This window comes from Ruegeria sp. C5 (genome assembly GCF_056537605.1).
Map to the genome: position 1 here is coordinate 1 of NZ_JBQFRX010000002.1, position 112081 is coordinate 112081.

Sequence of the window (112081 nt, forward strand, 5' to 3'; positions counted from 1 at the left end):
ACCACATGCCGCCGTCTTGTATCAGCACGCTGTCCGCAGGTCCCTGGGATGAAACGGCTGACCTCTTGTGCCGCACGGTTACGCTTCGTATCTAGGCCACAAATCGAGTGACAGGAGATTACCGATGCTAAAAGGTTTAGGCGGCCTGGGTGACATGGCCAAGATGATGAAATCCGCGCAGGATCTGCAGACCAAGATGACTGACATGCAGGAAGAGCTGAACACCATCATGGTTGTCGGCGAATCCGGTGCCGGGCTGGTCAAGGCCACCGCGACCGCCAAGGGCGAGTTGAAAGGTCTGGATATCGACCCGTCGATCTTTAACGGTGACGATAAGGAAGTAGTCGAAGACCTCATCCTCGCCGCGATCAAGGACGCCCAAACCAAGGCGCAGGAACGTTCACAGGCAGAAATGGCCAAGCTGACCGAAAGCATGGGCCTGCCCGCAGACATCAAGCTGCCGTTCTGATACACCCTCCTGACGGATCTATGGCCGGGGCGTGTTTCCCTGGCCCAATTGCGAGGGTCTCACGGTGAGTTCGAATAGCGACATCGACAATCTGATTGACCTTATGGCCAAGCTGCCCGGCCTCGGCCCTCGCTCGGCCCGCCGCGCAGTCCTGCACCTGATCCGCAAACGCGCCCTGCTGCTGACGCCGCTTTCAGGCGCGATGCAGCAGGTGGCGGTCACCGCCCGTGAATGTCTGAACTGCGGCAATGTGGGCACCACCGATATCTGCGACATCTGCAATGATGAGGCCCGCACAACCGGAGAACTGTGCGTAGTCGAAGACGTCGCCGACCTTTGGGCGATGGAGCGCGCCGGGGTCTTCAAGGGCCGCTATCACGTTTTGGGCGGCACGTTGTCGGCTTTGGACGGAGTCGGCCCGGATGAATTGCGCATCCCCCGGTTGAAGGACCGGGTTGTGGCCGAGGGTATCACCGAGATCATCCTCGCCCTGAACGCCACCGTCGATGGTCAGACCACCGCGCATTACATCGCGGATCAGTTGGAGGGGCAGGTGCGCCTGACCTCGCTAGCACAAGGTGTGCCGATTGGGGGCGAGTTGGACTATCTGGATGACGGGACGATCACGGCAGCGCTTAGGGCGAGGAAGGAATTATAGTCTTTTTCGCTTCAAAGATGAAATATGTAACAACTAAGATGCAGAAACTCAAACCAGCCGTGCGTTCGCAGATCATGGCACTAGGTGCTGTAGTGTTTTGCTGTCTCGCAAGCGCGGCGAGTCCAGAACATCTTAGACTAGCTGTGATCTCAAACATGGACGATCAGACACTTGATGCGTTTTACAATAGAATTGCCGCAGAAAACCCGGTCGTTGACCCCTTTGCTCGTCCAAGTGGAATCGATGATACAGACATACTTGTCATTCTGTTAGAAAACTGGGCGGACGTTGAAATTCTTCCAAATTGTGGTCCCCTGGACCCATTATTTGCGAATATCGGAAAGAACCGTCCAGATACTGTAAGATTCGAAGCATCGGCCAAGAGGTCTAGTGGCACCGAATTGAGGATTGTTGCGTACGCTCTTGCGAGCACAAACTACAAATCGTTGGCGTGTTACGCTGAAGATATTGCTGCAGTACTTCGCAACAACTTCGACGTTTTAAACTCAGACGACTGCCAGTAGTTTGAAAGCTACTTTGTTTTCAACGATGGGGCGTCATTACACGTTTATCATATTGATTGACCCTACTACGTTAGTAGGCATCAAAATCGCCACATGATGTTGGGAAACCATACTATGAGCCGCCTTCTCGCCCTCACCCTAGCCACCTTCACTGCCACCGCCGCACTGTCCCAAGAACTCATCGACAAAGGTTTTGTCGAAGGCTGGAACATCATGATGGACCCCAATCTTGGCAATGGGTGCCTGATACAAACCGTGTATCAGGACCTCTCGGTGGTGCGGCTAGGCTATGACGCGTTGGATAATCGCGGGTATTTCACCGTTTACAACAAGGCTTGGGGCGACATTAAACCGGGGGAACAATATCCAATCCGGTTTGAGCTGGACGGCAAGAGCTTTGATGCCACCGCCATCGGGTTCAAGCAGGATCGCGTGCCCGGCGCGACGGTGTTCTTTACGGACCGGAGTTTCGTCACCTCGATTGCGCAGAACAAGACCATGACCGTCTATAATCCGGAAGGCCAGACCGTCATGGCGATTGATCTGAAAGGCACCGCCAAAGCGCTGGATTATGCGCGCGACTGCCAGAACAAAAAGCTCTAACGAATCGGATCAAACACCGCGTCTTTAGCGGTGCAATCACGGATCACGTCGCGGCCACAGGGCACCGGGTCAAGATCGCGGGACAAGCACAGGCGGACTTCTTCGATATAGCCTTGCTTACAGGTGATGGTGATCATGTCAGGCTCGAGCGTGGGATTGGCTTTGAGAAAGGCCTCTTCCACCACCGAAGCGGGCAGTTTGACCGTCGCGTCCAGCTTGCGGAACACCTCGGGGCGCGCAACTCCTGCATAAGCCTGCCGCGACAGGGCGAAATAGTCGGGTGCACTGAGGCCCGAACAGGTGCCGTGCTTTTTCCATTGATGCCAGGCCAACCCGGATGAGCCCTGAATATCCTCCATTTCCCGCGTCATGCGGCGTGTGGGTGGCGCTTCGGACGTGCGACAATACGAAGGCCAGCCCTGATGGAATTGCGGCCAGAGCCCATGCAATATCCACCCATGATCGTGTCGCGTGTCGCACTGATCCGAGCCGCGCGCATCGCCTTCGCGGGCGCACCAATTGGGCGACCAGCTGAGCGACAGGACGTAGTAGTCAAAATCGCCCGCCTTTTCGCCCTCGGCCATCGCAGCCATGGCACTCAGCACCCACAAAATCGCCCAGCGCATTCGCCTCTTCCCTTCTTTAGCTGTCGCGACTATATAGGCCCCAAGTTCCCCGACAACGGAAACCTGCCCCATAGCTTCGGGGCCGCCGAATTCCGGCGACGGGACAGATGTATTTATAGGAGACGGGCTGATGGCAAAACCGCTTATGGCCAAGGCAACCGCCGTATGGCTGGTGGACAACACCACGATCAGCTTCAAGCAGATCGCGGATTTCGTAGGCATGCACGAGCTGGAAGTGCAGGGTATTGCGGATGGTGATGTGGCTGCAGGTGTCAAAGGGTTTGACCCGATTGCCAACAACCAGCTGGCTCAGGAAGAAATTGACACCGCGCAAAACAACCCGCTGCACAAGCTGAAGCTGAAATTCAATCCGGCGGCATCAGGCGAAGAGAAACGCCGTGGTCCGCGCTACACCCCGCTGTCCAAGCGTCAGGACCGTCCGAACTCGATCCTGTGGCTGGTCAAGTTCCACCCGGAACTCAGCGACGGCCAGATTGCCAAGCTGGTCGGCACCACCAAGCCGACCATCCAGTCGATCCGCGAGCGGACGCACTGGAACATCTCGAACATGCAGCCGATCGATCCGGTTGCCCTGGGTCTGTGCAAACAATCCGAACTGGATGCCATCGTGCAAAAGGCCGCGGCCAAGAAAGCAGCCGAAGGTGGCGTGATGAGCGATGATGAGCGTCGCAAACTGGTCTCGACCGAACAGTCGCTCGAGATGGATTCAGCGCCCAAGATCCCGACCGCGATCGAAGGTCTCGAGACATTCTCGTTGTCCGAGGACACCAACGAGAAGGAAGACGAAGAGCCCATCGTCGATGCGGATAGCTTCTTCAACCTGCCCAAGGGTGGTGGTGATGAAGAAGACGAAGACGATCTGCGCCCCTGAGATGCGCATGGTCCCGGCCTCGAATAGCCGGGACCCGATTTTTTGGGTGATTTGATGCTAAAGGTTCTATCCTTATTCTTCGACGCGCATCGTGCCGTTTCAATCTATGTGTTCCTGAAATCCTGGTGGTTGGCCATTACAGGTGCCGTAGTGATGATCGCGATAGTCGCTGGCTTGCTGTTGCTGAATGACGACGGCAAGCACGAGCACGAGGCGTTTCTCACCGTCGCGGTTTTGTCGGCGACACCGATCAATGGCGATCTCAAGAACGGGGTCATTGCTTCGGTGCGCTTGCCGGATGGCTCAGCAGCATCAATCACGTCGACCGAAGGGCCGATTGCTCAGACAGTTGGAAACCAAGCCTGTATCGAGAAACGGGTTTTCATTGAAAGTGGAGAGCCAAGGTATCGGTTCAAACTGCCACGATATTGCGAAGCGAGCTAGAAAAGCAAAACCGCCCGATGGCTCAACCGGGCGGTTTTTTTGTTCAGATCACCTGAAACAGGATGCCTGCTACGATGGCACCGCTGATGCCCAACCCCAGATAGGTGGCAAAGACGCGCGGTTTCACCAGTGACCACACGGCCGCCATCGCAGGTATCGAACTGACGGCGCCGGCCACCATGAACGACATCGCAGCACCCGCACTCATACCCTGTTCCATCAGACCCGCAAGAAGCGGTGGTGCGACGTAAGAGTTCAGATAGGCAGGCATTCCGACCAAGGCTGCGATGACGATTGGTACAACACCCTCACCACCAACAACCCGGGCGATCAGGTCTGCCGGAACATAGCTGACCAGCAACGCCTCGAGCACGTAGGCGAACGCTAGCCATTTGAGCAAGAACAGACCGTTATGAACGAATTCGGCCCGAAAGCGCGTCCGACGGTCAGGGTCTTGCCAGAACTTCCAGACGGGTTTGTCATCTTGCTTTGGTCCGCAACCGCAGCAACCAGCGGGTTTGTATTCACGCAACGGCTGCGCAAAAGCACCTCCCCGCATCAGGGTGCGCACCGCAAACCCGCCGAACAAACCCAACGCGACAGCGGCAACCGCTTTACCAATTGCAAACGGCCAACCCAGCGCACCCGCAGTAATCAGCAACGTCGGGGGGTCGATCAACGGTGAACTGAGCCAGAATGCCATCACGGCCGACAATGGCGCACCCAGAGCCAGCAATCCCGCGATGAACGGGATCACTTCGCAGGAACAAAATGGGGCCAGCCCGCCAAACAACGCAGCCAGAAAGATCATCCGTGTCTCGCGACCCTCAAATGCACGGGCGACCATCACTTCGGCCCCGGTTGCCTTCAGGTATGATAGCAGCAGAACAGCAAACAGGATGTACTGGCCCGTATGCGCAAGCGCTTTGGCTGCAAAACTCACAACCTCGGTCCAGTTGCCCGGATCAAGAACGGCCACCAGCGCCAGTATGACCATGATCAGAGCCCAGGGCGTTTTGATCAGGTCGATCAGGTTTCTGGCAAGTGGCTTGGGGTTTTGGGTCAGTTCAGCCATCGTTTGCGGCCTTTCCGATTTCGTCTGCGCAGCATTCACTTAGGATGAACTGCGCCAGGTTTCTCAATTCGTCAAAGCACGCGCGGTTGATCGTGCTACGCCCGATCTTCTCTTGCTCAACTACTCCGCCAGCAGCCAGAAACCGCAGATGATGCGCCAGAGTCGAGGGCGCGATTCCTGTCCTCGTTTGAATTTCTCCAACGGTCAGGCCTGCTTCCCCAGCACGAACCAAGGTCTTAAGAACCTTCAATCGGGCTTCCGAGCCCATGGCAGAGAAACCTGCGGCAGCTTCTTCCCACATCCTTTATCTCCATTAAACTAGATTTCTGGTTATTTAGTTTAATTCGTATCCTGCGTCAACCACACGTGTGCGTAAAACTCCCAACATGGTTCGCAGGGCCATAAGTCCAGATTGCCACCGCCTTAGGTCCAACCTATAACGATGCAATGGGTATTTCGGTCGACACATTCTTTTTGGAACGCAATGGGCAAGGCACCTTACAGGCGCAGCTGCAACAGCTGATTGCCGAAGGCATTCTGTCAGGACGCTTCCACGTCGGGGAAAAGCTGCCCTCGTCCCGTAAACTTGCTGCCCATTTGGGTGTCAGCCGGATTACGGTCACGCTTGCCTATACTGAACTGCTGGCCAATGATTACCTGACCGCCAAAGGCCGGTCGGGATACTATGTTTCAGAAAATGCGCCAGTGCCGCCGACCTACACGCCAGTGCGGCGCGACACCGAAGTGGTTGACTGGGATCAGGCGTTTGCCCGCCGTTTCTCGGGCGGTGATGTGCTGACAAAACCCAGCAACTGGCGTGACTACCGCTATCCCTTCATTTATGGCCAAGTCGACAGAAAGCTGTTCGATCATGCAAACTGGCGTCTCTGCGCAGTTCGGGCGTTGGGACATAAGGACTTTGATTCTCTGACCGGGGACTATGTCGATCAAGATGACCCGCTGCTGCTTGAATTCATCGCCCGGCATACTCTTCCCCGCCGTGGAATTGTAGCCCGGCCCGAAGAAATCTTGATCACCCTGGGCGCTCAGAACGCCCTTTGGCTGGCGTCTCGCATATTGCTGAACCGGAACCGTAGGGCAGCGATCGAGGACCCCTGCTATTACGCCCTGCGCGATCTTCTGATTCACTCGGAATGCAAGCTGTCTTATCTGAAGGTCGACCGGGACGGGTTGCCCCCGGAAACAATCCCTGACGATACCGACGTCATATTCACCACCCCCAGCCACCAGAGCCCGACAACCGCGACCATGCCGGTGGACCGCCGACATGCACTGCTGCGTCGTGCCCGCGAATTGGATGCCATGATCGTCGAGGATGACTATGAATTTGAAATGTCATTTCTCGGAGCCCCGTCACCGGCGCTCAGGTCAATGGATCGCGATGGGCGGGTGATCTACGTGGGCAGCTTTTCCAAGTCGCTGTTTCCGGGGCTTCGATTGGGCTACATGGTCGGGTCCGAACCCTTTATCCGTGAAGCGCGCGCCCTGCGATCTCTGGTCTTGCGTCACCCTCCTGGCCACATGCAGCGAACCGCAGCCTACTTCCTATCGCTCGGCCACTATGATGCTCAGATCCGGCGCATGTCTAAAACGCTGCAACGCCGTCGCGAAGCGATTGAGGAGGCGATTGGACAATATGGTCTGACTGTTGCTGGGCGCGGGATGCTGGGCGGATCATCGATCTGGATGCAAGCGCCGCTGCATGTAGACACCAGCAAACTGGCCCGAGACCTGCAGCGCCAAAGCGTCCATATCGAACCGGGTGAGGCATTTTTTTCAAGCCAGAACAGGCCAAAGAACTTTTATCGGCTGGGCTACTCTTCAATCTCGTCGGATCGTATCGAACCGGGAATCCAACAGATTGCTGAAGCGATCCGGCGTTCTTAAGCACTCTGGACTTAAACCGCTACCGGTTCTGGCCCTAACGCCACAGACACCCGTACGCCAAAACCGATCAGAAAACTGGGTGCAAAACCCCCGTTCCATCCTTCTATGATCGGAGATTACGCAGATGAAGATGACCACTGAAGAAGCCTTTGTAAAAACCCTGCAGATGCATGGCATCGAACATGCGTTCGGTATCATCGGCTCGGCCATGATGCCGATCTCCGACATCTTTGGCAAAGCAGGCATCACTTTCTGGGATTGTGCCCACGAAGGGTCCGGCGGCATGATGGCTGACGGCTACACCCGCGCAACCGGCAAGATGTCGATGATGATCGCCCAGAACGGCCCCGGCATCACCAATTTTGTGACCGCCGTCAAAACTGCCTATTGGAACCACACTCCGCTGCTGCTGGTCACTCCGCAGGCCGCAAACAAGACCATGGGTCAAGGTGGATTCCAGGAAATGGAGCAGATGCGCATGTTCGCAGACTGCGTTTGCTACCAGGAAGAGGTGCGTGACCCCAGCCGTATGGCCGAGGTTCTGAGCCGCGTAATCATGAACGCCAAGCGCGCTTCGGCACCTGCGCAGATCAACGTTCCGCGCGACTTCTTCACTCAGGTGATCGACATCGAGCTGCCTGCTGTTGTTGAGTTTGAACTGCCTTCGGGTGGTGCATCGGCCGTATCCGAAGCTGCCGCTCTGCTGTCGAACGCAAAGAACCCCGTTATCCTGAACGGTGCAGGCACCGTTCTGTCGAAAGGCGGCATCGAAGCGTCGAAAGCACTGGCCGAGCGTCTGGACGCTCCGGTTTGCGTTGGCTACCAGCACAATGACGCTTTCCCCGGCTCGCACCCACTGTTCGCTGGCCCGCTGGGCTATAACGGCTCAAAAGCCGGTATGCAGCTGATCAAGGAAGCAGACGTTGTTCTGTGCCTCGGTACACGCCTGAACCCGTTCTCGACCCTTCCAGGCTACGGCATGGAGTACTGGCCTGCAGATGCAAAGATCATTCAGGTCGACATCAACCCCGACCGCATCGGCCTGACCAAGAAGGTTTCGGTTGGTATCGTGGGCGATGCGGCGAGCGTTGCCACCAGCATCCTGAACCAACTGTCCGACACAGCCGGTGACGAAGGCCGCGACGCGCGCAAGGCTAAGATCGCCGAAACCAAATCGCGTTGGGCGCAAGAGTTGACCTCGATGGACCACGAGCAGGACGATCCGGGCACCACGTGGAACGAACGCGCGCGCGCGGCCAAGCCGGACTGGCTGAGCCCGCGCAAAGCATGGCGCGCGATCCAGTCCGCGCTGCCGAAAGAGGCGATCATCTCGTCCGACATCGGCAACAACTGCGCCATCGGCAACGCCTATCCTTCGTTTGAAGAAGGCCGCAAGTATCTGGCCCCCGGCCTGTTCGGCCCCTGTGGCTATGGTCTGCCTTCGGTCATTGGCGCGAAGATCGGCTGCCCGGATGTACCAGTTGTCGGCTTCTCTGGCGACGGTGCCTTTGGCATTGCAGTCACTGAACTGACCGCCATCGGCCGCGAAGAATGGCCCGCCATCACTCAGGTTGTGTTCCGCAACTACCAGTGGGGTGCGGAAAAGCGCAACTCGACCCTGTGGTTCGATGATAACTTCGTCGGCACCGAGTTGGACACCAAAGTGTCCTATGCCGGCATCGCCAACGCCTGTGGCCTGAAAGGCGTCATCGCGCGCACTCAGGATGAACTGACAGCGGCGTTGAGCCAGGCGATCGAGGACCAGAAGAACGGCATCACCACCCTGATCGAAGCAATGATCAACCAGGAACTGGGTGAACCCTTCCGTCGCGACGCGATGAAGAAGCCGGTTGAGGTTGCAGGTATCGACGCAAGCGACATGCGTCTGCAGCAGGTTTGATTGCTGTCAAAAACATAAGTCGGACCGTGTTCAACCGGTCCGCTTAAAGAAAAGCAGAGGAAGGGGGTGCCTGCACTCTCTTCCTCTATATGGTTGAGCCCGGTGTGCTTACGCTCCAGTGTGTTCAACACGTACAGGTACCAAGGCGATCCGCCACAGGGAGAGACAGCGTGAATCAACAACCGAACCTCAACCTATCCCCACCCGTGTCAGACGAGATCCGCCGGACTACATGCTACATGTGTGCCTGCCGCTGCGGTATCAACGTGCACATGAAGGATGGGAAGGTCGCCTATATCGAAGGCAATCGGGATCATCCGGTAAACAAGGGCGTTCTCTGCGCCAAAGGCAGCGCGGGGATTATGCAGGTGAACGCCCCGTCGCGCCTACGCGCACCGCTCAAACGCGTCGGCCCGCGTGGGTCTGGCGAGTTCGAAGAGATCAGTTGGGACGAGGCGCTCGAGATCGCTGTCGGTTGGCTAAAACCGATCCGCGAAGACAACCCCGAGAAACTGGCCTTTTTCACCGGCCGTGATCAGAGCCAGAGCTTCACCAGTTTCTGGGCACAGAATTTCGGCACCTGTAACTATGCAGCCCATGGCGGGTTCTGTTCGGTCAACATGGCAGCCGGTGGCATCTACACGATGGGCGGTGCATTCTGGGAATTCGGTCAGCCCGACTGGGATCACACCAAGCTGTTCATGCTGTTCGGCGTTGCAGAAGACCACGACAGCAACCCGATTAAAATGGGCATCGGCAAGATCAAGGCGCGCGGTGCCCGGGTGATTGGGGTAAATCCGATCCGCTCGGGCTATAACGCCGTGGCAGATGATTGGGTCGGCATCACCCCCGGTACCGATGGCCTGTTCATCTTGTCGATGATCCATGTGCTGATGAAGGCAGGCAAAATCGATCTGGATTACCTAAGTCGCTACACCAACGCGCCGGTCCTGATCAACGCATCCGACGGTCCGGAAAAGGGTCTGTTCCTGAAAGACGATGACGGCAAGCCATTGGTCATCGACCGCAATACCGGCAAGCTGACTGCTTTCGACACCCCCGGCGTCCGCCCTGACCTATCAGCGACCTACGAAAAGGACGGTGTCACTCACCGCCCCGTCTTCCACCACATGGCAGAACGGTATCTGGCGGATGAATACGCCCCCGAGGCAATCGCAGATAAATGCGGCGTACCGGCGACCCGCATTCGCGCGATTGCTGGCGAGCTGGCCCGTGTGGCCTTTGATGAAGCGTTCGAACTGGACCATGAATGGACCGATTTCCGGGGCGAGAAACACTCGAAGATGATTGGTCGCCCCGTCGCGATGCACTCGATGCGTGGTGTCTCAGCCCATGCCAATGGTTTCCAGACCTGCCGCGCCCTACATGTATTACAGATCCTGCTTGGAACGGTCGAAGTCCCCGGCGGCTTCCGCTTCAAGCCGCCCTACCCCAAGCCAGTTGAGGCGCATCCGACTCCGCATTGTAAGGTGACGCCGAATACGCCGCTGGACGGGCCGCATCTGGGGTTTGTTCGCGGCCCCGAGCATCTGGCGCTGAAAGAAGACGGCAGCCCGGCGCGGATCGACAAAGCGTTTACATGGGAAAACCCGATGTCCAGCCACGGGCTGATGCACATGGTGATCTCGAATGCCCATGCAGGCGATCCCTACAAGATCGATACGTTGTTCATGTACATGGCAAACATGTCCTGGAATTCGACCATGAACACCAAGGGTGTCATGGACATGCTGACGGACAAGGATGAGAACGGCGACTACGTGATCCCGCATATCATCTATTCCGATGCTTATTCCTCGGAAATGGTGGCCTATGCCGACCTTATCCTGCCCGATACAACCTATCTGGAACGACACGACTGTATCTCGCTACTGGACCGCCCGATCTGCGAGGCCGAGGCAGCGGCAGACGCGATCCGCTGGCCGGTGATTGAACCCGACCGCGACGTACGCGGCTTCCAGTCGGTTCTGATCGATCTGGCCAACCGCATGGGCCTGCCCGGCTTTACCAACGATGATGGCAGCGCCAAGTGGACGGATTACGCCGACTATATCGTCAACCACGAACGCAAGCCGGGCATTGGACCGCTTGCCGGTTTCCGGGGCGAAAACGGCGACAAGGAAGGTCGTGGCGAGGTTAACCCCGACCAATTGAACCAATACATCGAGAATGGTGGCTTCTATGTCGCGCATATTCCCGAAGGTGCGGATTACTACAAACCTTGGAACACTGCCTATCAAGACTGGGCTGTGGGCATGGGTATCTATGACAGCCCACAGCCCTATCTATTCCAGCTCTATTCCGAACCGATGCGTAAATTCCAACTGGCCGCCGAAGGCTACGGGGAACGCCAGCCCCCAGATCACCTGCGCGCGCAGATCCAAGATACAATGGACCCCCTGCCCATTTGGTACGAAACCGATCAGACCGGCAATGAAGGCTTCACCGTCAACGCTCTGACCCAGCGGCCAATGGCGATGTATCATAGTTGGGGCACACAAAACGCCTGGTTGCGTCAGCTGCATGGGCGCAACCCGCTATACGTCCCGACCAAGCTGATGCGTGAACACGGGCTGCAAGACGGCGATTGGGCCAAAGTCAGCTCTCCACATGGCGAGATCACGGTACCCGTCATGGAGATGGCTGCGCTGAACAACAATACCGTGTGGACTTGGAATGCCATCGGAAAGCGCAAAGGGGCCTGGGCCTTGCAGAAAGACGCCCCCGAGGCCACCAAGGGTTTCCTGCTCAACCACCTGATCCACGAGCTGCTGCCCCCCAAGGGTGACGGCCTGCGCTGGGCAAACTCTGATCCGATCACCGGTCAGGCCGCCTGGTTCGATCTGAAGGTAAAAATCGAAAAGGCCGCCGCTCCAAGCGATGCTGAAAGCCAGCCAGAATTCGCTCCAATCAAATCGCCGGTCGGGCAAGGGCCAAAGGATTTGGCCTGGAAGGTGGGCAAATGACCCGATCCGTTCTTCATCTGGCTATAAATATCTCGGGTTCTGGGGCAGAGCCCCAGCCCGCCCTGACCACAATCGCAGAGGCAAGGCAGTCATGACCCAGCTCCCCCAATCAACCGAACGCAAGATGGGTCTGGTCATTGATCTGGACACCTGCGTTGGCTGCCATGCCTGCGTCATTTCATGCAAAGGCTGGAACACCGAAAACTACGGCGCGCCACTGTCGGATCAGGATGCTTATGGTGCTGACCCTTCAGGCACCTTCTTGAACCGGGTGCACTCTTACGAGGTGCAACCCGCCGAAGGGCATGCCCAATTGATCCACTTCCCAAAATCCTGCCTGCATTGTGAAGACGCACCCTGCGTGACCGTCTGCCCCACCGGTGCCAGCTACAAGCGGGTTGAGGACGGAATCGTTCTGGTCAACGAAAATGACTGCATCGGCTGCGGCCTGTGCGCGTGGTCCTGCCCCTATGGCGCACGCGAACTGGATCAGGCCGAAGGCGTTATGAAGAAATGCACGCTTTGCGTCGATCGGATTTACAACGAGAACCTACCCGAGGTGGATCGTGTGCCCTCTTGTGTGCGCACCTGCCCGGCAGGTGCCCGACACTTTGGCGATCTCGGCGACCCTGGCAGTGATGTCAGCAAGCTGGTCGTCGAACGTGGCGGCATGGACCTGATGCCTGAACAGGGCACCAAACCCGTCAACAAATACCTGCCGCCCCGACCCAAGGACAAAATTGAGGAGCAGATTGACATCCTAGCCCCTCTGCTGGCCCCGGTCGCCGAAGAGCCCAAGGGTTTCCTCGGCTGGCTCGACAAGACCCTGGAGAAGCTCTGATGCACCCGGCACCTTCCGTTATCATCTTTACCACCCTGTCCGGTCTCGGATTTGGACTCTTGTTCTTCCTGGGGCTCGGCATACCTGACGTCTCGGGCTGGGTCGCGTTTGTGTTTTTCGCAATTGCCTATGGCTTGTCCGTCGGCGGTTTGCTCGCGTCGACATTCCACCTCGGCCACCCAGAGCGCGCTTGGAAAGCCTTCACCCAATGGCGCTCAAGCTGGCTCAGCCGCGAAGGCTGGTGCGCGGTCATCGCGCTGCTCGTCATGGGGCTCTATGCAATTGGTGCGGTCTTTCTAGGCCAACGCTGGGGTGTGCTGGGCTGGATCGGGGCGGCATTCTCGCTGGCCACGGTCTTCACCACATCGATGATCTACACGCAGCTTAAGACCATCCCACGCTGGAACATGAACCTGACACCAGCCATGTTCTTGTCGTTCAGCCTTGCAGGCGGGGCGTTGTTGGCCGGAGCAGAAGCGCTTGCCCCTTGGTTGCTGGCCATTGCCGGCGCTGTACAGCTTGCCTATTGGGCCAAGGGCGACGGTGCGTTGTCCCGATCGGGAACCACGCTGGCAACCGCGACAGGGCTTGGTGAGCGAGGCGCTGTCCGCGCATTCGAACCACCTCATACAGGTACAAACTATCTGCTGCGTGAGTTTGTGCATGTGGTCGGTCGGAAGCATGCGCAGAAACTACGGATGATATCTTTTGGTCTGGCTTTTGTGCTGCCTTTACTGCTGCTTCTGATCCCCTTTGGCGGCGTTCTGATCAAGCATGTCTTTGCGCTTGTGGCGGTGTTGTCGCATGTCACCGGCGTTGCTGTTTCACGCTGGTTGTTCTTCGCGCAAGCAGAGCATGTGGTTGGGTTGTACTACGGCAAGCGTTGATGGGGGCTCTGCCCCCGTCGCGGTAAGCCGCGCCTCCCCCGAGGTATTTCTAGCCAGATGAAATTTGGATCCCGAATTAAAAAAGGGCGGCGCTCGATCTTCGAGGCCGCCCTTACGAGTCCGTATATTGATTTCAGATTAATCCAGCATGCGCCATTGCTGCTTCGATAGCGGCTTTGGTGCTGTCTTCCAGCTCGGTCAGAGGCGAGCGCACTTCGGTGCTACACAGGCCAAGTTTGCTGAGCGCGTATTTTGCGCCGACCAGACCGGGCTCGATGAAGATCGCTTCGTGCAGGGGCATCAGGCGGTCCTGATACTCCAGCGCCATTTCGTAGTCGCCATTCAGCGTTGCCTGCTGGAATTCAGCACAGAGCTTCGGAGCCACGTTTGCGGTGACCGAGATGCAGCCCACTCCGCCATGAGCGTTGAAGCCCAGTGCAGTCGCGTCTTCCCCGGATAGCTGGCAGAAATCCGCACCACAGCTTGCACGCTGCTGGCTGACGCGCGCCAGATCTCCGGTCGCGTCCTTGACCCCGATGATGCGCGGCAGTTTCGCCAACTCACCCATCGTTGCAGGAGTCATGTCGATGACCGAACGACCCGGGATGTTGTAGATGATGATCGGGATATCGGCACTGTCATGCAGAGTTTGGAAATGCGCCAGCAGCCCTTTCTGGGTCGGCTTGTTGTAATAGGGGGTTACGACCAGCGCCGCATCCGCACCGATTTTTTGCGCAAACTGAACAAACCGAATGGCCTCGACAGTATTGTTGGAGCCCGCGCCTGCGATTACAGGCACGCGACCTGCTGCAGCCTTCACCACTTCGGCGATAACCGTTTCATGTTCTTCATGGCTGAGAGTCGGGCTTTCGCCGGTCGTACCAACCGGAACCAGACCGGTCGAACCTTGCTGTAATTGCCATTCCACCAAGTGTTTGAGCGTTTCCAGGTCCAACGCGCCGTTGCTGAACGGGGTGACCAGGGCTGGCATTGAGCCTTTAAACATGGAACGCTCCTTAGGTGTTTTTTGCGCACCGGTCTGTCACGATTAAGGGTTTGTGAGTTGATCCCGGCGGTGCAAGGTTTATCCTGCATGGCTGTATCCTTGGTTTGTTGGGGAATGCAAGGGATGAGACGTATTCTGTCGCTTGGAATAGCGATGATTCTGGCGCTGATGCTACAGCCGCATGCCACTCGTGCGGATGCGACGCAGGATTTGCGCGCGGGGCTCTATGAGATGCGCAAGGGCGATTGGAATGCCGCGCTGCGCGTGGCAGGCCAGCGTGGATCGGTGGCGCGGGACATTATTGTCTGGCATTGGCTACGCGAAGGTTTTGGCAGCTCGGGCGATGTACTGGTGTTTCTTGAGCGGCGCCCGGATTGGCCCGGTTTGGCCTGGCTGCGCCGTAAAAGCGAGCCATCATTCACCGGGGCCGATCCGAATCGAGTTCTGAAATTCTACGAAGGGTTGCCTCCGCAAACAGCAGAAGGTGCTTTGAATTATGCCGTGGCCTTGAAAAGCCAAGGCCGCAATGGTGAAGCAGAAGCCGACGTCGTAACCGCGTGGCGAACTATGCCGATGGGGTCGGGCCTACAAAAGGATTATCTTGAGAACTTCGGGAAGCTTCTGAGACCACATCACGAGGCCAGGTTGGATCGGATGTTGTGGGATGGGCATCTTGTCAGCGCCGGGCGGATGCTGCCCCTGGTCAACTCTGATCAGCGCAAACTGGCCGAGGCGCGCATTGCCCTGCAAAAGCGCGAAAACGGAGTGGACGGCAAAGTCGCCGCAGTGCCGGAATCACTGGCCAAAGACCCTGGCCTGGCATTTGATCGTTTCGTGTGGCGGGATCGCAAAGAACTGGACGACAGCGCCATTGATCTGATGTTGGCACGCTCGACCGGACCAAAATCGCTGGGTGAACCCGACAAATGGGCGGAAGGGCGACGCAGACTGGCACGTCTTGAGATGCGCACGGGAGATGCCGAACGCGCCTATGCGATTGCCGCCAATCACCACATGACCCCCGAAATGGGCTATGGCTATGCTGATTTGGAGTGGCTCTCGGGATTTCTGGCGCTGCGCAAGCTGAATGATCCGGCCACGGCGGTGCGGCATTTCCAGAATTTCTCGGAGGCGGTGCAATCGCCGATTTCGAAGGGTCGCGGTGGATATTGGCTGGGCCGCGCCTATGCGGCGCAGGGGGATGCTGACAAGGCGCACGAGGCTTATGCCGAAGGCGCGAACTATCAGACCTCGTTCTACGGGTTGCTGGCGGCGGAACAAATCGGCCGTCCGTTTGACAGCGAATTGGCCAACCCACGCCGCGCGCCGCATTGGAAACAAGCCGCATTCGCTGACTCAAGCGTGTTGGAGGCTGGATTGCTGTTGCAGCGCGCAGGAGAGGGAAACCTTTCAGAACGGTTTCTGACCCATTTGGTGGAAGGTCTCGATCAAACCCAGGCCGCTCAGCTGGGTGACCTGGTGATCGAACTGAACGAACCGCATCTGGCCGTCATGATCGCCAAGCGCGCGGCAACAACCGGTGTTGTTTTGCCTGCCGCTTATTACCCAGTGCACCCGGTCGCAGATATGGGACTTCCCATGGCGAAGGAAATGACGCTGGCAATTGCCCGACGCGAAAGTGAGTTCGATCCGGTAGTCATCAGTGGCGCAGGCGCGCGCGGTTTGATGCAGGTCATGCCCGCTACCGCCAAACTTGTGGCTCAGGATTTGGGTATTCTGGGTGGCCATAAAACCGCGCGCCTAACCTCGGACTGGCAATATAACGCAAAGCTGGGGGCGAATTATCTTGCAACGCTTGCAGAGGACTTCAACGGCAATGTCGTGATGATGGCCGCTGGATATAACGCGGGGCCAAGACGGCCGATTTCGTGGATGGAACGCTATGGCGACCCGCGCCGGGGCCAGGTGGATGTGATCGACTGGATTGAGACCATTCCTTTCAAGGAGACGCGCAACTATGTCATGCGTGTCGCCGAAAGCCTGCCGGTCTATCGCGCTCGGCTTGGGCAGCCAGCTTTACCAGTGCCATTCTCAAAGGAACTAACCGGTTCGACCCTTTCGTCGTTCGCGCCATAAGGTGAACAGGCCCGCCGCGATCACCAAAGCTGCGCCCAGAACAACCTCGGGGCGCAGGGTCTCGTGGAAGATCGTGATGCCCAGAATTGCGCTCCACATCAGATGGAAATAGGCAAAGGGTTGCACGGCGCTGGCCTCGGCCATTTCGTAGCACTTAATCAATAGCCAGTGTCCCAGAGCGCCTGCGATGCAAAGCAACCCCATCCAAAACCAATCGCTGCTGGCCATGGGTTCCCAAAACCAGACACCAACAGCAGTCATTGCGACTGCACCAGCCACCCCAGTCCAGAAAAAACTGGTCGCAGTACTGTCCCGCCGAGCCGCATACCGTGTCAGCAGGCCATAAATCGCGAACATAAACGCCGAGATCAGCGGGATCACAGCCCAAGGGTTGAACACACCGGCACCGGGCTGCAGGATGATCAACACCCCGATGCAGCCGACCCCGATGGCGGCCCAGCGACGCCAGCCGACTTTCTCACCCAGAACCGGGCCGCTGAGGGCAGCGATCAGCAGCGGATAGCTGATGAAAACGGCCTGGCTTTCAATCAAGCCCAGAATGGTAAAGCTGAAAACGGCGACACAAATTTCTGCGGCCAGTAACACACCCCGGAATATCTGGAGTCCCAACTGGCTGGTTTGCGCCGCCGCCCGCAAACCTCTGCTAGATCTCGTAGCCAGAGCAATCACGAATGCGGCAAAGAACCAGTACCGGATCATCACCACCATATACGTATTGTAGGTACCGGCCAGATGGCGCGAAATCCCATCCTGAAAAGCAAACACGATCGTCGCGCTGACCATAAGCGCTATACCGGCGTTGACGTTGTTCTTCTGGCTCATTGCTTCACCGCCCGGGTCATGTGCCGTTTACGGCCAAAGCCGGGGCTGCGGGTAACATCAAAACCTGCATCGGATAGACCCCGACGCACGAAACCCGCGGCAGTATAGGTTGCCGCTGTACCGCCTTGGATCGTGTGCTCCGCCACCTGCTGCATCAGGTCAGCCTCCCACAGCTCGGGGTTTTTTGCGGGTGAGAAGCCATCCAGAAACCACGCATCTGCCTCACCTGCCCATGTGGGCAAGGTCTGGCGCGCGTCTCCGACGTTGACCTCAAGATGCAACGTGTCCAGCACGCATTTCTGCCCATTCCATGTTTTCAGAAAGCGATCGGCCCACGGTGTCATCTCGGGGAAGGCGGCTAAAGCACGCGCCATATCGTCAGGCGCCATCGGAAAGGCCTCGAAGCTGGTGAACCGTAAAGGTGTAGTCTGCCCTGCTGCTTCCCACGCCGACCACGCGGTCAACAGATTCAGGCCGGTGCCAAAGCCTAGTTCAGCGATGTGAAACCCCGGTACAAAGCGCGTTGGCAGATCGTTGCCTGCCAGAAACACATGACGCGTTTCCTCTAACCCGTTCTGCAACGAGTAATAGGGGTCATCGAACCGATTCGAGACCGGGATCTGGTCTTCCGTCCAAGTAAGTTCGGCACGCTGGTCTGCCATCGGGGAATCCTGTAGCTAAGCGGCGCGACACTGAACAACGAAAAGGGGATTGGCAATGGTCGATGTGACGGTGCGGGGCGCAGGAATATTTGGCCTCTCCATCGCCTGGACCTGCGCACGGCGCGGCGCGAAGGTTCAGATCGTCGACCCATTTGGTCCGGGCGCGGGGTCCAGTGGAGGGCTTGTTGGCGCGCTGGCCCCACATGTGCCCGAAAACTGGAACACCAAAAAGGCGTTCCAGTTTGAAAGTTTAATCATGGCTGAACCGTTCTGGAAACAGGTCGAGGCCACCGGTGGTGTGTCGCCCGGCTACGCACGTCTTGGGCGTCTGCAACCCATACCAGACGCACGCGGTTTGGAGTTGGCCCAAGCGCGTGAACAAACAGCTGCAACACTCTGGCAGGGTCAGGCTGATTGGCGCGTCCGGTTGGTGGATCAGATTGGTGCCTGGTGCCCACCCAGCCCGACGGGATATGTCGTCCACGATACGCTAAGCGCGCGCATGCACCCAAGGCGTGCCTGCGCGGCGCTGGTGGCCGCGCTTGCCGTAATGGGAGTAGAAGTTACCGCCGAAGCGCCCGACAAGGGACAAGTCGTACACGCCACTGGACTTGCGGGTCTGCAAGAGCTCAGCAAGGCGTTTGGCAAAACAATCGGTAACGGCGTGAAAGGACAGGCGGCGTTGCTGCGATTTGATGCGGGCGACGTACCACAGTTGTTTGCCGATGCTGTTCACATCGTGCCTCATGCCGATGGTACGCTGGCCATTGGCTCGACATCAGAACGCGAATACGACGATCCGACCAGCACAGATGCCGCTCTGGACGATGTACTGGACCGCGCCATGCGTGCCGTGCCGGTCCTGCACGGGGCGGAAGTGATCGAACGCTGGGCCGGTGTCCGCCCCCGCAGCAAAAGCCGCGCGCCGATGCTGGGCGCGCATCCCCTGCGCAAAGGGCAGTTTATCGCCAATGGGGGATTCAAGATCGGTTTTGGTATGGCACCGAAGGTGGCCGAGGTCATGGCCGAGTTGATGCTGGAAGGGCGCGATAGAATCCCGCAGGATTTTCTGCCCGAAGCTTCACTCTGATTGCGGTATTGCCTTGGCTGACATGCATTGTCGGCCTCCGGGTCCACGCACCCAAAACTCCTGACCGTCCCTACACAGGGTCGCCGTTTCGAAATTCATCAGCGGCGACGATGCGCGAAACGTAAACTCCGCCAGAGGCCCCATCAGATCAGTAGCGAACAACATGAGGGATTGGGCCAGCAGAGGCCCGTGGACAACCAGCCCGGCATAGCCTTCCACGTCGCGCGCATACTCAAGATCGTAATGGATCCGGTGTCCGTTGAACGTTAGCGCCGAATAGCGGAACAGCAGGGTTGTATCAAATTCAACAATGCGGTGATCCAACTCATCCGTTCGGGCCATCGGAACTTGTGGAGCCGGTGCGTTTGATGAGGGATCTTCTCGATAAACCAGATCCTGCCATTCGGTCACGCTCAGCGCGCCCTTTTGCCAAATCTCGTGACGCAGGGTGACAAATGCCAACGGTCCGCTACGTCCTGTCTTTGCCACGGCGCTTTCTCTGACCGTCCGACGCTCGGCTGCGACCCCTGCCACAAAGGGCTGATGAAACTGCAGTCGCCCACCTGCCCACATGCGCCTTGGTAGTCCCATATCGGGGATCAGACCTTGGCCTACCCGCGGATGTCCATCACGCCCAAGATCGCTCGGCACATGCGGCGACCAGAAATAGAGCTGATGAAAGAAGGGAGGGAGTACTGAGCCTGCCTCAATCGTCGGTTCCTGCCCCAATGCTACCTGCAGTGCAGCCGCTCGGGCAGGATCTACGACATCGGCCTGAGTCTCTATCTGGTCTTGATCCTTCATCCGCATAACCTAGAAGTTGCGGTACAGACCGGCAAGCAAAGAGGATTAAAACCCGGCCTCTGCCCGCAGCTTCTGCATCAGGTTATGCAGCGTATGCTCGTAGCGGTCGTTAGACAGCCGCCCGTCTGCATCAAATTCATTCGAGCTGTCCGCCAAGTGAAGCTCGGGACCTTGCAGAATGCGTGGCTGAAAGGGAACCATGAAGGACCGCAAGATCATTTGCGCCCGTTCACCCCCGGCCCGGCCCGCAGCGGCGGACATGACGGCGAGCGGTTTATCCATCCAAGGCTTGCCCTTCGTCCGGCTGACCCAGTCCAGCGCGTTTTTTAGAACACCCGAAGGCCCTTTGTTGTATTCCGGGGTTGATATGATCACCGCGTGGGCCTGGGCAATCTGATCGGCCAAAACCTGCACGGCTTCAGGTATGCCTTCGCCAACTTCGAGATCGCCGTCATAAAGCGGCAGATTGAGATCAGCCTCAATGAACGTGCCGGGTTCGAACAGGCGTGCAGCTTCGCGCAGCAATTTACGGTTGGTCGCATCCTGCCGTAGCGAGCCGGAAAGGCCAAGAAGGATCGGTTGGGACATGGGGAAACTCCGCTTTGGTGTTTCCCCTTAGTTATCCCGAGACACCATCGAACCAAAGGCCCGATGACGCGCAGTCATTGTGCGCGAGACGCGTGATCAGGTGTTGTCGCTGGGAACTACCACAATCTCGACCCGCCGGTTCTGGGCTTTCCCCTCGGGTGTCAGGTTCGATGCGATCGGGTTGTTTTCACCTTGCCCGACAGTAGTGATACGGGCGTAGCTGACACCATTGGCCTGCAGAATATCAGCCACCGCATTGGCGCGGCGTTCAGACAGTCCGAGGTTGTAGGACGCCTCTCCGTCACTGTCAGTATGACCGATAATCTGGACATTCGAATTCGGGTAGTTAACCAAATTCTGCCCCACCTTCACCAAATCGGCACGCAAGGCCGGGCGCACGGTGGAACTGTCGGTGTCGAAGGTGATGTCATTCGGAACCGTGACGATTAAGCGATCCCCCGCGTTGACGATCGTTATGCCGTCATTCGCCAGCTGTTGCCGCAACTCAGCCGCCTGCCGATCAAGCTGATTGCCGATCACGCCACCACCTGCGGCACCGATGGCCCCACCGGCCAATGCACCCAGCAGCGGGTCGGAATCATTGGCAATCGCACCCACGCCCGCGCCAATCAGACCACCCAGCAACGCGCCTTGTTTGGCATTCTGATTGGGATCGTTTTGCACGCTGAGAGTGCCCGGGTCGGTACACGCCCCCAAAAACAGGGCTGAACACAGTCCAACCGTCAGTACACATTTGGAAATCGTCATTGCATCACCTTCTGCTCACGTACCCGTTCACCGGGTTTGTTTCGTTACGCTTAGTATAACACAGTGAGAACAATGGGCCTCAAGCAACAATTGAGTGAAATAGGCGAATACCCGCCATTCAGGCCACCCCTGCGGAGTTATCCCAGGTGTTCTGCTCTTGCCAGATTGCACGCAGTAGTTCCCCTTGCCCGCAGAAATGATCCTCGGTCAGTTCGCATGCCCAGATCCGATCTGTGCGGAAATGGCGAAACCCGTTTCGCAGCTCACACCACGCGGCCAGCATAGTGCATTCTATGTGGTAGATCAGGGCGACGGGCCGCACCGTGCGTTCGGTACGTTCGCCTTCTGAATTCACGTAGGTGATGCGTATTTTGCGTTCAGCCCGGATCGCTTCGCGGTAGTTTACGACCGGCACACAGCCCTTTTCCGGATCATCCATCGGCGCGCCCCAAGGCGCAACCTGAAGCCAGTTAGCTGGCGCGCGCAGGGCTTCGATCTTACGACACACCCGGTCAGCGGCCTGTTGCAGGGTACTGTCACCAGTGCGGGCCAGCATCGACAGGCCCACCCACAGGGCCTCAACCTCTTCCGCATCGAAATTCAATGGCGGCAGGTCATAGCCGCGCCTCATCAGATAGCCAACACCCGCTTCGCCTTCGATTGGCGTACGCTGGGCCTGCAACGCGGCAATATCGCGGTAGACGGTGCGCACCGAAACCTCGAGCTTGGCGGCCAACGCATCGGCCGTCACGGGCGCTTCAGCAGCACGCAAGATCTGAATGATTTCGAACAGACGTGTCGATCGGCGCATCCGGGTCTCCTAAAGATCTGCTGACAACTTAGCACACCCCCCTGACAAGGTGGTGTCAGGAGTGTTGGGCGAAGATTGGGCAATTGCAATTCAGGAGAGTGACTATGCCCTACCTCGACAATCACGTCATGATGACCTTGAAACTGGATCGCTGGTCCCAAGGTCACGTTTTGCGCGGATTCGAAATCGAACGTGAAATTGCTGCCGCACGGGAACGCCAAGTTATACGCCCGGTCAAACGCACCCGGCGGTTTTCGCTGGGAAACCTGAAGATGCTTTGGACCAGTAACGCCTAGAATCAGAATTCGGCTGGCGCGCGAAATTTCATCGACACCCCGCCTTCGGGATTTTTGAGGCGCAGTTCTTCCGAATGAAGCATCAACCGCGGGAAGTCGCGCGCCGCGCCATCGGCATAAAACGGATCACCCAAGATAGGATGCCCCAGCGCCTGCATATGAACCCGCAACTGGTGCGATCGTCCGGTCTTGGGAGACAGGCGAACACGCGTTGTCTCGCCCTCGTATTTTACCACGCGCCAATCCGTAACAGCAGGCTTGCCGGTGTCGTGACAGACCATCTGACGGGGGCGATTGGGCCAATCGACGATCAGCGGCAGATCAACCGTTCCCGTTTTTGGTTCTACCCGCCCCCATACGCGCGCGACATAAGTTTTGCGGGTCTGGCGATTTTCGAACTGTAGCCCCAGATGCCGCTGGGCATGCGGCGTCTGTGCAAACACCATTACACCGGATGTATCCCGATCCAACCGATGCACCAGCAACGCTTGTGGAAACGCAACTTGCACGCGAGTTAGCAGACAATCAGCAAGATGCGCTCCCCGCCCCGGCACCGATAACAAACCCGCCGGCTTGTTCACCACGATCAATTGCGTGTCTTCAAACAGCACATCCAGAGGAGAGTTTGGGGGATCATAGGTTTCGCTCATGCGCGCTTGCCTATCTCAGGCGGCCCCCTCCCGCAACGTCGTCCTTGCGTGAGTGAAAAGGTTCAGCAACTCTTTGGTCAACAAGAGGGAAGACGGTATGCACCCGACGATCAAACGAATGCAAGAAGTAGTGGCCAAGGGCGATGAAGGCCTGATCCAAGAGTTGCTGGCCGAAGATGTTCGGTTTTCACCACCCACTTACTACAGCACCTGGACCGGGCGTGAACCTGTTGCAGCGGTTCTGGGTCATGTGGGTCAGGTGTTTTCCGAATTTCAGTATCGTCGGATCATGGGCGACGGCGACGATTGGGCATTGGAGTTTCAATGCAAAGTCGGTGCCTTGGACGCCGTGGGTGTAGACTTGATCACGCTGAACGCAGACGGGCTTATTCAGGAATTTGAGGTCGTCATGCGTCCTTACAAGACCGTCGGAGCCTTGCGCGAAGCCATGATGGCACGAGTCATGAAAGATGCGCGCTTTCTAAAGTTCAAAGATGCGCTGAGCTAACGGTTCCTTTGCCTGTTGCCGCCGATCAGATTCTCAGAATTCCGCTTTTGCCTATTCTGGCCATTCAGGGGTTCGCGGTAAGACGCAATGCGCAATTTCTGCCAGAACCGACTGGTCCCCGCCAAGGGTGTGCAGGGCGCGGGCCCAGACTGCGCTTGTTGATCACCGGGGACAGCTCGGCCGCTGGCGTTGGGGCGGGCACACAAGGCCAGGCGCTATCCGGGCAACTGGTCGGCCAATTGGCAAAGCGTTATACCGTGGAATGGCGGCTTGAGGCGGCCACCGGGCATACCACTCAAAACACAATTGAGCAGCTGCAAGGGCTTTTCGAACAGTTTGATGTGGCCATAACGGCGCTGGGTGTGAACGACGTGACCCGAGCGGTAAGCAGACAAAGCTTTGAGGACCGACAAACCCGGCTATTGGATCTTCTGACCGGGCCGATGAAGGCCAGGCGGGTGATCGTGTCTGCGGTTCCTCAGATGGCGCGTTTTCCCGCTCTGCCTCAGCCGCTCGCCTGGTTTTTGGGGCAGCAGGCTGCAAGGCTGGATCACGGCTTGCAGAAGGTGGCTGCAGCATATCCGCAAGTTTCACATCTGGCGCTGAACCTGCCCGATGACCCGGCGCTCGCCGCGCCGGACGGATATCATCCAAGCCCCAAGGCCTATGCAATCTGGGCGGAACAGCTTGCCCAGCTCATTCGCTAGGCCTGAGACCGTATTTGCCGGATCATCGGGATCGAATACACAATCAACCCGGCCCAGATCAGGGGGAACGCGATCAATCTTGCCTGATCAATACGCTCTCCGAACAACGTGATCGCGGTGATAAAAATCATCGTGGGCGCGATGTACTGCAGGATACCCATCGTCGACAGACGCACCAGTTTGGCCCCATTGGCATAAAGCAGCAACGGAATTGCAGTCACCAGCCCCGCGCCTGCAAGCAGCGCAGTGTCTGACACGGCTGCTCCAAAATGCCCGGCACCACTTGTTCCAAGCCAGGTGACGTAGGCCAGGGCGGGTACCAGTAGAATCAGGACTTCCAACAAAAACCCTTGGTTGGGCCCGATCGGGAGTGAGCGCTTGAAGAACGCATAAAACCCCCAGCTGAACATTAAGCCCAAAGCCGCCCAGGGTAAGCTTCCCGCCTGAAACACCAGTACCAACACCCCCAAAGCGGCCAACCCGACCGCAACCAACTGTGTTCGGTTCAGAGGTTCACGCAGCAATATCGCACCCAACGCAATGCTGAACAAAGGGTTGATGTAATAGCCCAAAGCCGCGTCCAGCGCATGCCCCGATGAAATCGCCCAGACATAAATCGCCCAGTTCACCGAGATCAGCGCCGCTGTAATTGCCGCCATACCCAACATTTTGGGATTGCGAAGTGCAGTTTTCAGATCGCCGGTCCGCCCGAGCGCTATCAGCAGCAGCCCGGCCACCGGCACCGACCAGATCACCCGATGCGCAACTACCTCGATCGGGCCGATATGCTCCATTGCTTTCATGTAAAGTGGCAGGAAGCCCCAAAGCACATAGGCCATCACAGCCAACGCCAGCCCTTTGGGCGTATCGGTATTGTTTGGTGGTACGCGGGTGTCTGCCACAGCGAGTCTCCGACTGATACCGTGTTTCTCTACGGCAAATCAGATGGGCTTGGGAACTATCAAAACTGTGAAGCAGGGCATCAAAGTTTCTGATAGGTCGCGCGTTCTGCAGCCAACCTATATGCGAAGCGCTGTCTCACGCTCATGGATATTGTTGGCCAGATGAGCAGGTGATCCCTTATTCATCTGGCCACAAATACTCTCGCGAGCGTCGCCCGGTACGGACGGTGGGGCAGAGCCTACCACTGTCGATGCTTTCTAGACTTTGACCCGCTCGGATTTCGCATCATACATCGGTTTCAACGACGCCTCTGCCTGGACTTTCACACCACAGACATCGATCTCATAGGTCGAGGCCAGCACGTCTGCAGGCTTTTCGCCCTCGCAGGGCACATAGCCCAGACCAATGGCACCACCCAGCGTGTGACCATAATTGCCCGAGCTAAGGTAACCTACATATTCACCATCGCGCACGATTGGTTCGTTGTGGAACAACAGTGGTTCGGGATCAGTCAGTCTAAACTGGACAAGCCGGTTCTTGGGCCCGCTTTCCTTTCGGGCCATCACCGCCTCGCGACCGATGAAATCGCTGCCTTTGTCCACTTTGACGGCAAATCCCAATCCCGCGTCGACCACGTGATCCTCGCAGGTGATGTCATGACCGAAATGGCGAAAACCCTTCTCGATCCGGCAACTGTCCATCATGTGCATGCCGCAGAGTTTCAGGCCCATATCTTGTCCGGCTTCGTGCAGCGCCTCAAAAACATGACCTGCCATGTCGGACGACACATAGATCTCCCACCCAAGCTCACCCACATAGGTCACCCTGTGGGCGCGAGCGAGACCCATACCGATCTCAATCTGTTGTGCCGTGCCAAAGGGGTTAGTCCTGTTCGAGAAATCAGCGGGCGAAACCCTTTCAAGCAATGCACGCGCATTCGGCCCCATGACGGCCAAAACGCCCTCGCCAGCGGTGACATCGGTGATAACCACATTGAAGCCGCCTGCATGACGCATCATCCAGGTCTGATCCGCCAATCGGGTCGCCGCGGGGGTGACGACCAGGTAGGCGGTCTCAGTCAACCGTGTGACCGTGACATCTGCTTCGATCCCACCGCTACGGTTTAGGAATTGGGTGTAGACGATCTTGCCATTGGGCACTGAATAATCGCCGCCGCCGATATAGTTCATGAATTTCTCGGCATCCGGCCCTTCGACGCGGATTTTGCCGAAGGACGACATGTCATACATGCCTACATTTTCGCGCACGGCACGGTGTTCGGCAGCCGAATTCTCGAACCAGTTCTGCCGTTTCCAGCTGTATTGATATTCTCGTTCCTGCCCTTCGTTGGCAAACCAATTGGCGCGCTCCCACCCAGCCAATTCGCCCATCACGGCACCCTGTTCGATCAGGTGATGGTGAAACGGTGTCCGGCGCACACCGCGCGCGGTGGTCTTTTGGCGATAGGGATAGTGGTCGGCATAAAGCAGGCCGAGCGTCTCTTTCGAACGCTCAAAGAGGTACTGCTTGTTGCCCTGAAACGGCTGCATGCGACTGATGTCAACATCGCCCAGATCGAACGGTTTCTCGCCCGAGTCCATCCACTCGGCCAGTGCCATACCAGCACCACCCGCCGACTGAATACCAATCGAATTGAACCCTGCAGCGACCCAAACGTTATCCATCTCGGGGGCGAGTCCCAAGTGATATGCATCATCCGGCGTAAAGGACTCGGGGCCGTTAAAGAAGGTGTGAATCCCCGCCTCGGCCAACATCGGCATCCGATTGCAGGCCGCTTCGAGTATTGGTTCAAAGTGATCGAAATCCTCTGGCAACTGGTCGAATTCGAAACTGTCGGGGATGCCGTTCATCGCCCAGGGTTTTGCATTTGGCTCAAACGCGCCCAGCAGGATTTTTCCGGCATCCTCTTTGTAGTAGGCACATTCATCCGGTACGCGCAGCACCGGCAGTTGGGTCAGCCCGTCGATCCCTTCGGTCACGATATAGAAATGTTCGCAGGCGTGAAGCGGCACGTTCACACCTGCCATCTTACCAACCTCGTGGCCCCACATGCCCGCACAGTTCACCACCATGTCGCATTCGATATGGCCCGAGGAACTGCCATCGTCCGCAATCCAGTCCACGCCGGTGACTTTACGACCCTGCTTGACGATGTCGGTGACTTTCACACGTTCTTTGACGACGCCACCGCGCTGACGCGCACCTTTAGCCAAAGCCAGAGCGATATTCGCTGGATCACCCTGCCCGTCCAAAGGCAAATAAACCGCCCCCTTGACCCCTTCCAGGTTCAGATGGGGATACAGCTCCTGCACACGATCATTGTCGATCTCTTCGACCTCAACCCCGAAGGCGCGGGCCATGGCGGCCTGACGATAGATCTCTTCCTTGCGCTCTTCAGTCAGGGCCACCGTGATCGATCCGCAACGCTTGAACCCTGTGGCAACGCCAGTTTCTTCCTCAAGTGCGCCATAGAGTTCCTGACTGTACTTGGCCAGCTTGGTCATGTTTGCGGTCGCGCGCAGCTGCGCAATCAGACCTGCAGCATGCCATGTGGTGCCGCTGGTCAGTTGCTTGCGCTCAAGCAACACAACATCGGTCCACCCTTTCTTGGTAAGGTGATACGCGACCGAGCATCCGATGACGCCGCCGCCGATGATGACCACACGGGCCTTGGTGGGAAGATCAACCATCCTGATGTCTCCGCTGTCTCAGGTTTTTTGCAAAATGCCATGAAGGATCGACAAAAAAAGCGTCAAAAACGTCATCTCAATCGCGAAAATCACCTATATTCTGCACGTCTTTTTTGACGTCTCAGAACAAACGGAGTGACGCCAAAGACGCTTTTGTAAACGGATGAGAATCCGTTTGGAAAGCCGCACACCAAGCCGATTTCCCGCACGCTCATCGTTGTGTTCAAAAGCAGGTTGTTGGCTTTGGCCAAGCGCATTTCTCGGTAGAATCCGTTTGGAGTGGTTGCGAAAGTTGCCTTGAACTTGCGCTCAAGCGATCTGTTCGACACGTGTAACATGTCAACGATCTGATTGATCGGTAACGGTTCTTCGATATTCGCCTGCATCAGCTTGATACATTGATCCAGCTTTGCGTCACCTGTGGCTGTATTCCGAGCGCCTGAGAACGGCTGCATAGATGAGAAATCGCGGATGTTCTCGTGCAGCATGATGTCCGCAACTGTCATCTTGGCGGCACCCGAAATGTGCCGCCCAATAACCGCCAGTGCCACATCCGTCGTTGCCTCCATTCCAGCGCAGGTGACCACCGAACCCTGTTCGGTCGCAATTGAAAGCTTGGCCTCAAAACGCGCGCCACGTTCGCGTAAGAAAGAGGCGTTTTCCCAATGGGTTGCCATATGATCAGCGCCGTTTTCGTCGATGTACCTGCTTGCTGCTTCGGCCAGCAAAAAGACCTGGGCTCCCCGGTACGTATAGTCGGGCACGACGCGACCTAAAGAAAGCTCTGGCTGATCCGGATCCGAGTTTCCGATCACAAACAGATAATCCGCATCGGGCTGCGCAGGTATGGTTTCGGTCGACACCGTCGCGCAACTGCTGCTTTCAACAGGTCCCCCCTTTCGGGACCGGTATGTGAATGTGAACGGAGGATGCGCGCATACCCGGTTGGCCAGGCGCAACACATCGACCAACGAGGCCAATTCAAGCAACACGAAACCGGGTGCAACCAGAATATCGAAATGCTGCTGATCCCGATCTTTTCGCCGTTCAGGTTTGTTGCGGATCGACATGAGGCACACTCAAACAATTGTGTGCCCGGCCGCGCGTAAACTGTCGGCAAGGGTTTCGATGTGATCTGGCCCAACTTCGCAGCAACCGCCAACAATCGTCGCGCCCTGCGCCACCCAGCCCATGGCATGCTGCGCATAGGCGTCAGGGTCTAGGTCATGACGGCCTTCCAGAGAGTCAACCGTCGGGGCATCCTTCAAAAAACCGTCTTTGATACCAGTAAAGCCATTGGCATAAGCGCCGAATGGGCGACCCAGCTTTGCGATGATCTCCAGTGCAGCCGGAATCACTTCCGGGCGCGCGCAGTTGATCAAAACGGCCTCGGGGGCGTAACGCGCAACAAGCGGGGCTATGTCCTCCAGCGCTTCGCCTGACCGCAATCGCGTGCCGTCATCATCCATAACCGACAATGCCAGCCAGACGGGTTTGCCGCAATTCTCGGTACCGCGAAGCGCACCTTCGGCTTCCAGAACCGAGGACACGGTTTCGATCAGGAACAGATCAACCCGGTCTGCCATCAGTTGAGCCAGCTCGGCAAATTTTTCAGCCGCATCGTCTGGGTCGGGGTTCAGATCGGGCCGGTAGCTGGCCAAAAGCGGACCAAGCGAACCAGCGATACGACCGTCAGTTCCCGCGCAAGCCTGCTCGGCCCGCGAAAGAGCAGCCTCGATCAGACGTGGCATCTGGTCTTCGATCCCCTCACGCACCAGCCGCGAGCGGTGAATGGCATAGGTATTCGTGGTGGCAATCGTCGCGCCACTGCGGAAATAGGCCGCGTGAACTTCGGTCAGCAAGTCAGGTTTGTCGATCATCACCCGCGTTGACCACAAAGGCGTGGGCTGGTCACCGCTGCGTTTCACCAGTTCCTGCCCGATCGAACCATCTAAAAGCGTAATGTCAGCCATCTACCCCCCTTTCACGGTATTAATACCAGTTTCCCGGGCAAGGTCTTGGACATAAAATCCTCTTGCGCCTGAACAATGTCACGCAACGGGTAGGTTTTTGAGACCAAAGGCCTGATCCGACCTGCATTCATCAGCACAACAAGTCGGCCAAAGACTTCGGGAGGCTGATGGGTGCAGCCATGGATTGTGATGTCGCGCAGATAGATGTCTCGCAAATCGGCGCTGACGATGGGGCCAGCGATTGCACCTGACACCGCATAGTGCCCGCCGGGTTTCAGCGCCAGTATGAGATCGGGCCAAGCCGAGCCGCCCACCACATCGATGACGACATCGAACAAATCCTTCGGCAGTTGCGCATCCCGGTCAAAGGTTGCCGACGCCCCCTGCGCTTTGACCACATCCGCCTTGGCAGCGCTTGTCACCCCCCAGACCGTCGCTCCTCGTAGCGCCGCGAGCTGGACCGCGGCGAGGCCCACACCGCCTGAAGCCCCTGTAATCAGCACTGTGTGGCCTGCCGACACACCAGCGCGAGTCAGCAGGTTTTCTGCGGTCCCAAACGCGCAGGGAATAGCGGCGATTTCCACGTCTGATAGGGGCGAGGCGGTCACATCATAGAGATCATTGCTATCGACCAGACAGTATTGGGCAAACGCTCCGTCGATTTCTGAACCAAGCGCGATAAAACCATGCGGTCTACCCGGCCCCGGGCGTGGCAAGTTGATAGGACAGGTCACGCGTTGGCCGGGCTTGAACGCTGCCCCCGGTCCAATCTCTTCAACAATCCCACACAGATCACCGCCTTGGATGCGGGGAAAGTGCAGCGCACCTCCCCACCCGCCGGCCTCAACCTGCTGATCTACCGCATCCGTCGCTTCTGTAACATCCGACGAGTACCAGCCGATCCGCGTGTTGATGTCGGTGTTGTTGACCCCGGCAGCGGCGACGCGCACCAGAACCTGCCCTGGACCGGGGGTTGGAACGGGGACGTCTTCCCGCCATTCCAACACCTCAGGACCTCCATGGCCAGTCAGATATACGCCTTCCATCTGCCGGGTCATATCAGCGCCTTTCTGTCGTAGGGGTCAGGCCCTCAACCGTTCATTTGCAGGATCCCAGAGCGGCTGATCCTCCTGAACAACAGCACGACATTTCTGTCCGTAGATTTCAACCTCTAGCTCAGTTCCCGGGACAGCCAGATCTGCGCGCACCATGCCCAGCGCGACCGAGGCACCAATGCGATACCCCCACGCACCCGATGTGGTTTCACCCACGATCTCATCACCGCTCCAGATGCAGGACATGTAAGGCGCATCGACCTCACCTGCGTCCACGATCAGAGTGACAAAGGACTTTTTAACGCCTTGCTGTTTTTCGTTCTGAATGGCTGCTTTGCCAACAAAATCCTGCGGTTTATCGAGCTTGACAAAGCGCCCCAAACCACCTTCCAGCAGAGAGTAATCCGTGCTTAGGTCGCCTTTCCACGCGCGATAGCCTTTCTCGATCCGCAGCGAATTCAACGCATACATGCCAAAGGGTTTCGCTCCAGCGGCCAGCACAGCTTCGTAGATGGCGGGCATCGCATCATTTTCAGCATGGATTTCCCAACCCAACTCACCCGCGAAAGATACACGGATCAAGAAGGCATCCTGCCCGGCCACTTTGGCGAATTGGTGGGTCAGCCACCCTTGCTGCAAATCTGCATCGGTGATGCCGGACAATACGTTCCGCGTCATCGGTCCTGTCACGATCAGTGTGTCGCGCTCGGTTGTGGTTTCCCGAACGGTCACACCTTCGGGCACCGAATTGCGGATCAAATCACCATCGTGCCACTGTGCCGTGGCAGCAGTGATTAGGACGAAATTGTTCTCAGCCAGACGGATACAGGACAGCTCGGTCAGAATGCGCCCTCTTTCATCCGAGACATAGATCAGATTCATGCGCCCTGCTTTAGGGATACCTCCGGTACAGAAGCCACGCAGCCAGTCATCCGCCCCCTCGCCTTGTATCCAGAACCGCGAGAAGCCCGGCAGATCCAGCACCCCGCAGTGATCGCGCACGGCTTCGCATTCTTCTTTGACCCGTTGCTCCCAAGGGCCCGAACGTCCCCAGGTATGGGTGGCTTCCAGTGACGTGTCATCGCCGGTTTGCGCAAACCAGTTTGCGCGTTCCCAGCCGTTGTACGCGCCCATGACACCGCCCAATTCCTTGACCTTGGCGTGCACAGGCGAGACCTTCTTGTCGCGTGCGGCAGGCCATTCGTGATGTGGGAAATGCATGGCGTATTCGTTGCCGTAGACCTCCATCCCTTTCTGATTGCAATAATCCTGATCGGTGTAGTCGGTGTAACGACGCGGATCGACCGCCCACATATCCCATTCGGTGTGACCATCGACGATCCATTCGGCCAGAACTTTGCCTGCACCACCACCTTGGGCGATACCGAAAGTGAAGGTATGAGCCTCGAACGCGTTTGTCACACCCGGCATCGGGCCAATCAACGGCAGACCATCTGGCGCATAGGGGATCGGGCCATTGATGACGCGACCAACGCCCGAGGTTGCCATCAGCGGAACCCGTTCCATTGCATCGGTGACGATATCCTCGATCCGGTCCAGATCATCATTCCACAGTTGGAAGCTGAAATCCTCGGGCATCGGGTCATCCTTGGTCATCCAGTGGCCCTTGCAATTGGGCTCATAAGGGCCAAGGTTGAAGCCATTCTTCTCTTGCCGCAGATAGTACGAGATATCGACATCGCGCAGCAGCGGTAGCTTCTTGCCACCGTTTTCTTTCGACCACGCTTCGATTTCAGGAACTTCGTCGGTCAACAGATACTGATGGCTCATGACCATTGCCGGGACGGTTCGGCCGCCAAAGGGTTTGAACCATTCCCCTACGCGCTGCGCATAGTAACCGGCGGCGTTCACCACATAATCGCAGGCAATATCACCCTTTTCGGTATGCACGGTCCATGTGCCGTCGTCCTGCTGTGTCACACCGGTTGCCGGGCAGAATCGGATAATCTTTTGCCCCATATCCCGCGCTCCCTTGGCCAGAGCCTGAGTCAGCTGCGCCGGGTCAATGTCACCATCGGTCGGGTCATACAGAACGCCTTCAAGATCATGGGTCTCCAGGAAAGGATAGCGTTCCTTGGCCTCTTCCGGAGTCCACATCTCCATCGGGATGCCTTGATAGCGGCCCATAGACATGGCCCGTTCGAATTCCTGCATCCGCTCCTTGCTGTGCGCCAGACGAATTGACCCGGAAACGTGGTAGTTCATCGGATAGTCGACCTCGTCCGCGAGGCGCGAATACAGTTCGGTCGAATAGCGCTGCATGTTCATGATCGCCCACGAGGTCGAAAACGTCGGAACGTTACCCGCCGCGTGCCATGTCGAGCCTGCGGTCAGTTCGTTCTTTTCCAGCAGAACACAATCCGTCCAGCCCTTCTTGGCCAGATGATACAGCGATGAACAGCCCACAACGCCGCCGCCGATGATGACCACACGGGCCTTGGTTGGAAAATCACTCATGTGTTTGGTTCCCTATTAGTGTGCCCGCTGGGGCAGGTCGTCTTTGATGTCATAGTAATCGCCCTTGTCCGCAACGAAGATGTGCTGGGCGAGTTTCAACCCGGTCGGCTCATCCAGTGAGCCCACGGAAATTGCGATCGTGTCCTCGTCATTGTGCTGCCAGAAGAGGAACGAGCCACAAGCGCGGCAAAATCCGCGCTTGGCAATGTCAGAGGCGCGATACCAGCCCAGCGTTTCGCTGGTGGTAAAGCTGAGATTGTCCTGTTGCGTAACGGTCGAGGCCCACAGGTGACCCGACTGTTTGCGACACTGCCCGCAATGGCAGGCATTTGGTGGCGTGAGGTCTCCGTCAACAATAAAAGCGACCGCGCCGCACAGGCAGGAACCGGTATGCATGTCTTTATCCCCTCGCTGTCGGCGTCGAACTGGCACCCAGCAAAACGCCATAAATGATGAAACAGGTCGCCATCACGCGGCGTACCCAGATATTGAACACCGCCCCCAACGCAGCCTTGCCCATCAGCGCCCCCAGCGAGGTGAACCCGGTATAGCTGAGCGTCGTGATGACCAGTGCCGTCGGCATGATCACCGCCATCTGCTGCCAGATGGGTACATTCGGCTGCACAAATTGCGAAAACGCCGCAAGGTATCCGGCGACGCTTTTGGGGTTGATCGTGGCAACAGCCAACGCGTGAAAGTAAACATGCCGCGCCGGACGCTCTGACGCCGGAGCGGGTTTCGCTGCGTTCATCCAACCGCGAATGCCCATCCAGATCAGAAACCCGGCCCCGATCAGCTTGGCGACAAAGAAACCTGTTGGCGACGCGGCAATCAACGCAGTGATCCCCACTGCCGAGAGGATCAGGAACGCACTTGCCTGCGTTAGAATAGCCAGTACACCCAGCATAGCTTTTGGGAATGGCAGGCTCATCCCATTTGAGATGCAATTAACCGCATTCGGCCCCGGGGTGGTCACGAACACCACCCAGAACAAAGCGAATATGGTCCAGGCCTCGAAACTCATCAGTACACCGGCGGGGCGATAACCCAGATCGCCACAGCGGGCTCATCAAAGGGGTTGGACCAAGTGTAGGGCTCGTGCTTGATCCGGAAGCTATCGCCGGGGCCGACCTGAAAGCGGCGCGAGCCGATCGTCAGTTCCAGACGGCCTGAAACCATATAGCCGACTTCCTGCGTCGGCCGGTTTGCCGGGGTCTGCATCTGCGAATGCGGCTCAAAGGTCGAATGCACCATCTCGAAATCGTCGGTCAGGTCAGGCGAAAGCAGTTCTTCGATCAACCCTTCTTCGCCAGAGCCCATCGGGCGACGGGACCCTGCCCGCACAATATACCCTTGCTCATCCACCGGCGCAGCGGAATGGGCAAACAGCATCGACATCGGCACACCCAGACATTCGGCAATCTGGCGTAGATCCGAAATCGACGGCTCGGACATGTCACGCTCGACCTGGCTGAGCCAGCCAACGGACCGATCCAATCGGTTGGCGATCTCAGTCAGAGTCAGCCCGCGCGCCTTGCGCAGTGCGCGCAGATCGGCACCGAGGGATGCGCTATGAGGGGCTTGCGAATTCAAGTTGCGCTCCGAGTCTGCGTGAAATTTTCTGTTACTTTTTCACGGTGCCTCGAATCGGTGAAATTTCCAAGCATTTTTTCACTTGGGTCTGCAAATTTAGTTGGCTATGCACGGTCCATGTGGATTGCCGTAATCTATCTTTGGGCCATTAATGCCCTGACTTTGATGGCGTTTGGCTGGGATAAGCTGCGCGCGCGCCGTAGAAGGCGACGCATCCCCGAGCGGCGCTTGTTATGGTTGGCGGCACTAGGTGGCAGCTTGGCCGCGCTACTGGGTCGCTGGATCTTCGGGCACAAGACCCGCAAGCGCGGTTTCTCGGCTTGGCTATACACGATCACAGCGTTTCAGGCCGGGCTTTGCTATCTGATTATGTCCCGAGATCTTGGCGCATTTTTGCGATAGGTCGGAACCCTCTAACGCGCAAATACATCCGTTAGAATAGCACCAAGTGCGGTCGCATCATCTTTGGTAAACGCGTCGGGCTGGTCGCTGTCGATATCAAAGACAGCGATCACGTTACCATTCGCATCCCGCACCGGTAGAACCAACTCGGACCGAGTGGATGACGCACAAGCGATATGGCCGGGGAAAGCATCTACATCCGAAACCAATTGCACTTGCCCTGAACGGGCAGCCGCACCACACACACCGCGTTCAAAAGGGATTACTAGGCAGCCATGCCCCCCCTGATAAGGCCCGATCTTTAGCACTTCGGGCTCAGTTACGCGGTAAAATCCCGTCCAGTCGAATCGGTCGTCCGAGTGATGCACTTCGCATGCCACCGTAGCCATCAGTGCAACCTCGTCGGTTTCACTGTCGGTCAAGGCGGCTATGGTTTTGGAGAGTGTGTCGTAGTCGGCTTTCATGTTGGTAGACCTTGCATCCGGGGAACTGCGGGCGCTGCCGCCAATTCCCCGAGTATTTGCAAAAAGACAAAGCGTCAAACGCGTTCTATTGCGATGGCCGTCCCTTCTCCGCCGCCAATGCAGATTGCAGCGACACCGCGCTTGAGATTTCGCTTTTCCAGCGCATTGAGCAACGTGACCATAATCCGAGCCCCCGAGGCACCTATCGGGTGGCCAAGCGCACATGCGCCGCCATTCACATTCACGATCTCACGGGACAAGCCCATTTCGTGCATGAAGGCCATCGGTACCACGGCGAAGGCTTCGTTAACCTCCCACAAATCGACATCCTCTTTTTTCCAACCGATACGATCCAACAATTTCTGCGCTGCCGGAACCGGAGCAGTTGTGAACAGCCCCGGTGCCTGCGCGTGACTGGCGTGGCCAAGAATTCGTGCGCGCACGGTCAGGCCCTGCTGTTCTGCTGCCTTTGCCGAGGCAAGCACAAGGGCGGCTGCGCCATCCGAGATCGAAGAAGAATTGGCTGCCGTAACCGTTCCATCCTTGCGAAAGGCTGGTTTCAGTGTGGGTATCTTCTCGGGCCGCGCCGATTTGGGTTGCTCATCCGCGTCCAGCACAACCTCGCCTTTACGAGTCTGAATCTTGACCTGTGTAATTTCCTGGTCGAACGCATTATTTTCCTGCGCGGACAGCGCGTTCGAAAGCGATCGCAGGGCGTATTCGTCCTGCGCCTCGCGCGTGAACTGATAGGATTCGGCACAGTCCTCGGCAAACGTGCCCATAAGCCGACCTTTGTCATAGGCGTCTTCGAGCCCGTCAAGAAACATGTGATCAACCACTTGCCCATGTCCGATCCGGGCGCCACCGCGCATCTTGGGCAACAGATAGGGCGCGTTGGTCATGCTCTCCATCCCGCCAGCGACCATGGTCTGAGTATGGCCCAAAGCGATCTGATCAAACGCAATCATTGCTGCCTTCATGCCTGAACCACACATTTTGTTGAGCGTTGTGGCAGGTACATCTTCTCCCAGACCGGCGGCAAACCCAGCCTGACGCGCCGGGGCCTGTCCCTGGCCGGCAGGCAGGACGCAGCCCATCAGCACCTCATCCACGGTCCGAGCGCCAGCACCCTCCAACGCTGCGCGGATAGCAGCACCGCCCAGATCAGCAGCGGCGACGCCGTCAAACATGCCCTGAAAGCCGCCCATTGGTGTACGCGCGGCACCTGCTATCACAACCTCGTTCATCCGAAATCTCCTTGAACTTTCCAGCCTATGGATACCGAATGGTAAGAATTACCGTCTAGCGTATTTCTACCATCATTTTGCATTGCCAAAGGCGGACGAACATGGGGCTCAGCAGCGAGATCACCGGCGAGACACAGATAATATCCGTTCATTGTGATCGAATTGATGCCGCGATGGCAATTCAATTCAAGGAAGATATGCGCGCGGAAACCCAAACCCATGCCAAACGGGTGGTGTTGGATTTGTCTTCTGTCGAATTCATCGACTCCAGCGGTCTGGGCGCCATTGTCGCCTCGATGAAACAATTGGAAAAAGGGCGCAGATTGGATCTGGCCGGCTTGCGCCCGATCGTTGAAAAAGTGTTCCGCCTGACCCGCATGGACACCGTGTTCAGACTGTTCAAATCGCTGGATGAGGCGATCGGCGCTGGTGCAGACTGACGATCGGCAGAGGTGGAACAGCGTGTGCTCGAATTGCAAACAAAACTGCCTGGAGGTGAGCTTTCCCGCGACACAAGTGCAGGCCAGCGCAGGGATCGCGGCGTTAAGCGCACGGCTTGCGGCGCAGGGATTGCCGGAAAGCAAAGCAGATGACGTAAGAATCGCGCTGACGGAAGCGATCAACAACGTGGTCGAACATGCCTATGCCGGGGTGGCCGCCGCTGACGTTCAAATCGATTGCTCATTATGTGCAAAGAAGCTGGTGATTCAGATCACCGATACCGGCGACCCGATGCCTAAATTGCGGATACCGAGCGGCACTCCACCATCTGTCGACACTGCTTTGCAGGACCTGCCCGAGGGCGGCTTTGGCTGGCACCTGATTCATCAACTTGCCAGCGACATACAATATGAACGCAAAAGCGGCGGGAACCTGCTCTGCTTGCGGTTCGACTTTGACGAGATGTCCTAGCAGGCATCAAATGGCCACAATAAGGCCTAGATCGAACCATTGTCGCGCCGCAAACAAAGGTCATAAGTAAGGGGTAGCTCAGATAGCTTCCCTCGGCGCCTAGCGTCACAGCCCCCACCCAGTGAGCGGCGCCGAGGACCTCCTTCCTCTGATAGCATTGGACAATTCCCAGCTGCGGCTTAGTGTCTGCGTGTTTGCAGAAGGAAAGACCCATGCGCGATTTTCACAAGACAGGCCGTTCTGAAGTTTTGTCAACCGAAGGGATGTGCGCAACGTCCCATCCGTTGGCCGCCAAAATCGCGCTGGATATTCTGCAGCAGGGCGGCAATGCCATGGACGCAGCCATTGCAGGCGCAGTGCTTCTGGGAATTTGCGAGCCGCAAATGACCGGCTTGGGTGGAGATTGCTTTGTTCTGTACAATCGCGCAGGCGAGCAGACTGTTCGCGCACTAAACGGTTCGGGTCGAGCCGCGGCAGCAGCGGATGCACAGGCATTGCGGGATCGCGGTTCAAATTCGGTTACCGAGACCAGCCCGGATGCCGTGACAATTCCCGGAGCGGTTGAGGCATTCTGCCGTCTAGCAAAAACCGAAGGTCGGCTGGGCCTGGAAGCAATCCTGCAACCCGCAATCCATTATGCCGAGTCAGGTGTTCCGGTGGCTCCACGCGTTGCCTTTGATTGGAAGAACAGCGCATCCACCCTGCAAGGCGCGGCCCGTGATCATTATCTGATTGACGGCAAACCCCTGCAAACCGGGCAGGTTTTTCGCGCACCCGGTCAGGCAGAAGTTCTTCGGCGCGTGGCACAACACGGTCAAAAGGCATTTTACTCTGGTGAGATTGCCGATGACATGCTTGCGGCCCTGTCCGATCTGGGTGGAGTACAGACTGCGCAGGATTTCGCGGCCGTGCAAAGCGATGAAACTGTGCCCGTCAGCGGAGATTATGGCGGTGTCGAACTGGTCGAGCACCCACCGAATGGTCAGGGCGCGACGGCAATCCTGTTGCTGAATATCTTGAAGCACTTCGATCTGGCCGCAATGGACCCTTGGGGGGCTGAACGCGTACATATCGAAGCCGAGGCCAGCAAACTGGCCTACGACGCACGCAATCGTTTCATCGCCGATCCCGACCACAGCACGCGGATGGCTCATTTTCTTGCACCTGAGACAGCCGCCCAACTTGCCGCGCTGATCAATCCGAAACGCGCCATGGCTGCCGCCGCTCCCTTGACCGAGTCTGTTCACAAAGACACCGTCTATATCACCGTGGTTGACCGGGATCGCATGGCCGTTTCACTTATTTATTCGATCTACCACGGGTTCGGGTCGGGCATCGCTTCGGAAAAGTTCGGCATTTTGCTGCAGAATCGGGGTGCTGGTTTCAACCTCGAACCCGGTCATCCAAATGAGCTTGCCGGTGGAAAGCGACCAATGCACACAATCATACCGGGAATGTTGCGCGCCCAAGGCCGCATCGCGATGCCCTTTGGTGTCATGGGAGGTGCCTATCAACCAACCGGACACGCTCGGCTAGTGTCAAATCTCACGGATTTCGACATAGAGCTGCAGGAAGCCATCGATGCGCCTCGGGCATTTGCAGATGGGGGTGTTCTGAAAATCGAGCGAGGCTATTCCGATGCCGTTCTGCAACAATTATCCGATATGGGGCACACTGTCCAAATACCGGAAACATCTCTGGGTGGTGCGCAAGCCATTCGAATCTGTTCAAACGGAGTTCTGGAAGGTGCTAGCGATCCCCGTAAAGACGGTTGCGCATTAGGCTACTGACACACGCCATTATGACGGACATATTCAGTTCAACTGAAAGTGCAGCGGATAAGATCCATCCTGAAACGGGCCGAACATGTTGGGGATATCGGGATGGTCTACCGGCTCACCCGATTGGTCCTCAACCAGATTTTGTTCTGAAACATAAGCGACATAGAAGGATTGATCATTCTCAGCCAGCAAATGATAGAACGGCTGATCCTTCAGCGGGCGACTGTCTTCAGGAATGGCCTGATACCATTCCTCCGAGTTCGAGAATTCCGGATCGACATCAAAAATAACCCCTCGAAAAGGGTGTCTACGGTGTCGAACCACCTGTCCCAGGCGGTACTTGGCTTGTGTCTTTAGCATTGTTTCGGCCCCCAAAGCATTTAGTACATCTTTTCGGGCAGAAAAGCCAACCAATGAGCTGAAATTCGGGGAAACAGTCTGTGAACCTACTCCTAACAGTGTTCGAAATCGTTGCCCCGGTGTTCCTTCTGGCCGGGATCGGGTTTGCGTGGGTCAAGCTCGGGTTCGAGTATCGGCTGCAATTTGTCACGCGGTTTGCGGTGACGCTTGCGGTGCCCAGCCTGATCTTCGTAGCTTTGATGCAAACCGACATTCCTGGCGGTGAATTGACCGTTTTCACGCTCGCTGCGATTGCATCACATGTTGCTTTGGCGGTGGTTTTCTGGGTCTTTGTACGTGCCTCAGGGCTTGAGCAGCGGACCTATCTGTCACCTCTTATCTTCGGTAACACTGGGAATCTGGGCCTGCCTTTGTGCATCTTTGCCTTTGGGCAGGCTGGATTGGGTTTCGCGGTGATCTTTTTGGCCGTAACCGCTCTGTTTTCTTTTACCTACGGTATCTATCTGGTCGCGGGGCGCGGCGCCTTTGGCAAGGTTCTGCGCGAGCCGATGGTCTGGGCCACGCTGCTGGGGGCATTGTTTCTGTGGCGTGGATGGCAGACGCCACTGTTTCTAACCAACACGCTGGAACTGTTGGGCCAGATGGCGGTGCCTATGATGCTGATCACCCTTGGGGTCGCGATTGCACGCCTGACAACACAGAAGCTGCAACAGGCTATATGGTTGTCCTTGCTGAAACTCGCGGTGTGCTTCGGGTTGGGCTGGGTTCTTGCCATCAGTTTTGAACTGGGCCCTGTGGCTTTCGGAGTTTTAGTTTTGCAGATGTGTACCCCAGTCGCTGTCACCTCATACCTGCTGGCAGAGCGGTTTGAGGCGGATTCAGATGCGGTTGCGGGCATGGTCATGGTCTCGACCGTGCTATCGGTTCCCGCACTGCCTATAATTCTCGCTATTATTCTGTAACGATTGTGATTTCCTCAGAGCTCAATCTGCGCTAGAATAAAGAAAAAAGGCACGAGGCACATGAGCAGAATTCTTTTCGTACTCTTCGGGGTGCTGCTTTTGGCATCCTGTGGTGGCGGGTCCAAACAGCCACCGAGCAGACTGAATGACGCGTGCAGCATTGCGCGCGAAAAACCCGATTATATCAAGGCTTTCAAAAGCACCGAGCGCAAATGGGGTGTCCCCGTTCACGTTCAGATGGCCACGATTTACCAAGAAAGCCGTTATCGCGCAGATGCGCGCACACCGCACAAATACGTGCTGGGCGTCATCCCGATGGGTCGCCAAAGCAGTGCTTACGGCTATGGTCAGGCACTTGATGGCACGTGGGAGCAGTATCAACGCGAAACCGGCAAACGCCGCGCCAAGCGGGATCGCATCCGTGATGCGTCGGATTTCATTGGCTGGTACATGAACAAAAGCTATGAGCGGAACGGGATTCATCCCACCGACGCGCGTAACCAATACCTGGCCTATCACGAAGGGCAAACCGGCTACGCGCGCGGCAGCTACAACAGCAAATCTTGGCTGTTGAACGTTGCGAATGATGTAGACGCCCGAGCGCAACTGTATCAGGCGCAGCTGGCGAACTGCCGTTACTAAACAAACCCGTATCAGGTCAGCGATCGTCTGACCTGATACGGGTTTTGCTTGAAAACACGCTGGAATCGAGATTTCCGCCTTCAGTCAACGGCCCCAGCAGTACGGTCGTTTGACTTCCAGCGTTATCGTGGATCACCCATTTGCGCAGCTCGACCGGATTGGATGTGAACATTAACTCGATCCGCCCGCTTTCCGGATTCTTGGGGTCCTGAGCCGTCACAACCGTAGCGGTACCGTCAAAATCGTGCCCAACAACCATATTGGCTTGCCCCAGATTGACATTCCGCGCCAACACCAGTGACAGCGGTGTGCGTTTCAGCGGGTACTGTTCGGGCGGCTGATTGGATTTCGGGTCAAAGATCTGCACCGTCCCCGACCGCGCCAAAACTACCGCACTGTTGGGCGGATCATATTCGAACCGCATTTTTCCGGGCCGCTCGAGCCACAGCTTACCGGTGCTAAGCGATCCGTCATCATTCACCTGCGTGAATGTGGTCTGAACCGTCTTCATCTGGTTCAGGTAGTTAGAGATTTGCGACAGTGGCAGCTTTTCAGCCGCCCACGCGGCGGGCGCAGCCAGTGTCATAGCAAGGGCAAAAGCAATCTGTTTCATAGGACCCAGATAGGCGTTCTGCCCTTGTTATTAAATATCTTACTGCTCGGGGACGAGGATTTCGCGTTTTCCAACGTGATTTGCCCCGGAAACAACGCCTTCGTCCTCCATCTGCTCAACAAGCCGCGCAGCTTTGTTGTAGCCAATGGCAAGTTTTCGCTGAATGTAGGACGTCGAGCATTTGCGATCTTTGATCACAATCGCCACTGCCTGGTCGTAAAGGGCGTCTTCTCCGTTCGTGTTGCCACCCGTGTTCAGGCCCAGAACAGCGTCGATATTGTCAGCCTTTTCCTCAGCCGGGCCATCGACCACGCCGCTCATGTAGGCCGGCGGACCGAACTGTTTCAGGTGGTTGACGATTTCTTCAACCTCTTCATCCGAGACAAACGGACCGTGACAGCGGGTGATCTTCGCCCCGCCCGCCATATACAGCATGTCGCCCTGCCCAAGCAGTTGCTCGGCACCCATCTCGCCCAGGATCGTGCGGCTGTCGACTTTCGAGGTCACTTGGAACGAAATCCGCGTTGGGAAGTTCGCCTTGATCGTCCCGGTGATCACGTCAACAGAAGGGCGCTGAGTGGCCATGATCAGGTGAATGCCCGAAGCCCGCGCCATCTGCGCCAGACGTTGAATGCAGGCCTCGATCTCCTTGCCCGCGACCATCATCAGGTCGGCCATCTCGTCGACGATCACAACGATATAAGGCATTGCTTCGGGCGCGAATTCTTCGGTCTCGAACATTGGCTCGCCGGTTTCATCGTCAAAGCCGGTCTGGACCGTGCGGCTGAACATCTCGCCCTTGGACAGCGCATCCTTCACGCGGCCATTGTAGCCCGCGATATTGCGCACGCCCATTTTGGACATTTTGCGATAGCGATCCTCCATCTCGCCCACGACCCATTTCAGGGCCACAACCGCCTTTTTCGGGTCGGTCACAACGGGCGAGAGCAGGTGCGGGATACCGTCATAGACCGACAGTTCCAGCATCTTGGGGTCGATCATGATCAGGCGGCACTCATCCGGCGTTAGCTTATAAAGCAGCGACAGGATCATCGTATTGATTGCCACCGACTTACCGGAACCGGTCGTACCTGCGATCAATAGGTGAGGCATTTTTGCCAAGTTCGCCACCACGGACTCACCGCCGATATCCTTGCCCAACGCCAAGGGCAGCGCATGGTTACCATCGCCGAAATCGCGACTGGCGAGGATTTCGCGCAGCACCACCATCTCACGGTTTTCATTGGGCAGTTCAATGCCAATAACCGAGCGCCCCGGCAGAGTTGAAACCCGCGCGGACAAAGCCGACATTGAGCGCGCGATATCGTCGGCCAAACCGATCACACGGCTGGCTTTTAAACCCGGTGCAGGCTCCAGTTCGTACATGGTCACAACCGGACCGGGGCGGACGCTGACGATCTCACCCTTGACGCCGTAGTCATCCAGCACGTTTTCCAGCATCCGCGCATTTTCCTCGAGCGCCTCATCGCTTAGGTGATGGCGTTGGATGCTTGCAGGGTTGGACAGAAGGCCCAGCGGTGGCAGTTCGAAATCGGAATGCCGTTCCTCGAAAGAAAGTGTCGGCTGTGCTTCGGCTTGCGCCCTGCGCGAAGGCGGAGGAGTGCGTCGGACCGGTTGAGCTACTACAGGTTTACGCGGCTCAGCAACGGGAATCTTGACAGCCTGTCGCGGTTGGAGCGCGGGTTCGGAGGCATCATCAAACACGGCCTCATCATCATAGTCCGGTTCGGAAACATAGTCCTGCTGCATCCAATTATCAGCCTCGGAGTCAGCCGCCAGCGTCTCAACATCAGATCCTGCTGTCAGCGGTGGTTCGGGTGGCAAACCTGCAGAGGTCATCGGGGGTTCGGGCGGCAACTCGTCTGCCGCGCCAGAGTTCAAAATCAACGGGTCCGGTCCCCTGCCCCGCCCTTTGGTCAATGGCAAGTTGGGATCGGGTTCGGGCGTTAGCACACCAGCGGCCACTTTACGATTGCGCACAGCGGCGGAAATCTTGGACCGGATGCGATCCTCACCCGGCATGTCGTAATACCCTTCGACCGCAACGTTTTCGACCAACTCAGGCTCGGGCATTGGGTCAGGACGACGGATCAGGGAAGGCATCCGAGCCAGAAGGCCTGTCTTGGCGACAGGTTCCTGCGCTTCAATCTCAGGGTCTTCAAAGACCGGATCAGCGTAGGCCAGGTCGTCGTCAAAATCCGCCTGAACCGGAACTGCACGTTCGGCCTTGCGCTCGGCCCATTGGGCCTTCCGGTCCCGTGCTGCCCGCGCTGTCGCCGATGCCCCGCGTCCCAGCGCGTTCATCAACAGATCATAGGCCATGACCAGTCCCAACAGAAACGCCCGGAAGCCATTGCGAACGTCCGCTTTGCCGAAACCCAACACAAATACACCCAGAGCCAGCATACCGACCGCCATCGCCAGCGACATCAGCTTGACCAGGAAATGCGATGAGATCGGCAACAACGTCAAAATCGCGCCCATCACTGTATCGCCGAATAGACCGCCCAAGCCATAGCTGTGCGTCGCCCGCCATTCGGCACCCGGTACCAGAGTCGCTGCATAGACAGCCAGAACGGCGATCCAGATCGGCGCAAAAATCAGGCGGGCAATGGCACGGTCTTCACCTAAATGACCTGCAAATCGAACGCCCCAAGTGATCAGCACCAAGGCGACACCCAAGCTGCCCCAACCCACGATCATAAATAACGGCGCGGCAATCGAGGCCCCAATGCGCCCCATCCAGTTTTGCACGGGCGCATCGGTCGAAACCATCCAGTTTGGATCATCGGGCGTATAGGACCAGATCATCGCTGCAGCGGCCAACCCCAACAGGATCAAAGCGATCCCGATCAGTTCTTTGCTACGCCGTTCAATGGCGGCTTGCGTGTTGCTGTCCAGCAGCGGGTCACGGTTTCGCGCGTTATATGATGCCATTTTGCCCTCGTACCTCACGAATAGATGCAGTCGCGGAGTGTAATCAGCCCGCGCTTCATCTCTGTTTTTGGGGCCACCATCGCGACCCGGATAAATTGCTCGCCCGGGTTTTGCCCCGGATCACCTTGAGAAAGATATGCACCCGGCAGAACCCGTACGCCGGTTTCCTGCCAAAGCTTCAATGCGGTTTCTTCGCCGTTTTCGACGGGTAGCCACAGGAAGAACCCGGCCTCGGGCGGCATGTAGCCCTGTACGCCTGCGAAAACCTCATCCGCGACGGCGTATTTCTCCTGATACAGCGCGCGGTTTTCCTGCACATGCGCTTCATCCGCCCAAACCTTGGCGGCGGCGGCCTGCAGCGGGGCGGGCAAAGGGGCACCCGCATAGCTGCGCAACAGTTTGACACGGCTGATTGTTTCAGGTCCACCTGCGATCAGCCCCGACCGCAGCCCGGCCAAGTTCGACCGCTTGGACAGAGAGTTGAACAGCGTGACACGTTCGGGGTCAGCACCCAGTTCCTGCGCAACGGTCAGCGCGCCAACCGGCGCGGCGTCGCGGTAGATTTCGGAATAGCATTCATCGGCAAAGATGCGGAAATCGTACTTTTCAGCCAATTGAATCAGCTCAACCCAGTAATCGCGCGAGGCGACCGCCCCCTGAGGGTTCGCGGGCGAGCAGATATAGGCTACAGAAGTACGGTTCAGAACCTCTTCGGGCAGGCCTGCATAGTCTGGCAAATGGCCAGTGGCAGCGGTTGCCGGCACGAAATATGGCTGCGCACCGACCGAAATCGAGGCAACCATGTAGACCTGATAGAAGGGGTTCGGGCACAGAATGATCGGTTGCTGCCCATTTTTCTGCTCAGGGCAGAGCGCCATTGCAGCGTTATAAAGACCCTCGCGCGTACCGTTCAGTGCCATCACATTGGCATCTGCATCCACCGACACACCATAGCGGCGGTTGATCCAACCCGTGATCGCTGCGCGCAATTCAGGTGAGCCTTCGTTCGGGGGATAGCCCTGAAACCCGGCGGCGTTTTCCATGATCACGTCGGTCACCCAAGATGGGAAATCATGCTTGGGCTCGCCAATGGTCATGTGAACGACTTCACCACCCGGCTGATGATGATCCAACAGGGCGCGTAGACGCGGAAACGCGTATTCCGGTAGGTTCGAAAACCGCTCGGGGAAATTCATGATACTGCCTCAATTTCGGGGTCATTTTGCGCCCCGTTTTATGGCAGATTACAGATCGACCCGGGCTTCGTCCAGACAAAGAGGTGCCGAATCAGGGGATTGTGGCATTCAGGTCAAAGCGCTTTCGGCTGCTGAGCCGAGCCGTAACAAGGCCTCTTCCGACCCCGGATAGCCCAACATCATCAGCCCGCAACCGGGTGTTCCCGTGGGCAAAGTCAGTGCCGCAAGCCCCATCAGATTGCCGATCCGGGTGTTGCGGAGAGCCAAGAGATTTTCGGTAACATAGTAGTCATGATCATTCATCAACCGGTCGAGATTGGGCGGTAGGATCGGGGCCGTCGGCGCAAGCACGGCGTCAAAGCCCGCAGTGGCCGCATCCCAAGCCTGTCGACAAGCGGTTAGTTTCGACCAAGCAGCCACGTAATCGGGGCCGGAATAGGCCTTGCCCATTCGGAACCGTTCAAGGATTTCGGGATACATCGCCTCGGGGTTCGCTTCGATCACATCACGCCACAAGCCGTAGGCTTCGGTTGTATAAAGCACGCCCGACAGGCTCATCGCTTCGTTCAGCTCAGGCACGTCAAGCGGAACGATCTCGGCCCCGGCCTCTTTCAGGCGCGCCAGCGCATCATCATAGGCGTTGGCTGGAGCTTCGCGCAGATCGTCCTTGGCGACGTTCTGTAAATCAGCAAAGCGGCGACCGATCAATGACGCCCCGCGCAGATCAGCCGGGGCGGTGCCCTCAAGCGCGGCAAGCATATGTGCGGCGTCCTCAACTGATCGCGCCAGCGGCCCAACGGTATCGAATTTCAGACACAGCGGCACGACGCCCTCAAGGCTAACGCGCCCCGCCGTGGTTTTCAGCCCCACCAGATCGTTCCAGGCCGAGGGAATCCGCACCGATCCACCCGTGTCCGAGCCAACGCCGCCTGCAGCAAGCCCCCAAGCCACCGAAGCTCCTGCACCTGAAGATGAGCCGCCCGGCACTGCGTCTTCGTCATTCACGCATGGAGGCGTAGCCGTCACAGGGTTTAGACCCAAACCCGAGAACGCCAATTCGCTCATATGCGTTTTACCCAGACAGACCGTACCCATCGCGGTCGCGTTCCGCACCACCTGCGCATCGGATTCGGGCACGCGGCCTTCCAACAGGGCTGAACCGGCCTCGGTCCCTACGCCTGCCGTGTCAAACAGGTCTTTCCAGCTGATCGGGACGCCATCCAACAAAGACCGACGCAGGCCAAGCTTTGCCCGCTCTTGCGCCGCAAGGGCCTCGGCGCGGGCGCGATCGTGGGTCACCCGGGCATAGATCCGATCGCGATGTGGATGGGCGTCAATCGCGCTCAGATAAGTTTCTGTCAGTTCAACCGGATCGATCTGCCCCATTCCGATACCACGGCCCAAATCACATGCCGTCATGGTCAGCCAGTCTTGCATCCGGTCCCCTCCCGAGTAATTCCGTGATCGGACGGTAGCGACAGGACCGCACATGGACAATCCCGAAAGGGCGCGCATATTGCAGCACATGGAACACAGATCCGATATCCTGATCGTTGGTGGTGGCCTGAACGGCCCTGCCCTTGCGCTGGCGCTGGCGCAGACCGGGCATTCAGTCACGGTTGTTGACGCTCTGGCAGAGAAAGTGCGCAAGAATGCGGCCTTCGACGGGCGCGCCTATGCGCTTGCATTGGCGTCGCAACGTCTGCTCGACGCGATAGGCGTTTGGGAAAAGGTGGAAGAGCACGCCCAGCCGATGCTGGAGATCAAGGTAACGGATGGCCATGCCGGTGCCGGACCTTCCCCATTCTTCATGCATTTTGATCATGCCGAGATCGAAGAAGGCCCGATGGGCTATATGGTTGAAGATCGCCACCTGCGGCGGGCTTTTCTGGAGGCCATGACCGAACAAGACGGGGTTACCGAAATCAGCGGAAAAACGGTCGTGTCTCAGGACATCTCGGCAAACGGGGCAACGCTGACGCTGGATGACGGGTCCACCTTGTCCGGCAGCCTTCTGGTGGGTTGCGATGGCCGCCGCAGCGGGACCACTATGCGCGCCGGAATCAAGCGAACCGGCTGGGACTATGGCCAGACCGCTCTGGTCTGCGCCATTGAACACGAGCTACCGCATCACGGTATCGCCCATCAGTTCTTCATGCCCCCCGGCCCGTTGGCGATTCTGCCGCTGACCGGGAACCGCAGTTCCATCGTCTGGAGCGAACGCACTGAGACGTCCGCGCAGATCAATGCGCTGCCCGAGGCAGTTTACCTACAAGTTCTGCGCCCGCGCTTTGGCGATTTCCTGGGGGATATCCGCCTGCAGGGTGACCGGTTCACATACCCGTTGAACCTGACCATCGCCAATTCCTTCATCTCGGACCGGTTGGCTTTGGTCGGAGACGCCGCCCATGGCATGCACCCCATCGCCGGGCAAGGCCTGAACGCGGGTCTGCGTGATGTCGGTGCATTGGCCGAGGTTCTGACCCTTGCGGGACGACGTGGCGAGGATATCGGATCAACGCTTGTGCTGGAGCGCTATCAAGAGTGGCGCCGGTTCGACACAGCCTCGCTTGCGATGGCGACTGATGTGTTCAACAAGCTGTTTTCGAACGATAATCCCCTGCTCCGCATAGGTCGGGATATTGGAATGGGTATCGTCGGATCGCTGCCCGGGCTGCGCCGAGGTTTCGTGCGCGAGGCTGCAGGTCTGACCGGAGATCTGCCGAAACTGCTGCAGGGACACCCGATCTAGTCCAGCTCTCGGGCCTCATCCACTAGCATCACTGGAATACCGTTGCGGATTGGAAAGGCCAGAGCGGCGGCTTTTGACACCAGCTCTTGCCGTTCGGCATCATAGTGCAGCGTCGTGTGGGTCTGCGGACAAATCAACGCCTCAAGCATATGGCGGTCAAAGGCGTGTTCGGTATCGCTCATTGCAGTTTTTCCTCATTCGATCCGCCGCGCATGGCGAATTCAATCAATGTCACCAAGGTCTCGCGCCGGGTGCGTAAGCAAGGGGCCTCAAGCAAAGCCTGCTTTTCCTCGGGGTCAAATTCCAGCATCATGGACAAGGAATTGACCAAAAGCTCATCATCGGCATCTTTCATTGTGTCCCAATCGGTGGACAACTGACGGGACGAAAAAAATCGTTCCAACAGCCGCAGGAACCTGTTCCGATCAAAACCGTCATCTACCTCGGCCTTGCCCAGATCACGGTCAAACCCGTCCCAAGACACCGAAACCCGGCGATACGGGGTGAAACTGTCCAACTCTGATTTGACCCTGAACCGCGAGATTCCCGTCAGCGTAATCAGATACCTGCCATCTTCGGTCTCGGAAAACTGGGTGACCCGTCCAGCGCAGCCGATCTGGTGCAGCTTGGTTTCGTCGCCCTGACAGGTATTCGGTTGCACCATCCCGATCAGGCGTTCTTGCGTTTTCAGCGCGTCGTCCAGCATCTGTAGGTAGCGCGGCTCAAAAATATGCAGCGGCAGGCGAGACCGTGGCAGCAGCAGCGCTCCGGGCAAAGGGAAAACGGATACCGTTTCCGGCAAATCGGCAGGATGCATCATGTACCCGAGTTTAGTTCTGATCGGGGATTAGGCAAATATCATCGAGCTGAGCTTGCGCCGCCCGTTCAGAACAATCGGGTCATTGGGCTTGAGCGCATCGAAAATTGTGAAGAGCTGCGCCTTTGCTGCCCCATCATTCCACTCGCGATCGCGGCGGAACAATTCCAACAGTTGAGCCACTGCCTCTTCCACATCGCCATTGGCATGTAGAGCCTGCGCCAGATCAAACCGCGCCTGATGGTTATCAGGCTCGGCTTCAACCGCTGCGGTCAACTCACCCACCGGACCCGCATCTGCAGCCTGTTTGGCCAATTCCAGCTGCGCATGCGCAGCTTCGACCTCGGGCGAGGTGGAAATCTCGGCAGGCGCACCATTGAGGATCGCCTCAGCCTGATCCAGATCCCCCGATGCAATATGCGCGCGCACCAACCCGCCATAAGCGGCAGCGTGATTGGGGTCTTCACCCAGTATGGCGGCAAAAGTCTGTGCCGCGTCTACAGCGGCCCCCTCGGTCAACATTTCTTCGGCAGCTTGCACAGCATCATCTAGTTGACCACCCGGGCTTTCACCGCCTGCGGCTTCGATCACACGATCTATGAAGGCCTTGATCTCGGACCCTGGCAAAGCGCCCTGAAACCCGTCGATCGGTTGGCCTTTGTGAAATGCATAGACCATCGGAATCGACTGGATGCGCAGTTGTCCTGCAATCATCTGCGCTTCGTCCACGTTGATCTTGACCATCTTGACCGCACCCTTGGCAGCGGTCACGGCCTCTTCCAACGCCGGGCCCAGCGTTTTGCAGGGGCCGCACCAAGGCGCCCAGAAGTCAACGATGATCGGCGTCTCTTGTGAGGCTTCGACCACATCGGCCATGAAGGTGGCCTCGGTCCCGTCTTTAATCAGATCAGTGGCTTGGGGGCTGCCTGCGCCGTTCAGAAGGTCCATGGCTTATACTCTCTGGTTCGAACTTGCGCCCTATATGCAGTCCAATGCGGCAGAAACCAAGGGGAGAGTTCGGCGAATTTGCTTCGGTCAGACGTCAAACGTGGCAAATACCGGGGCGTGATCACTGGGTTTATCCCATCCGCGCGCGTCGCGCAGAATGCGACTGGAATGACCCGCGTTCGAGATATCGGGCGTAGCCCAGACATGATCCAGCCTGCGTCCCTTGTCGGCGGCATCCCAATCTCGTGCCCGATAAGACCACCAGCTATAAAGTTGACCACCCGGGATATCCTGCCGGGTTATATCAACCCAGCCACCCGCATCCTGCGTTTCGGCCAGCGTTTCAACTTCGATCGGCGTATGTGAAACCACCTTCAGCAACTGCTTGTGCGACCAGACATCATCTTCGCGGGGCGCAATATTCAGATCGCCCACCAGAATGGACTTTTTCGGCTTTTCCGCATGGAACCAATCGCGCATGTCAGCGAGGTAATCCAGCTTTTGGCCAAACTTCTCGTTCACTTCGCGATCCGGCACGTCGCCCCCAGCGGGGACATAGAAATTATGAATGGTCACGCCATTCTCCAACCGCCCCGCAATGTGTCGCGCATGACCCAGACCCGCGAAATCCTTATCCCCTACTTCCTCAAGCGGAAGGCGCGACAGTATGGCGACGCCGTTATACCCCTTCTGGCCCCGCGCAATCATATGCGTATAGCCCAGCTCGGCGAACCCTTCGGTCGGGATTTTGTCGACCGGCGATTTGCATTCCTGTAGACACAGCACATCCGGTGCCTCTTCCTGCAGCAATTTCAGAACGATAGGCTCGCGCAGGCGGACCGAATTGATGTTCCATGTGGCAAGGGTGAAGGGCATATCCGGGGGTTCCTTTGTCGAAGTTGCCGCAGGTTAGCGCGGCGCCAAGCGAGGTGCCATCGAAAAACAAAGCAATGTTGCCTGACCCGGCGGTGACGGAAACTTGCAAAGTTTCCGGTCCGATTTCATTGAATGAAATCGGATGCCCGGTGCCGATATCGCCCTGCACGATACAGTTGCACCCTACAAAAAAAGCCGGGCCATCAGGCCCGGCAGTCCAACAGGGAGGTGCATGTCATAACCCGGACATGCGCGGGTTGGGAGTAATCTAAAGATACCTAAAGAGTATCACTTTGATCCAAGTCAATCCACCATTAGTCAAGCAACAAGGCGATATCCGCCCGATTCTGTGACCAAAAGGCGCGCATTCGACGGGTCGGGTTCAATCTTCTGACGCAGACGATAGATATGGGTTTCAAGCGTGTGCGTTGTAACGCCTGCGTTGTAACCCCAGACCTCATGCAAAAGAACATCACGTGCAACGACGCCGTCAGTTGATCGATAGAGGAACTTGAGAATGTTGGTCTCTTTCTCGGTCAGACGGATCTTGCGATCATCTTCAGTCATCAGCATCTTCATGGCCGGTTTGAAGGTGTAGGGCCCCAGAACAAAGACCGCATCCTCGGATTGTTCATGCTGGCGCAGTTGGGCCCGAATCCGGGCCAGAAGAACCGGAAATTTGAAAGGCTTGCTGACATAATCGTTTGCGCCAGCATCAAGACCCAGGATCGTGTCAGCGTCGCTGTCGTGCCCGGTCAGCATCAGCACCGGGCTTTTGACGCCCTGCTTGCGCATCAGGCGACACAGCTCACGGCCATCGGTATCCGGCAGGCCGACATCCAGAATCACCAGATCGTATATTGCTTCGCGCGCGCGTTCCATTGCCGACGCGCCATCGGACGCCTCGAACACGTCAAAGTCTTCGGTCATGACAAGTTGCTCGCTGAGCGCTTCGCGCAGGTCTTCGTCGTCATCCACCAGCAGGATTTTCTTGAGCTGAGCCATGTACGGTCCTCCTAAGCCTTTTCCATCACTTGCGTATGAAGAATGCAATCAGCAAGATTTACTGCAGTCGTCTCACGCCCTCGTGTCTGACGCCGAGGAAATGTTTCACATTTTCCAGTGATCGGGGTAGGACAGGGTCTGATCGTTTCAAGGTAAACTGCATGAGTCTCACTCCCGACATCACCGAATTGCTGGCACGGGCGCGGGCTGACCTGCGTATGGGTGTTCCCGTTGTTCTGACCGACGAACTGGGATTTGGAGTACTCGCATTCGCCACCGAGACCCTGAGCCCGCAAAGGTTGGCCGATTTGCGCGGCTTGGGCGGGGATCCCGTTGTCGCCATAACGGTTCGGCGCGCTGAAACACTTAAAGCGCGTGCATATGACGGCGATCTTGCTCGCGTCATGATCCCGGCGGATGCTGGGCTGAGCTGGGTGCAGGCGGTGGCCGACCCGTCCGATGATCTGAACGCCCCGATGAAGGGCCCGCTGATGACCGAACGGCAAGGCAGCGCAAATCTGCACCGGATCGCTATTGCGTTGGCCAAGTCGGCGCACTTGCTTCCGGCCGCCGTCGTCGCCCCTATTCAAGACGGGCGCGAATTTGCGGCAGATCATGGTCTGACCTGCATTGACCATGCCCGGGCCGCGCCACATCTGACAGATCGCAGTGCTCTGCACCCTGTCGTCGCCGCACGCCTGCCGATGGAAGTGTCGGAGGCCGGGCGCCTGCATGTATTCCGCCCCGAAGATGGTGGAGAGGAACACTATGCGGTTGAAATCGGTCGCCCCGACCGCGACAAGCCCGTCCTCGCGCGGCTGCATTCGGCCTGTTTCACTGGCGATCTCATGGGCAGCCTGAAATGTGACTGTGGCCCGCAACTGCGCGGGGCCTTGGCCCAGATGGGGGACGAGGGTGCGGGTGTCCTGCTCTATCTGAATCAGGAAGGACGTGGGATCGGGCTCGCCAACAAAATGCGCGCCTATTTTCTTCAGGATCAGGGATTTGACACAGTCGAGGCCAATCACCGGCTTGGATTCGAAGACGATGAACGGGATTTCAGGCTCGGCTCGGATATCCTGAAATCGCTGGGCTTCAATTCGGTCCGTCTACTGACCAACAACCCTGCAAAAATCGCGATGATGGAACGCACAGGTATCGCCGTCACCGAACGTGTTCCGTTGAAAGTAGGTGAAACAGATTTCAACCGCGCGTATCTGGCGACCAAAGCGGCAAAGTCAGGCCACCTGCTGTGACACCAAGCGATCTGGTTCTTACACCACGTGGCATTCGGTTTCTCGGGCAGCTGTTCCCCTGCGCTATAGGCAAAGGGGGCTTGAGCCCAACCAAGCAGGAAGGTGACGGAACAACACCAACAGGTGTGCATCACATTGTGGGTATGCTCTATCGCGCAGACCGAATGCCAAGGCCGGCGCATTGGGCACGACCGATCGGACCGCGCGATTTATGGTCAGACGACGTAGAGGACGATGCGTATAACCATTTGGTGCGGGCGCCTCATGATTTCAGTCACGAAAAACTGCGTCGCCCAGATCCGCTTTATGACCTGATCTTGATAACCGATTGGAACTATCCCAATTCAGAACCCAGCCGGGGATCGGCCATCTTCCTGCATCAATGGCGACGCCCACGGTTTCCGACCGAAGGCTGCATCGCATTCAGGCGCGACCACCTACGTTGGATTGCCCAAAAAATCACGCCGGGCACACGGCTGATCATCCCTGAGGCTTAACCCGCGCCCCGAATATGGCAGACCCAATACGGACGTGTGTGGCACCCAAGGCGATTGCCGATTCAAAATCACTGCTCATTCCCATCGACAAACCCTCCAGCCCATTCCGCTCTGCGATTTTTGCTAATAGCGCGAAGTGCAGCGCGGGCTCCTCTTCAACCGGTGGAATGCACATCAAACCTCGGACGGGCAGGTCCATGCCGCGGCATTCTGCAATGAACGCATCAGCATCGTGTGGAAGAGTACCGGCCTTCTGATCCTCTTCGCCTGTGTTGATCTGTATAAAAAGATCGGAGCACTTACCCATTTCTTGTGCCAATCGCGCCAATGTTTTGGCGAGCTTTGGTCGATCAACTGAATGGATGGCATTGCAAAGATCAATCGCCTGCCGTGCCTTGTTTGTTTGCAATGGACCGATCAGATGCAGATCGATGTCCGGAAAACTCTCGCGAAATGCAGGCCATTTGCCAGCGGCTTCCTGCACACGGTTTTCTCCGAAACACCGGTGGCCCTGCTTCAATACGGCTTCGACCCGGTCGTTAGGTTGCACCTTGGAAACTGCGATTAATTGCACCGAGCCTTCGGCGCGTCCTGCCGCAGATTCAGCTTTGGCTATTCGATCGGTGATTTCTTGCAGCGACATGGGTCCCTCATTCTGCGTTTGCAGCAGCAAAACACCATGTGGCGGCAAAAGAAAAGGGCAGGTCCGAAGACCTGCCCTTGAACCTTGTGGTTCAGATCAACTTAGAAGTTGAACTGAGCACCAAAGTCGGCACGCAGCTGGCTGTCGCCGTCGCCACGCTTCTGGTTGCCGATACCACCGCGCAGCGATGCACCGCCACCTAGGTCGTAGATGGCACCGATGCCGTACTGCTGCAGATCGTCGTCTGCCGAACCGTCACCGTAAGCGAAGGTCAGAGTGGTTGCCGCGCCCAGGTTGTAGGCTGCCGACAGACCGTATGCGGTGCCGTTGCGGTCATCGTTTGCAACGTCATCGTCTGCGACGAACAGAGTACCGGAGAAGTCACCGAATTCTGCACCCAGGGTCAGAACGGTCAGGCTCTGCTTGTCGGCGTCGCCCAGACCGCTGGTCTGACCGTAGGCCAGAGCGGCAGTTACGTTACCGAAGGTGTAGGTCGCGCTGATGTCCCAGCGGTCTGCATCATCAGTGTCCGCACCCGCAACAGCTTCGTCAGCAAATGTGCGCTGGTCATACGACGCGCCGAAGGCGAAGTCGCCAACTGCGTACTGGAAGAACACAGCGTTTGCGCCCGAACCGGTCGACGAATACGCCAGGAAGTCATAGTCGACGCCCGAGTACTGACCAATGAAGCTTTCCAGGCCAGGCTCGTTACCGTAGTAGTTTGCCAAGTTGTCGAACGAACCGGCTACGTTACCGGCGTCAACACGCAGACCACCGAAGATGACCGAGAAGCGTGCGCCGTTCAGGCCAGCGGAGTTTGCTTCGCCGTTGCCGGCATCTTCGTCTGCCTGCAGACGAACACGGCCTTCAAAGCGAACGCCACCGTCAGTTTCAACGATTCCGTCGATGTTCAGACGGAAGCGCGAGACCAGGATGGTTTCGTCGGTTTCTACGCCGGTCGCTTCACCACCACCAATTGCGTCAACGGTACCTGTACGGTCTTCCAGGTATCCCAGACCAAAGCGGCCGTAACCGCTGAACTTTACTTCGGCCGCTGCAACACTTGCGGTTGCAATCAGTGCGGTCGTTGCGAAGAGAACTTTTTTCATCTTGTTTCCCTCGGTTTCAAAGATTTTCTACTCGACACATGCAAAGCACGCGTCTCAGCACGGACACCGTTTCGCTTTTTTTGCCCCCGTTGCGCAAGCTTGGCATAAACGCAAAGACGTCATTCGGCCCAAATTGGTGCAAGGATGCCACAGTCGAATTCAACGGATCGTGCGGTTCGCGCGAGTCGATCATAAAAGAATAGGGTTGTTGCTGTACGGGTCCTTGTCTAGGAGTATCACTCGACAGAGCAAAACAAGTGACACGGGACCTTCCAACGATGCGCCGTATTACGATTCCAGGTTTGATCATGGTAACGGCTGCCTTATCAGCCTGCGGAGGGCCACCGCCTGGCGATGCAAGTGTGTTGACCGCTGATGGCAGCTCGACAGAGGAACGCGAACTGAATGACCCGAATCGTTCGACGATCTGGGACGTATTCGGCCCGAACACCTCAGAGCAGGTCACTCAGGTAAATCGCTATCTGTGGGCCGCATCGCTGGATGTACTGAATTTCTTGCCGATCCAAGAGGTCGATCCGTTTACCGGAGTGATCGTAACGGGTTATGGCACACCGCCCGGCGGCGGGCGTTCCTATCGCGCGACAGTTCACATCAGTGATCCTGCCCTGGAAGCGCGTTCCTTGTCCGTAGCTCTTCAGACCAGTGGCGGTTCTCCGGTCAGCGCTGCAACGTCGCGCGCCGTCGAAGATGCGATCCTGTCTCGCGCGCGTCAGCTACGCATTGCGGACAACAAGTTCTAGAAACCCGACAAAAATCACACTATTACCACGCCGGGTTCCTACCCGGCGTTTTCATTCACGAAGGACCGCATGATGTCGCGCTACTCGGCCAACGAAATCGAAGCAAAATGGCAGGAGGCCTGGGACAAGGCCGGAATCTTCACCGCCAATCACAAGGCGGACAAGCCGAAATACTATGTGCTTGAGATGTTCCCCTACCCGTCTGGCCGTATCCACATGGGGCATGTACGCAACTACACGATGGGTGACGTGATCGCCCGCCACAAGCTCGCAACCGGTCATAACGTGCTGCACCCGATGGGCTGGGACGCGTTCGGGATGCCTGCGGAAAACGCCGCAATGGCCAGTGGTGGCCACCCCAAAGATTGGACCTACGGCAATATCGCCGACATGCGCGGACAGATGAAGCCGCTGGGCCTGTCGATCGACTGGTCTCGTGAATTCGCCACCTGTGATCCGGAATACTACGGCCAGCAGCAGGCTTTGTTCCTGGATATGCTCGAGGCCGGTCTGGTTTATCGCAAGAACGCCGTGGTTAACTGGGACCCGGTCGATATGACCGTTTTGGCCAATGAACAGGTAGAAAACGGCCGTGGCTGGCGTTCAGGCGCCTTGGTTGAGCGTCGCGAGTTGACTCAGTGGTTTTTCAAGATTTCCGATTATTCCGAGGAACTGCTCGACGCGCTGGATACGCTGGATAACTGGCCCGCCAAGGTACGCCTGATGCAAGAGAACTGGATCGGCAAGTCCCGTGGCCTGCAATTCGGGTTCGAACGCACCGATGGAGGTGAGCCGATCACCGTCTACACGACACGGCCCGATACGCTGATGGGCGCGTCGTTTGTTGGCATCTCGCCCGATCATCCGATTGCCAAGCAGCTTGAGGCAGAAAACCCGAAAGTCGCTGAATTCGTTGCCGAATGCCGCAAGGGCGGCACCACTGAAGAGGCGATCGAAACCGCCGAAAAGCTGGGTTATGACACCGGCATACGTGTAAAACATCCACTCGACCCCAGCTGGGAGCTGCCGGTCTGGATCGCCAACTTTATCCTGATGGACTATGGCACCGGCGCCATTTTTGCCTGCCCAGCTCATGATCAACGTGACCTCGATTTCTGTCGCAAATACGGCCTGCCTGTGGTCGACACATTCTTTGCACTGGATGATGACACTCCGGTCGACAAGATCGCGTTTGTTCCGCCGAAAACCGAGAAAGTCCGCTGGGTGAATCATTTTGCGGGTCTCACCGAGGCAACGGGTGACGAGGCCATCAATGCCACCGTTGATTTCGCCGAAAAGGCCGGTTGGGGTGAAGGTGTTACCAAATACCGCCTGCGCGATTGGGGGCTCAGCCGCCAGCGCTATTGGGGCTGCCCGATTCCTGTTGTGCATTGTGATCAATGCGGCACGGTCCCCGAGAAGAAAGATAATCTGCCGATCGAGCTGCCTTATGATGACGGCAACAGCAAACCCATAGATTTTTCGATCCCCGGCAACCCGCTGGACCGCCACCCCAGCTGGCGCGACACCCCTTGCCCTTCCTGCGGCGCTCCAGCCAAGCGGGAAACTGACACGATGGACACATTTGTCGATTCGTCGTGGTACTTCGCCCGTTTCACCGCTCCACGCGCGGAAACGCCCACCGATCTTGCCGAAGCCGAGTATTGGATGAATGTCGACCAATATATCGGTGGTATTGAGCATGCGATTCTGCACCTGCTCTATTCGCGCTTCTTCGCGCGGGCGATGAACATCACTGGTCATTTGCCGAAGAAAGCGATTGAGCCGTTCAACGCGCTGTTCACTCAAGGCATGGTGACTCATGAAATTTATCAAACACGCGACGCCAACGGTCGCCCGGTCTATCACCTGCCCGAAGACGTGACCGACGGCAAGCTGACCGACGGCACCGAGGTTGAAATCATCCCCTCAGCCAAAATGTCCAAGTCGAAAAAGAACGTCGTCGATCCGGTCAGCATCATCTCGGCCTTTGGTGCGGATACTGCGCGCTGGTTTGTTCTGTCCGACTCCCCACCTGAGCGCGACGTGGAATGGACCGCGTCGGGCGCCGAAGCCGCGTTCAAACATCTCAGCCGCGTGCACCGCATCGCCGCAGAAATCGCAGAATCGGACTTGCCGGCCACAGCAGATGACGAAACGCTGCTACGTGAGATGCACAAAGCCATTCATGACGTATCGGGCGGGGTCGAATCCTTTGGCTTTAACGCATCTATCGCAAAGCTTTATGCATTCACCAACACGCTTGCCAAATCCAAAGCGGGCTCTGCAGTCAAGCGCGAGGCAGCCAAGACACTAGCGCAGCTGATGTCGCCGATGACGCCACACTTGTCCGAAGAACTTTGGCAGATGCTGGGCGGCGAAGGCCTGGTTGCAACCGCGCCCTGGCCCATCGCGGATGAGACGATGCTGATCGATGACACCATAACCCTACCGATTCAGATCAACGGCAAGCGTCGGGCCGAGATCAGCGTAGCCAAAGATCTGGATAAAGCAGAGGTTGAAAAAATCGCCCTCAGCACCGAAGCTGTGCAAAAGGCGCTGGATGGCGCTGCACCGAAGAAAGTGATCGTTGTTCCGGGCCGGATCGTTAATGTCGTCGTTTGATCGTAGAACCCTGTTGTTGATGCCGCTGGCGCTCGCCGCTTGCGGGTTCGAGCCGGTTTATGCGCCCGGAGGATCAGGCTCGGCCTTGGATGGCAAGGTCGAGGTGTCAGCGCCGAATACCGTCGAAAGCTTTCTGCTTGTCCAGAATCTGGAACGCAAATTAGGTCGAAGCGCGACCTCGGGCAACGAATACAAGCTGGATGTGGGGGTTTCGACGGTCACCCGCAGGGCCTCGATCACCACAGCGAATGAAACCAATCGCTATACGATCGACGGGAATGCGACTTACGCGCTGAAATCCAACGCAACCGGGCAAGTCATTGCCTCGGGCAACGTTACCGAGTTTGTCGGTTATTCTGCTGCAGGCTCGACCGTGTCTACACTGGCAGATGAGCGTGATGCGACCGAGCGGCTGATGGTGATTCTAGCCGATCAGATCGTGAACCGCCTTTACGCCACGCCGGGCCTGTCCACATGAAGTTGAGCCCGCGTGAGGCTGAAGGGTATTTTTCCAAGCCGGACGCGGACAAAGCCGGATTGCTGATCTACGGGGCGGACGCGATGCGCGTTGCGTTGAAGCGCCAACAGGTGCTGGCGGCTTTGCTGGGACCTGGCGCCGAAGAGGAAATGCGCCTGACCCGCATTCCCGGAAGCGATCTACGCAGCGATCCGGCCCTGTTGCTGGACGCGGTCAAGGCTGTCGGATTTTTCCCCGGTCCCCGCGCGGTGTTTGTTGAAGACGCCACCGATGTCGCAGCGCCTGCGATTCTCACAGCCCTTGAAGACTGGGATCATGGCGATGCACAGATCATCGTGACGGCCGGGCAGCTCAAACCCAGCTCGAAAATCCGCAAAGCATTCGAAGCGAACCCTGCCGCATACGCTGTTGGCATCTACGATGACCCGCCCTCGCGCGCCGAGGTGGAGCGCATTCTGGCGCAAGCCGGATTGAAGAATATTCCGCGCGATTCGATGTCGACGCTAAGCGAACTTGCAATGGCGCTCAGCCCTGGTGATTTCACTCAATCAGTTGACAAACTGTCGCTTTACAAACGCGGTGACGCCGGTGAACTGACGATTGAAGACATTGAAGCCTGTGCGCCGCGGTCGACCGAGGCGGCGCTGGATGATGTATTGAACGTCGTTGCCGAGGGCCGAGCACAGGAAATCGGCCCCCTTATCCGACGCCTGCAGGCGCAGGGCACCAACGGGGTCACCTTGTGTATTGGGGCGACGCGGCATTTCCGAACGCTCTATGCCTGCGCATCCGACCCTGGAGGCGCGGCGCAGGGTATCGGCAAGCTGCGCCCTCCGGTCTATGGCAAACGACGTGACCGGATCCTGAGGCAAGCTCAGGGATGGGGGGCGCCCAAGCTGCAGACCGCTTTAACCGTCCTTACAGATACGGACCTATCCTTGCGCTCGGCAGGTCAAACCGCACCTGCGATGGCACTGGTAGAGCGTGCCATGATCCGTCTGGCGATGCTGGCCCGATCGGGTTAAGGCCTAGCGCGCCAACCACGTTGCCGCCGACTGACCGGCCCAACGTCCCGTCGCCAGACAGGCGGTCAGAAGATAACCACCGGTCGGGGCTTCCCAATCCAGCATCTCGCCTGCGCAAAAAACGCCCGGACATGCAATCAGCATCAAACCGCTGTCCACGGCACCCGATGCTACCCCGCCAGCGGTTGAGATCGCCTCATCCATCGGGCGTAACCCAGCATACCTGATGGGCAGGTTTTTCAGCGCACCGATCCATTGCGTTTGCTTCAATGCGCGGCCCTTAGTCATTTCGTGGAACAAAGCGACCTTTTGCGGAGACAGACGCAGACCATTCTTCAACCAATGCGAAAGCGTTGCCTTTGATTTCTTCGCGCCCAATCGCGCCTGCATCCCTTCAGCCGTCACATCCGGGACCAGATCAACAAACAGCGGCGCCCCCATCCGCAGCGCAGGGGTCAGGGCATACATACCGCCACCTTCCAGGCCTTTTGCGGAAATAGTGGCCTCACCACGGCTATCCAGATCGCCCGCCATCCACCGCACCGACTTGAGCGCCGCGCCAAAATGTGGCTGCATATAGGGGCTCCAATCGACTGACAGAGCGGCGTTAGCCGGTGCAAACGGTGTTAGATCAACTCCGCTGTCCGCAAGCCACTGGGCCCAAGCCCCATCCGAACCCAACCGCGCCCAGCTGGCACCCCCCAATGCCAAAACCGTCGCGTCGGGCGAGCAAAACTGCATGCCATCTGGCGTCTCAAAAGCCAACGCGCCACCTTGCCATCCCTGCCAGCACCAGCGTGTCCTGATCTGAACACCGGTCTGATCCAATCTGGCCAGCCAGGCCCGCAGCAATGGTGAGGCCTTCATGGCTTTCGGAAACACCCGCCCGGTGGAGCCCGTGAACATCTCTTGCCCAAGATCACCGGCCCAAGCCTTCACCGCCTGTGCGTCAAACGATTGTATCATCGGATGCAACCAATCCTTCGCATCCCCGTATGCGCCCATAAGCATGTCAAAAGGCTCATCCTTGGTCAGGTTCAGGCCGGACTTCCCCGCCATCAGGAATTTACGCGCGACAGACGGCTTGGCTTCGGCCACTACAACCTCGTGCCCGGCGGCGGCAAGCTGTTCGGCGGCCATTAGCCCCGCTGGCCCTGCCCCGATGACCATGGTTTGCGCCATTGTGTCCCTCTTGCCCTGTACACGCATCAGCGCGAAGTTAGGTCATGGCAAATTCCGATCCGATCTGCCCGCTCTGCAACCGTCCGATCCCCGAAGGTGGTGGAAGCCTGCACCATCTGATCCCAAAGCTTAAGGGAGGCAAGGGCGGGCCCACCGTTTTGTTGCATCAGATATGCCACAAAGAGATCCACGCGACACTGACCGAGGCCGAACTGGCGCGTGACTTTCACACCGTCGATGCACTGCGCAAACATCCGAGGCTTGAGAAGTTCCTGAATTGGGTGCGCAAACGCCCGCCGGGGTTTCGCTCAAAAGTGCCGGGCAAACGACGCGGGCGATGATCAGGCAGGAAGCCAGGGATCGCCGAATGCATCCTTTTGCGGGTCAGCCAGCCCTTCAATTTCGATCCCGAGATAGTCCGGCACCGGTGCAAACCGGGCATTTGGGATGTGTTGGTATTCCAACGTGGTATATGGGCGCTTCCACAGCCATTCGCGGTTCTCAACCGCCCAGAGGTCGGGATTGAGCGGTTTGTCAGCAGTGAACGCGTAGAAATGCAGATCGAACCCGTGAGGTTCGACATCCTGCAAAGACAGCAATGACATTCCCATGGATCGGCAGAACGCATCTTCGGCAGCGATATCACCGGTTCGCAAAGTGATCTGACCAATACAGGCCTTGGCAAATGGGGCGTCCGCGCTGGCGGCATTTTCGGGCCGGTTGCCCTCGAAATCCTGCTGAAGCAGTTCAATGGCAAACCCTTCGGGGTCATTCAGATGGCACACATAGCCGATATCCAGAAACTGCCGCGGCGCGCTGACCGGGATACCCTTCTGGCGCAGGTGTTCTGCGGCAAGATCAACATCCGGCAACGTGATCCCGATCTTCCAATACCGCTGCCCCGGATCATGGCGGTAACCCCCGCCGCCCGGCATCAGCAACAGATCGGCATCCTGACCGGAATATCCAAGACGACGATTGGCGCCTTCAACCCTGACAGACATGCCAAGCGCATCACGATAAAACGCCGCCAACGCATCCGGGTCCGCCACCCGCAATCGGAGCGCGGCCAACCTCATGGGCACAATCCGGCTATGCCCGCAGCAACCGACGGATCTGCGGACAGGCTGTCGGCTACAAGTTCTTGTGCAGTTGGTATCAAATGTTCGGGCTCAACCACCCGATCAACCAGCCCAAAGCTATAAGCTTCTTCTGCAGAAATCTTCTGTCCCGCCATCAGTATGAGTCGGGTTCTGGCCGGACCGATCAACTCTGCCATCCGCTTGGGATCCGAGGGCTGCGGCAAGAATCCCAGCTTCATGACCGGGTAAAAGAACTTGGCCGAGGGCACTGCGATACGCAGGTCACAGGCCAGCACCATACCGTTGGCTCCACCGGCCAAAGTGCCGTTGAGCGCGGCCACCGTCAGGCAGGGCAAGGCGGCAATGGCACCCGACAACCTCTCCCAAAGATCGGATGTCGCAAGGCCCGCCCGCGCTTCTTCAAGATCGGCGCCCGCACTGAAGACCCGGCCCGCCCCCGTCAGGATCAATGCACGTGCCTCGGTTGCCGCCTCTGCGATGCGTACCAATTCGCTAAGCATCGCTGAGGTCAGCGCATTGGCCTTATCCGGATTGTTCAACGTGACGGTCCACAGCCCATTATCCTGTGTCAGTTCGATCACGTCAGCCCAACCCTTTTTCGGATGTCTTCGTTGCGCAGCGATATCTCGGTCCCCAAGAACTCATCCGCATCTGCCGAGCACATCCACATCAACGCCCGCGCGGGCCAGTCTGCGGGGATGTGATCGTCCCAATCCAGCTGACTTACTGGATTGATTCCGCTGGCCTTGATCACCCGCTGCATATCTGTGGCCACAGTTCCCGGGGACAGGCCCATTGCGCGAATACCGTGATGCGCCTCTTCCAGATGCAGGCATTCGGTCAGCATCTTGGCCCCGGCTTTTGATGCGCAATAGTGGCTCCAGGCTTCGACCGGGTTCGACGCGGCACCGGACGAGACTGTCAGAACGGTCCCGCCGCCTGCTGCCCGCATGATGGGCAGGACGGCACGCATTCCATAAAAGACACCCTTCAAGTTGATGTCGATTGCTTGGCTCCAGGCCCGGGTGTCGGCATTCGAAAGATGAAAGATCGGATCAATGACGCCCGCGTTCCCGATTAGCACATCCAGCTTGCCGAACCGGTCGATGCAATCGGCAACTGTCTGTTCGACCTGGGAAAAATCGCTGACATCGCAGGCCAGCGCCATGGCATTTTCACCCAATGCCGCAGCCAGAGCGTCAATCTGATCGCGGCTGCGTGCGACCAAGGCCACATTGGCCCCAGCTGCGGTAAAAACGCGCCCGGCTTCCGCTCCAATGCCTCGGCTTGCCCCTGTGATCAGTACCGTTTTCCCTTGCATATGCATCGTTTAAATCCCTGCATTTGAAATTGTCTTAACTCGTACCCTGCAAATGGGGAATTGGTCCACCCCTTCCCCCTTGACGCTGGCCGCTACAGGCACGACCATGCCGGCAAATTGATCAAGAAGGGTTCTCTTATGACTGTTTTCCTTCGCCGTAGCTGCGGTGCAGCTTTGGCCTATGCTGTTGCAACCAACGGCGCCTTTGCAGATGTTACCGCCAATGATGTCTGGGCCGATTGGCAGGCTTATCTGGGCGGCATGGGCTATGACGTCACTGGCGATCAGAGCGTTTCCGGCAACGTCACCACCATCGCGAACATGACGATGGCCATGGCCATTCCGGACACCGAAGGCACCTTCGACATGGTCATCCCCGAGATGACGTTGACCGAAAATGGCGACGGTACAGTCAATATCGGCTTTCCTGCCAGCTTCCCGATGACAATTTCGGGTGAAGCCGAGGGCGAGACATTTTCGGCTGATCTGATGTACGCTCACGACGCCTTGGAAATGGTCGTTTCGGGTACCCCCGAAAACATGACATATGACTATACGGCGAACAGCCTGACTCTGTCGATGGACTCGATGGAGTTTGATGGCGAAACCGTATCCAGCGACGTGTTTGCCTTGAACGTTCAGATGAACGAAATCGCAGGCACATCGCAGATGCAGATCGGCGAGATGCGCGATATCGCGCAGCAGTTCACGGCCAGCAGCCTGTCCTATGATGTGGCCTTCAACGAGCCCGAAAGTGAAGACACGGGCCGGATCAGCGGTAAATTAGATGGTTTGAAATTTGATGGCGATACAATCATTCCACCCGGTATGGATGTCGCCAACATTGAAGACATCTACAAGGCCGGGTTCGCCGCTTCAGGTACATTCACATACGCCTCGGGCAGCACCGAAATGGCAGGCACTGCCGAGGGTGAGCCATTCTCGCTCAGCAGCAGTTCCGAAGGAGGCAGCTTTACCGGCAGCATCGATGCACAGCGCCTTGTCTACGATCTTGCGCAGAACAGCACCAAACTAGCCGTCACCACGTCGGATCTGCCTTTTCCAATCGAAATCGCGATGGCAAATGCAGGACTGAAATTCGAGCTTCCGGTGCAGGCCTCGGAAGAAATCCAGCCATTTGGGTTTGGCATGAACCTGACGGATTTCACCATGTCCGACGTATTGTGGAGCATGTTCGACCCTGCTAGTGCGCTGCCGCGCGATCCGGCGACCATCGCGTTGGATGCAACCGGCACCGCCAAAGTTCTGGTCGATTTCATGGACCCGGAAGCCGTCGAAGAGCTTGAGACATCTGATATCGTTCCGGGCGAACTGCATTCGCTGAAGATCAACAAGCTTCTCGTATCATTGGTCGGAGCCCAATTGAGCGGTGATGGCGACTTTGCGTTCGACAACTCCAACACGGAAGAGTTTGATGGCCTGCCTGCCCCGTCAGGTGTTGCCAACTTGAAACTTGTTGGGGCCAACGCTCTGCTGGACAAGCTGATCGGCATGGGCTTTGTGTCGGAAAACGACGCGCTGGGCGCGCGTATGATGATGGGTCTGATGGCTGTTCCGGGTGAAGAACCGGACACGTTGAACTCGAAAATCGAGTTTACCGAGGATGGACAGATCCTGGCCAACGGTCAGCGTATCAAGTGACAAACAAATTGGGAAAGGCCGCTGCGCTGGCCTTTCCCGCCCGAGGCACATAAAGCCAGTGGGCTGCAGGCCTTGCGGGACAGACTATCCGAGGCTAGGTCCAGAACAACAAGACCGGAGGCCTCATGACGCGAACACCTCAAACAATCAGTGAAGAGCTGCTGAATGCAGCCCGCAAGGCAGGTGCCGAGGCAGCGGATGCCATAGTAATTGATGGCTCATCCGTTTCTGTGGAAGTACGTAGTGGTGCATTGGAACATGCCGAACGCTCGGAAGCGACCGATCTAGGGCTGCGGGTCTTCCTTGGCAAACAGCAGGCAATCGTATCCAGTTCGGATAGTCGCCCCGATACGCTTACCGCGATGGCCGAGCGCGCCGTGGCCATGGCACGGGAAGCGCCGGAAGATCCGTTCACCGGCTTGGCCGCGCCTGACCAATTGGTCGCCAACTGTAATATCGACGCGCTGGAGCTGTTTGACCCAGCCCCTGAACCCAGCGCTGAAGCTCTGATGCAGGATGCGCTGGCGGCAGAGGCAGCAGCGCTGGACGTTACGGGAGTCTCACAGGTGTCAGACGCTGCGGCCGCCTATGGTACCCACCGGGTCCATCTTGCCGCGACAAACGGCTTTTCGGGTGGCTACATGCGCAGCAGCCGTTCAACCTCATGCGTCGCCATTTCCGGCGAAGGGACGGGAATGGAGCGTGACTATGACGGTGACAGCCGGACTTTTCAGTCTGACCTGCGCAGCCCCGCCGAGATTGGTCGCACGGCTGGTGAACGTGCGGTTCAGATCGTGGGAGCACGCAAGCCCCAGACCGGCAGTTTTCCGGTGGTGTTCGACGAACGGATTTCATCATCCCTGATCGGCCATCTGCTGGCCGCCAGCAATGGCGCGGCGATAGCCCGCGGGGCCTCATGGCTGAAGGAAAGCCTTGGGCAACAGGTTCTACCGGCACATTTGTCTTTGATTGAAGACCCGTATCGCCCGCGCATTTCGGGCTCGCGCCCGTTCGATGCCGAAGGGCTGGCAACACGGCGCAGGGCGATCGTTGAAGATGGCGTTCTGACCGGTTGGACGTTAGACCTGTCCAGCGCCCGCAAATTGGGAATGACCTCGACCGGCAACGCAGCGCGCGGCGTATCCGGGCCGCCGTCGCCTAGCAACTGGAACCTGAGCCTGACGCAAGGCGAGAAGACCCGCGCCGAGTTGTTGCGCGACATGGGTACCGGGCTTTTGGTCACTTCGATGATCGGATCGACCATCAATCCGAATACCGGCGACTATTCACGCGGCGCTTCGGGATTTTGGGTTGAGAACGGCGAGATCACCCATCCCGTCAACGAGTGTACCATCGCTGGCAATCTTCGCGACATGCTGATGCGAATCATTCCGGCAAACGATGCGCGGCCTTACCTATCGCGCGTTGTACCCTCGCTGTTGATCGAAGGGATGACACTTGCCGGCAACTGACCTGCCCCTGCTGATCGACGCTGCGCTTGAGGCCGGAAAGATCGCCACGCGCTATTCGGGTCCTGATGCCCAGCGCTGGGATAAACCCGAAGGCGCAGGCCCGGTGACCGAGGCCGATCTGGCCGTCAACGCGATGCTCGAACGTGATCTGCAGGCGGCCCGACCGGATTATGGCTGGCTGAGTGAAGAGACCGAGGATTCCCCCGACCGTCTGACGTGTGATCGGGTCTTCGTCATCGATCCCATCGACGGCACCCGCAGTTTTGCCGAGGGGTCGCGCACATGGGCCCATTCGCTGGCCGTAACCGAGAACGGTGAGGTCACGGCAGCCGTCATCTACCTGCCCTTACGTGATCTGCTGTATGCGGCTGCAAAAGGGCAAGGTGCAACGTTGAATGGCACTGCAATCCAAGTGTCGGGGCAAGCGCACCTGCCCGAAGCCGAGATTTTGGCGGCAAAACCCAATCTAGATCCGCGCCACTGGCAATCCGGTGCTGCACCTGACTTTCGCCGTGTATACCGCCCGTCTCTGGCCTATCGGATGGCGCTGGTTGCGCAGGGACGGTTCGACGGGATGCTGACGCTGCGACCCAGTTGGGAATGGGATATCGCCGCCGGAGATCTGATCCTGCGCGAGGCAGGCGGGCTCTGTACCGATCGTTTGGGGCAACCTCTGCGCTTCAACAATACCCACCCGCGCCTGAACGGCGTGGTGGCGGCAGGTTCAGCGGTGCATTCGGACCTTCAGGCCCGGCTTGACCCGAATGGGGCCGGAATTCCGGCATGAGCAAGCCGCGATCTCTGAGCCTTGCGGCCTATCGGGTCCTGTCCTGGGGCGTCCCGCAAAGCACGGGCCACCCCGAGATTGCGCGCCCGGAAGGTGAACTTCTGTGGGTCCATGTCAGTACACCCGATCGGTTGCGGGCCGTCGACAATATTTGCCGTCGGCTGCTGTCTGTGCGACCGGGACTTTCGCTGTTGCTGACCGCCCCACCCGATGTTGATCTGAAGGACTGGGAAGATTGCGATACCCCGATCACAATGCTGCCCGCCGAACATACCGGCGCGGCGCGCACGTTCTTGGATCACTGGCGCCCTGATATGGGGCTGTGGTTTGGCGGTGGGCTGATGCCCAATGTGATAACACGCGCACAGGAGCGGGGCATTCCGCTAATTTTGCTTGAGGCTGTGGTCGACGTGAAAACCGCAAGGGGTGGACGTTGGCTACCTGATATCACGCGATACACGCTGGATTGCTTTACAGCGATACTTGCGCCCAATGATGACAGCGCACGCCAAATCCGACGCCTGGGAGTGAACTCGGCAAAAATCTCGGTCGCGCCACCACTTCATATCAGCCCCAACCCAGAGCCCTGGCCCGAAGATGAATTGATCGAGACCACTCACACAATGGCCGGACGCCCGGTTTGGCTGGCCGCATGGGTTCAGGACAAGGAATTCATCTCGGTTCTGACGGCCCATCGTCAGGCCTTGCGGATGCTGCCACGTCTGGCTTTGGTCCTGCATGTGGCGGATATGTCCGAGTCAGCGCCCTTGTTTAAACGCCTCGAAGCGATGGACCTTCGATGCGCCAACTGGGATGAAGGCCATCCAATCGAAGACACCACACAAGTAATTCTAACAGCCGAGCCCGAGGATCTGGGCCTTTGGCATCGTGTATCCGCAGTTACCTTCATGGGAAGTTCACTGGAACGCGGGGCGCGGGGGCACGACCCTCTGACCGCAGTCGCCTTGGGATCTGCGGTAATCCATGGGCCTCATGTCAGCAAGCATCGCAGTCTCTATGACAGATTGGGGCAGGCAAAAGCCGCGTTGAAGATACGAACCGCAACAGAGTTGGGCGATGGCGTTGTCGAATTGTTGGCACCTGACCGCACAGCAGACATGGCATTGGCCGGATGGCGGATTGTCACCGAAGGGGCTCCACAGGCGGACCAACTGATCGATATGGTACAGGATACAATGGACCGGCGAGGGCGTGACGATGCGGGCACCTGACTTCTGGAACTCAGCCCCTGATCGGTTGGATCTGCGCGCCAGGCTGTTGGCGCCACTTGGTCGCCTCTATGCCGCTGCAACCGCCCGTCGCGTGGCGAGCGGGCAAGGCATCTCGCCGGGCGTACCGGTTATCTGCGTTGGCAACCTGAATGCCGGTGGCACAGGGAAGACACCGACGGTGATCTGGGTTTTGGAATATTTGAGGGATACCTGGCATCAACCTCATGTCGTGACCAAAGGCCATGGTGGCTCGCTGGAAGGCCCGGTGCAGGTCGACCCGCGCAAACACACAGCGGCTCAGGTCGGGGATGAACCCCTGTTACTCGCCGCGTTTGCCGAGGTCTGGGTTGCCAAAGATCGTGCAGCGGGCGCGCAGGCAGCCGCAGCGGCAGGGGCGACCGCGATCGTGCTGGACGACGGCTTTCAGAACCCCGCAGTTGCCAAGGATTTTTCCATCATCGTGGTGGATGCGCGGCTCGGATTTGGCAATGGCCTTTGCCTTCCTGCTGGTCCACTGCGAGAGCCTGTGGCCGTTGGATTGAAACGTGCTGCTCTCGTGTTGTCGCTTGGGGACGCCGCAGCGCAGTCAACATTTTCAGAAAGATGGGAACCTGCCCTGACGGTCCCACACGCCACCGGCGAGGTGTGTCCGCTCCAAACCGGAATGGACTGGAACAATACACCGGTTCTGGCCTTTGCGGGCATAGGCTATCCGGATAAGTTCTTTGGAACTCTGCGACAGCAAGGCGCGAAACTGCTGCGGGCCGAGGCACTGGATGATCACCAACCACTGACTTCAGCGCTGATGACGCGGCTTGAGAACGAGGCCAAAGCACTGGGCGCGCAACTGGTGACAACCGAGAAAGACGCCGTGCGCCTGCCCGCCACTTTCCGCAGCAAAGTTCTGACCCTACCGGTTCGGTTGCAAATCAATCAGGATGACAAAGTCAAAGAGTTGTTGGCGAAGGCCGCGCCTTCACCTTAGGCAGATGGCCAGCCCAAAACAGGCTGACCATTCAGGATTTAGCTGCCAAGCTCGGCTTCGATCAGCGTCTTGAAGTCGTCATAAGGCTGATTTTCAACCTTCTTCCCATTCACGACGAAAGTAGGCGTCGCCTGAATTCCATCGCGTTCGGCATTTTCCTGATACCAGGCCACCAGTGTCTGCGCGCGGGTACCGTCCTGCAGGCAAGCCTCAAGCTGATCATTGTCTATGCCAGCGAGACGCCCGATCTTGCGCAGTTCATCAACGATTTCGGCAGGACCTCCGGCACGGGTCCATTCCGACTGGCCTTCATACAGCAGGTCGGTGATGCCAAAGAACTTGTCAGGTCCTGCACAGCGCGCGACCATCGAGGCCCACAGGCCATAGCGGTCGAAATACACCTCGCGGTAAGTGAACTTTACCTTGCCGGTATCGATGAAGTCCTTTTTGAGCTGCTTGTACGCGCCCTGATGGAAATTCGCGCAGTGCGGGCAGGTGTACGATGCATATTCGATGATCTCGACTGGCGCGTCTTCGGCCCCCTGCACCATCTCGACGATGGTCGAGGTGTCCAAATCCGCCTCTTGCGCCTCAGCAGCACCAACAAGCGGGTTCGAAGGGATCGTGTTACTCGACGTTGTCAGCCAATAGCCGCCAGCGGCCACGGCGACAGCCGCACATATTACGGTTGCAATCCGGCTCATTCATCAGCCCTTTCTTAGCGTTTCTGTCTGGATAAAACGTTGCGGCCCAAACGTTCAAGGGCCGCGCGCAAATCTTCATCATCAACCGCGCGCGACACATTGTCGGCCTCAGCTGCGATTTCTGGTGAAACAACCGGTTTCGTCTGTTTCGGTTTGTGATCGAAACTCGCCTGCCCCTCAGCAAATCCGGTAGGCGCGGTCTGGGTGATACGCACCCGATTGATCGCGTTGTAACCATAGACCGCATTCACTTTGTCGCGCAGCTGTTCTTTCTGCATCTCCAGCATTGGCGCCTGCGGCCCGGTGGTCAGCACCGTCAGCGTCGCGCCAAAGCCACCCTTGGCGTATCCCACATTCACCGGCTGGGCGATCGACGCGATGTCCTGGCCCACAATCTCGGCCCAATGGGTCAAAAGGCGCGAGACGGCAAATCCCCGGCTTTCCCCGGCCTGCCTGATCCGGTCGTTCAGCAAAGTGGCGGTGCGCTTGAACCCGCGGGTCGAGGAACGTCTGCGTTGCATCTGGTTTCCAACTCCTGCGTCGCTATTGTAATAGGCTGATACCCGGACGCCAGCGAAACCCGACAGAGAGTTACATAAAACTTGCGTGACTGCACCGAATCTGACCTGAGCAATACGCTGCTGGATTGGTACGACCGCCACGCACGTGAAATGCCTTGGCGTATCGGCCCGGCAGCGCGTGCCGCAGGCGTAGCACCAGACCCCTACCGCGTCTGGCTATCCGAAGTGATGCTGCAACAAACGACCGTTGCCGCCGTTCGCGACTATTTTGTTCGTTTCACCACGCGCTGGCCAACCGTCGAGGCCCTTGCCAATGCGCAAGATGATCAAGTCATGGGGGAATGGGCTGGCCTGGGCTACTACGCCCGCGCCCGCAATCTTCTGAAATGCGCGCGGGTGGTTGCGTCCGCGCATGACGGGCAATTCCCGGACAGCTACGACGCGTTACTGAAACTGCCGGGCGTTGGCCCCTACACGGCGGCGGCCATCGCAGCCATCGCATTTGATCGGCCCGAAACTGTCCTGGACGGCAATGTCGAACGGGTCATAGCAAGGCTCTATGATATTCACGAACCCCTGCCCGCCTCAAAACCCCTGTTAAAGAAAAAAGCCGCGGCATTGACCCCGCAGCACCGGCCTGGAGATTACGCGCAGGCTGTCATGGATTTGGGTGCAACGATCTGTACTCCAAAATCTCCGACTTGCGGTATTTGCCCCCTGCATGCGGCCTGTCTGGCGCGGAAGGCGAGGACGCAGGTGGAACTGCCGCAAAAAACGCCCAGGAAGCCCAAACCCACCCGGCTGGGCCACATCTACATCGCCCAACGCGGCGATGGTGCCCTGCTGTTGGAACGCCGCCCCGATAAGGGCCTGCTGGGCGGAATGTTGGGCTGGCCCGGCTCGGACTGGTCCGAAACACCGCTGGAAAGCCCTCCGTTCCCGGCGCGATGGCACGAAATCCCCGGTGAAGTGAGACACACCTTCACCCACTTTCACCTGATCCTGCGTATTTGGACAACCGAATTGCCAGACGGTTGCAATCCGAACGGTCTGACAGTCATGGACAAACACCAATTCAGGCCCAGCGATCTGCCCACGGTTATGCGTAAGGCTTTTGACCTCTGGCGCGGCCAATAGACCGCTGGGCAAAGCCCAGTGCGCGGTCTACGGTGCCGCCAACGTTTCGGAGCCTCAACATGATCGCATCTGACACCCTGTCCCGATGGCAATCCGCCCTTCCCTTTTGGGTCTCATACCTCCTGATCCCACTGATCTGGATGACCACTACGGCAGGCGGATGGTGGGTCCTGCTGGTACCGCTTTCGACATGGTGGGTCTTTGCGGTGCTAGACCGGCTGACCGGCCTAAACCTTGAAAACGCCGACCCGGATACGCCAGATGCGGGGCTGCAATGGTATATCTGGCTGACCAAAGCCTGGGCGCCGGTGCAATTCCTCACGCTCTATGGGCTGATCTGGTACACTACCCGAGCCGTAGATATGAGCTCGGTCGAAAAAATCGGCGTGTTCTTCGGCATGGGCGTCCTTTCCGGAACGATCGGGATCAACTACAGCCACGAGCTGATGCATCAGAAAGGCAAACTGGAACGCTGGCTGGGCGATTTACTGTTGTCGATGGTCCTTTATTCCCATTTCCGGTCCGAGCACCTGCTGGTTCACCACCGCTACGTCGGAACTCCGCGTGATCCGGTAACCGCTCGCTACAACGAAGGTTTCCACCGGTTCTATCCGCGCGTTCTGCGCCAAAGCCTCATCTCAGCCTTTCGCGCCGAGCGGGAAAAACTGGCCCGCAAAGACCGCCCGTGGACCGACCCGGCAAACCCGTTCTGGCGCTATTGGAGCCTGCAAGGAGCCATGCTGCTGCTAGCATTTCTGATCGGCGGATGGGCAGGGCTAGGCCTGTTTTTGGTACAGGCCGGCACCGCGATCTGGCAGCTTGAACTCGTCAACTATGTCGAACATTACGGGCTGACGCGCAAATATCTGGGCGATGGCAAGTACGAGCATGTGCACCCGCGCCATTCCTGGAACGCGTCACAAAAGGCTTCAAACTGGCTGTTGATCAACCTGCAACGCCACTCGGACCACCACTACAAGCCAAACCGGCGCTTTCCATTGCTGCAACACCATACGCAGGACGCAGCGCCGCAACTGCCTCATGGATATCCGGTCATGACCCTTGCCGCGATGATCCCGCCCTTGTGGCGGCGTATCATGAATCCGAGGGTCCGCGCTTGGCGGCGTCAATACTATCCCGAAATCACCAACTGGAAGCCTTACAACAAAGCGCACAACCCTGCCCCTCGCACCTGACTGCAGCGCGCACCAGCGCGCTGCCCGGCCCAACGGGAAGGATCACATCTTTGATCCGGTGCTGACAGGCGGGAGCCCTGGTTGCTACAGCACCCAGACATCCATCGGGGCTGTAACACCGCGAACAGGCTGGTCCGAGTGCTGTGCAAACCCGGTCATCATGTCTTGCGCATTTGGCGTCTCGCTTAGAGCCTGAGACCGCAATGCATCGCTGACAATGATGCGCGCTTGAAAATCGCGCGTCAGGGCCTCTAGCTTCGCAGCAACATTCACCGCATCGCCGATCACTGCAAATTCCAGCCGGTTTGCACCGATATCCCCCAGTACGACCGAGCCATAATGAACCCCGACCCCGATCCGAATCTCTGGCTCACCCGCGCGCTTGCGCTCCAAATTCCAACGGTCGATCATCTCGACCATGGACCGCGCGCATGCCAGCGCATTGCTTGCATCCAGCTCTCCAGGTACGGGGGTTCCAAACGTGGCCATCAGCCCATCGCCCAAGTATTTGTCGAGTGTTCCGTGATGGCGAAACACCTCGGTCTCCATTCGGGCGTGGAAACCACGCAAAACTTCAATAACCTCATATGGATCACGGCCAGCCGAGAACTTGGTGAAGCCAACGATGTCGATAAATAGAACCGCGATATCCTCTTTGCGGACCTGCTTCAGAGGTTCGTCGTTCTGGCTCAGCTCATCCACCACATTCGGCGAAAAGTATCGAGACAGATTCGCGCGTTCACGTTCAAGCCCAGCATTGGACATCAGCAAGCGATTGAGGCGGCGCATCGACACCCCAAGCGTCACTGCGACCATGACAAAAACGATCACCTGCTGGATGCGTAGGGTTGGCATGAAACTGTTGGGATCCATGAACTCGGCCACATCCGGGTAGCCTGACAAAGCCTCGGCCACACGCTCGCTAATCCCGGGGATCGGGGTGGCGACCCACCAAGCGATCACCCATCCAGCCGTCCACATCATCGCCGTCCACGAACCGATCGCAATGACAGTGCGCCAAGAATAGGCAAGCGTCCCTGCTGCCAGGATAATGAAGAAATATTGAAAATTGTCGAACCGATACTGCATCGCCAGTGGTCGCACATCGTCGCTGAACGGGTTTGGCACAATCATCCCCAGCGTCATGATCAGCAGATCGACAAAGATCAAAAGCAACTCGGTCCGGGATTGCCCCACACGACCCGCGCGTTGGATCAGCCAACCATTGGCGCAGATCAGAAGCAGGATGAAATGGTACCATAGGACCTCCCACTGGGGATTCAGATAGATCAGCAACAGCCCGGTCAACGCCATCGCGATCCAGCGTGCACGAACAGCCAGTTCAAGCCCCTCTCGCTTGTGTCGTTCCAGTGCTGCCTCGGTATATTTGTTGTCCAGATCGAAGTTGTCCGGTTGCGTAACAAAGAACCGGCTAAGGCGGGATTGACTGGCGGTGGTCTCGGTCATTGCCTTTATCTCCCAAATGGGCTGTCAGGGGCTGCCCTATGCAACCATCTCACAGGCAAAAACAAAAGACCCCGCCGGTAACGGCGGGGCAAGGCGTAGTGCCTTGTGTCAGGCCACAGGCACCGGCGGTATTCAGTTATGCAATTCGGCCCTGATCTGCTGACGCAACACGTCAATGGGCACGGTTTTGCCATCGCGTTTGAAGCACCAATAGGTCCAGCCGTTACAAGACGGTGCATTTTCCAGATGCGCGCCAACCTGATGGATTGAACCTTTGACGTTCTGCCCTACCAGAGTCCCGTCGGCGCGGACCTTGGCTTTATGGCGTTGGTTCATCGAATACAGTTCCTCACCCGGGCGCAGCATGCCGCGTTCGACCAATTGGCCGAAGGGCACGCGCGGCTCAGCGCGCTTGCTGGCGCTGACTTCCAACGCTTCGCGGTCAAACTTACGGACCTTTGAGATACGCTTTTCAGCCACCTTGCGATAACTTTCTTCGCGCTCAATCCCAATGAACTCACGCCCCAGCATTTTCGCTACAGCACCTGTGGTGCCCGTGCCAAAGAACGGATCCAGCACCACGTCACCAGGATTGGTCGAGCCAATCAGGACACGATGCAGCAGTGATTCCGGTTTCTGTGTCGGATGCGCCTTATCGCCGTTTTCGTCCTTGAGTCGTTCATGCCCGGTGCAGATCGGCAGTACCCAATCGCTGCGCATCTGCACACCTTCGTTCAGCGCTTTCAGTGCTTCGTAGTTAAACGTGTATTTGGCCCCTTCACGCTTGGACGCCCAGATCATTGTCTCATGTGCGTTGGTAAATCGCTTGCCACGGAAGTTTGGCATCGGGTTGGACTTACGCCACACAACGTCGTTCAGAATCCAATAGCCCGCATCCTGCAGGGCGGAACCCACGCGGAAAATGTTGTGATAAGACCCAATCACCCAGATCGCACCATTGGGCTTCAGCAGACGATGCGCAGCCTTCAACCATTCCCGCGTGAACTGGTCATAAGCCCCAAAGCTGCTGAACTGATCCCAGTGATCATCGACCGCATCGACCTGAGAATTATCGGGCCGGTGCAATTGACCTTTCAACTGCAAATTATACGGGGGGTCCGCAAAAATCAGGTCAACCGACGCCTCGGGCAGACTGTTCATCGCCTCGATGCAGTCACCGGATAGAATCGTGTTTAAAGGGAGCGCGGCTGCGCCCTTTGTCTTGATTGTGGTCATATCGCTGCCTCAGTTCCACGGCGCTTTTGCGCTCATTTGGTTGAGACAAGGATGAGTCAAAGATGATTCGCCGTCAATTTCTTTTTTGAATCAGCGACTTACGATTTACTCTTGATACAAGATATTGTGGACTGGTTTGAACGAACGTCTATGGTGTGGGGTCACGCCAAGATTTTGCAACGCCTCGCGGTGCTGTTTTGTCGGATATCCGGCATTCGCCTCCCACCCATAGCCGGGATGCTGTTGCGCCAAATCCACCATCAGCTGATCACGCCAGATTTTTGCAATGATCGACGCTGCCGAAATCGACACCGACCGTGCGTCGCCCTTCACCACCGCCTGCGAGGGCAATTTCATACCGCGCGGGATCATGTTGCCATCAATCAGCAAGAAATCCGGAGCCGGGTCCAACGAAGCTACCGCGCGTACCATCGCCAGATGCGAGGCGCGCAGGATGTTGTGCTCATCGATCTCTGCAACCGTGGCTTCGGCCACCGCGACCTCTGCCCGGTCGCGCAATATCTCATCCAAACCGCCGCGACGCTTGGCCGTCAGTTTTTTTGAATCGTTCAACCCAGCGGGAATGTCATCCGGGTTCAAAATAACCGCTGCGGCTACAACCGGGCCGGCCAGCGGACCGCGCCCAACCTCATCCACCCCGGCAATTCGGGTATATCCGCGTGCCAGCAAAGCCCGTTCGAGTTCATAATCAGGTGTCGTCATACCCTTGGCAAATCGCGTTTCGTAGCGCTTCGCAAGAAAAAAGAGAGGGCAGCTTGCGCCACCCTCTCCCGCGCGGCGCTTCTATGGCGCCACTCCTGCTCGAAACCTGTTACTGGTAAACGACACGGTATCCTTTCTGGCGCAGGCAGGCGGGTTCGTATGCCCGTTTTACCTTTTTACCATTCCAGAAACCAACCTTGCATTGGTGTGGCAGGCTATCGGCATGTTTATAGTACTTCTTCAGGCAATTCGGCCCAAGCAGCGGACGCTTGTTCGAATAGGCATTGAACGTGCGCAGGCAACGCTGCGGTAGGTCATAACGGGCCACGCGCTTTGGCAACGGGCGTACAGCATGTTTTTTCTTGGCCTTCTTCGCCTTGGCTTCAGCCTGTTTGTGACGCTTGCGGCGCTCTGCCTCTTCGTCGCGCTTTTTCTCCTGATGATAGTGGTTGACCGCAGCACCTATGAGCGCGATCGCAGCCAATCCGCCGAGAATATCTCGGGTATCTGCCGCCCGTGCCTGCGACGCCGAGATCCCCGTGATGGCGACGGCGGTTGCTATGATCAGAGCGATAAATTTCCGGTGCATGATGCGTGTCCTTTCGGATAATGGGCAGGCCGGTTACCGACCGCGGAATTGATAACCTGACACTGCGACCACCCCGTTCAGACAAGCAATAACGGCATACTGTTATTCAATATCAGCACCACAAACCCCCTGAGGTTATTGAATATCCACCCAACCCATGCGCAGGATGCAGCCCATGAAACAGATCCTCTCTTCTCTGGCTCTGACGGCCCTGATATCGGTTGGGTCGCAAGCCATCGCGGCAGATTGCTATGCCGACTACAAGGCCAAGCAGGACAATCCCTTACGCCTGCACTATGGCGTCATGCAGGTCTCAAGCTGCGATAAAGGCTCGGCCCGGAAAGAAGTCGCCAAGCGGCTGAACTCAAACGGCTGGACCCTGCTGAACGTGATGACCGTTTTCGAGGCGGGTGGATTGGATCAAAGGAAGGCCAATGCCGGAAAATACTATCTCCGTTACTGAGGCGCGTCGTTCGGGGGTTCGGCTGGTTGGTCTGGGGATTGCGGCAATCGTCGCGATCCTGGTGACTGCAGCGGTTTTCCTGTTCTGGACGCTACCGGACGCAAATGCCTTCAACGCGCGGGTTGAACGGCTGTTTGTCGAGGCTGACCTGACCTCGCAATCGGAAATCCGTCTGCTCGAGATTCTGGCGCAATCGGGCACCGCCTTTGCCGATACGCTATCCAGCTATCGAATGGTCATCTTCGTGCTGTTGGTCTTTGCCAGCGCCATGCTGATCACCGCGCTTGTTTTTCTGGTCATGCTGGTTCTGCTGAACCGCCGCATGGCCCAGATTGAACGGACGGGGATCCAGGTAACATCCCTGCTGATCAGCCGTGAAGAGAATACCGTTTATCTCAACAACATGGATTTTAAGTTGACCCCCGCCGCGATGGAAACGCTTTCGGTTCTGGCTGAATCCCGGCTGGATGACGAGGTCCTGTCGGGTGCCCAGATCGAAGCGATGATCTCGGGCAGAAACGCTGCAGATTGCGATGAGGCCGCCGGGGCAACCCGGATCAAACGCCTGCGCGACGCCTTGGGAAATCAGATGGTCAGTGAGCTGCTGGTGAAGAACATCGCCAAGAAGGGCTATATGCTGTCGATTGAGAAAGACGTTATTCAAATGGTCTGAGGATGCCATTGCGGTAAAATCTACGTGCGCATCTTGGAATTCTCGCCCTCAAGACCCATGATATAAGGGCTTGGCCAAGGGAGGTTGCAGATGAACGTCCATGCCACACCGAATGTCAAAGGCTATGGGATATCAGTTGAGCCGCTGCAGGGACGGATCGCGATCTACCGTGGTGATATACTGCTGGCCGAAAGCCACAACGCCAAAGTCATGTACGAAACGCGGCTACCTCCCGCGATCTATGTTCCGCGCGAAGACCTGTGCGTCGAACTCAGCCCTGAGACCGAATTGCAGACGTTCTGCCCCTTCAAGGGTACCGCAACCTATCACGACATTAGCCTACCGGAAGAGCGCCTTACGAACTCGATTTGGGCTTATGAAGACGCCTTCCCTGAAAGCGCGGCCATTCAGGGCCATATTGGATTCATGCCGGATACCGCGACGCGGATCGACCTCGGCGACAACCAACTGCGTCAACCCGACGATGGCAATATCAGCGGCCCCCTGATCGATTGGCTGATGCGCGGTGCGTCCGAAATTAACACTCCTGATGCCTTTACAAAAACGCTGGCCGAGAAAATGCTGGAACATGGCATCGCTATTCAACGCCTAAGCATTCTGGTCTGGTCGCTGCATCCGCTGATCGCAGGCAAACACTATATCTGGGAGAAAGACTCGGCTGAGATTTCGACCCACACTCCGACCTATGAAATTCATGATCACCCTGCCTTTACCAACAGCCCCCTGCGTCACGTTTCAAACGGGTTGGGTGGTGTCCGGCAGCGCCTGAACAACGACAATCCGCATAACAGCTTTCCGATCATCGAAGACCTGCGCGCAAAAGGGGCCACCGATTACGTTGCCATGCCACTGCCTTTCTCGGATGGGCGGACGAATGTCCTGACCCTGACTTGCGATCATCCCGATGGGTTCACGACCGAGAACCTGGGTCTGGTTTTTGAATGCTCTACTGTCATCGCGCGGTTCTACGAGGTCTTCATGCAGCGCGAAAACGCGCAGGTTCTGCTGGAAACCTACGTAGGCAAGCGCAGCGGTGCGCGCGTCCTGGGGGGCGAGATTCGCCGCGGTGATGGCGATGACATAGATGCGGCGATCATGTTTTGCGATCTTCGAAATTCAACCGCATTGGAAGAAAAACTGGGGCGTGATGACTATATCGAGCTACTGAATGCGTTTTTTGAGACAGTTTCAGGGATCGTGCACGACCATGACGGAGAAGTTCTGAAATTCATCGGCGACGCTGTTCTTGCCGTCTTCCCGGCGGGTGACGATGCCGCCAAAGCCCGATCCAGCGCGCAGCTTTCGGCAACTGAGATCGTCGAAAAACTGGGTGAATTGCGCAGTGACGGAAGTGATCATGATTTCGACTGCTCGATTGGTGTCGCCTATGGCCGCGTCACCTATGGCAATGTGGGCTCACGCGAACGGTTGGACTTTACCGTGATTGGTCAGGCCGCCAATGTCGCTGCCAGATTGGGCGAATATGGCAAAACCGTCGGACATAGAATTGTTGTCTCGCAAGATATCGAACCTGTTTGCAAACAGGCGATCCCTTTAGGGGCGATCAAGCTGCACAACGTCTCGCAACCGATCAAATCATTTGCCCTGCAAACCTCAGCCGATGCCTGATTTGACAGTTTACTTCGCAAGAGTTGAACCTCAAATTGTGCCACCCACTATCTCGGATCAGTCAACCTATGGCCTTGCGCGAGATACCGTACACACCGTGTCTGGTTGACATCAATGGTTCAAAAACCACCGCCCAGCAGGATCAGAGCCGTCTGCGCAGGTGAGATCGTCTGTTGGATTTGATTGATCTGATTGCGGGCCAGATACGTGTCGGTCAGCTTTTCGATTGCCTCACTTTCAGTGAACTGCGCCAAATCGGATGACCCTGTAACGCGCTGCAATCGATCTTTGAACACCTCAAGCTGCTTGTCGATATCCAGTTGCGCAAATGCTGAAGGCAGCCCCAATGCCGTTTCCATCATGCGGCGCAAGGGAGGCAGCCCCATCAGATCAAACCACCTTCTGTCCTCACTGCCACCCTGGCCAGCCAGGTCGCGCAATGCATGCTGGGTGTACAACGCGATACGCATCGATTCATCTGCTTCACCAACCGAGATTTCAAATCGCGCAATCAAGTTGTCGTCAGCGATCTTTTCCATGGCGTCCACCAATCCGGTCTTGCGCACATCGCCGGGACCAAGTCCAAAGGCATTTGCAAAATCACGGTACCTACCGTCGGCCAGCCTGTTCGCAAGCGCATCGTCAGCCTGCGTTCCATCGGACAAGATTTTTTGGACAAAATACCGATTGTCGAGATCACCTTCCAAGCCAAACGCACCCAATGCCACCTGCAACAACCGTCGGTCCGAAACCAGATCCTCGGCCGTCTTGACCTTGCCAATATTGTCCAGAAAATACCTTGCGTCCCGTTCATTGATCCCCGAGGCAGAATAGCTTTGGAGCTGCGCATCATAGGTTCGCTGCAAAAAGCGCCAGCCAACCAGACCACCTGAAGGTATGACCGGCTGGAAGGTCACTGCTGATACGCCATCAGACGTTCTTCGCGTGGCAACAGTGAACGCAAGGCCTTTAAACACTTATAGTATTGCTCTGCCACCAATGCTTCAGTTGCGTTGGCAAGGACCCGGCGACTGTCGGCATCCGTGAATACCTGGCTCAGCTCTTCCACGCGCCGCAGAAGTTGCTGGCGCGCCTGCTCAGGTTCGGTATCGCCTGACAGAACCAACTGCGCGGCATAGCAGACACGGCGTACCGGCGTGTTGACCTCTTCCGGGTGAATGGCATCGCGCAGGCGCAGGACATTTGCCTGAGGTGTCATGATCGAAAACCGACTGCGTCGATCCCCGTTTTCGATTACAACACCATTGATCAGAACCCGTTCCTTTGGCGCAAGTTTCAGGACCAGACCCCCCATCAGTTGCCCCTCATTTGACGTAGCCCGCGCAACACGGCCATGTTGATCTCAAGCAGCGGCTCAACGGTCGCCTTGTTCGCCAGCACCTGGCTGCTGTGTTGTTCGGTAAACTCAGCCAAATAGAAAATCCGCGCCCGCAGATTGCTCGGCAGCCCGTTATCCGCATCCGCCACATCGGTTGCCAGCACAGCCCACAGGCGGCGATTTTCGTGCAAGGCTTGAACGAACCCTCCGAAATCAGCCGCTTTCCGTGTGGAAGCAGCCTTCAACCGATGTGTAATCCTGGAAATCGCCTCATACTCTGTATCCCGAGGTGTTCGCGTCGGTGCAGCAGATTGCGCATAAGCGCGGTGAGCAAGCGTTTGCGGTGTCACTTGAAATCCTTCCAATTGTCCTTCAGCGGGCGATTAAGTCCGGGGCACAGCGTGCGTGCCCCGGATCAGTTCCAAAGTTAGCGGAACAGCGACAGGATGGACTGTGGCGCCTGGTTCGCGATCGATAGCGATTGGGTTGCCAGCTGTTGCTGGACCTGCAACGCTTGCAGTCGCGCCGAGGTTTCTTCCATGTCAGCGTCAACCAACGAGCCGATACCGGATTTAAACGAGTCAGACAGGTTCGAGATGAACTCTTTCTGGGTCTCGATCCGACCCTGCGCCGAACCAAAAGCCGCCGAGGCATCAATCGCAGTATCGATGAGGCCTTCGATCGCGCCAAGCGCTGCGGATGCGCCGGCAGAAGTCGACACATCAATCGAGGCCAGAGCGCCTAGACCGCCAGAGTTCGCATTGGCATATTGACCGCTGATCTGCAGCGAATCCGACCCTTCGTTGGTGATATCGAGTTGCGCAGCATTCGTACCCGGATCATAGACGACCGAAACATTGGCATCCGAAGCTTCGATGGCAGCTTTTAGCCCCGCAGCGATGATCTCTTCGGGCGCGTTGCCTGCGGCGATATCCTCAGCCCGGACTGTATAAGACGCGACATCGTCGCCCAGTCGGACCGTGAAAGTATCACCAGCGGACAATGTGCCCGGATCAGCGATCACGATGCTTCCATCATCATCGCTTCCGCCGTTTCCATCCAACGAAAATCCGAATGCGTCGGCCGTATCCGCAGTGACCCCGTCAGTTCCAGTGAACACGTCGGCAGCAGTGTAACCACCTGTCGACAGGTTTTGCGCCGATACACTAATGGAAGACGCTGTCACGTTGCCTGCATTGTCTCGATCCAAAGAGGACAGAATGCTTGCGCCAGCCCCACCGTTCACCAGATTGAGGCCATTGAACTGGGCAGCGCCGACAACCGATTCGATCTGATCCCTAAGCGCGGCCACATCGGTGTTGATCTTAGCACGATCAACGTTGTCTTCCTGCGCCGCAACGATCTTGCCTTTCATCTGGTTCAGCAGATCCGTCACAGTTTCTGAGGCGTTTCGTGCAACTGCGACAGTGGATTCACCCAAGGCTAGGCTGTCCTTGATCGCATTGAAGCCGTTGACGTCTGATTCCATCACCTTTGAGATGGCCCAGACAGCCGAGTTATCCTTGGCTGTAGCCACATCCTTGCCAGTCGAGATCGCGTTTTGCGTCTGTGCGAGGTTCTTGTTGACCGATTTGAGAGTTTGCAGCGCAACCATTGCGCCATTGTTCGTCAGAATGCTGGACATATTTGTCATCCTCTTAGCGTTCGGGCGCGTTTGACGCCCATGTTGGACCCACCAAACCGGCAGGCATTCTGTCGTTCTGACCTGTGCGTCGTGCCTTGTGGCCTTCGCGCCACCCGTTGTTTCAGGTGCATCGCCACATTTGACCCTGATCTCCTAACGGAGTGCTAAGACGGGAAAATCCGAAATTTCGGATTTGAATCAAACCTTATGCTATGCCCGTTTTTCCAGCTTTGCCTGCGATCGCAAAACAAACCCACTACGCTGCCCCGAGGCGTCATAAGTACTGAACTCCTGCCGGACCTGTTTCAGTTCCGCCATTCGGTCCGCCACAGCCCGAATACCCTCGGCGGCACTGTTCAAAAGGGCTTGATTGCGCACGACCTTCTTCTGGATCCGGATCAGATCATCGCTTTCCAACACCTGCAGATCATTTATTGCATCGATCAGATTCTCTTTTTTAGGCACCAATCGATCCAGATCGGTCAAATCCCCCTGGACCAGGGCTGTGCGCTCCAGATCCAAAAGGTCTTCCAGTGCCTGAATCGGGTCTTTATCCATCCGACTTCTCCATCATTGCATTGAACAAAACTTCAGAAAGGCCGATTCCTCCCGCCTTGGCCATTTGCTGCGCCTGCTGTTGCACCAGAAATGAGGAAAACTGATCTTCGCCCGCGCCACCGCCAAAGGAACTTCGCGCTTGGCCGAGGCCTGCAGACTTGAGCATTTCAGCCAGAAATGCGGCCTCCAGCTCAACCGAGGCGGCTTTCAGCTTCTGTGGAATCTGGGCGGAATACGCCGTCGTACCGGTCGCTGTAATCGTCATCGGATTCTCCAAAAATTGCTTCGAACTTTCTCGATCAAAGAGGAAAGCGGTTAAAATAAACGTAACTTCCTTTGGGCACAGTGCGGGCCAGACCAACGAAAGCCCGGAGCAAAAAATGCCCAACCCGCTGACGATCATGACGGCTGCACCTGCCACGGGCGACAAACCCGGGGCATCTCAGGGTAAGGAGCGGGATGTCAATGGCGGGTTTGCCTTTGAGGATGTGCTGAATGAGGATGCCGATCAGATCGAGTTGAAGGATGTTGATCTGGTGACGGCTGAATCCAGCCTGCCAGCTGAGCAATCAGATATCGCATCTGTTGCCGTGTCAGAATCAGCTGAGGCGATCAAAGCCAAGGAATCAGAGCCCGCCGAGCCACAGATGGTAGCGCAGGAGGTTGCCATTGCGCCCAACCGCCAAGCGGATTTCACGGTCGGTGATACAGACCTTGTCACTCCGCCCAGCCCGATACAGCAAATTTCGCAGTTGGTCGCTGGCAATTCGGCCCTGAGACAAAAGGCAGGCTCGACCGAAGCGGCCACCCCAAGGTCCGATGAAAACGTGCTTCGGGTGCCAACCCAAGCTCCAATCTCAGGTGGTGGGGAACAACAAAGTGTGCACCAAATGCCCGCCCCACGCGCGCTAGATGCATCCCTTGTGGGGGATACGGTTTCGAAACTTGAACAGCCAAGCTCCGAACCAGAGACGCGTCTCGTTGCCCGAGCAGTCGAGCCTGCAGCCGAGCAAATGGCGCGGCAAACGGTTATGTCCGCCGCCTTGAAACCGCAGATAGCGGCCCAGGGCCTCGGGTGGGCACCGGGCGATGCTATCGCTGATACCGCGATCAGCGCGGAATTTGATGACCCGTCCGTGGTCAAAGATATAGCGGCAAGCCACACGATGCGCGACACGACGCAAACGATGCCCGTCGCCATGGCCCGCGCGGAAACCGCGCGCGCGATTGCGGGGCAACTGGCCGCTTCGATTTCGGCCCGCCCAAGCACCGGCGGCGTTGAAATTGCCCTGAACCCCGAAGAGCTTGGCCGCGTCTCAATCACGCTCAACGGTCGAGAGGACGGGTTTCATCTTACGATCGCGGCTGAACGGCCCGAAACACTGGACCTGATGCGCCGCCACATTGCGATCCTGTCTGCCGAGTTCGAAAAGCTGGGATATGGGGATCTGTCGCTTGATCTGAACATGTCCGGGGACTCGGCCCAGCATGGCGACCCGTCAGAGTCTGATCCCTCCTCAGAAACCGACGAAATGACTCGCGACTCTGACCATGAGGCACCTACTCTCCCGACCGGCCCTGACAGGGGCCTTGATATGAGGCTTTAACCGATGATTTCAGCGACCAATTCAGTGACCGTAACGGGTGCAAATCCCGGCGCAAACAACAATTCGGAACGTTCGGCACTGACTTCGGATTTCGAGACCTTTCTGCGCATGCTGACCGTGCAGGCGCGCAATCAGGATCCGCTTGAGCCACTGGATTCCTCCGAATACGCCTCTCAGCTGGCGCAGTTTTCGATGGTTGAACAACAGGTCAAAGCCAATGAGCTTCTGTCTGATCTGGCGCTGACACTAGGTGCTGTCAATCTGAACCAGCTTACCGGCTGGGTTGGGATGAATGTCAAAACCGACGCACCGTTTCGCTTTGAAGATCAGCCTGTTCCGATCTTTGCGCAGGCCGAAGCAACCGCAGATCGGGCCGAATTGGTCATTCGCAACGACCAAGGCACCGTTGTCGACCGCGTCCCTGTGCCTCTCGATAAGGCCGAATTCGAGTGGGCCGGGGTCAGCAGTGCCGGTGATCCCTTTCCCGCTGGCAGTTACTCAGCCACATTGGAGAGCTTCAAAAGAGGTGAGTTACTAACCAGCACGCCCGCATCTGCCTTCGGTCGGGTGGTAGAGGCACAGGTCAGCGAAGGTGGCATCATCCTGAAACTGGAGAGCGGTGCAGAGGTGTCCGCCGAAATGGTCACGCAAATCCGCACGGGCGCTTGATCTGGAAGGCAAGGCGGGCCAAAGCTTGGCGCATCGCGACTCGCCCCCTAACCCGGTATCTGTCCTGTCTGATCATCACCAACCTCCCCCGGGTCTTGTTGCCCAGCTCAGCACCCAAGGTTTGATCCGCCACGACGTGACCTTCGAGGTGTTGTACGGTGGGCGGACCAATCATGTCTGGAAGGTTTTGTCCGGCAATAGTGATGCCGTGCTTAAGCTATACAGTGCGCGGTTTCAGAACCCCTTGTTTCGCAACGATGCCCGGCTTGAGTCAGAATGTCTGCGCACGCTCAACAGCTTTGGCTTCGTGCCCAATTTACGTGCCACGGGTTCCTTTGGAGACGACAGCTGGGTCTACTATGACCACGCACCGGGCGTCCCTTGGCAGGACGATGTTTCGGGCGTGGCCCATCTGCTTGGAAGGTTGCACCAAATTCCGGTCAATCTGGACCTCCCTAACGGCTGCAATGGCAGCGAAGATCTGGAACAGCACGCGTGTCAAATTCTGGCTGATTGCCACGCGGAAGAGCGGCGATCGTTGCTTGCAAAAAAACCTCAGGCCCAAGTACCGCCATTATCCGCGCGGTGCTTGATCCATGGCGATCCGGTCGCGGGAAATATCCTGCAATCGAAAAATGGGCTGACGCTGATCGATTGGCAATGCCCGGCCTTCGGTGACCCATGTGAAGACTTGGCGATATTCCTTTCACCTGCGATGCAGCAACTCTATCGAGGCGCGCCCTTGTCCGAGGCCGAAGAGACGCTGTTTCTTAAGGCCTACGACCAACCCGATATCACCGAACGCTATCTGTCATTGAGGCCTTGGTTTGCGTGGCGCATGGCCGCTTATTGTCTTTGGCGGGCCGAAAACGGTGCGGCTGATTATGCCATTGGGTATGAGTTGGAAGTTGAGGCCTTATAGGTCCGCCAGACCCAGATACGCATAGGCTGGCGGCATGACAGCGCGACGCCAACGGCCAAAGGGAAACCGCCCCGGCGCACCCGCAATAGGGGACGGAATGTCTGCGGATTGCCCCAGCACCAGTCGCGCCAAAGCACGTCCGCAATAGGTTCCCATCGCCACACCATTGCCGTGGTAAGCAAACCCTGCATACATCCCCGGATGCTCAGGAACCGGGCCCACAAAGGGCACAAGGTTCCGGGCAAGGCAAACCATGCCGGACCACTTATGTGTGACATCGACCGTGTCCCAGGCGGGGAACATCCGCCTGAAATCCCCGAAGGCCTTTTGCCGAATGCGCGCCTCAGCCCCAGGGGATGAAAGCAGCCCCCCTCGTGTCCCAAACAGAAATCGTCGATTGGGCATCAATCGGAAATAGTGCAGCAAATTACGCGTGTCATAGGCCATCTGATCCGACGTCCAGCCTTGCGCCTGCAGCTCGACATCAGTCAGAGGCCGCGTCACAAGAACCGTTGACTGTGCAGGCATATAACGCGCGGCCAACCAGGGCGGCAGATCCTCGCTTGAGTAGCCATTTGTGCACACCAGAACGTTCGAAGCACGAACGTGACCCGCAGGCGAGGTCAGCACGAATCCCGAGGCGGCCTGTTTGATCTGCGTGATCGGGCTGTTCTGGAAAAGAGTTGCGCCCTTTGCCTGGGCGGCGCCAGCCAAACCGAACAGATACTTTCGGGGGTTCAGGGCAAAGCCAATTGGCGTTGTATAGCCGCCGAAAAACGCCCCACCCAGCCCGAGGCCCTGCAGATCGTCAATCTCATGTAATTGTCCGGCCGGATCGGCCGACCGGCGCAATCGTTCCATCGCGCGCCGTGAATGGGCCAGTTGAGTTTCACCCTTGGAATGCGTTTCGGCGTCGATTTGGTTATCACGCAGAAGGTCAGCAACCAGTGAAACGGCGTCTTCTTCCGCTTGGTAATAGGTCTGCGTTGCCACCTGACCATAGCGACGGGTCAGGCCAGCCTTGCTGAGCTTTGACCCGCCTAGACAACAAAAGCCCCCGTTTCGACCGGACGCCCCCCAGCCTGGTGTTTCCGCCTCGAACACAGCGACCGAAACCCCTGCCTCGGACAGATGCAATGCGGCGGACAAGCCGGTAAACCCGCCCCCGATGACGGCGACATCAACGCTGATATCGTCTTCGAGCTTTGGCCAAGCAGGGGTCGCGATCGTCTCATCCCACCAACACCCCGCGCGTGGCGCGGGGCCGTAGGCATAATCAGGAAATATACGCCTCATTCAGCGCTTGCCGCGGCCAACTCATCCTGTTTCTGCCTAACCATCGCCCGCTTGGTCACCAGGGACGCGGTAATAACGCCCACCGTGACAACCGCGATCATTAATGTTGACAGCGCATTGATCTCGGGACTGACGCCCAAACGCACAGCCGAGAAAATCTTGATCGGCAAGGTGGTGGCAGAAGGCCCAGATGTAAACGAAGCAATCACTAGGTCATCCAGCGACAGGGTGAAAGCCAGCAGCCATCCCGAAATCACTGCCGGAGCAATGATTGGCAAGGTCACCAAGCGAAACGCCTGCGCAGGAGAACAGCCCAGATCCAGTGCGGCCTCTTCCAGCGATCGATCAAAGGTCACAAGGCGCGAGGACACGACGACCGAGACAAAACACATCGAAAACGTCGTGTGCGCCAGAACGATGGTCAAGATCCCCCGGTCCAATCCGATGCCAATGAACAATAACAGCAGCGACAGACCCGTGATCACTTCGGGCATCACGAGCGGGGCATAGATCATCCCGGAAAACAGTGTTCGCCCAAAGAACCGCCCACCGCGTACCAGAACATAGGCCGCTGCGGTGCCCAGAATCGTGGCCAGCGTTGATGAGAATACGGCAACGCGCAGCGTGACCCAGGCTGCATCAAGAAAGGCTTCGTTCTGCATCAACTCGCCGTACCATTTGGTCGAGAACCCGGCCCAAACGGTGACAAGCTTGCTTTCGTTGAAGCTGAAGATGATCAGGATGATCATCGGGATATACAGAAAGGCAAATCCCAGCGTCAGTGAGACAGTGTTGAACCAGCTCAGCCTGTTCATTGTTCTGCCTCCGTCTGCTTTTGCTGGTTGCGCTGGAACAGCACAATCGGGATCACGAGGATGAGCAACAGAACCACGGCCACCGCGCTGGCGACGGGCCAATCGCGGTTCGAGAAGAACTCTTCCCACAGCACCTTACCGATCATCAAGGTCCCCGATCCGCCCAGTAGCGAGGGGATTACGAATTCCCCAATCACCGGAATCATCACGAGGAAGCAGCCCGCGATAATACCGGGGCGCGACAAGGGGATTGTGATCAACCAGAATGCCTGCAGACGCGAACACCCAAGGTCTTCAGCGGCTTCGATCAGCGACCCGTCCATCCGTTCAAGCGACGAATAAATCGGCAGGATCATAAAAGGTAGGTAGGTATAAACGATACCGATATAAACTGCGGTATTCGTGTTCAGAATGGTCAGCGGCGCTGAGATGATGCCTGTCCAAAGCAAGAGCTGGTTCAGATAGCCTTCGTTGCTGAGGATACCCATCCATGCGTAAACCCGGATCAGGAACGAAGTCCAGAACGGCAGGATGACCAGCATCATGAATGTAGGTCGCCACTCTTCAGGTGCGCGCGCCATCGCATATGCGATCGGATACCCGACAATCAGCGTCAACACCGTTGAGATCAGCGCGATCTTTACGCTGGACAGATAGGCCTTCCAATAAAGATCATCTTCAGTCAGCCAGACAAAGTTTTCCAGATCAAGCTGGCTGAAGAAATCCCTGATACCCGCCCAACCTGCGGACAGGTCCAGCGTCGGAGTGTAGGGCGGAATGGCAAGTGCGGTGTCTGAAAGCGATATCTTTAGGACGATAAAGAATGGCACCAAGAACAGTGCCAGCAACCAGACATACGGGACAGCGATAAGAACAGCGCGGCGCATCAGTTTTCCAGCAGAACTGCGGCAGTCGCTGTCCAGGACAGCCAAACCGGGTCTTCCCAGGTGAACGAGCGGCGCGAGATGCGGCGGGTATTCGCTGTTTGCGCCTTGATGATCGTGCCGTTTGGCAGTTCGACATGATAGGTCGACAAGTTGCCCAGATAGGCGATGTCATGCACCTTGCCCTGAATGGCGTTGATTGCATCGACCGGGCGCTCGGCAGAGATCGCGACCTTTTCAGGCCGGATCGCCAGATGACAGCTCTGACCATTGGACAGTTGGGTCGCAGAAGACGCCGCTAACGGGGGCTGCCCTTCTGCCCACTCGATCTGATAACTTTCGTCGCCTGCTGCAGTAGCTCGTCCCTCAATGATATTTACATCCCCAATGAAATCAGCAACATAAACCGAGTTTGGTGTCTCATAGATGCGATCTGGAGTTGCCACTTGCATCAGTTTGCCCTGATCCATCACGGCCACTCGGCTGGCAACGGTCATCGCCTCTTCCTGATCGTGCGTCACGATGACAAAGGTCGTGCCGGTTTTTTCCTGAATGTCCATCAACTCGAACTGAGTATCCTGACGGAGTTTCTTATCCAAAGCACCCAAAGGTTCGTCGAGCAATAGCAGTTTTGGTGCTTTGGCCAATGACCGGGCCAGCGCAACGCGTTGGCGTTGACCACCCGAGATCTGGTGCGGCTTGCGGCGTGCGAACTGTTCCAGCCGGGTTAGGCGCAGCATCTCATCGACCCGCTCTTCCAGATCGCGCTTGGGCATGTTGTCCCGGCGCAGGCCAAAGGCGATGTTGTCCCAGATGCTGAGATGAGGAAACAGCGCATACGACTGAAACATCATGTTTACCGCCCGTTTGTTGGGCGGGATCGGGTCGATATCCTGTCCACCCAGAAGGATATGACCATCGGAGGGGGTTTCGAATCCGGCCAGCATCCGCATCATCGTGGTCTTGCCGCAGCCCGACGGGCCGAGCAGCGCAAAGAACTCACGCTCGTAGATATCCAGTGAAAGATTGTCGATTGCGGTGAATGCGCCAAAACGCTTGGTGACGTTCTGGAACTGGATCAAGGGTTTCGCCTGCGGGTCATCCCACGGCGCAAAGACTTCAGAATTCAAGGCGGCCCCCGTTTATCGGTCAGGATAAAAATGGCGCAAGGCAGTGGGCCCGCCTTGCGCTATGATCAGATCAGGTGCCTGATTTCACTTTGGTCCAGAGACGTGTCACCACCCGCTGGGTCTTTGCCGGATAAGGTGTGGTGATGTAGAGGTTCTGCATGGTCGCATCATCCGGATAGATCGCCGGATCACCGATCACGTCCTCTTCAAGAAACTCCTGCGAGGCCTTGTTGCCGTTGGCGTAGTACACATAGTTCGACGCCGCAGCCATGTTGTTGGCATCCAAGATAAAGTTCAGGAACTGGTGCGCGCCTTCGGGGTTTGGTGCGTCGACCGGAATAGCCATCTGGTCAAACCACATCAGCGAGCCTTCCGCAAAGGGATGGTATTCAATTTCCACGCCGTTATCCGCTTCCGCCGCACGGTCGCGTGCCTGCAAGATGTCGCCCGACCAGCCGACAGCAACGCAGATATCACCATTGGCGAGCGCATTGATGTATTCCGAACTATGGAATTTCTGAACATACGGGCGCACACTGGTCAGAATTTCTTCGGTTTTCCCAATTACATCCGTGTCGTGGCTGTCAGGGTCTTCGCCGATATACTGCAGCACCATCGGAATGATCTCAGACGGTGCGTCGAGGAAATGCACCCCACACGAGGCCAGCTTTTCCATGTTTTCGGGCTTGAGCACCAGATCCATGCTGTTAAGCGCAACATCGTCGCCCAGCACTTCTTTGACCTTGCCGACATTCAACCCGATACCTGTCGTGCCCCACATATAGTTGATCGAGTAGGCGTTGTTGGGGTCATACCCTGCGGTTCGTTCCTGGATCACATCCCATAGGTTGCCTGCATTCGACAGCTTGGCGGCATCCAGTTCCTGGAATGCGCCGGCCTGGATCTGGCGTTGTAGGAACGTGCCTGAAGGCACAACCACATCATAGCCTGACCCACCGGCCAGCATTTTTGTTTCCAGAACCTCGTTGCTGTCGAACACATCGTAGATCAGGGTCAGCCCTGTTTCTTCTTCGAATTTGCTCAGCAGATCTTCGTCGATGTAGTCGGACCAGTTATAGACGCGCACTTCTTCAGCAAACGCGGCCGAAGTCCCCAATGCGACGATCGCTGTCATCCCCAGCGTTTTCAGTTTCATATTTTTCTCCCTGCAACTGTGCGGCCATTTTGACCTTTTTTTGGATTTGATCAAGTTTTGCGTTTCACGACGGTTTCACCTATGGTCGGAATAGGTGAAGATTCTGGCAAGACAGAAACACTTGGATTGGGGCAAACCTTTTGGATTTGATCAAAAATAAAGCAGATATACCTCCGGTAGATGAAGAAAAACGCCCAGCGCACGAACAGGTCTATCGGACACTGAAATCCCAGATTCTGTTTGGCGATCTCGTGCCCGGGCAGCCGGTTACGATCCAGGGTCTGACTGATTCGCTTGGTGTCGGCATGACTCCGGTGCGCGAGGCGATACGCCGTCTGATTTCCGACGGCGCGCTCATTTTTCAGGGCAATCGTCGCGTGAGCGTCCCGCTGCTTTCAGCCAACGACATCGAGCAGATGATTTTCGCAAGAATTTCAATAGAAACAGAGCTTTCCAGGCGATCCACAAAGAACATATCTATAACCGAGATCGACTATCTTGAGCAGCTGGATCAACGATTGGACAATATGATCGCGGATGGAGATGTAGGGGGTTACCTGCGTTTGAACCACGCCTTTCACCAATCTCTGTATTCCCATGCGGACGCTCCGATACTTGTTGATCTAGCCGAACGGCTATGGCTGCGATTCGGCCCTTCGTTGCGCATCGTTTGCGGTCGCTTCGGCACTCAAAGCCTGCCCGACAGACACAAAGACATTATTGCCGCGCTACGTGAGCGAGATGCAGAAAAGGCCGCGTTAGCAACAGCGCAGGACATTGAGCAGGGTATGGGAATGATGGGCGATGCTTTGCCAAGCACCTAGAAACCAGCGATTCGATTGACAGCATAAAATTTGATCATATTCTGTCTGGCAACGACGCTTGCTGGAGAATCCGAGATGTCCACCATCACCAATCACATGCCCACTGCCGAATTGCAGGCGCTGGACGCAGCACACCATCTGCATCCTTTTTCAACCAATGAGTCGCTGGCAGACGAAGGTGTCAGGGTCATCACCCGTGCCAAGGGCGTCTATCTGACCGATAGCGAAGGTCATGAAATTCTGGATGGTATGGCCGGATTGTGGTGCGTGAATATCGGATATGGCCGCGACGAGCTGGCCGATGCAGCCGCACGTCAAATGCGCGAGCTGCCGTACTATAATACTTTCTTCAAGACGACCCATACGCCCGCCATTGCGCTGGCTGCAAAACTGGCTGAGCTTGCGCCAGGTGATCTGAACCATGTCTTCTTTGCCGGAAGCGGGTCCGAGGCCAACGACACCAACATCCGTCTAGTGCGCACCTATTGGGCCGAAAAAGGTCAGCCGGACAAGAACATCATCATCAGCCGCAAGAATGCCTATCACGGTTCTTCTGTTGGATCGGCGTCGTTGGGTGGCATGGCAGGAATGCATGCGCAGGGCGGCATTCCAATCCCGAATGTCCACCATATCAACCAGCCGAACTGGTGGGCGGAAGGCGGCGATATGAGCCCCGAGGAATTCGGCCTTGCCCGCGCGCGCGAGCTGGAAGAAGCCATTCAGGAACTGGGCGAAGATCGCGTCGCTGCCTTCATCGCCGAACCTGTGCAGGGCGCAGGCGGCGTGATAATCGCACCCGACACATATTGGCCTGAAATTCAGCGCATCTGCGACAAGTACGATATACTGCTGATCGCGGATGAGGTGATCTGCGGGTTTGGCCGAACCGGCAACTGGTTCGGCTCGCAAACCGTCGGGATCAAACCGCATATCATGACAATCGCCAAGGGCCTTAGCTCAGGCTATGCACCTATTGGCGGATCGATCGTCTGCGACGAAGTCGCACGTGTCATCAGCGCCACCGAGTTCAACCATGGCTACACCTATTCCGGCCACCCGGTTGCCGCAGCAGTTGCGCTCGAAAATCTGCGCATCCTCGAAGAAGAAAACGTCGTCGATCACGTGCGCAACGTGGCCGCGCCCTATATGAAAAAGAAATGGGACGCATTGGTCGAGCATCCGCTGGTCGGAGAGGCAAAGATCGCAGGCTTGATGGGGTCCATCGCATTGACGCCTGAAAAGGCAAGCCGAGCCAAGTTCGCATCAGATCCCGGCACGATCGGATATATCTGCCGCGAACATTGCTTCAAAAACAATTTGATCATGCGTCATGTGGACGACCGCCTGGTCATCTCTCCGCCGTTGGTCATTACCCCGGCCGAAGTCGACGAGATGTTCGTGCGCATTCAAAAATCGTTGGATGATGCGTTGGTTGAAATCAACGAAAAAGGTCTGATGAAGCCTGCGTCCTGATCATTAGATCATGGGCGACCCAATTGGGTCGCCCTGATTATCAGCGCATCCTTTCCAGCAGGCCGAGCGACGGGTATCCATCCGGGATCAACCCCTGAGCAACCTGAAACGCGCGCACCGCGTTAATCGTATTTGGCCCGGTGCGCCCATCGATCCCTTGTGTATCGAAGCCCGCCTGAGTCAGCCGACGCTGTAGTTCTTTCTTTTCAGTAAAGCTCAATACGCGATCGCCACGCGGCCAATCGGCCTCAAACGGAGAGCCTCCTGCAAGCCGGTCGGACAGATGCCCGATGCCGATCACATAGGCATCGGCGCCGTTGTAGGCCTCGATCACTTTGAAATTATTGAAGATCATCAGGGCGACACCCCGACCACCCGCCGGTAACAAGATTGCTGCTTGCCCGTGATCGGGCACTGCCTTGCCCGAGTAAGCAAGAACCCCACGGGCCGCCCATTCCGACGGCATCAGAGTGAAATCTCGCCGCGCATTGGCGTAGTCAAAGTCGGATGGTAGTTGCACTTCGACCCCCCAAGGTTGGCCTTTGGTCCATCCACGTTTTGCCAAATAGGAAGCAGCTGATGCTAAGGCATCAGTTGGATTATCCGACCAGATCTCACGACGCCCATCTCCATCAAAATCAACCGCGTAATCAAGAAACGAGGTCGGCATGAACTGTGTATGCCCCATCGCCCCAGCCCAACTGCCTACCATATTCTCAGGGTCGACATCCCCTGCCTGCAGTATCTGCAACGCGGCGATCAGCTGTTCCTCAAAAAAGCTTGCTCGTCGAGCATCAAAGGCCAAAGTCGCCAGCGACCGAATGGTTTGCTTGCTTCCTCGGTAGGTGCCGAACGAAGTCTCAAGCCCCCAGATCGCGGTCACGACCTCTTTTTCGACGCCGTACCGGGCTTCGATCCGGGTCAAAGTCTCGCGGTGCTTGTCTAGTCCAACGCGACCGTTGGAAATCCGCGTTTTTGAAACCGCTCCATCCAGATATTCCCAGATCGGTTTGGAAAACTCCGCCTGATTGCGATCGCGTTTGATGATGTCACTGTCATAGGTCACCCCAGCCAACGCCCGATCCAGCGTATTGACCGAGATGCCCTGCTCTTGCGCCCGCTTGCGAAATGCCCCCAGCCAAGCCTGAAATCGGGCATTACCGTCTGCCGATACACGTTGCACCTCGACCTTAGGCCGCAGCACGGGCCGTACCGAGACCGTCACGTCCGCCGAGGCCAGTTGCACATTGTCGACCAAAGGTCGGGCCAGAGGCCGTATCGAATTGTCTGTTGTATCCGCCTGCACGATGGATGCCCATAAGGCGGCGGTCATAACGCCACCTACACACTTACGCATTCCGTTTTATCCTGATTACTGCTCAGAGCCGATGATAGCGCACAATCGGGATTTCTCAAAACGCAGAGCGTCAGGTTTCCTGATCCTGTTCCTCACGTTCCGCGCGAATACGGGCAATGGCATCACGCAATAGCGATACGCGATTGGGTCGGAAGCTATCCTCGGTCACATCCATGCCCTGCATACGATCCAGCCGAAACACTCGGAAATCCTGTCGCAGGTGGCACCAACTCAGCAATACGCTGGCACGGTCCATATAGACGATGCTCAGCGGATTGACCCGACGATGGGTGTCTGCGCCTTTGGCATCGGTATAGGCGAACTCGATCACGCGTTCGTCCCACGCGGCTTGGCGCAGTTCGGCGACATCGATGGTTGGCACGGCCGGCCTGTCAAATCGCGTGGCGGTCAAAACGGCGTGGCTCAATCGGTGCGACTGGCGCTGCGGCAATCGGCCCTGCAGCTTGCGTAAGGCTGCGCTTGCAGCATCCGACAGCGCCGGGTCTCCGATCAATTGCACCTCGCGCAAGCCCAACACCAGCGCTTCGAGCTCGTCATTGGTGAAACCCAACGGCGGCAGGGTCGCATCCTCGATTAGGGTGAACCCGAACCCGGCCTCTCCGTCGATTATCGCCCCGAGGCCACGCAATGCATCGATATCCCGGTGCACTGTGCGCGGCGAAACGCCTAAATCCTGCGCCAATTGAACCGACGTTCTGGGCGAGGGGCCAGATCGTAGGGCCTGCATCAACTGAAAAAGACGAGCGGTGCGGGACATAGTATATTCTACTCTAAATCTAATGTCAGAATCTGTCATCAATCCGGCGTATCCATCAGGCGTCCCAACTATGGAGCTGATGATGCTGACCCTTCTCACCTTCCCCTCTGCCTTTGGCCTGTTCAGCGCCAGCCCATTCTGCGTGAAAACGGCCCTGATGCTTCAAAACGCGGGCCTGCGCTGGCAACGGTCCGATCTGCTGGACCCGCGCAATATGCCACACCAGAAGCTGCCGGTTCTGCGCACGCCTGAACGTCTGATTCCGGACAGCGACCTGATCCGCGACTGGCTTGAGGCTCAGGGGGCCGATTTCGATGCTGGCCTGACCGACCTGCAAAAAGCCCAGTCCCGCGCGCTGATCCGCATGGCCGAAGAACACCTATACTTCCATGTCGTCCAGGACCGTTGGGCCAATGATGAGGTTTGGCCAATTCTGCGCGATACTTTCTTTACCGTCATTCCCGCACTGATCCGCAAGCCGGTTTCGAATTCGATCCGGAAATCCGTTCTCAAGGGGCTCGCGTTTCAAGGTGTATCCCGCTTTTCGCCCGTCGAACGACAAGACCGGCTGGAGCGCGACTTTGAGGCGATCTCGGCCTATCTTTGGCAATCGCCCTACCTGATGGGAGAGAAACCTACGTCGGCGGACATGAGCGTCGGTCCAATGCTGGCGGCGATGCGCGCGACACCATCAGACACCCCCCTGACCCGTCGGATTAAACAAGATAAGCTGCTCAACAGCTATATCGACCGAATGGAGCAGGCGATCCCGCTATCATGACAGCCTTTGAGGACAAAAAAGTCGCTGCAGCCTATGAGGCGCTTCCGGAAGAGACGCGCAATGGGGCACTAGCGCTGCGCGAGTTGATCTTCGAAACTGCGGCCTCGCTGCCACGCGCTCAGCCTCTGGAAGAAGCGTTGCGGTGGGGCCAGCCCGCCTATCTGGCGCCCAAAGGCTCGACGATTCGTTTGGGCGGACACAAGGCGGCTTGCTTTGCGTTGTTCGTACACTGCCAAAGCCGACTGATGGGGGATTTTACTTCCGCCTTTCCTGGAGAGGATCGGATCGACGGCAATCGCGCGATTCTGTTCGACCGGCCCGATCAGATTGATCCTACGCGCCATGGCTGGCTGATTGCGCGCGCGCTTACTTATCATCTCTGACGGCGTTTGCGTTCGACCTTGCGCTTGATCTTGTCCTTCTTGCGCTTGGTGCTGGCGGCCTTGCGCCGCGTTCCGCGCTTGGCGGGGCCACTGCCGCGCGGCAGCGCCTGATCATCGATGGACAACAACTCCAATTCCAATCCGCCCGTCACCGGCGTCGCCTCGGTCAACCGCACCGTGACACGCTGGCCAATGGCGATGATCAGCCCGGTGTCCGAGCCCATCAGCGTCCCGGCCTCTCGGTCGAAATGGAAAAACTCTCGCCCCAGCGAACGCACTGGAACCAGACCGTCCGCTCCGGTCTCGTCCATCTTCACGAAGGCACCGAACCGGGCAATACCGCTGATCCGGCCAGAAAACTCATTGCCGACCCGCTCGCTGAGATAGGCCGCCAGATAGCGATCAGTCGTATCGCGCTCGGCCATCATCGAGCGGCGCTCGGTATCCGAGATATGGGTCGCCGTTTCTTCCAACCGTGCAATCTCATCCTCGGTCAATCCGTCCTTGCCCCAGCCATGGGCTGAGATCAGCGCGCGATGCACGATCAGATCGGCATAGCGCCGGATGGGAGAAGTGAAATGCGCATAGTTCCGCAGAGCCAGCCCAAAATGGCCGAAATTTTCGGGGTTGTAATAGGCCTGCGCCATCGACCGCAGGGTCGTCAGGTTGATCAGTTCCGCATCCTCGGTACCAGCAGCAGCGTTTAGCAGCGCGTTCAAATGTCGGGTCTGCAATACCTGTCCTTTGGCGAGATTTAGTCCCGCCGCCTGCGCCGTCTCTCTCAGGCTTTCCAGCTTTTCAGGCGCGGGCTCTTCGTGGACGCGGAACAGTAGCGGGCGGCGTTTGGCGATCAGGGTCTCGGCAGCGGCGACATTGGCGAGGATCATGAATTCCTCGATCAGCTTATGCGCATCCAGCCGGTCACGGAACGCGACACTGGTCACCTCTCCCGCATCGCTGAGTACGATTTTGCGCTCAGGCAGGTCCAGTTCCAGCGGCTGCCGCACGGAACGTGCCTTTTTCAGCGCAGCATAGGCGGCGTAAAGCGGATTCAGCACCGTATCCAACAGCGGCCCGGTGCGGTCGTTCGGGTTGCCGTCGATGGCCTCCTGCACCTCGGTATAATTCAGCGAGGCGGCAGAGCGCATCAGGCCGCGCACGAACCGGTGGCCGATCTTGTTGCCTTCGGCATCAATCTGCATCCGAACCGCGATACAAGCGCGCGGGACGCCTTCGTGCAGGGAGCATAGATCGCCGGACAGGCGATCCGGCAGCATCGGCACTACGCGGTCCGGGAAGTAACTGGAGTTGCCCCGCTTGCGTGCCTCGCGATCCAGAGCCGTACCGGGTTTCACATAGGCGGCGACGTCAGCGATGGCGACCCAGATCACATGGCCACCCGGGTTCTTGGGATCGTCATCGGCATGGGCATAGCAGGCGTCGTCGTGGTCCCGTGCATCCGCAGGATCGATGGTCAGCAACGGCATATCCCGCAGGTCTTCACGCCCTTTCAGTCCAACGGGTTTGGCCTTGTCGGCTTCTTCGATCACCTTGTCCGGGAAGTCGTCGGGAATACCGTGTTGGTGGATGGCGATCAACGAGACAGCCTTGGGCGCGGTCGGATCGCCGAGCCTTTCAACAATGCGCGCACGTGGCAGGCCCATGCGGTTCTTGGGTCCGGCCTGCTCGGCCTCGACCAGCTCACCGTCCTTGGCCCCCAGAACGGCCCCGTCCGCGACCAGCCATTCTGTCTGACCAGCCTTGTCGATAGGTACGATCCGGCCACCCTCGGCCCCTTTGCGGAAGATACCGACGATCTTGCGTGGGTTGGTGCCAATGCGGCGGATCAAGCGGGCTTCGTAATTGTGATCTTCCTCATGCACCACGGTCAGGCGGGCCAGAATGCGGTCACCCTCACCCAGCGCCGGATCGCTGGCACGCGTTACGAGCAGAACGATGGGCTCGACCCCCTCACCGTGCCACTCCAACGGGCGCGCAAACAGGTCGCCATCTACGTTCGGGGCCTTCACCTGCAACACGCTGACCGGCGGCAGACGATCCGGATCGCGATAGCTGCGGTTGCGTTTTTCCAGATGGCCGTCGGCCTCAAGTTCTTTCAGGATACGCTTCAGATCGATCCGATCCGCGCCCTTGATGCCAAAAGCCTTGGCAATATCACGTTTCGAGGTCAGGGTAGGGTTCGCCGAGATCCAGTCGAGGACCTCTTGCTTGGTCGGAATGCGTGTCATGAGTTTGGCCTAGCACGAGCATGCAACCGCGTCATGGTCAAAAAGCGGTGCCTCATGTCAGCCGTGCAGATCGGCCACGGTATCCACATCGCGCAGATGATCCAGCAACGCCACCCGACGCCCGGGAATCGAAGCCAACGTGTCGGCCAACGCATGTCTCGTCGACCAACGCACGTCTTGGAACAGCCCCGAAGGCAGCGCCCCATAGCGCTGCGCACCGACCAGCCAATAGCCACCATCCGGGGCGGGCCCGAACACCATCTCAGCCCGGCCCAACGCGCGAAAAGCCCGCGCAATGTGACCCCGTGTAATGCCCGGAATATCCGCACCGATCAGGCACACCGGACCATCGGGAGCACCGCGCAACATCCGCCCCATGCGGTCGCCCAGATCTCCGCGCCCCTGAGGCTTCCGGGGTAAATCAACAGGCCAGACCCGACTGTCCATTCCCTCCCTATTTGGAGAGACCGCCAGTACAATCTGCCAGCGCGGATCACGCAGACGCCGGATCAGAGATCGCGTTTGAAGCCGAAACCACCAAGCAGCCCCAACCATGCCGATATCGCGCCCCAAACGGGTCTTGACCCGCCCTGGACGTGGCTCTTTCACCATTATGACCAGCGTTTTCTGCATGGATCAGGCGAAGTAATCCGTCAGAATACGGGTGTAGATCGCCTTGAGTTGATGAATTTGCGCCACTTCGACACATTCATCAACCTGATGCATGGTGCGCCCGACCAGACCAAACTCGACCACCGGGCAATGATCTTTGATGAAGCGGGCATCCGAGGTCCCGCCGGTGGTCGAAAGCGCGGGGCGGATATTGGTTTCTGCCTTAACAGCATGAGCTACCAGATCAGACAATGCCCCCGGAGGGGTCAGAAAGCTTTCACCCGAAATCTTGATCCGGGTCTCGACATCGACGCCGAACGCCTCGGCAACGGCGGCTGCCTCGGATTGCAACCAATCGCTCAAACTGGCCCCGGAATGCAGGTCATTGAACCGGATGTTCACTGTCCCAGAACATTGCGCCGGGATCACATTTGTCGCCGGATTACCGGTGTCGATCGTGACAACCGCCAAGGTCGAGGCGTCAAAGTGGTCGGTACCCTGATCCAGTTCGTGGCTGGCCAGCCGATCCATCAGCCGTGCCATCGCTGGCACCGGGTTCTTCGCCCGATGCGGATAGGCCGAATGCCCCTGCACTCCGGTCACAGTGAACCACGCAGTCATCGAACCGCGCCGACCGATCTTCATCATTTCGCCCATCGTGTTCGGACAGGTGGGTTCGCCCACCAGACAAACCGACATCCGCTCATCCGTTGCGGCCATGTGATCCAGTAAAGCAACAGTGCCATCCAGTGCGTCGCCTTCTTCATCACCTGTGATCGTCAGGATCACCGCCCCATCCGGGGGCGTGTCACGCACAAAATCGATAGCCGCTGCCGCAAATGCTGCCACGCCCGATTTCATATCCGTTGCGCCCCGGCCGTACATCACCCCGTCCCGGACCTCGGCGCCAAAGGGGGGCATGGTCCAGGCTGCTTCATCCCCTACCGGAACCACATCCGTATGACCATTAAAGCCAAAGCTGCGCGCGTGACCCTTCTGCCCCCACCGGGCGAAGAGGTTGCAGGTTCCACCTTGATCTACGCGAGTGCAATAGAATCCGGCCTCCTCCAGCACCTGCTGCAGCAAGACCAATGCCCCGCCTTCATCAGGTGTGACTGATGGGCAACGGATCAGATTTGCTGTCAGCTCAACTGGATCGGTCATATTGGGCCTCTTGTCCTTAGGGGTGCCTGTGTTCCTGCACAGATTCAACGAATTGCCCGGATTGCCAACCCCGAATAGTCGAATTCCGAGACCGAATGCCCAAGCGGCTTGATTTTGCACCCCAACAAAACATGAGCGTTGACCCAGCGGCTGCCTTGCCGCGCTGCCCTTAAGTGAGTTAGAGGGCCGCGAACAGGTGATTCCACATGAAGCGTGTCTTCTTCGCATTGATCTGCCTGACTTTCGCGACTCTTGCGCAGCAAAGCCAGGCCCAGTCTCTTACGGTTACAACGGTAACCCGTCCTCCGTTCTCATTTGTCGAGGACGGTGCCCAGACCGGTTTCTCGATGGATCTTCTGGCGGCACTGTCTGAATCGCTCGGCTGGGAATACTCGATCAACCGCGTCGAGACATTTGGAGAAATGTTGGGCGCGGTTCAGGATGGCTCTGCCGATCTGGCGATCGCTAATATATCGATCACCGCCTTGCGCGAAACCCGAATGGATTTCACACAACCGATATTTGAGGCCGGATTACAGATCATGGTCCCGTCAGACGCCGCTCGCCAGCCATCGCTGTTGCACGCTTTGCTGTCTCGGGAATTGTTCATCGCCATCGGGCTGGCCTTTGCGATCCTGCTTGGTGGCGGCATGCTGATGTGGAGTTTTGAGAAACGCGCGCAGCCCTACTTTGATCGCAAATTGAATGAGGCGTGGTTCCCCTCGTTCTGGTGGGCCCTCAACCTGGTGGTGAACGGTGGCTTTGAAGAGCGGATGCCGCGCACCCCGTTTGGCCGCCTGTTGGGTGTAGTACTGGTGGTGTCATCCCTATTCATCGTCTCCGTTTTCACGGCCCGGATCACCTCGGTGATGACGGTGGACGCAATCACCGGCAGCGTCAATTCGGTCAACGACCTTTACGGCAAACAGGTCGGGACGATTTCCGATTCAACCGCCGCCAGTTTCCTGAACCGGCGCGAGATCGACTATACCGGCTATGGCGATCTGCAGGACATGCTGAACGCGTTTGAGAATAAGGATTTGGATGCGGTCGTTTTCGACGCTCCGATACTGTCCTATTATGCCAGCCACGAAGGGCGCAGAATGGCGACAATGACCGGGGGCATCTTCCTGCGTGAAAACTATGGGATCGCATTTCCAACCGGATCGCCATTGGTCGAAGACGTCAATCAGGCGCTGCTGTCCCTGCGCGAAGACGGCACCTATGACGAAATCTATCGCAAGTGGTTCGGGGTGAGAAACTAAGCAGTTTCCTCGTCGCCGAAGAATGGTGTCATCTGTGCCACGATAACCGCGTTTTCATCCAGCGCCCGTTGCATCAATGCCCGCTCATCCGGATCGATATCATGCCCTTGCGCCTCACGCTCGGCCAGGGTGCCATAGCCGGTGACATCCAGAGGTGCAGTATCGGCCTGCTTCAGGATCGCTACTGTCTCGCGCACGGCTTCGGCCTCGTCCACGCCGCTGGCAAAACACATCAACGCCGCCCCGGTCGCGCCTTCGGGCAGGCCGTCGCCATCTTTGCGACCGATCTGAACCAACAACGTATAGACTTGCTGGCGCGAAGGTTTTTTCTGCTTTTCCATAGTGCCCGCAATACGCTGGCCCGATGGCACGGTCAACTCAGTCGCAGGTGCTGGCGTATAGGTGGTCCAACAGCATCTGCGCTGCCACGCGCTGCGTGTCGCGCCATTCCGCCCGGGGTCGCAATGGCATCACAGCATCCGTATTGAAATAAATTGCGGACATACCCGCTGCCACGGCTTGGACCCCTTGCACATTAGCAGCAGGCAGTTCGTTCATGATTTCAGCAGCGATCCTTGCCTCGAAGTCATAGACAAACCCAAGCAAGGGTTCTCGCAAATCCGCGTGTCTTTCTGAGGCTGCGACCAAAGCAGCAAACACCGCGGCACTTTCCGAAAAATAGGTGCCGCGTCCGAACAAAGCGTCCAGCATCGCTGCAACCCGATCAGTGCACGGCAGAGTGTCGAAGAGCGCCTCAACCTGATCCGCGAAGACTTTCAGGACGTGATCCAGCAGCTTGCGAACCATCTCATCCCGGTTGCCCAGATAGTGGCGTAGCAATGGCCGCCCGACGCCTGCCTCTTCTGATATGCGCGCCAGGGTCGAGCCATCCAGCCCATACCGCGCGACACAACGCATAAATGCGTTCAGGATTTGCTCGGATCTGGCGTCTTTCATACTGGGACGGGGCATCAGAATCCGTTCGCAACTGGTGGAAAAACATCCGCTAGAACGTAGAGAACGCCCAAACCGGTCCACAAACCCGTCAGCGACCAGAACAGTGCCGGATCTGTCGCGCGTTTTATCGGTTCGATCAAGAAGGCCTGCCCCGAGCGCACCGCCAAGAGCCCCCAAAATATGAACAACAGACCCCAAAGGCCGTAATACCCGGCGAAGGTCGAGACAAGAAGCGCCGCCAGAATTAGCAGTGTCATCCACCTTTGATTCCTCAGGGTTTGAATAAAAGTCATCCTGCCTCCAAGCGGGTTCAGAAAAATCTTAAGGTGAAATCTGGACATTCGAAGGTTTATTGTCAATATTGATGATTATCATTTTTGACAATAAATGGACTCGACAATGCCGCCTGACGCACTTCCGGATCAACCCAAGCAACAACTGCCGCGTGAGGCATATGTCTCGGACAGTTGGTATGAGGCCGAACAGAAAACCCTGTTCAGCAAGTGCTGGAGTTTTGCCGGCGTGACTATGGATTTCACCGAACCCGGCGATTTTAGGACAATTCAGGCCGGAGCCTACGCTCTGATCGTCATAAGGGACGCAAATGGCGACTTGCGCGCCTTCCACAACCAATGCCGCCATCGCGGAACCGAGTTGCTGGAAGGCTGTGGCAACGCAGGCAAAACCATTGTCTGCCCTTATCACAACTGGGTCTACAATCTGGATGGCGCTTTGCGCGGAGTACCAGCCCAGCGCGAGTGCTTTCCGGACCTGGACAAGAAGGCAACCGCGTTGTTCGGTGCCTCAGTCGGTGTCTTCCGCAACCTTGTTTTTGTTCACCCAGAACCGGATCAAAGCTTTGACGCGTGGCTTGGCGATCTGGCTCAAATACCTTGGCCTCATGATCTGGCATCAAGCGAGCTACAAGAGAACCCCGACGACGTGGTCTATGAGATCAACTGCAATTGGAAGGTCTTCTTTGAAAATGCAATAGACGGCTATCATCTGGCCTATCTGCACAAAGACACGTTGGGCGGGCCAACCCATGACAAGAATCTTTGGGAGGTTTTTGGCCAAAACATGGTCTGGTGGTCGACCGAGCGCGAAGGCGTCAAACATCGTATCCCTCAGTTTGTTGAAAACTCGGCCAAAGGGTCCGGCCTGAAAACGGTACGGAATGCCGAAACGCCGGGCTATGGCGGGGTCTACATGCTGTTTCCGACCACGATCCTGACGCCAAACCCCTGGGGGTTTTCGATATCGACCATGGAACCAGTGGATGCCAACACAACACTTCTGCGGGTCAGAAACTGGTCGCCTAAAGGCTGGTTCACCTATACGCATCGCGCGGCGGACATACCCGGATACGACCCGGAATCCGGTCGGATCAAATCCTCTCACTGGACCCAGCACCCACTGGAGACGGGGGATTTTCAGACCGAGGATGTCTGGGTGTGCGAAAAGATGCAGCGCGCCCTTCAATCGCCCCGATATCAAGTCGGCCCTCTGGCCAAAGGGGCCGGAGGTGAGGCGGCGATTGATTTCTTTCAGCAAACAGTGCTGGAGTTCATGCCAAAATAAGAAAGGCCGCAGAGCATGCACTCTGCGGCCTATTCAAACTGAAACGACGGGATCAGTCGCGCAGTAGCTCATTGATCCCAGTTTTCGAACGGGTCTTTTCATCGACGCGCTTCACGATGACCGCGCAATACAGGCTTACATTGTTCTTGGACGGCATCGAACCCGCAACAACCACCGAATAGGGCGGAACCTCGCCATACATGACTTCACCGGTTTCGCGATCTACGATCTTGGTGGATTTACCGATGAACACGCCCATGCCCAGAACCGAACCCTCGCGGACGATGCAGCCTTCGACCACTTCCGAACGCGCACCGATAAAGCAGTTGTCCTCGATAATGGTCGGACCGGCCTGCATCGGCTCCAGTACGCCTCCAATGCCGACGCCGCCCGACAAGTGCACGTTCTTGCCGATCTGCGCGCAGGAACCAACAGTGGCCCAGGTATCAACCATCGTGCCTTCATCGACATAAGCACCAAGGTTCACGAACGAAGGCATCAGCACCACACCCGGTGCGACATAGGCCGACTTGCGGACCACACAGTTTGGCACGGCGCGGAACCCTGCCGCGCGCCACTGGTTCTCTCCCCAGCCGGCGAACTTGCTGTCAACCTTATCCCACCAGCCGCCGTCTTGCGGGCCTCCGGTCTGGATTTCCATGTCCTTGATGCGGAACCCCAGCAGAACTGCTTTTTTCGCCCACTGGTTCACGTGCCAATCACCACTGTCGAGCTTTTCAGCCACTCGCAGCGAACCGCTGTCCAGCGCGCTCAGCGTGTCTTCGATTGCTTCTCGTTGCTCGCCAGTGGTCGCAGGGGTGATTGTGTCACGTACTTCCCAGGCGGCTTCGATGGCGGCTTCCAGTTGCGCATTGGACATGGGGCGTCTCCCTAGAGAATCTGTTCACGTTGATGTGGCCTATACGCAAGCGAGACCCATGGCGCAATGCGACGCGGATACCTCGGTTTGCGTCAATCATCGGTAAGTGCGCTGAGTGCGGCAAACATATCCCGGTCATTTTGGGTTCCGGCATTGGGTGCGGTCAGCAACACATCGCCGTAGAAAACCGAATTTGCGCCAGCCAGAAAGCACAAAGCCTGCTCGGCAGTTGAAAAGTCCGACCGTCCTGCCGACAAGCGCACCCGTGTTTGCGGCATGGCGATCCGCGCGGTCGCAACCATGCGCACCAGATCAAAAATGCCTACTTTTTCTAGATGCGCCAGCGGCGTGCCTTTGATCGGGATCAGCGCGTTTATCGGTACGCTTTCGGGATGCGGGTCAAAATTCGCAAGGACCTGCAACAGCGAGGCACGATCCCGCAGGCTTTCACCCATACCGATAATGCCGCCGCAACACAGATCAATACCTTCGTCCCGGCAATAGCTGAGGGTCTCAAGACGATCCTGATAGGTACGAGTTCCAATAATCTCGCCATAGAATTCCGGCGAAGTATCCAGGTTATGATTGTACGCCGTAAGTCCCGCCTCGGCCAATCGTTTGGCCTGATGTGGCTTGAGCATGCCCAGGGTGACGCAAGCCTCCATGCCCAGATCACGCACGCCCCGCACCATGACCAGCACATTGTCGAATTCTTCGCCGTCGCGCACCTGACGCCATGCAGCACCCATGCAAAACCGTTCAGCCCCCGCATCGCGCGCACGTTTGGCAAGCGAGATGACATGCGCAGGGTTCATGAGCTTTTCCTTGGTCAGCTCGACCTCGCGATGATGGGCGGATTGCGGGCAATAGGCGCAATCCTCGGGACAGCTTCCGGTTTTTATCGACAGCAGGCTGGCTTTTTGGATGTCGTTTGGATCGTGATACGTCCGGTGAATTACATTTGCGCGACCTACCAGATCCAACAGTGGGAGGCGCATCAGCGCCTCCACTTCATCCACGGTCCAATCGCTGCGGATATCTTGCCCGGTATCAAGCATCAGGCTGCGGCCCACGGATTTTCTGCATCAGACCCGTCGGCAGGCCAATCACGAGAACGGATGCCAATGCAATCTTCACGAGATCACCCAGAATGAAAGGGCTGAAACCGTAAACCAGAACCTTGTCTGCAGGCACGAACTGAGCCAACCAACCCAGACCCAGCGCATAGATCACCGCAAGTCCAGCCAGCATCGCCGGAACCAGAAACAGTTTGCGCAGATTGTCCGCGGCCCATCCAACCATGACCGAGGCGACCACGAAACCCAGCAAATAACCTCCGGTTCCGCCCATCATATAGGCCAGCCCGATGCCTTTTTCGGGCGTTCCGGCAAACACGGGCAAACCCACTGCCCCGGCGACCATGTAGCCGATCACGGTTGCAGAACCGAGACGCAGCCCAAATGCCGCGGCGATAGCCATGACAGCGGCGACTTGAAGGGTCATGGGCACAGGCCAAAATGGCACCTGGACCTTGGCGCTGGCGGTCAAAAGAAGAATACCCATCGCGACACGAAGGATCTGACCCGCAGGGGTTATTGCTCCGGCGGCCGGAAGGGTGGATTGCAGAGTGGCTTTCATTGTCTTTCTCTTTTTTATAGATAATATTTCATAGATTCGAAGATGATCATCATTTTTATCTATTAAAAATCAAGTCAAATCTGTACGGGATGCACAGATTGTAGTTTCAAAGGCAGAAAGTATCAGCTTGCACGACGGATATGGCGCACAAGTATCGAGGTTGCGGCGGAAACGTCTTTGCTCTTCAGCGCCTGAATGATCGCAGCGTGATCCGTATCGACGCGCTGCACCCATTTGGGCCGCCAATGTGCAAACAGGTGCCTGGCACTGGCGATGTGCAGGTCATCGACAGAATGCAAAAGGCGGGGCAACCCGCATGGTGTCAGGATGGCACGATGAAACACCCTGTTCCGGGCCTCCCACTGAGGCATGCTCTCTGCCTCATCACACGCCTTTCGTGCATCATCAGCGGCCTTCAGAGCAGATGGAGTCATGTTTTGCACGGAATGCTGCATTGCCAGCGTTTCCAGCGCGACACGCATTTCGATCACCTCACGCACTTCGGCAGGGTCCAACGCGGTGACGCGCATGCCCTTTCGCGGCTCGCTTTTGGCCAATCCATGCGCCTCAAGCCGCAGCAGTGCTTCGCGCACCGGCACATGGCTGGTCTCAAAGTCGCGCGCGATATGGTCCTGACGCAGCTTTTCACCGGCAGGAAGATCGCCGGTGATGATTTTCTGGCTCAGGGCATTATAGATTGTGTCGGCAATGGTTGCGGTCATGAATTATAGATAAAATCCATGAACAACATCTACAAGCCGCATTCTCAACCCGTTAGCGGATCTGGCGCGATGTTCCCGCCGCAAATCAGCACTGCGACACGCTCACCCGGCTCCGGCTGGTAAGCGCCCGAAATCAGTGCGGCAAGCGCAGCAGCCCCTGCTGGTTCAACCAGTATTCGATGCGTCTGCCACAGAGTATTCTGGGCTTGCGCTATCGCATCATCAGAAACCAGAACCGAACTCATACCTTGGGCCAGCCCAAAGCAAATCTCACCAATTCTCCGTGCGCCCAGTGCGTTCGCTGCAATGCCCGAAACGGAAACATCAACCGGTTCGCCCGCAGCCAACGCCGCATTCAGCGCGCAAGAGGTTTCCGGTTCGACCGCCACGACTTTGCGCGCACCCTGAAACCATGCCAAAGCTCCGGCAATCAGCCCACCGCCGCCCACGGCCACCAATACTGTGTCCGCCTGCAAGCCCTGCGCGTCCCATTCAGCAAAACATGTCCCCTGCCCTGCCACCGTCGCTGGCGCATCATAGGCGTGGATTTGCATGGCGCCGGTGCTTTCCTCATGCGCCTGCGCCATGGTCAGTGCATTGGCGTATTCACCCGAAACAACACTCAGATCAGCCCCGATCCGCTTGATCAGCGCAATCTTGGAGGGACCTGCAAGTTCGGGCACAAAAATCTTCGCTGGGTAGCTCAGTGATTGCGCGGCATAAGCCGCTGCCGCACCGTGGTTGCCACCGGAAGCCGCCACGACGCCTGCCGCAGGCACATCCATGCTGAGCAGGGTATTGAACGCCCCGCGCGCTTTGAAGCTGCCGGTGTGCTGCATATGTTCAAGTTTCATTTCAACCGGATAGCCCGGAATTTGGCTTTCCATCACTGGCGTGACCTGTGCGTGTCCGGCAATGCGGTCCCGCGCTGCCAATATTTCACTTTTCCAATCCATTCTTGTCTTTCCGTGACTGGCACTCTGCCCGCGAACCCTATAGCTGTTTTGGAAACACGCAAGCAGGGAACCCCGCATATGAGAGAAGATCGCCTCAGCCCCTTTCGCGACGCACAGACCGACCGCTCGACCGCAAGCGAGGTACCAGATACCCCGCAGACGCGGTCTTCGGCCTATCGCCTTGCCTTCGCTGATGATGACTTCCTGTGCCGGGATGAGCTGCGCCCCGTGCGGCTGCAACTGGAGCTGCTGAAGCCCGAGATGATCATGACCGAGCGTGAGATCACCTCGACCATCGTCATGTTCGGTGGCGCGCGCATTCCGGAGCCGACCCAGAAACACACGGCGCGGACCGAGACCTTGGCCGGGCTGTCGAAATACTACGATGAAGCGCGTGAGTTTGCGCGTCTGATGACCGAGAAGTCAAATCGGACAGGTTGCCGCGAGAACGTGATCGTCACGGGTGGCGGCCCCGGCGTGATGGAAGCGGGCAACCGTGGTGCACAGGATGCAGGCGGGTGTTCGATCGGCCTGAACATCGTGCTTCCGCACGAACAGGCTCCGAACCTGTATGTAACGCCCGATCTCAGCTTCAATTTCCACTATTTCGCCATCCGCAAGATGCACTTCCTTATGCGCGCTCGCGCCATC

Annotated in this window: 118 protein-coding genes (1 of these 118 cut by a window edge); 50 read left to right on the forward strand and 68 right to left on the reverse strand. The window is 57.4% G+C overall.

The window, feature by feature from the left end; genetic code table 11:
- Positions 1 to 124: 124 nt before the first annotated feature.
- From ACR0AW_RS07930 to ACR0AW_RS07945, 4 genes are all read left to right on the forward strand, one after another.
- A complete protein-coding gene (locus tag ACR0AW_RS07930) occupies positions 125 to 469 on the forward strand; it encodes a YbaB/EbfC family nucleoid-associated protein (protein WP_170398693.1) in 345 nt (114 codons plus the stop codon).
- Positions 470 to 533: 64 nt separating this feature from the next.
- The gene (gene recR, locus ACR0AW_RS07935) at positions 534 to 1127 is read left to right on the forward strand and encodes a recombination mediator RecR (protein WP_480438876.1); all 594 of its coding nucleotides are present in this window, start codon (positions 534 to 536) and stop codon (positions 1125 to 1127) included.
- A gap of 155 nt (positions 1128 to 1282) precedes the next feature.
- Entirely contained in the window at positions 1283 to 1651 is a 369-nt protein-coding gene (locus ACR0AW_RS07940) for a hypothetical protein (RefSeq protein ID WP_170732495.1), read from the forward strand.
- A 114-nt stretch (positions 1652 to 1765) separates the two neighbouring features.
- A complete protein-coding gene (locus tag ACR0AW_RS07945; protein ID WP_170732496.1) occupies positions 1766 to 2254 on the forward strand; it encodes a hypothetical protein in 489 nt (162 codons plus the stop codon).
- Here ACR0AW_RS07945 and ACR0AW_RS07950 read toward each other — a convergent pair.
- Positions 2251 to 2880, reverse strand: coding sequence for a ribonuclease T2 (locus tag ACR0AW_RS07950; RefSeq protein ID WP_170732497.1), 630 nt, complete (start codon positions 2878 to 2880; stop codon positions 2251 to 2253). The genes ACR0AW_RS07945 and ACR0AW_RS07950 overlap by 4 nt on opposite strands.
- A 130-nt stretch (positions 2881 to 3010) precedes the next feature.
- On the opposite strand from ACR0AW_RS07950, the gene ACR0AW_RS07955 reads away from it, so the two are divergent.
- Positions 3011 to 3772: a DUF1013 domain-containing protein gene (locus ACR0AW_RS07955; protein WP_170732498.1), complete on the forward strand. Its 762-nt coding sequence runs from the start codon at positions 3011 to 3013 to the stop codon at positions 3770 to 3772.
- A gap of 54 nt (positions 3773 to 3826) precedes the next feature.
- Entirely contained in the window at positions 3827 to 4216 is a 390-nt protein-coding gene (locus ACR0AW_RS07960; RefSeq protein WP_170514749.1) for a hypothetical protein, read from the forward strand.
- A gap of 43 nt (positions 4217 to 4259) precedes the next feature.
- On the opposite strand, the gene ACR0AW_RS07965 is transcribed toward ACR0AW_RS07960, so the two are convergent.
- Together ACR0AW_RS07965 and ACR0AW_RS07970 are read right to left on the reverse strand one after the other, a co-directional pair.
- Positions 4260 to 5291, reverse strand: coding sequence for a permease (locus ACR0AW_RS07965; protein WP_170732499.1), 1032 nt, complete (start codon positions 5289 to 5291; stop codon positions 4260 to 4262).
- The gene (locus ACR0AW_RS07970) at positions 5284 to 5592 is read right to left on the reverse strand and encodes an ArsR/SmtB family transcription factor (RefSeq protein WP_170398716.1); all 309 of its coding nucleotides are present in this window, start codon (positions 5590 to 5592) and stop codon (positions 5284 to 5286) included. The genes ACR0AW_RS07965 and ACR0AW_RS07970 overlap by 8 nt, the downstream gene beginning before the upstream one ends.
- A gap of 146 nt (positions 5593 to 5738) precedes the next feature.
- On the opposite strand from ACR0AW_RS07970, the gene pdxR reads away from it, so the two are divergent.
- The 5 genes from pdxR to ACR0AW_RS07995 all read left to right on the forward strand — a co-directional run bounded on the left by pdxR (position 5739) and on the right by ACR0AW_RS07995 (position 13814).
- Positions 5739 to 7199: a MocR-like pyridoxine biosynthesis transcription factor PdxR gene (gene pdxR, locus ACR0AW_RS07975; RefSeq protein WP_170398719.1), complete on the forward strand. Its 1461-nt coding sequence runs from the start codon at positions 5739 to 5741 to the stop codon at positions 7197 to 7199.
- Positions 7200 to 7323: 124 nt separating this feature from the next.
- Positions 7324 to 9099 (forward strand): sulfoacetaldehyde acetyltransferase, encoded by a 1776-nt coding sequence (gene xsc, locus ACR0AW_RS07980; RefSeq protein WP_170425785.1) that lies wholly within the window; start codon positions 7324 to 7326, stop codon positions 9097 to 9099.
- A gap of 170 nt (positions 9100 to 9269) precedes the next feature.
- Positions 9270 to 12086 carry a molybdopterin oxidoreductase family protein gene (locus ACR0AW_RS07985; RefSeq protein ID WP_170732500.1) on the forward strand — a complete coding sequence of 939 codons (2817 nt, stop codon included), beginning with the start codon at positions 9270 to 9272 and terminating at the stop codon, positions 12084 to 12086.
- A gap of 91 nt (positions 12087 to 12177) precedes the next feature.
- Positions 12178 to 12927 (forward strand): 4Fe-4S dicluster domain-containing protein, encoded by a 750-nt coding sequence (locus ACR0AW_RS07990; RefSeq protein ID WP_170398728.1) that lies wholly within the window; start codon positions 12178 to 12180, stop codon positions 12925 to 12927.
- The gene (locus tag ACR0AW_RS07995) at positions 12927 to 13814 is read left to right on the forward strand and encodes a dimethyl sulfoxide reductase anchor subunit family protein (protein ID WP_170425791.1); all 888 of its coding nucleotides are present in this window, start codon (positions 12927 to 12929) and stop codon (positions 13812 to 13814) included. The genes ACR0AW_RS07990 and ACR0AW_RS07995 overlap by 1 nt, the downstream gene beginning before the upstream one ends.
- 133 nt (positions 13815 to 13947) lie before the next feature.
- On the opposite strand, the gene dapA is transcribed toward ACR0AW_RS07995, so the two are convergent.
- Positions 13948 to 14820: a 4-hydroxy-tetrahydrodipicolinate synthase gene (dapA, locus tag ACR0AW_RS08000; RefSeq protein ID WP_170732502.1), complete on the reverse strand. Its 873-nt coding sequence runs from the start codon at positions 14818 to 14820 to the stop codon at positions 13948 to 13950.
- Between the two features lie 123 nt (positions 14821 to 14943).
- Between dapA and ACR0AW_RS08005 the strand changes: the two genes are divergently transcribed.
- Positions 14944 to 16917, forward strand: a complete 1974-nt coding sequence (locus tag ACR0AW_RS08005; RefSeq protein WP_170508849.1) for a lytic transglycosylase domain-containing protein — start codon at positions 14944 to 14946, stop codon at positions 16915 to 16917.
- On the opposite strand, the gene ACR0AW_RS08010 is transcribed toward ACR0AW_RS08005, so the two are convergent.
- Positions 16882 to 17760 (reverse strand): DMT family transporter, encoded by an 879-nt coding sequence (locus tag ACR0AW_RS08010; protein ID WP_170732504.1) that lies wholly within the window; start codon positions 17758 to 17760, stop codon positions 16882 to 16884. The two genes, ACR0AW_RS08005 and ACR0AW_RS08010, sit on opposite strands and share 36 nt — an antisense overlap.
- Positions 17757 to 18422 carry a tRNA (5-methylaminomethyl-2-thiouridine)(34)-methyltransferase MnmC2 gene (gene mnmC2, locus ACR0AW_RS08015; RefSeq protein WP_170406602.1) on the reverse strand — a complete coding sequence of 222 codons (666 nt, stop codon included), beginning with the start codon at positions 18420 to 18422 and terminating at the stop codon, positions 17757 to 17759. Before mnmC2 ends, ACR0AW_RS08010 begins: the two co-directional genes overlap by 4 nt.
- A gap of 55 nt (positions 18423 to 18477) precedes the next feature.
- Between mnmC2 and ACR0AW_RS08020 the strand changes: the two genes are divergently transcribed.
- Positions 18478 to 19512, forward strand: a complete 1035-nt coding sequence (locus tag ACR0AW_RS08020; protein ID WP_170663211.1) for an NAD(P)/FAD-dependent oxidoreductase — start codon at positions 18478 to 18480, stop codon at positions 19510 to 19512.
- On the opposite strand, the gene ACR0AW_RS08025 is transcribed toward ACR0AW_RS08020, so the two are convergent.
- The 4 genes from ACR0AW_RS08025 to ACR0AW_RS08040 all read right to left on the reverse strand — a co-directional run bounded on the left by ACR0AW_RS08025 (position 19504) and on the right by ACR0AW_RS08040 (position 22483).
- On the reverse strand, positions 19504 to 20316 hold the full coding sequence (locus ACR0AW_RS08025) for an HTD2 family dehydratase (RefSeq protein ID WP_170732506.1): 813 nt from the start codon (positions 20314 to 20316) through the stop codon (positions 19504 to 19506). The genes ACR0AW_RS08020 and ACR0AW_RS08025 overlap by 9 nt on opposite strands.
- Positions 20317 to 20361: 45 nt before the next feature.
- Positions 20362 to 20904 carry an NAD(P)H-dependent oxidoreductase gene (locus tag ACR0AW_RS08030; protein WP_170646722.1) on the reverse strand — a complete coding sequence of 181 codons (543 nt, stop codon included), beginning with the start codon at positions 20902 to 20904 and terminating at the stop codon, positions 20362 to 20364.
- Positions 20905 to 21000: 96 nt separating this feature from the next.
- On the reverse strand, positions 21001 to 21672 hold the full coding sequence (locus ACR0AW_RS08035; protein ID WP_170398755.1) for a YiaD family glycine zipper/OmpA-like lipoprotein: 672 nt from the start codon (positions 21670 to 21672) through the stop codon (positions 21001 to 21003).
- A 118-nt stretch (positions 21673 to 21790) separates the two neighbouring features.
- Entirely contained in the window at positions 21791 to 22483 is a 693-nt protein-coding gene (locus ACR0AW_RS08040) for a helix-turn-helix transcriptional regulator (protein WP_170732507.1), read from the reverse strand.
- Positions 22484 to 22587: 104 nt separating this feature from the next.
- On the opposite strand from ACR0AW_RS08040, the gene ACR0AW_RS08045 reads away from it, so the two are divergent.
- Positions 22588 to 22779: a hypothetical protein gene (locus tag ACR0AW_RS08045; protein ID WP_170732509.1), complete on the forward strand. Its 192-nt coding sequence runs from the start codon at positions 22588 to 22590 to the stop codon at positions 22777 to 22779.
- A 2-nt stretch (positions 22780 to 22781) separates the two neighbouring features.
- On the opposite strand, the gene ACR0AW_RS08050 is transcribed toward ACR0AW_RS08045, so the two are convergent.
- Positions 22782 to 23429, reverse strand: coding sequence for an RluA family pseudouridine synthase (locus ACR0AW_RS08050; RefSeq protein ID WP_170625796.1), 648 nt, complete (start codon positions 23427 to 23429; stop codon positions 22782 to 22784).
- 97 nt (positions 23430 to 23526) lie between these two features.
- Between ACR0AW_RS08050 and ACR0AW_RS08055 the strand changes: the two genes are divergently transcribed.
- Positions 23527 to 23937 (forward strand): nuclear transport factor 2 family protein, encoded by a 411-nt coding sequence (locus tag ACR0AW_RS08055; RefSeq protein ID WP_170398766.1) that lies wholly within the window; start codon positions 23527 to 23529, stop codon positions 23935 to 23937.
- A gap of 155 nt (positions 23938 to 24092) precedes the next feature.
- The gene (locus ACR0AW_RS08060) at positions 24093 to 24644 is read left to right on the forward strand and encodes an SGNH/GDSL hydrolase family protein (RefSeq protein ID WP_480438883.1); all 552 of its coding nucleotides are present in this window, start codon (positions 24093 to 24095) and stop codon (positions 24642 to 24644) included.
- Here the strand turns inward: ACR0AW_RS08060 and rarD are convergent.
- The 9 genes from rarD to ACR0AW_RS08105 form a co-directional block, all read right to left on the reverse strand.
- Positions 24641 to 25546 carry an EamA family transporter RarD gene (rarD, locus tag ACR0AW_RS08065; protein ID WP_170398771.1) on the reverse strand — a complete coding sequence of 302 codons (906 nt, stop codon included), beginning with the start codon at positions 25544 to 25546 and terminating at the stop codon, positions 24641 to 24643. The two genes, ACR0AW_RS08060 and rarD, sit on opposite strands and share 4 nt — an antisense overlap.
- Positions 25547 to 25804: 258 nt before the next feature.
- A complete protein-coding gene (locus tag ACR0AW_RS08070) occupies positions 25805 to 28258 on the reverse strand; it encodes a GcvT family protein (protein WP_170732511.1) in 2454 nt (817 codons plus the stop codon).
- An 89-nt stretch (positions 28259 to 28347) separates the two neighbouring features.
- Positions 28348 to 29328 (reverse strand): GlxA family transcriptional regulator, encoded by a 981-nt coding sequence (locus ACR0AW_RS08075; protein WP_170406633.1) that lies wholly within the window; start codon positions 29326 to 29328, stop codon positions 28348 to 28350.
- A gap of 9 nt (positions 29329 to 29337) precedes the next feature.
- Complete coding sequence (locus ACR0AW_RS08080; RefSeq protein WP_170732512.1) at positions 29338 to 30231, reverse strand: homocysteine S-methyltransferase family protein; 894 nt, start codon at positions 30229 to 30231, stop codon at positions 29338 to 29340.
- A gap of 11 nt (positions 30232 to 30242) precedes the next feature.
- Positions 30243 to 31289 (reverse strand): alcohol dehydrogenase family protein, encoded by a 1047-nt coding sequence (locus tag ACR0AW_RS08085; RefSeq protein WP_170732513.1) that lies wholly within the window; start codon positions 31287 to 31289, stop codon positions 30243 to 30245.
- A 24-nt stretch (positions 31290 to 31313) separates the two neighbouring features.
- The gene (locus ACR0AW_RS08090) at positions 31314 to 33764 is read right to left on the reverse strand and encodes a GcvT family protein (protein ID WP_170508875.1); all 2451 of its coding nucleotides are present in this window, start codon (positions 33762 to 33764) and stop codon (positions 31314 to 31316) included.
- A gap of 15 nt (positions 33765 to 33779) precedes the next feature.
- On the reverse strand, positions 33780 to 34160 hold the full coding sequence (locus ACR0AW_RS08095; protein ID WP_170596812.1) for a GFA family protein: 381 nt from the start codon (positions 34158 to 34160) through the stop codon (positions 33780 to 33782).
- 4 nt (positions 34161 to 34164) lie between these two features.
- Entirely contained in the window at positions 34165 to 34788 is a 624-nt protein-coding gene (locus ACR0AW_RS08100; protein ID WP_170646731.1) for a LysE family translocator, read from the reverse strand.
- A complete protein-coding gene (locus ACR0AW_RS08105) occupies positions 34788 to 35357 on the reverse strand; it encodes a helix-turn-helix domain-containing protein (protein WP_170732514.1) in 570 nt (189 codons plus the stop codon). The genes ACR0AW_RS08100 and ACR0AW_RS08105 overlap by 1 nt, the downstream gene beginning before the upstream one ends.
- Before the next feature lie 117 nt (positions 35358 to 35474).
- On the opposite strand from ACR0AW_RS08105, the gene ACR0AW_RS08110 reads away from it, so the two are divergent.
- Positions 35475 to 35759, forward strand: coding sequence for a DUF1294 domain-containing protein (locus ACR0AW_RS08110; protein WP_170406651.1), 285 nt, complete (start codon positions 35475 to 35477; stop codon positions 35757 to 35759).
- A gap of 11 nt (positions 35760 to 35770) precedes the next feature.
- Here the strand turns inward: ACR0AW_RS08110 and ACR0AW_RS08115 are convergent, their stop codons facing one another.
- Together ACR0AW_RS08115 and ACR0AW_RS08120 are read right to left on the reverse strand one after the other, a co-directional pair.
- The gene (locus tag ACR0AW_RS08115; protein ID WP_170732515.1) at positions 35771 to 36223 is read right to left on the reverse strand and encodes a GAF domain-containing protein; all 453 of its coding nucleotides are present in this window, start codon (positions 36221 to 36223) and stop codon (positions 35771 to 35773) included.
- A 74-nt stretch (positions 36224 to 36297) separates the two neighbouring features.
- On the reverse strand, positions 36298 to 37470 hold the full coding sequence (locus tag ACR0AW_RS08120; protein ID WP_170732516.1) for an acetyl-CoA C-acyltransferase: 1173 nt from the start codon (positions 37468 to 37470) through the stop codon (positions 36298 to 36300).
- Positions 37471 to 37571: 101 nt separating this feature from the next.
- On the opposite strand from ACR0AW_RS08120, the gene ACR0AW_RS08125 reads away from it, so the two are divergent.
- The 3 genes from ACR0AW_RS08125 (at position 37572) to ggt (ending at position 40172) form a co-directional block, all read left to right on the forward strand.
- Complete coding sequence (locus tag ACR0AW_RS08125; protein ID WP_170398809.1) at positions 37572 to 37910, forward strand: STAS domain-containing protein; 339 nt, start codon at positions 37572 to 37574, stop codon at positions 37908 to 37910.
- 55 nt (positions 37911 to 37965) lie between these two features.
- Positions 37966 to 38382, forward strand: a complete 417-nt coding sequence (locus tag ACR0AW_RS08130) for an ATP-binding protein (RefSeq protein ID WP_480438887.1) — start codon at positions 37966 to 37968, stop codon at positions 38380 to 38382.
- Between the two features lie 212 nt (positions 38383 to 38594).
- Positions 38595 to 40172 (forward strand): gamma-glutamyltransferase, encoded by a 1578-nt coding sequence (gene ggt / locus ACR0AW_RS08135; RefSeq protein ID WP_170732517.1) that lies wholly within the window; start codon positions 38595 to 38597, stop codon positions 40170 to 40172.
- Between the two features lie 24 nt (positions 40173 to 40196).
- On the opposite strand, the gene hspQ is transcribed toward ggt, so the two are convergent.
- Positions 40197 to 40523, reverse strand: a complete 327-nt coding sequence (gene hspQ, locus ACR0AW_RS08140) for a heat shock protein HspQ (protein WP_170398818.1) — start codon at positions 40521 to 40523, stop codon at positions 40197 to 40199.
- Positions 40524 to 40603: 80 nt separating this feature from the next.
- On the opposite strand from hspQ, the gene ACR0AW_RS08145 reads away from it, so the two are divergent.
- A complete protein-coding gene (locus ACR0AW_RS08145; protein ID WP_170732519.1) occupies positions 40604 to 41485 on the forward strand; it encodes an AEC family transporter in 882 nt (293 codons plus the stop codon).
- Between the two features lie 60 nt (positions 41486 to 41545).
- Positions 41546 to 42127: a transglycosylase SLT domain-containing protein gene (locus ACR0AW_RS08150; RefSeq protein ID WP_170425842.1), complete on the forward strand. Its 582-nt coding sequence runs from the start codon at positions 41546 to 41548 to the stop codon at positions 42125 to 42127.
- A gap of 16 nt (positions 42128 to 42143) precedes the next feature.
- On the opposite strand, the gene ACR0AW_RS08155 is transcribed toward ACR0AW_RS08150, so the two are convergent.
- From ACR0AW_RS08155 to ACR0AW_RS08170, 4 genes are all read right to left on the reverse strand, one after another.
- Positions 42144 to 42740, reverse strand: a complete 597-nt coding sequence (locus ACR0AW_RS08155; RefSeq protein ID WP_170508886.1) for an outer membrane lipoprotein carrier protein LolA — start codon at positions 42738 to 42740, stop codon at positions 42144 to 42146.
- 39 nt (positions 42741 to 42779) lie between these two features.
- A complete protein-coding gene (locus ACR0AW_RS08160) occupies positions 42780 to 45698 on the reverse strand; it encodes a DNA translocase FtsK (RefSeq protein WP_170508888.1) in 2919 nt (972 codons plus the stop codon).
- Positions 45699 to 45712: 14 nt separating this feature from the next.
- On the reverse strand, positions 45713 to 46894 hold the full coding sequence (locus tag ACR0AW_RS08165) for an aminotransferase class I/II-fold pyridoxal phosphate-dependent enzyme (RefSeq protein ID WP_170732521.1): 1182 nt from the start codon (positions 46892 to 46894) through the stop codon (positions 45713 to 45715).
- Between the two features lie 108 nt (positions 46895 to 47002).
- Positions 47003 to 48331: an amidase family protein gene (locus ACR0AW_RS08170; protein WP_170732523.1), complete on the reverse strand. Its 1329-nt coding sequence runs from the start codon at positions 48329 to 48331 to the stop codon at positions 47003 to 47005.
- A gap of 88 nt (positions 48332 to 48419) precedes the next feature.
- Between ACR0AW_RS08170 and ACR0AW_RS08175 the strand changes: the two genes are divergently transcribed.
- The gene (locus ACR0AW_RS08175) at positions 48420 to 49646 is read left to right on the forward strand and encodes an FAD-dependent monooxygenase (RefSeq protein WP_170732525.1); all 1227 of its coding nucleotides are present in this window, start codon (positions 48420 to 48422) and stop codon (positions 49644 to 49646) included.
- On the opposite strand, the gene ACR0AW_RS08180 is transcribed toward ACR0AW_RS08175, so the two are convergent.
- The 5 genes from ACR0AW_RS08180 to ACR0AW_RS08200 form a co-directional block, all read right to left on the reverse strand.
- Positions 49643 to 49828, reverse strand: a complete 186-nt coding sequence (locus ACR0AW_RS08180; protein WP_170398842.1) for a Trm112 family protein — start codon at positions 49826 to 49828, stop codon at positions 49643 to 49645. The two genes, ACR0AW_RS08175 and ACR0AW_RS08180, sit on opposite strands and share 4 nt — an antisense overlap.
- Positions 49825 to 50466, reverse strand: a complete 642-nt coding sequence (locus ACR0AW_RS08185) for an LON peptidase substrate-binding domain-containing protein (RefSeq protein ID WP_170398861.1) — start codon at positions 50464 to 50466, stop codon at positions 49825 to 49827. The genes ACR0AW_RS08180 and ACR0AW_RS08185 overlap by 4 nt, the downstream gene beginning before the upstream one ends.
- 27 nt (positions 50467 to 50493) lie before the next feature.
- Complete coding sequence (locus ACR0AW_RS08190; RefSeq protein ID WP_170732527.1) at positions 50494 to 51411, reverse strand: thioredoxin family protein; 918 nt, start codon at positions 51409 to 51411, stop codon at positions 50494 to 50496.
- Positions 51412 to 51498: 87 nt separating this feature from the next.
- Positions 51499 to 52287, reverse strand: coding sequence for an exodeoxyribonuclease III (locus ACR0AW_RS08195; RefSeq protein WP_170732529.1), 789 nt, complete (start codon positions 52285 to 52287; stop codon positions 51499 to 51501).
- A 318-nt stretch (positions 52288 to 52605) separates the two neighbouring features.
- A complete protein-coding gene (locus tag ACR0AW_RS08200) occupies positions 52606 to 53292 on the reverse strand; it encodes a response regulator transcription factor (RefSeq protein WP_170398869.1) in 687 nt (228 codons plus the stop codon).
- A gap of 161 nt (positions 53293 to 53453) precedes the next feature.
- Here ACR0AW_RS08200 and ribA point away from each other — a divergent pair, with 161 nt between their 5' ends.
- Together ribA and ACR0AW_RS08210 are read left to right on the forward strand one after the other, a co-directional pair.
- On the forward strand, positions 53454 to 54548 hold the full coding sequence (ribA, locus tag ACR0AW_RS08205) for a GTP cyclohydrolase II (protein WP_170425856.1): 1095 nt from the start codon (positions 53454 to 53456) through the stop codon (positions 54546 to 54548).
- Entirely contained in the window at positions 54545 to 55045 is a 501-nt protein-coding gene (locus tag ACR0AW_RS08210; protein ID WP_170398875.1) for a L,D-transpeptidase family protein, read from the forward strand. Before ribA ends, ACR0AW_RS08210 begins: the two co-directional genes overlap by 4 nt.
- On the opposite strand, the gene ACR0AW_RS08215 is transcribed toward ACR0AW_RS08210, so the two are convergent.
- Complete coding sequence (locus ACR0AW_RS08215) at positions 55029 to 55688, reverse strand: YggS family pyridoxal phosphate-dependent enzyme (RefSeq protein ID WP_170732531.1); 660 nt, start codon at positions 55686 to 55688, stop codon at positions 55029 to 55031. The genes ACR0AW_RS08210 and ACR0AW_RS08215 overlap by 17 nt on opposite strands.
- Positions 55689 to 55789: 101 nt before the next feature.
- Positions 55790 to 56797 carry a porin gene (locus tag ACR0AW_RS08220; RefSeq protein WP_170398881.1) on the reverse strand — a complete coding sequence of 336 codons (1008 nt, stop codon included), beginning with the start codon at positions 56795 to 56797 and terminating at the stop codon, positions 55790 to 55792.
- Positions 56798 to 57075: 278 nt separating this feature from the next.
- Here ACR0AW_RS08220 and ACR0AW_RS08225 point away from each other — a divergent pair, with 278 nt between their 5' ends.
- The 4 genes from ACR0AW_RS08225 (at position 57076) to holA (ending at position 61686) form a co-directional block, all read left to right on the forward strand.
- Positions 57076 to 57558: a DUF3576 domain-containing protein gene (locus tag ACR0AW_RS08225; protein ID WP_170398884.1), complete on the forward strand. Its 483-nt coding sequence runs from the start codon at positions 57076 to 57078 to the stop codon at positions 57556 to 57558.
- Positions 57559 to 57630: 72 nt separating this feature from the next.
- Entirely contained in the window at positions 57631 to 60183 is a 2553-nt protein-coding gene (gene leuS / locus ACR0AW_RS08230) for a leucine--tRNA ligase (RefSeq protein ID WP_170398887.1), read from the forward strand.
- A complete protein-coding gene (lptE, locus tag ACR0AW_RS08235) occupies positions 60170 to 60661 on the forward strand; it encodes an LPS assembly lipoprotein LptE (RefSeq protein WP_170732533.1) in 492 nt (163 codons plus the stop codon). Before leuS ends, lptE begins: the two co-directional genes overlap by 14 nt.
- Positions 60658 to 61686: a DNA polymerase III subunit delta gene (gene holA / locus ACR0AW_RS08240; protein WP_170732534.1), complete on the forward strand. Its 1029-nt coding sequence runs from the start codon at positions 60658 to 60660 to the stop codon at positions 61684 to 61686. The genes lptE and holA overlap by 4 nt, the downstream gene beginning before the upstream one ends.
- A 3-nt stretch (positions 61687 to 61689) precedes the next feature.
- On the opposite strand, the gene ACR0AW_RS08245 is transcribed toward holA, so the two are convergent.
- Positions 61690 to 62868, reverse strand: a complete 1179-nt coding sequence (locus ACR0AW_RS08245; protein WP_170732535.1) for a TIGR03862 family flavoprotein — start codon at positions 62866 to 62868, stop codon at positions 61690 to 61692.
- 44 nt (positions 62869 to 62912) lie between these two features.
- Between ACR0AW_RS08245 and ACR0AW_RS08250 the strand changes: the two genes are divergently transcribed.
- Positions 62913 to 63209: an HNH endonuclease gene (locus ACR0AW_RS08250; protein WP_170406707.1), complete on the forward strand. Its 297-nt coding sequence runs from the start codon at positions 62913 to 62915 to the stop codon at positions 63207 to 63209.
- On the opposite strand, the gene ACR0AW_RS08255 is transcribed toward ACR0AW_RS08250, so the two are convergent.
- Genes ACR0AW_RS08255 through ACR0AW_RS08265 form a run of 3 tightly spaced genes read right to left on the reverse strand, consistent with a single transcriptional unit; the run spans position 63210 to position 65298 of the window.
- Positions 63210 to 63947 (reverse strand): VOC family protein, encoded by a 738-nt coding sequence (locus tag ACR0AW_RS08255; RefSeq protein WP_170732536.1) that lies wholly within the window; start codon positions 63945 to 63947, stop codon positions 63210 to 63212.
- The gene (locus tag ACR0AW_RS08260) at positions 63944 to 64552 is read right to left on the reverse strand and encodes an enoyl-CoA hydratase/isomerase family protein (RefSeq protein ID WP_170425866.1); all 609 of its coding nucleotides are present in this window, start codon (positions 64550 to 64552) and stop codon (positions 63944 to 63946) included. The genes ACR0AW_RS08255 and ACR0AW_RS08260 overlap by 4 nt, the downstream gene beginning before the upstream one ends.
- Complete coding sequence (locus ACR0AW_RS08265; protein WP_170732537.1) at positions 64549 to 65298, reverse strand: SDR family oxidoreductase; 750 nt, start codon at positions 65296 to 65298, stop codon at positions 64549 to 64551. The genes ACR0AW_RS08260 and ACR0AW_RS08265 overlap by 4 nt, the downstream gene beginning before the upstream one ends.
- 132 nt (positions 65299 to 65430) lie before the next feature.
- Between ACR0AW_RS08265 and ACR0AW_RS08270 the strand changes: the two genes are divergently transcribed.
- From ACR0AW_RS08270 to lpxK, 5 genes are all read left to right on the forward strand, one after another.
- Positions 65431 to 66954, forward strand: coding sequence for a DUF2125 domain-containing protein (locus ACR0AW_RS08270; protein ID WP_170732538.1), 1524 nt, complete (start codon positions 65431 to 65433; stop codon positions 66952 to 66954).
- 125 nt (positions 66955 to 67079) lie between these two features.
- A complete protein-coding gene (locus ACR0AW_RS08275; RefSeq protein ID WP_170508915.1) occupies positions 67080 to 68426 on the forward strand; it encodes a TldD/PmbA family protein in 1347 nt (448 codons plus the stop codon).
- The gene (locus ACR0AW_RS08280; RefSeq protein WP_170508917.1) at positions 68413 to 69213 is read left to right on the forward strand and encodes a 3'(2'),5'-bisphosphate nucleotidase CysQ; all 801 of its coding nucleotides are present in this window, start codon (positions 68413 to 68415) and stop codon (positions 69211 to 69213) included. The genes ACR0AW_RS08275 and ACR0AW_RS08280 overlap by 14 nt, the downstream gene beginning before the upstream one ends.
- Positions 69210 to 70445: a glycosyltransferase N-terminal domain-containing protein gene (locus ACR0AW_RS08285; protein ID WP_170732539.1), complete on the forward strand. Its 1236-nt coding sequence runs from the start codon at positions 69210 to 69212 to the stop codon at positions 70443 to 70445. Before ACR0AW_RS08280 ends, ACR0AW_RS08285 begins: the two co-directional genes overlap by 4 nt.
- Positions 70432 to 71430 carry a tetraacyldisaccharide 4'-kinase gene (gene lpxK, locus ACR0AW_RS08290; RefSeq protein WP_170732541.1) on the forward strand — a complete coding sequence of 333 codons (999 nt, stop codon included), beginning with the start codon at positions 70432 to 70434 and terminating at the stop codon, positions 71428 to 71430. Before ACR0AW_RS08285 ends, lpxK begins: the two co-directional genes overlap by 14 nt.
- A gap of 38 nt (positions 71431 to 71468) precedes the next feature.
- Here the strand turns inward: lpxK and ACR0AW_RS08295 are convergent, their stop codons facing one another.
- Together ACR0AW_RS08295 and ACR0AW_RS08300 are read right to left on the reverse strand one after the other, a co-directional pair.
- Positions 71469 to 72134, reverse strand: coding sequence for a DsbA family protein (locus ACR0AW_RS08295; protein WP_170406731.1), 666 nt, complete (start codon positions 72132 to 72134; stop codon positions 71469 to 71471).
- A gap of 14 nt (positions 72135 to 72148) precedes the next feature.
- Complete coding sequence (locus tag ACR0AW_RS08300; protein WP_170611331.1) at positions 72149 to 72655, reverse strand: DciA family protein; 507 nt, start codon at positions 72653 to 72655, stop codon at positions 72149 to 72151.
- A gap of 81 nt (positions 72656 to 72736) precedes the next feature.
- Between ACR0AW_RS08300 and mutY the strand changes: the two genes are divergently transcribed.
- Together mutY and ACR0AW_RS08310 are read left to right on the forward strand one after the other, a co-directional pair.
- Positions 72737 to 73792 carry an A/G-specific adenine glycosylase gene (mutY, locus tag ACR0AW_RS08305; RefSeq protein WP_480438894.1) on the forward strand — a complete coding sequence of 352 codons (1056 nt, stop codon included), beginning with the start codon at positions 72737 to 72739 and terminating at the stop codon, positions 73790 to 73792.
- A gap of 59 nt (positions 73793 to 73851) precedes the next feature.
- Positions 73852 to 74988, forward strand: a complete 1137-nt coding sequence (locus ACR0AW_RS08310) for an alkane 1-monooxygenase (protein ID WP_170596781.1) — start codon at positions 73852 to 73854, stop codon at positions 74986 to 74988.
- A gap of 84 nt (positions 74989 to 75072) precedes the next feature.
- Here the strand turns inward: ACR0AW_RS08310 and ACR0AW_RS08315 are convergent, their stop codons facing one another.
- The 4 genes from ACR0AW_RS08315 to ACR0AW_RS08330 all read right to left on the reverse strand — a co-directional run bounded on the left by ACR0AW_RS08315 (position 75073) and on the right by ACR0AW_RS08330 (position 79003).
- Entirely contained in the window at positions 75073 to 76455 is a 1383-nt protein-coding gene (locus tag ACR0AW_RS08315) for an adenylate/guanylate cyclase domain-containing protein (protein WP_170398937.1), read from the reverse strand.
- A gap of 132 nt (positions 76456 to 76587) precedes the next feature.
- The gene (locus ACR0AW_RS08320) at positions 76588 to 77691 is read right to left on the reverse strand and encodes a site-specific DNA-methyltransferase (RefSeq protein WP_170398940.1); all 1104 of its coding nucleotides are present in this window, start codon (positions 77689 to 77691) and stop codon (positions 76588 to 76590) included.
- Positions 77692 to 77796: 105 nt separating this feature from the next.
- Positions 77797 to 78414, reverse strand: a complete 618-nt coding sequence (locus tag ACR0AW_RS08325; protein WP_170732543.1) for a ribonuclease HII — start codon at positions 78412 to 78414, stop codon at positions 77797 to 77799.
- Between the two features lie 109 nt (positions 78415 to 78523).
- Positions 78524 to 79003: a hypothetical protein gene (locus ACR0AW_RS08330; RefSeq protein WP_170425883.1), complete on the reverse strand. Its 480-nt coding sequence runs from the start codon at positions 79001 to 79003 to the stop codon at positions 78524 to 78526.
- Between the two features lie 175 nt (positions 79004 to 79178).
- Here ACR0AW_RS08330 and ACR0AW_RS08335 point away from each other — a divergent pair, with 175 nt between their 5' ends.
- From ACR0AW_RS08335 to ACR0AW_RS08345, 3 genes are all read left to right on the forward strand, one after another.
- Positions 79179 to 79466 carry a hypothetical protein gene (locus ACR0AW_RS08335; RefSeq protein WP_170732544.1) on the forward strand — a complete coding sequence of 96 codons (288 nt, stop codon included), beginning with the start codon at positions 79179 to 79181 and terminating at the stop codon, positions 79464 to 79466.
- On the forward strand, positions 79438 to 80139 hold the full coding sequence (locus ACR0AW_RS08340) for a winged helix-turn-helix domain-containing protein (RefSeq protein ID WP_170398951.1): 702 nt from the start codon (positions 79438 to 79440) through the stop codon (positions 80137 to 80139). The genes ACR0AW_RS08335 and ACR0AW_RS08340 overlap by 29 nt, the downstream gene beginning before the upstream one ends.
- 90 nt (positions 80140 to 80229) lie before the next feature.
- Positions 80230 to 81789 carry a DUF427 domain-containing protein gene (locus ACR0AW_RS08345; protein WP_170398954.1) on the forward strand — a complete coding sequence of 520 codons (1560 nt, stop codon included), beginning with the start codon at positions 80230 to 80232 and terminating at the stop codon, positions 81787 to 81789.
- 119 nt (positions 81790 to 81908) lie between these two features.
- On the opposite strand, the gene ACR0AW_RS08350 is transcribed toward ACR0AW_RS08345, so the two are convergent.
- From ACR0AW_RS08350 to ACR0AW_RS08375, 6 genes are all read right to left on the reverse strand, one after another.
- Positions 81909 to 82706, reverse strand: coding sequence for a DUF1217 domain-containing protein (locus tag ACR0AW_RS08350; protein ID WP_170732546.1), 798 nt, complete (start codon positions 82704 to 82706; stop codon positions 81909 to 81911).
- Complete coding sequence (gene flbT, locus ACR0AW_RS08355) at positions 82703 to 83104, reverse strand: flagellar biosynthesis repressor FlbT (protein WP_170398959.1); 402 nt, start codon at positions 83102 to 83104, stop codon at positions 82703 to 82705. The genes ACR0AW_RS08350 and flbT overlap by 4 nt, the downstream gene beginning before the upstream one ends.
- Positions 83104 to 83478 carry a flagellar biosynthesis regulator FlaF gene (gene flaF, locus ACR0AW_RS08360; protein ID WP_170732548.1) on the reverse strand — a complete coding sequence of 125 codons (375 nt, stop codon included), beginning with the start codon at positions 83476 to 83478 and terminating at the stop codon, positions 83104 to 83106. The genes flbT and flaF overlap by 1 nt, the downstream gene beginning before the upstream one ends.
- A gap of 77 nt (positions 83479 to 83555) precedes the next feature.
- A complete protein-coding gene (locus ACR0AW_RS08365) occupies positions 83556 to 84773 on the reverse strand; it encodes a flagellin N-terminal helical domain-containing protein (protein WP_170406757.1) in 1218 nt (405 codons plus the stop codon).
- Between the two features lie 210 nt (positions 84774 to 84983).
- On the reverse strand, positions 84984 to 85331 hold the full coding sequence (locus ACR0AW_RS08370; protein ID WP_170732550.1) for a flagellar export chaperone FlgN: 348 nt from the start codon (positions 85329 to 85331) through the stop codon (positions 84984 to 84986).
- On the reverse strand, positions 85324 to 85596 hold the full coding sequence (locus tag ACR0AW_RS08375) for a rod-binding protein (protein ID WP_170732842.1): 273 nt from the start codon (positions 85594 to 85596) through the stop codon (positions 85324 to 85326). The genes ACR0AW_RS08370 and ACR0AW_RS08375 overlap by 8 nt, the downstream gene beginning before the upstream one ends.
- A 115-nt stretch (positions 85597 to 85711) precedes the next feature.
- Here ACR0AW_RS08375 and ACR0AW_RS08380 point away from each other — a divergent pair, with 115 nt between their 5' ends.
- From ACR0AW_RS08380 to ACR0AW_RS08390, 3 genes are read left to right on the forward strand one after another with little or no spacing between them, the layout of a single operon-like run.
- Positions 85712 to 86938 carry a flagellar hook-length control protein FliK gene (locus ACR0AW_RS08380; protein WP_170732552.1) on the forward strand — a complete coding sequence of 409 codons (1227 nt, stop codon included), beginning with the start codon at positions 85712 to 85714 and terminating at the stop codon, positions 86936 to 86938.
- Between the two features lie 3 nt (positions 86939 to 86941).
- Complete coding sequence (locus tag ACR0AW_RS08385) at positions 86942 to 87607, forward strand: flagellar hook capping FlgD N-terminal domain-containing protein (protein WP_170732554.1); 666 nt, start codon at positions 86942 to 86944, stop codon at positions 87605 to 87607.
- A 25-nt stretch (positions 87608 to 87632) separates the two neighbouring features.
- Positions 87633 to 88529, forward strand: coding sequence for a phosphotransferase family protein (locus ACR0AW_RS08390; protein ID WP_480444182.1), 897 nt, complete (start codon positions 87633 to 87635; stop codon positions 88527 to 88529).
- Here the strand turns inward: ACR0AW_RS08390 and ACR0AW_RS08395 are convergent.
- The 5 genes from ACR0AW_RS08395 to ACR0AW_RS08415 form a co-directional block, all read right to left on the reverse strand.
- Entirely contained in the window at positions 88524 to 89825 is a 1302-nt protein-coding gene (locus ACR0AW_RS08395; protein ID WP_170636398.1) for an NAD(P)/FAD-dependent oxidoreductase, read from the reverse strand. The genes ACR0AW_RS08390 and ACR0AW_RS08395 overlap by 6 nt on opposite strands.
- Positions 89822 to 90640 (reverse strand): ABC transporter permease, encoded by an 819-nt coding sequence (locus tag ACR0AW_RS08400; RefSeq protein WP_170398984.1) that lies wholly within the window; start codon positions 90638 to 90640, stop codon positions 89822 to 89824. The genes ACR0AW_RS08395 and ACR0AW_RS08400 overlap by 4 nt, the downstream gene beginning before the upstream one ends.
- On the reverse strand, positions 90637 to 91527 hold the full coding sequence (locus ACR0AW_RS08405) for an ABC transporter permease subunit (RefSeq protein WP_170406776.1): 891 nt from the start codon (positions 91525 to 91527) through the stop codon (positions 90637 to 90639). The genes ACR0AW_RS08400 and ACR0AW_RS08405 overlap by 4 nt, the downstream gene beginning before the upstream one ends.
- Positions 91527 to 92654, reverse strand: a complete 1128-nt coding sequence (locus tag ACR0AW_RS08410; RefSeq protein WP_170636399.1) for an ABC transporter ATP-binding protein — start codon at positions 92652 to 92654, stop codon at positions 91527 to 91529. Before ACR0AW_RS08410 ends, ACR0AW_RS08405 begins: the two co-directional genes overlap by 1 nt.
- Positions 92655 to 92724: 70 nt before the next feature.
- Positions 92725 to 93810, reverse strand: coding sequence for a polyamine ABC transporter substrate-binding protein (locus tag ACR0AW_RS08415; protein ID WP_170398992.1), 1086 nt, complete (start codon positions 93808 to 93810; stop codon positions 92725 to 92727).
- Between the two features lie 140 nt (positions 93811 to 93950).
- Between ACR0AW_RS08415 and ACR0AW_RS08420 the strand changes: the two genes are divergently transcribed.
- The gene (locus tag ACR0AW_RS08420) at positions 93951 to 94634 is read left to right on the forward strand and encodes a GntR family transcriptional regulator (RefSeq protein WP_170625764.1); all 684 of its coding nucleotides are present in this window, start codon (positions 93951 to 93953) and stop codon (positions 94632 to 94634) included.
- A gap of 75 nt (positions 94635 to 94709) precedes the next feature.
- On the forward strand, positions 94710 to 96107 hold the full coding sequence (locus ACR0AW_RS08425; protein WP_170732556.1) for an aspartate aminotransferase family protein: 1398 nt from the start codon (positions 94710 to 94712) through the stop codon (positions 96105 to 96107).
- Positions 96108 to 96147: 40 nt separating this feature from the next.
- On the opposite strand, the gene ACR0AW_RS08430 is transcribed toward ACR0AW_RS08425, so the two are convergent.
- Both ACR0AW_RS08430 and ACR0AW_RS08435 read right to left on the reverse strand, forming a co-directional pair.
- Entirely contained in the window at positions 96148 to 97464 is a 1317-nt protein-coding gene (locus ACR0AW_RS08430) for a lytic murein transglycosylase (protein ID WP_170732558.1), read from the reverse strand.
- 70 nt (positions 97465 to 97534) lie between these two features.
- Positions 97535 to 98242, reverse strand: coding sequence for a helix-turn-helix transcriptional regulator (locus tag ACR0AW_RS08435; RefSeq protein WP_170732560.1), 708 nt, complete (start codon positions 98240 to 98242; stop codon positions 97535 to 97537).
- 82 nt (positions 98243 to 98324) lie between these two features.
- Here ACR0AW_RS08435 and ACR0AW_RS08440 point away from each other — a divergent pair, with 82 nt between their 5' ends.
- Entirely contained in the window at positions 98325 to 99023 is a 699-nt protein-coding gene (locus tag ACR0AW_RS08440; protein ID WP_480438903.1) for a glutathione S-transferase family protein, read from the forward strand.
- Entirely contained in the window at positions 99020 to 99406 is a 387-nt protein-coding gene (locus tag ACR0AW_RS08445) for a DUF1801 domain-containing protein (protein ID WP_170406797.1), read from the forward strand. Before ACR0AW_RS08440 ends, ACR0AW_RS08445 begins: the two co-directional genes overlap by 4 nt.
- On the opposite strand, the gene rnr is transcribed toward ACR0AW_RS08445, so the two are convergent.
- From rnr to dapE, 3 genes are read right to left on the reverse strand one after another with little or no spacing between them, the layout of a single operon-like run.
- Positions 99397 to 101655, reverse strand: coding sequence for a ribonuclease R (gene rnr / locus ACR0AW_RS08450; RefSeq protein WP_170732563.1), 2259 nt, complete (start codon positions 101653 to 101655; stop codon positions 99397 to 99399). The genes ACR0AW_RS08445 and rnr overlap by 10 nt on opposite strands.
- A gap of 57 nt (positions 101656 to 101712) precedes the next feature.
- Complete coding sequence (locus ACR0AW_RS08455; protein WP_170732565.1) at positions 101713 to 102288, reverse strand: TIGR04282 family arsenosugar biosynthesis glycosyltransferase; 576 nt, start codon at positions 102286 to 102288, stop codon at positions 101713 to 101715.
- Between the two features lie 3 nt (positions 102289 to 102291).
- Positions 102292 to 103431: a succinyl-diaminopimelate desuccinylase gene (dapE, locus tag ACR0AW_RS08460; RefSeq protein ID WP_170732567.1), complete on the reverse strand. Its 1140-nt coding sequence runs from the start codon at positions 103429 to 103431 to the stop codon at positions 102292 to 102294.
- A gap of 206 nt (positions 103432 to 103637) precedes the next feature.
- Here dapE and ACR0AW_RS08465 point away from each other — a divergent pair, with 206 nt between their 5' ends.
- Positions 103638 to 104696, forward strand: a complete 1059-nt coding sequence (locus ACR0AW_RS08465; protein ID WP_170732569.1) for a transporter substrate-binding domain-containing protein — start codon at positions 103638 to 103640, stop codon at positions 104694 to 104696.
- Here the strand turns inward: ACR0AW_RS08465 and ACR0AW_RS08470 are convergent.
- Genes ACR0AW_RS08470 through ACR0AW_RS08480 form a run of 3 tightly spaced genes read right to left on the reverse strand, consistent with a single transcriptional unit; the run spans position 104693 to position 105910 of the window.
- Positions 104693 to 105037, reverse strand: a complete 345-nt coding sequence (locus tag ACR0AW_RS08470; RefSeq protein ID WP_170399025.1) for a hypothetical protein — start codon at positions 105035 to 105037, stop codon at positions 104693 to 104695. The genes ACR0AW_RS08465 and ACR0AW_RS08470 overlap by 4 nt on opposite strands.
- 37 nt (positions 105038 to 105074) lie before the next feature.
- Positions 105075 to 105653 (reverse strand): TetR/AcrR family transcriptional regulator, encoded by a 579-nt coding sequence (locus ACR0AW_RS08475; RefSeq protein WP_480776496.1) that lies wholly within the window; start codon positions 105651 to 105653, stop codon positions 105075 to 105077.
- A 14-nt stretch (positions 105654 to 105667) separates the two neighbouring features.
- Complete coding sequence (locus ACR0AW_RS08480; RefSeq protein WP_480438906.1) at positions 105668 to 105910, reverse strand: hypothetical protein; 243 nt, start codon at positions 105908 to 105910, stop codon at positions 105668 to 105670.
- Positions 105911 to 106040: 130 nt separating this feature from the next.
- Here ACR0AW_RS08480 and ACR0AW_RS08485 point away from each other — a divergent pair, with 130 nt between their 5' ends.
- On the forward strand, positions 106041 to 107234 hold the full coding sequence (locus ACR0AW_RS08485) for an aromatic ring-hydroxylating oxygenase subunit alpha (RefSeq protein WP_480438907.1): 1194 nt from the start codon (positions 106041 to 106043) through the stop codon (positions 107232 to 107234).
- Between the two features lie 52 nt (positions 107235 to 107286).
- On the opposite strand, the gene dapD is transcribed toward ACR0AW_RS08485, so the two are convergent.
- The 5 genes from dapD to ACR0AW_RS08510 form a co-directional block, all read right to left on the reverse strand.
- Positions 107287 to 108114, reverse strand: coding sequence for a 2,3,4,5-tetrahydropyridine-2,6-dicarboxylate N-succinyltransferase (dapD, locus tag ACR0AW_RS08490; RefSeq protein WP_170399035.1), 828 nt, complete (start codon positions 108112 to 108114; stop codon positions 107287 to 107289).
- 92 nt (positions 108115 to 108206) lie between these two features.
- Positions 108207 to 109172: a biotin synthase BioB gene (bioB, locus tag ACR0AW_RS08495; protein WP_170732843.1), complete on the reverse strand. Its 966-nt coding sequence runs from the start codon at positions 109170 to 109172 to the stop codon at positions 108207 to 108209.
- Positions 109165 to 109752, reverse strand: coding sequence for a biotin transporter BioY (locus ACR0AW_RS08500; RefSeq protein ID WP_170694021.1), 588 nt, complete (start codon positions 109750 to 109752; stop codon positions 109165 to 109167). The genes bioB and ACR0AW_RS08500 overlap by 8 nt, the downstream gene beginning before the upstream one ends.
- 122 nt (positions 109753 to 109874) lie before the next feature.
- Positions 109875 to 110474, reverse strand: a complete 600-nt coding sequence (locus ACR0AW_RS08505; protein WP_170508976.1) for a GntR family transcriptional regulator — start codon at positions 110472 to 110474, stop codon at positions 109875 to 109877.
- 44 nt (positions 110475 to 110518) lie between these two features.
- Positions 110519 to 111430 carry a threonine/serine dehydratase gene (locus tag ACR0AW_RS08510; RefSeq protein WP_170732574.1) on the reverse strand — a complete coding sequence of 304 codons (912 nt, stop codon included), beginning with the start codon at positions 111428 to 111430 and terminating at the stop codon, positions 110519 to 110521.
- 78 nt (positions 111431 to 111508) lie between these two features.
- Here ACR0AW_RS08510 and ACR0AW_RS08515 point away from each other — a divergent pair, with 78 nt between their 5' ends.
- Positions 111509 to 112081, forward strand: the 5' portion of a protein-coding gene (locus tag ACR0AW_RS08515) for an LOG family protein (protein WP_170732575.1). 270 nt of this gene lie beyond the right edge of the window; only the first 573 of its 843 coding nucleotides appear in the window; it begins with the start codon at positions 111509 to 111511; its stop codon lies off the right edge, out of view.

Bases quoted from the DNA above. Each gene is read 5' to 3' on its own strand.
- ACR0AW_RS07930 (WP_170398693.1), top strand. From the start codon at position 125: ATGCTAAAAGGTTTAGGCGGCCTGGGTGACATGGCCAAGATGATGAAA.
- ACR0AW_RS07940 (WP_170732495.1), top strand. From the start codon at position 1,283: ATGGACGATCAGACACTTGATGCGTTTTACAATAGAATTGCCGCAGAA.
- ACR0AW_RS07945 (WP_170732496.1), top strand. From the start codon at position 1,766: ATGAGCCGCCTTCTCGCCCTCACCCTAGCCACCTTCACTGCCACCGCC.
- ACR0AW_RS07950 (WP_170732497.1), bottom strand. From the start codon at position 2,880: ATGCGCTGGGCGATTTTGTGGGTGCTGAGTGCCATGGCTGCGATGGCC.
- ACR0AW_RS07955 (WP_170732498.1), top strand. From the start codon at position 3,011: ATGGCAAAACCGCTTATGGCCAAGGCAACCGCCGTATGGCTGGTGGAC.
- ACR0AW_RS07960 (WP_170514749.1), top strand. From the start codon at position 3,827: ATGCTAAAGGTTCTATCCTTATTCTTCGACGCGCATCGTGCCGTTTCA.
- ACR0AW_RS07965 (WP_170732499.1), bottom strand. From the start codon at position 5,291: ATGGCTGAACTGACCCAAAACCCCAAGCCACTTGCCAGAAACCTGATC.
- ACR0AW_RS07970 (WP_170398716.1), bottom strand. From the start codon at position 5,592: ATGTGGGAAGAAGCTGCCGCAGGTTTCTCTGCCATGGGCTCGGAAGCC.
- pdxR (WP_170398719.1), top strand. From the start codon at position 5,739: ATGGGTATTTCGGTCGACACATTCTTTTTGGAACGCAATGGGCAAGGC.
- xsc (WP_170425785.1), top strand. From the start codon at position 7,324: ATGAAGATGACCACTGAAGAAGCCTTTGTAAAAACCCTGCAGATGCAT.
- ACR0AW_RS07990 (WP_170398728.1), top strand. From the start codon at position 12,178: ATGACCCAGCTCCCCCAATCAACCGAACGCAAGATGGGTCTGGTCATT.
- ACR0AW_RS07995 (WP_170425791.1), top strand. From the start codon at position 12,927: ATGCACCCGGCACCTTCCGTTATCATCTTTACCACCCTGTCCGGTCTC.
- dapA (WP_170732502.1), bottom strand. From the start codon at position 14,820: ATGTTTAAAGGCTCAATGCCAGCCCTGGTCACCCCGTTCAGCAACGGC.
- ACR0AW_RS08005 (WP_170508849.1), top strand. From the start codon at position 14,944: ATGAGACGTATTCTGTCGCTTGGAATAGCGATGATTCTGGCGCTGATG.
- ACR0AW_RS08010 (WP_170732504.1), bottom strand. From the start codon at position 17,760: ATGAGCCAGAAGAACAACGTCAACGCCGGTATAGCGCTTATGGTCAGC.
- mnmC2 (WP_170406602.1), bottom strand. From the start codon at position 18,422: ATGGCAGACCAGCGTGCCGAACTTACTTGGACGGAAGACCAGATCCCG.
- ACR0AW_RS08020 (WP_170663211.1), top strand. From the start codon at position 18,478: ATGGTCGATGTGACGGTGCGGGGCGCAGGAATATTTGGCCTCTCCATC.
- ACR0AW_RS08025 (WP_170732506.1), bottom strand. From the start codon at position 20,316: ATGAAGGATCAAGACCAGATAGAGACTCAGGCCGATGTCGTAGATCCT.
- ACR0AW_RS08030 (WP_170646722.1), bottom strand. From the start codon at position 20,904: ATGTCCCAACCGATCCTTCTTGGCCTTTCCGGCTCGCTACGGCAGGAT.
- ACR0AW_RS08035 (WP_170398755.1), bottom strand. From the start codon at position 21,672: ATGACGATTTCCAAATGTGTACTGACGGTTGGACTGTGTTCAGCCCTG.
- ACR0AW_RS08040 (WP_170732507.1), bottom strand. From the start codon at position 22,483: ATGCGCCGATCGACACGTCTGTTCGAAATCATTCAGATCTTGCGTGCT.
- ACR0AW_RS08045 (WP_170732509.1), top strand. From the start codon at position 22,588: ATGCCCTACCTCGACAATCACGTCATGATGACCTTGAAACTGGATCGC.
- ACR0AW_RS08050 (WP_170625796.1), bottom strand. From the start codon at position 23,429: ATGAGCGAAACCTATGATCCCCCAAACTCTCCTCTGGATGTGCTGTTT.
- ACR0AW_RS08055 (WP_170398766.1), top strand. From the start codon at position 23,527: ATGCACCCGACGATCAAACGAATGCAAGAAGTAGTGGCCAAGGGCGAT.
- ACR0AW_RS08070 (WP_170732511.1), bottom strand. From the start codon at position 28,258: ATGGTTGATCTTCCCACCAAGGCCCGTGTGGTCATCATCGGCGGCGGC.
- ACR0AW_RS08075 (WP_170406633.1), bottom strand. From the start codon at position 29,328: ATGTCGATCCGCAACAAACCTGAACGGCGAAAAGATCGGGATCAGCAG.
- ACR0AW_RS08080 (WP_170732512.1), bottom strand. From the start codon at position 30,231: ATGGCTGACATTACGCTTTTAGATGGTTCGATCGGGCAGGAACTGGTG.
- ACR0AW_RS08085 (WP_170732513.1), bottom strand. From the start codon at position 31,289: ATGACCCGGCAGATGGAAGGCGTATATCTGACTGGCCATGGAGGTCCT.
- ACR0AW_RS08090 (WP_170508875.1), bottom strand. From the start codon at position 33,764: ATGAGTGATTTTCCAACCAAGGCCCGTGTGGTCATCATCGGCGGCGGC.
- ACR0AW_RS08095 (WP_170596812.1), bottom strand. From the start codon at position 34,160: ATGCATACCGGTTCCTGCCTGTGCGGCGCGGTCGCTTTTATTGTTGAC.
- ACR0AW_RS08100 (WP_170646731.1), bottom strand. From the start codon at position 34,788: ATGAGTTTCGAGGCCTGGACCATATTCGCTTTGTTCTGGGTGGTGTTC.
- ACR0AW_RS08110 (WP_170406651.1), top strand. From the start codon at position 35,475: ATGTGGATTGCCGTAATCTATCTTTGGGCCATTAATGCCCTGACTTTG.
- ACR0AW_RS08115 (WP_170732515.1), bottom strand. From the start codon at position 36,223: ATGAAAGCCGACTACGACACACTCTCCAAAACCATAGCCGCCTTGACC.
- ACR0AW_RS08120 (WP_170732516.1), bottom strand. From the start codon at position 37,470: ATGAACGAGGTTGTGATAGCAGGTGCCGCGCGTACACCAATGGGCGGC.
- ACR0AW_RS08125 (WP_170398809.1), top strand. From the start codon at position 37,572: ATGGGGCTCAGCAGCGAGATCACCGGCGAGACACAGATAATATCCGTT.
- ggt (WP_170732517.1), top strand. From the start codon at position 38,595: ATGCGCGATTTTCACAAGACAGGCCGTTCTGAAGTTTTGTCAACCGAA.
- hspQ (WP_170398818.1), bottom strand. From the start codon at position 40,523: ATGCTAAAGACACAAGCCAAGTACCGCCTGGGACAGGTGGTTCGACAC.
- ACR0AW_RS08150 (WP_170425842.1), top strand. From the start codon at position 41,546: ATGAGCAGAATTCTTTTCGTACTCTTCGGGGTGCTGCTTTTGGCATCC.
- ACR0AW_RS08155 (WP_170508886.1), bottom strand. From the start codon at position 42,740: ATGAAACAGATTGCTTTTGCCCTTGCTATGACACTGGCTGCGCCCGCC.
- ACR0AW_RS08160 (WP_170508888.1), bottom strand. From the start codon at position 45,698: ATGGCATCATATAACGCGCGAAACCGTGACCCGCTGCTGGACAGCAAC.
- ACR0AW_RS08165 (WP_170732521.1), bottom strand. From the start codon at position 46,894: ATGAATTTCCCCGAGCGGTTTTCGAACCTACCGGAATACGCGTTTCCG.
- ACR0AW_RS08170 (WP_170732523.1), bottom strand. From the start codon at position 48,331: ATGCAAGACTGGCTGACCATGACGGCATGTGATTTGGGCCGTGGTATC.
- ACR0AW_RS08175 (WP_170732525.1), top strand. From the start codon at position 48,420: ATGGAACACAGATCCGATATCCTGATCGTTGGTGGTGGCCTGAACGGC.
- ACR0AW_RS08180 (WP_170398842.1), bottom strand. From the start codon at position 49,828: ATGAGCGATACCGAACACGCCTTTGACCGCCATATGCTTGAGGCGTTG.
- ACR0AW_RS08185 (WP_170398861.1), bottom strand. From the start codon at position 50,466: ATGATGCATCCTGCCGATTTGCCGGAAACGGTATCCGTTTTCCCTTTG.
- ACR0AW_RS08190 (WP_170732527.1), bottom strand. From the start codon at position 51,411: ATGGACCTTCTGAACGGCGCAGGCAGCCCCCAAGCCACTGATCTGATT.
- ACR0AW_RS08195 (WP_170732529.1), bottom strand. From the start codon at position 52,287: ATGCCCTTCACCCTTGCCACATGGAACATCAATTCGGTCCGCCTGCGC.
- ACR0AW_RS08200 (WP_170398869.1), bottom strand. From the start codon at position 53,292: ATGGCTCAGCTCAAGAAAATCCTGCTGGTGGATGACGACGAAGACCTG.
- ribA (WP_170425856.1), top strand. From the start codon at position 53,454: ATGAGTCTCACTCCCGACATCACCGAATTGCTGGCACGGGCGCGGGCT.
- ACR0AW_RS08215 (WP_170732531.1), bottom strand. From the start codon at position 55,688: ATGTCGCTGCAAGAAATCACCGATCGAATAGCCAAAGCTGAATCTGCG.
- ACR0AW_RS08220 (WP_170398881.1), bottom strand. From the start codon at position 56,797: ATGAAAAAAGTTCTCTTCGCAACGACCGCACTGATTGCAACCGCAAGT.
- ACR0AW_RS08225 (WP_170398884.1), top strand. From the start codon at position 57,076: ATGCGCCGTATTACGATTCCAGGTTTGATCATGGTAACGGCTGCCTTA.
- leuS (WP_170398887.1), top strand. From the start codon at position 57,631: ATGTCGCGCTACTCGGCCAACGAAATCGAAGCAAAATGGCAGGAGGCC.
- lptE (WP_170732533.1), top strand. From the start codon at position 60,170: ATGTCGTCGTTTGATCGTAGAACCCTGTTGTTGATGCCGCTGGCGCTC.
- holA (WP_170732534.1), top strand. From the start codon at position 60,658: ATGAAGTTGAGCCCGCGTGAGGCTGAAGGGTATTTTTCCAAGCCGGAC.
- ACR0AW_RS08245 (WP_170732535.1), bottom strand. From the start codon at position 62,868: ATGGCGCAAACCATGGTCATCGGGGCAGGGCCAGCGGGGCTAATGGCC.
- ACR0AW_RS08250 (WP_170406707.1), top strand. From the start codon at position 62,913: ATGGCAAATTCCGATCCGATCTGCCCGCTCTGCAACCGTCCGATCCCC.
- ACR0AW_RS08255 (WP_170732536.1), bottom strand. From the start codon at position 63,947: ATGAGGTTGGCCGCGCTCCGATTGCGGGTGGCGGACCCGGATGCGTTG.
- ACR0AW_RS08265 (WP_170732537.1), bottom strand. From the start codon at position 65,298: ATGCATATGCAAGGGAAAACGGTACTGATCACAGGGGCAAGCCGAGGC.
- ACR0AW_RS08270 (WP_170732538.1), top strand. From the start codon at position 65,431: ATGACTGTTTTCCTTCGCCGTAGCTGCGGTGCAGCTTTGGCCTATGCT.
- ACR0AW_RS08275 (WP_170508915.1), top strand. From the start codon at position 67,080: ATGACGCGAACACCTCAAACAATCAGTGAAGAGCTGCTGAATGCAGCC.
- ACR0AW_RS08285 (WP_170732539.1), top strand. From the start codon at position 69,210: ATGAGCAAGCCGCGATCTCTGAGCCTTGCGGCCTATCGGGTCCTGTCC.
- lpxK (WP_170732541.1), top strand. From the start codon at position 70,432: ATGCGGGCACCTGACTTCTGGAACTCAGCCCCTGATCGGTTGGATCTG.
- ACR0AW_RS08295 (WP_170406731.1), bottom strand. From the start codon at position 72,134: ATGAGCCGGATTGCAACCGTAATATGTGCGGCTGTCGCCGTGGCCGCT.
- ACR0AW_RS08300 (WP_170611331.1), bottom strand. From the start codon at position 72,655: ATGCAACGCAGACGTTCCTCGACCCGCGGGTTCAAGCGCACCGCCACT.
- ACR0AW_RS08310 (WP_170596781.1), top strand. From the start codon at position 73,852: ATGATCGCATCTGACACCCTGTCCCGATGGCAATCCGCCCTTCCCTTT.
- ACR0AW_RS08315 (WP_170398937.1), bottom strand. From the start codon at position 76,455: ATGACCGAGACCACCGCCAGTCAATCCCGCCTTAGCCGGTTCTTTGTT.
- ACR0AW_RS08320 (WP_170398940.1), bottom strand. From the start codon at position 77,691: ATGACCACAATCAAGACAAAGGGCGCAGCCGCGCTCCCTTTAAACACG.
- ACR0AW_RS08325 (WP_170732543.1), bottom strand. From the start codon at position 78,414: ATGACGACACCTGATTATGAACTCGAACGGGCTTTGCTGGCACGCGGA.
- ACR0AW_RS08330 (WP_170425883.1), bottom strand. From the start codon at position 79,003: ATGCACCGGAAATTTATCGCTCTGATCATAGCAACCGCCGTCGCCATC.
- ACR0AW_RS08335 (WP_170732544.1), top strand. From the start codon at position 79,179: ATGAAACAGATCCTCTCTTCTCTGGCTCTGACGGCCCTGATATCGGTT.
- ACR0AW_RS08340 (WP_170398951.1), top strand. From the start codon at position 79,438: ATGCCGGAAAATACTATCTCCGTTACTGAGGCGCGTCGTTCGGGGGTT.
- ACR0AW_RS08345 (WP_170398954.1), top strand. From the start codon at position 80,230: ATGAACGTCCATGCCACACCGAATGTCAAAGGCTATGGGATATCAGTT.
- flbT (WP_170398959.1), bottom strand. From the start codon at position 83,104: ATGGGGGGTCTGGTCCTGAAACTTGCGCCAAAGGAACGGGTTCTGATC.
- ACR0AW_RS08365 (WP_170406757.1), bottom strand. From the start codon at position 84,773: ATGTCCAGCATTCTGACGAACAATGGCGCAATGGTTGCGCTGCAAACT.
- ACR0AW_RS08370 (WP_170732550.1), bottom strand. From the start codon at position 85,331: ATGGATAAAGACCCGATTCAGGCACTGGAAGACCTTTTGGATCTGGAG.
- ACR0AW_RS08375 (WP_170732842.1), bottom strand. From the start codon at position 85,596: ATGACGATTACAGCGACCGGTACGACGGCGTATTCCGCCCAGATTCCA.
- ACR0AW_RS08380 (WP_170732552.1), top strand. From the start codon at position 85,712: ATGCCCAACCCGCTGACGATCATGACGGCTGCACCTGCCACGGGCGAC.
- ACR0AW_RS08385 (WP_170732554.1), top strand. From the start codon at position 86,942: ATGATTTCAGCGACCAATTCAGTGACCGTAACGGGTGCAAATCCCGGC.
- ACR0AW_RS08395 (WP_170636398.1), bottom strand. From the start codon at position 89,825: ATGAGGCGTATATTTCCTGATTATGCCTACGGCCCCGCGCCACGCGCG.
- ACR0AW_RS08400 (WP_170398984.1), bottom strand. From the start codon at position 90,640: ATGAACAGGCTGAGCTGGTTCAACACTGTCTCACTGACGCTGGGATTT.
- ACR0AW_RS08405 (WP_170406776.1), bottom strand. From the start codon at position 91,527: ATGCGCCGCGCTGTTCTTATCGCTGTCCCGTATGTCTGGTTGCTGGCA.
- ACR0AW_RS08415 (WP_170398992.1), bottom strand. From the start codon at position 93,810: ATGAAACTGAAAACGCTGGGGATGACAGCGATCGTCGCATTGGGGACT.
- ACR0AW_RS08425 (WP_170732556.1), top strand. From the start codon at position 94,710: ATGTCCACCATCACCAATCACATGCCCACTGCCGAATTGCAGGCGCTG.
- ACR0AW_RS08430 (WP_170732558.1), bottom strand. From the start codon at position 97,464: ATGCGTAAGTGTGTAGGTGGCGTTATGACCGCCGCCTTATGGGCATCC.
- ACR0AW_RS08435 (WP_170732560.1), bottom strand. From the start codon at position 98,242: ATGTCCCGCACCGCTCGTCTTTTTCAGTTGATGCAGGCCCTACGATCT.
- ACR0AW_RS08440 (WP_480438903.1), top strand. From the start codon at position 98,325: ATGCTGACCCTTCTCACCTTCCCCTCTGCCTTTGGCCTGTTCAGCGCC.
- ACR0AW_RS08445 (WP_170406797.1), top strand. From the start codon at position 99,020: ATGACAGCCTTTGAGGACAAAAAAGTCGCTGCAGCCTATGAGGCGCTT.
- rnr (WP_170732563.1), bottom strand. From the start codon at position 101,655: ATGACACGCATTCCGACCAAGCAAGAGGTCCTCGACTGGATCTCGGCG.
- ACR0AW_RS08455 (WP_170732565.1), bottom strand. From the start codon at position 102,288: ATGCAGAAAACGCTGGTCATAATGGTGAAAGAGCCACGTCCAGGGCGG.
- dapE (WP_170732567.1), bottom strand. From the start codon at position 103,431: ATGACCGATCCAGTTGAGCTGACAGCAAATCTGATCCGTTGCCCATCA.
- ACR0AW_RS08465 (WP_170732569.1), top strand. From the start codon at position 103,638: ATGAAGCGTGTCTTCTTCGCATTGATCTGCCTGACTTTCGCGACTCTT.
- ACR0AW_RS08470 (WP_170399025.1), bottom strand. From the start codon at position 105,037: ATGGAAAAGCAGAAAAAACCTTCGCGCCAGCAAGTCTATACGTTGTTG.
- ACR0AW_RS08475 (WP_480776496.1), bottom strand. From the start codon at position 105,653: ATGAAAGACGCCAGATCCGAGCAAATCCTGAACGCATTTATGCGTTGT.
- ACR0AW_RS08480 (WP_480438906.1), bottom strand. From the start codon at position 105,910: ATGACACTGCTAATTCTGGCGGCGCTTCTTGTCTCGACCTTCGCCGGG.
- ACR0AW_RS08485 (WP_480438907.1), top strand. From the start codon at position 106,041: ATGGACTCGACAATGCCGCCTGACGCACTTCCGGATCAACCCAAGCAA.
- dapD (WP_170399035.1), bottom strand. From the start codon at position 108,114: ATGTCCAATGCGCAACTGGAAGCCGCCATCGAAGCCGCCTGGGAAGTA.
- bioB (WP_170732843.1), bottom strand. From the start codon at position 109,172: ATGCTTGATACCGGGCAAGATATCCGCAGCGATTGGACCGTGGATGAA.
- ACR0AW_RS08500 (WP_170694021.1), bottom strand. From the start codon at position 109,752: ATGAAAGCCACTCTGCAATCCACCCTTCCGGCCGCCGGAGCAATAACC.
- ACR0AW_RS08505 (WP_170508976.1), bottom strand. From the start codon at position 110,474: ATGACCGCAACCATTGCCGACACAATCTATAATGCCCTGAGCCAGAAA.
- ACR0AW_RS08510 (WP_170732574.1), bottom strand. From the start codon at position 111,430: ATGGATTGGAAAAGTGAAATATTGGCAGCGCGGGACCGCATTGCCGGA.